The sequence below is a fragment of the Pseudomonas sp. LBUM1666 genome (genome assembly GCF_059695775.1).
Map to the genome: position 1 here is coordinate 5,436,251 of NZ_CP166789.1, position 112,927 is coordinate 5,549,177.

Below are 112,927 nucleotides of genomic sequence, written 5' to 3' on the forward strand. Positions count from 1 at the left end.
TGCGCAGCTTCATCATTTGCGGGTTGATGCTGACGCCACCGTACACCGCGTAAGTGCTCAACGGCAGATTCTCGGCGTACTGACGCACGGCTTCGTGAACCTGTTCGGCCAATTCGCGGGTCGGCACCAGGATCAGTGCGCGCACCGAGTTAGACGCCACTTTCGGCCCTTCCATGGCCAGCAATTGCAGGAGCGGCAGCGCGAAGCCGGCGGTCTTGCCAGTCCCGGTCTGGGCGGCGGCCATCAGGTCGCGACCGGCCAGCACCGCCGGAATGGCTTGCGCCTGAACCGGCGTCGGGGTCTGGTAGCCGAGCGTCTCGAGAGAGCGCAGCAAGGGTTCGATCAGGCCAAGGGTGGCGAAAGTCATGGGATTACCGTAGGAAAATTCAGCGCGGTTGTGCAAAACGAGTGTGCAATGGCGCGCAGTTTACCCTAATTCACGCTCGACTCTGTCTGCACCACGGCAGCAGGTCTTTCCGGAGCCCGGCGCCACTGCGGCAGACCGATCAACACCACGGCGCTGATAATCACCAACATGGCCAGCGCTTCTTCGATCCCGATGGTCTCGCCGACAAACACGATCCCCAGCAACACCGCCACCGCCGGGTTGACGTAGGCATAGCTGGTGGCCGCTGCCGGCCGCACGTTTTTCAACAGATACATATAAGCGTTGAAAGCGATGATCGAACCGAAGAAGGTCAGATAGGCCAGGGCCGCCCAGCCTTCGACCGGCGGCATGGCTTCCAGATGCTCACCACTCAGCGCACTGCCGATCAGCAGCGCTACACCGCCCACCAACATTTCCACGGCACTGGCCATCGCGCCTTGGGGCAGCGGCAAGTGTTTGCTCCACACCGAACCGAATGCCCAGGACGCCGCCGCGAATATCAGCAATGCGGCGCCCAATGGGCTCGATTGCAAGTTGGAACCGAGATTGAGCATGGCAATGCCGATCAGCCCAAGCACAATCCCGGCCCATTCGAGACGGGTATTACGCGCGCCCCAGAAATATCCGCAGAGCAAGGTAAACAGCGGCACCGTCGCCACCGCCAACGCAGCCACACCCGAGGCGACGCCCATGTGTTCAGCCACGCTCACCCCGCCGTTACCGCACGCCAGCAGCAAAATCCCGATGATCCCGGCGGCTTTCCACTGCGCCCAGGTCGGTGCCGGCGCCCCACGCCAACGCAGGAACGCATACATCAACGTCCCGGCGATCACGAAGCGGATACCGGCGAGCAGCAACGGCGGCCAGTACTCCACACCGATGCGAATCACCAGGTAAGTCGAGCCCCAAATCACGTACAACGCGAAAAAGGCAGCGATCAACGGTAAGGGAAAACGACGTAAGCCAGGCATGGGGCAGCTCGTAGGCAAGACAAGTGAACAGCTATTCTAGAAAGGCCAGCGGCGTAAAATAAGTTACAAAACCTGTTTATAGCGCCGGTACACTTTTCAAAAAACGGAGATCATCGCTATAAACCGTGTTTTCGAAAGTCAGTCATTTTTCAGGAGTCCGACGATGGACAAATACGATCGCATGCTCCTCAGCGCCCTGTTGGAAAACGGTCGTGCGTCCTACGCCGACCTGGCGCGCAAAGTGAACCTGTCCGCCCCGGCCGTGGCCGAGCGCGTGGCCAAACTCGAAGCCTGCGGGGTGATCACCGGCTACCAGGCGAAAGTCGACATGGCCAAGCTTGGATTGCCGATCCAGTGCGTGATCGAACTGCGCCTGAACCAGCATGGAAATCAAAAGGCCTACGACGACCTGATCAAAATCCCACAATTGACGGAATGTCATCGGGTGACAGGTGATCCGTGCGTGATCATGCAAGCGGCGGTGGGTTCGATGCCGGAGTTGGAAGAGTTGATCAACCGGATTGCCAAGTTCGGGTTCAGCAAGACGTCGATTGTGTTGTCGAGCGCGATAGAGAAGCGCGTGCCGTTGGGGCAGTTGGAAGGAAAACCAATCTAATATCCCAGGAGATCAAAATGTGGGAGCGAGCCTGCTCGCGAAAGCGGAGTGTCAGTCGACAGCAATGTTGAATGGTAAATCGCTTTCGCGAACAGGCTCGCCCCCACAGGGGATTTACGGTGTGATCAGATTCCGCGAACACTGCTGTATCCCGCGCCCAACAAACACGGCATATCTTTCAGGCGAACCCACGGTTCCGTCCGCCAATGCAACAGGCTTAACGTTCCACCCGCCCACTCCATCAAGCGCAGACTTGGCACTTGGTTCGAAACAGCTCCAGCACCGTCCCGCAGCATCGGCACCACATGGTGGGTCAACCAACGCCGCAAATGCCGGTTCTCCGGGCAATAGTGATAGACCAGCATCGCGTACACACCGGACTCGCTCAGCATCAACGTTTCTTGGGGGGCATCGCCTCCAGACAAACACATCATTCGGCGCTGGTCCGCATCAAGCTTGAGCGCATACCGGCCGTTTATATCCACGCCCATTAACCGGCCGATACCTCGGGCGCAAAACCACGCCTCGGCATGCAGTAACAGTGCTTTTAGTTGGATGTGATGACGGATGAATGTTTGGGGTACGAAGGGAGCTTCTCTTGAAGCTGATTGCGTTATTTCGAACTGATGTGTGTCAGCACTGTTATCAGGGATATTGCGGGTAGCTTTGACCATGGGCGAATCTCCGAACCAAATATGCCTCCAACGATTCGGGCTTGCAGTCCCGGTTACTGCATTGGCAGCAACGGTCAAAAGGTTATCGATGCCGCAGATGAGGGGCAAGACAGACATTCCCTAAACTTCGGTAGGACCGATCATCGAACCGGAGGCGTCGTTAAACACCCGATAAACAGGGTAACTGGAAGGAAAGCCAATCTAACGGCCGCAGCAGATCCAATGTGGGAGCGAGCCTGCTCGCGAAAGCGATGTATCAGTCAACATAGATATCGACTGACACTCCGCCATCGCGAACAGGCTCGCTCCCACAGGGGATTTGTGGGGTGTCAGTCAGAAATAGGTGGAGTCAATCAGAACCCGCGATGGCGCTTTAGGTGTTCGTTGATCTTCGCCGCTGGCACTTTCTGCAAGCTGACGAGCAGATCATGGGATAACTCGCGCAACCCATGCTTCTGCCGCAGTTGCTCAGCCAAATGCGTCGTCAGGTTCGCCGCCATTTCCGCATCGGCCATGGCCCGGTGAGCCTTGCCGGTATTGGGCAAACTGGCGAACGTGGTAAGCGTGCCGAGTTTGTGGTTCGGCGCGGCGGGCATCAAACGGCGGGCGAGTAGCAGCGAGCAGGCAAAGTTCTGCAAGCGCGTGCGCTTGATGCGGCCGAGTTCAAAGTCCCAGAACTTCTGGTCGAACGCGGCGTTGTGGGCCAGCAGCGGTGTGATGCCGACGAATTCGTTGACTTCGTTCATCACCTGCTCCGCCGATGGCGCGGTGCGCAGCATGGCGTTGCTGATGCCGGTGAGTTGTTCGATGAAGGCCGGGACGCGCACGCCGGCATTCATCAGGCTTTGGTAACGCTCGACGATGCGCCCCTGTTCAAGGATCACCACGGCAATTTCCGTGGCCCGGCAGGCGCTGCTCGGGGAGATCCCGGTGGTTTCAAAGTCGATGACTGCTATGCGTTCCAAACTTGTTTCAACTCCGTAAAAATCAATTCTTGAGCAGCAACGCGCCTTCGATCGGCACGTAGCGGCTGGCGGCGCGGATCAGCGAGTTGGCCGTCAGACCCGGCACGCCGTAGGCCACGGCTTGCACTCCGTGCTTGGTGATGATGCGCTCCAGCAGCATGTCGAAATCACCGTCACCGGAAGCCAGCACCACTTCGTCGACATGATCGGCGGCGTCCATGATGTCGAGGGTGATGCCCACGTCCCAGTCGCCCTTGGCCGAGCCATCGCTGCGCTGGATGTAGGGTTTGAGCTTCACGACGAAGCCAAGGTTGCGCAGGATCTGCTGGAATTGCTGTTGTTTGCTGTCGCCGCGATCGATGGCGTAGGCATAGGCTTCGACGATCTCGCCCTGCTTGCTGATATCAGCCCACAGCGCGGCATAGTTGAAATGGCAACCATAGGCCTGACGCACGGTGTAATAGAGGTTCTGGACATCGGCGAACACTGCGATTTTTTTCACCGGTCATCCTCGTTGGCGCGCCGGAGCGCGGGCAGGATCAGGCACCAGGCCCGAAAAGTTGCCCAGTATGCCAGCCTGAAGGATTGTTCCGCGAATAATCGGCCCGAAGCGCCGCAGCGCTCCGGACGAATGGCGTATCAGACGAAGGAATCGTCATCGCCGCCGAAGAACGATGAGCTGTCATCGCTGTAATCGGCGTCGGTAAAGCCTCCCTGATCACTGGAGTTGTCAGCCACGCGCTGATCGTCGCCCGAACCGTTGTCACCACTCTGATCGTTGACCTGAGCCGGTTCTTCCTTGATGACTTCAGCCACTTCCGGCTGCTGATTGTGCTGGAACAGGCTGCTGATGCCTTGCGCCAGCATCACACCACCGGCCACACCGGCGGCGGTTTTCAGCGCCCCCCCGAGGAAACTGCTGCCGGCAGGCTGTTGCGGGGCGTAATTCTGCTGAGGCGGCGCTGCACCGAAGTTTTGCTGTGGTGGCTGCGCGTTGAACGACGGCCGCGCCGGTTCACGCCAGCCGCCACCGCTCGATGCGGGTGGGCTTTGGGTGGACGCTGGCTGCGGATCACGGGAACCGCCACCGAAAATGCTCGACAAGAAGCCGCCGCTGCTCGGTGCCGTAGCAGCCGGCTGAGTCTTGGCCGATTGCAGTTCGGCCTGCAATTGCTGGACTTGCCGGGCGAGTTGTTTGTTCTGTTCGTCGAGGCTTTTGATGGCGGCCTCTTGCACCAGAATCGCCTGGGTCATGAAATAGCCCGCCGCGGGCTGGCGAGTCAGGTGTTCCTTGATCCGCGCCTCGGCCTGGGCGTCGCGCGGGGCTGAGTCCGTTTCGGCCTGTTGCAGCCGGGAAAACAGTCCATCGATCAGGGTTTGTTCTTCGCTGTTCATGGCGACCTCGTAGATTGCCGGGAATATCGTCGCCCTTATCCACTGTGGATAAGGTGCTCATCCGTAATGGAGGCTGAGACAGGATGTTTCAATGGTCTTTACCGAACGTTTACGTTTGCGCCCCAAAGCGCTTCATCGGTTAAAGTGGGCCACTGCTTCCAACCTGCGATACCGACTGATGAATTCGTTCGATGTACTGCGTGACTCACTGTATTTCTTCAAGCGCAATCTGGGCCAGATCGTGCGGCTGTGCCTGCCACTGGTGATCTTCGAGGCGGTGCTGCAACAAGTGGTCGATCACTCCACCGAGCCGGACAGCTTTCCAGGGATCAGCGTGATGGTCGGCTTGCTGGTTTATCCGCTGTACACCGGCGCGCTGATCCTGTTTCTCGATGCCCGCAGCCGTGGTGAATCGCCGCGTAACCGCGATCTGTTGTCGAGGTCCGCCTACCTGTGGCCGCGCTTCGCCCTGCTGACCGCCCTCAATACCCTGCTGATCCTCATCGGCCTGTCGCTGTATTTCCTGCCGGGCATCTGGTTGATGGTGACCCTGGCGTTTGGCGAGTACCTGCTGGTGCTGCGCGGCCTGGCCCCGCTGGCGGCGATGAAGGAAAGCCTGCGCCTGACCCGCGGCCATTTCCTGCGCATTCTGGTGTGCATCCTGTGTGTGATGGGCCCGCTGTGGGTACTCAAGGGCGCGACACTTGCGATCTATCCCGAACCGCAGAACCCGGTGATTTCGCTGCTGATCGACAGCGCTCACAGCTTCCTGCAACTGTTCGTCAGCGTGGTGCTGTTCCGCTTGTTCATGCTGATAGGCGAGGTGCCCGAGAAAGTTGACGGGCCGCTTTGACCGCTCTACCCGTGGGCTTAAGCCCGTCTGTCGGTTATGCTCGGGCTCAACTTTTGTAACGCTATAAGCCGAGCCATGACCCGTCTACTGCGCTACACCCTGCTGGGCCTGTTGATCGTGACCGGCCTGATTGCCTTGCTGATCTACAACCTGACCTGGCGCCCCGAAGCCAAGGAAGCCTTACCGGTCAGTTGTAACGCCCAGGCACCGACTTTGGTGCCGGGTCAGGCGCTGAAGGTAATGACCTGGAACGTCCAGTACCTGGCGGGGAAACGCTACGTATTCTGGAATGACCTCGCGACCGGCAATGACGAAAAACCCACGCCCGAAGACATGGCCTTCAGCCTCGATGAAGTGGCGCGGGTGATCCGCGACGAGCAACCGGATGTCGTGCTGTTGCAGGAGCTCGATGACGGCGCCAAGGCCAGCGATTACCAAAACCAGTTCAAGCTGCTTCAGGAGCGAGTCGCGGACCTGTATCCGTGCAGCGCTCAAGCCTTCGACTGGAAAGCCGACTTCGTGCCTGAGCCGCACATTTTTGGCAGCGTCGGCCGGCAACTGGCCACACTCAGCCGCTACCAGATCAAACATGCCGAACGCCTGCAATTACCGATCGGACCGGCCAACTTCATCACCCGCCAATTCAAACCGAAAAATGCCTTGTTGATCACGTATCTGCCGTTGAGCGACGGCAGTCAGATAGCGGTGCTCAACACCCATCTGGACCGCGTCATCCAGCCTGACGAAACGCTGCAGTCTCAGGTGACGGCCACAGTCAAAGTCCTCGACAAGTTCGAAAGCCGCGGCACGCCGTGGTTGATCGGTGGGGACTTCAACCTGTTGCCGTTGGGGCAATATCGACGCCTGCCCGACGCGCAACGCACGCCCTACTCCGCCGACAGTGCGCTGCATGTGCTGTGGGACAAATACCCGATGATCCCGACCAACAACGAAGCCAGCGGTATCGACCGGGCGCGGTGGCTGACTCATTACCCGAATGATCCGGGCTTGAACGGCCCGGACCGGACTGTCGACTACCTGTTCTACAGTCCGCGGTTCAAACGGGTCGAAGCGACGGTGAGGCAGGACGATACCTTGCGGATCTCCGATCACTTGCCGGTGATCGCCCGTTTCCTTTTACCCGCCAACTAACGACGCACAACCTGTAGGAGTGAGCCTGCTCGCGATTGCGGTGTACCAGTTACATTGATGTCGACTGACACGACGCCATCGCGAGCAGGCTCACTCCTACAGGGATTGGTGTAAGGCCGGCATCAATGTTCCTCCTCCAGCTCATCGTGCAATAGCCCGAAGATCTTGCGCTTCATGTCGATGAACGAGCGCTCCATGACCATGTCCAGGGTCCGTGGGCGTTCGATCGGCACGTCCAGAATCTGTTTGATCCGCCCAGGCCTAGCGCCCATCACGTAGACCCTGTCGCCCAGCAGAATCGCCTCGTCGATATCGTGGGTCACGAACAACACGGTCTTCTTGGTGTTGCCCCAGACCCGCAACAACAGTTGCTGCATCTGCAGGCGCGTCTGGCTGTCGAGCGCACCGAAGGGCTCGTCCATGAGCAAGATTTGCGGATCGTTGGCCAGCGCCCGAGCAATGGCGACGCGCTGCATCATGCCGCCGGACAGCTGCTTGGCGTAGTTGTCGGCGAACCCGGTCAGGCCGACTTCATTGACGTAGTAATCGACGATCTCCTTGCGCTTGGCGGCTGCCATACCGCGACGCTTGAGGCCGAACTCGACGTTCTGCCGCACCGTCAGCCACGGGAACAGCGTGTAGCTCTGGAACACCATGCCGCGATCCGCACCCGGCCCCTGCACTTGCTGACCACCAACGTAAATCTCGCCTTCCGTGGGCTCATTCAATCCGGCGGTGAGGTACAGCAAACTCGACTTGCCGCACCCCGAAGGTCCGACCAGTACAGCGAACTGCTGATCCGGCACTTCGAACGAAACCTGATCCAGCGCGGTGAACACGCCACCATCGGGCTTTTGATAGCGAAGGCTGACCTTGTCCACTTGCAGCCGTGGTGCGGTGTGCACCGGGGCAGCCTGAGGTGTGACGAAACGAGGGTTGACGGCGCTTACTGAGCCCATGCGGCGATCCTCAGACGGAGAAAACGAAACAGTTGATCGGTGACCAGGCCCAACAGACCGATGATCGCGATTGCCAGGAAAATCACATCCACCTGAAAGCCGCGCATGGCTTTAAGGCTCAAGTAACCCAGACCACTGGAAGCGGCGACCAGCTCGGCGACCACCAGGTAAGTCCAGGCCCAGCCCATGGTCACGCGCAGTGTGTCGAGCACACCCGGCAACGACGCCGGGGCGATCACATGCAGCACCGCATCGCGACGGTTCGAACCCAAGGTGTAAGACGCGTTGATCAGGTCCTTGGAGATGCCTTTGGACACGTCCGCGATCATCACCAGTTGCTGGAAAAACACGCCGAAGATGATCACCGAAACCCGCTGCTCCAGACCGATGCCGATCCACAGAATGAACAGCGGCACGAACGAAGTTACCGGCAGGTAGCGGATGAAATTCACCATCGGCTCAAGGAACGCTTGGACGATGCGAAAGCTGCCCATCAGCAACCCCAGTGGCACCGCAACCAGCGACGACACGATGAAGCCGACCATCACCACTTCGAGGCTCGCCCACACATGCAGGCCGAGCGTGCCATCGCGGCTCAGGCGCACAGCGGCCTCAACCACCGCGCCCGGTGTCGGCAGGAACATGCCCGGCACCACACCGCCGTAAGACAACCCGGCCCATAGGCCGACCAACAACACCCAGGCCAGACCGCTCGCGCTCCAGATCACTGAAACCGGCAGGCCGGTTTTGGGCGTGATGCAGCGGCTCAGCCATGAATTGCGCTTGAACATGCAAACCTCCTAGAGCGGGCTGACGAAGCGGTTGTCGATCAGGTCGTCATTGCTGACGTTGTAGGGTTTGCCCTGCAATTCGCTGGCGGTCTCGTTGGCCAGTTTGATCAGCGGTTCGCTGTCACCCGGTTTGCCCGGCGAGCCAAAAAGTTTTTCGCTCATGGCCTGATCGTAGAAGCGCACGCCTTGCGCGGCTGCGGCCAGTTCCTTCGGATCGGCAAGGTAACCGCCAACGCCCTTGGCCATGATTTTGTAAGCTTCTTCCGGATGGTCCTTGGTGTACTGAACCGCCTTGTACAGACCGGCCACCAACGCCTTGACGTCTTCCGGCTGTTTCTCGATGACCGTGCAGTTGAGCGCGACCACGTCGACAATCACTCCCGGCGTGCTGCTGCTGTCGATCAGCACTTTGCCTTGTTGCTTATTGCGGACCATCGACAGATGCGGCTCCCACGTCACCGCGGCAGGCACGCGACCGGCGATGAACGCGGTGGCGGCGTCGTCGGCCGTCATGTTCTGCACGGTGATGTCACTCATGGTCATGCCATGTTTTTTCAGCAGGTACGACAGCCAGAACTGCGAGGTCGAACCTTCGTTCACCGCCACGGCTTTGCCCTTCAGCTCCTGCAGACTCTTGACGTCCTTGCCGACCAAAACACCGTCGCCACCATGGCTGTCATCCAGTGCGGCCACCGCTTTGAAGCAGAATTGCGGACGGTACTTGAGCACCTCATCGATGGTCGACGCCGACCCGGACAATTCGCCCGAGGCTTGCGCGGCCATGTACATCGAAGCCTCTTCGACAACAGGCAACTCGACAGTCAGACCGTTTTCCTTGAAGTAGCCCAGATCCCGGGCCAGGTAGAGCGTGCCATATCCGACCCACGTGGTGTGGCCGATAGAGAGGGTGCCGGCCTGGGCGCTGGAGGCGACCGTCGCGGCGATGGCGGTGACCGCCAGTGGATGTGCGAAGCGGGTGAGCAAGGACTTGATCATGGAGCACTCCCAAAGCTGTTGATTTAGTTTTGTCATGGGCAGTACGGCCAGCGGCCATGGAGAAGAGCTGCCACCTGAGGTCTCTGATGGACCTTTCGGCGAGCAGCGTTTGGCTGACTGGCGAGGTTGATGTTGGCCCAGTGCGGGGAGAAGGAAAATTAGGAAATATGTCGAGGCGAGCGATGAAAAAACTGGGTAGCGTGCGCTGCGAAAGGGCGCTGTGGGCGGGGATGCCCGAGGTGGGTGCAAAAGGTGAGAGGTGTGTTGAATGTGCCATAGCAATCGCGAGCAGGCTCGCTCCCACAGGGGATCTGTGTCGAACACAATTCCACTGTGGGAGCGAGCCGGCTCCGGGCGGCGTTCCGACGATAAGGTCCGCAGGACCTTCCGGCAATGTCAGAGCCGGCCGTATTCCTGCGCCGTACGATCAACGGCTTTCAGGGTTTTGCCAACCAGTTCATCAACCTCTTCACGACTGGCAATCAACGCCGGCGCCATGATCATCCGCCCCAGCGTCGAGCGAATAATCACTCCCTCTTCAAACCCAATCGTGCGGCAACGCCAGGCAATGTCGTTCTCATTGGCAAAGCGCTTGCGACTGGTTTTGTCTTCAGCCAATTGCAGCGCTGCCACCATGCCGACACCCTGAATATCGCCCACCAACGGGTGATTGCCGAACACCTCGCGCAAGCACTGTTGCAGGTACGGCCCGATGTCATCCTTGACCCGCGCCACCACCCCTTCATCGCGCAACGCCGTGAGGTTGGCGATGGCCACCGCCGCCGCCACCGGGTGCCCGGAATAGGTCAGGCCGTGGGCAAACACCCCGCCCTGTTCCACCAGTACCTGAGCCATTTTCTTCGACAGAATCAGACCGCCCATGGGGATGTAACCCGAGGTCAAACCCTTGGCGATCGACAGCGTGTCCGGCTCGAAACCGAAGTACTCGTGGGCGAACCATTCGCCGGTGCGACCGAAGCCGCCGATCACTTCGTCAGCGCACAACAGCACGTCGTACTTGCGGCAGATCCGCTGAATTTCCGGCCAGTAACTCTCTGGTGGAAAGATCATCCCGCCCGCGCCCTGGAACGGTTCGGCGATAAACCCTGCGACCTTGTCCGCGCCGAGTTCGAGAATCTTCGCTTCCAGTTGCTGCGCCGCCCGCAGGCCAAATTCGGCTGGCGTCAGATTGCCCTCGTGGGCGAAAAAGTACGGTTCATCGATGTGTTCGATGTCGGGAATCATGCCGCCCATTTCGTGCATGAACTTCATGCCACCGAGCGCCGTCGCCGCCAGGGTCGAGCCGTGGTAACCGTTCCAGCGACCGATCATGACTTTCTTCTCGGGCTTGCCGAGGATCGTCCAGTAACGCCGTACGGTGCGGATCAGCACCTCGTTGGCCTCGGAGCCGGAGTTGGTGTAGATCGCGTGGCTGTAGTGCCCCGGCAACAGGCTGAACAGCAGCTCCGACAGCTCGATCACCTGCGGGTGGGTGGTGTGGAAAAACATGTTGTAGTACGGCAACTGCTCAAGCTGTTTGGTCGCAGCGGCAGCCAGGTCCCTGCGGCCGTAACCGAGGTTGGTGCACCACAGCCCGGACATGCCGTCGAGGTAACGCCGACCGTCGTTGTCCCACAGGTGCAAGCGCTCGCCACGGACCATTACCCGAGGTCCCTCATCGTTGAGCGCTTTTTGATCGACGAATGCGTGGATGTGGTGCGCAGCGTCGGCGGCCTGGTAGTCGCGGGTTTCACGTGGTGTGGTCATCGCCAGTTCTCCGTTTTGTTATTAACGCAATTGAAACCAGGTGGTCTTCAACTGGGTGTATTTATCGAATGAATGCAGCGACAGGTCACGGCCGAAACCGGACTGCTTACCGCCGCCGAAAGGCACCGTCACATCCAGCGCATCGACGCTGTTGACCGACACCGTGCCGGCTCGCAATTGCCGCGCCACGCGGTGGGCGCGATTGAGGTCGTCGGTCCACAGCGACGCGGCCAAACCGTAGACGCTGTCGTTGGCCAGTTGCAAGGCGTGGGCCTCGTCATCGAACGCCGTGACCGCCAGCACCGGGCCGAACACTTCATCGCGAAACAGCGGCATATCCGGGCTCACGCCGGTGAAAATCGTCGGCTGAATGAAGTTGTCGGAGCCGTTGAAAATCGACTGTCGACCGCCACAGAGTTTCGTCGCGCCTTGGCGTTCGGCCTGCTGGATGAACTTCATGATGCGCGCGGTCTGGCGGCTGTCGACGATCGCCCCGGCGCGGCTCGACGGGTCCAGCGGATCGCCCGGCTGCCAGCATTCGGCGTGCGCCTTGAGGCGCTCGACGAACTCGTCATGAATCGAACGCTCCACCAGCAACCGCGAGTTGGCCGAGCACACTTCACCTTGATTGAAGAAGATCCCGAACGCGGCTTTCTCTGCGGCGAGGTCGAGGTCCTGACAATCAGCAAACACCAGATTGGCGCTCTTGCCGCCGCACTCCAGCCACACCTGTTTGAGGTTCGATTGCGCCGAGTACTGCATGAAATACTTGCCCACTTCGGTGGAGCCGGTGAACACCAGGCAATCGACGTCCGGGTGCAAACCGAGGGCTTTGCCGGTCTGCTCGCCGAGCCCCGGCAACACGTTCAACACGCCTGCTGGCAGGCCGGCTTCCAGCGCCAGCTCGGCCAGACGCAGGGCGGAAAACGGTGACTGCTCGGCCGGTTTGAGGATCACCGAATTACCCGCCGCCAACGCGGGTGCGAGTTTCCATGCAGCCATGTCCAGCGGGAAATTCCATGGCACCACGGCGGCGACTACGCCCAGCGCTTCGCGGGTGATGGTCGCCAACACGTTCTGCGCGCTCGGGGCGATCTGGTCGTAGAGTTTGTCGAGGCTTTCGGCGTACCAGCGAAACACCCCGGCGGCGCCCGGTACGTCGATGTTGTAGGCGTCCATCACTGGTTTGCCCATGTTCAGCGAGTCGAGCAGCGCCAGTTCTTCGCGATGGGTCATGATCAGATCGGCCAGGCGCAACAGCACTTGCTTGCGCTCACTCGGCGAACGCGCCGACCAGGTTCCGGCCTCGAACACTTGCCGCGCATTGCGCACCGCGGCGTCTACGTCTTCTTCGCCACACGCGGCCACGCTGGCCAGGCACTGGCCGGTGGCGGGGTTGATCGCGGCGAAGGTCTGCCCCGACTGCGCCGCACGGGGTTTGCCGTCGATCACGGCCTGATCGGGAAACCGCAGCGCAGCGGCTTTGTTTTGCCAGAATGTAAGCTCGAACACGTTCAGATGCTCCATGGGCTTTCTTGTGGATTGGATGGTGGCCCAGGCCTGTGTCGAGGAAAAATAGTAAAAATGTCTTCGCAGACCATGAAAAAACTGGGCAGCCGATCTCCCCGGTGGCGCGGTATGTGGTTATTGTTCAGGCTTAACAACACCGTCGTCAGAACGGATGCAGTCGGCTCAAAAATTGCCTGGATGTCGAAATCATCCACCCCGAGGTTTGCCGTGGCTGCCTACAACCTGCGTCAATTGAAATACTTCATCACCACCGTCGAATGCGGCAGCGTCGCCGAGGCGTCGCGCAAGCTGTACATCGCCCAGCCGGCCATCTCCACGGCGATCAAAGGCCTGGAAGACAGCTTCGGCGTGCAACTGCTGATCCGTCATCACGCCCAAGGCGTGTCCTTGACCCCCAGCGGCGCACGCTTCTACCGCAAGGCCCAGGAACTGCTGCGCATGGCCAAGGAGTTCGAACAGAACGCCCTGGCCGACAACGACGTGGTGGCCGGGCAAATCGATATCGGCTGCTTCGAAACGGTCGCGCCGCTGTACCTGCCGCAATTGATTGCCGGGTTCTCGGCGCTGTATCCGGGGGTGAAAATCCGCATCCGCGACGGCGAACAGCAAGAGCTGGTGCAAGGCCTGACCTCGGGCACCTTCGACCTGGCGATCCTGTATGAACACGACCTCGATGCCACCATCCAGACCGAACCACTGATGCCGGCGCAACGGCCTTATGCGTTGCTGCCGGCGGATCATCGTTTTGCCCAGCTGAAACAAGTGTCGCTGCGTGACCTGTGCCTGGAGCCGATGATTTTGCTGGACGTGCAACCGAGCCGGACCTACTTCGTCAGCCTGTTCGAAGAGTTGGGGCTGACGCCGAACATTGCCTTCAGCTCACCGTCGATCGAGATGGTCCGGGGCATGGTCGGGCAAGGGTTCGGCTTCTCGATCCTGGTCACCCGGCCGCACTCGGAATGCACCTATGACGGCCAGAAAGTGGTGTGCGTGGACATCGTCGAAGACGTCACCGGTTCAGGGCTGGTAGCGGCGTGGTTGAAGCGCGGGCAGTTGACCAAACCCGCGCAGCTGTTTGCCGATTATTGCCGGGAGCAATTGACGGCCAAAGCCGCCTCTTGAGCATCAACGTCAGCTTTTACGGGGTTTGATCCGCGCGGTTGCCTCGGCTACCAGCGGATCATCCGGCCAATAATGCTTCGGATAGCGCCCTTTTAAATCCTTCTTCACCTCGGCATACGTGCTGCGCCAGAAGTTCGCCAAATCCTGTGTCACCTGCACCGGTCGCCGCGCCGGGGACAGCAAATGCAGTTTGACCACCTGCCGGCCACCGGCAATCCGCGGGGTTTCCGCCAGGCCGAACAACTCCTGCAACCGCACCGCCAGAATCGGCGGCTGCTCGCTGTAGTCCAGACGAATCGAGGAACCCGACGGCACGCTCAAATGATGCGGCGCCAGCTCATCGAGCCGTTGCGGCAGCGGCCACGGCAACAGGTTATGGACGATGCTCGACAGGTCCAGATTGGCGAAGTGACTGAGCCGCGAAACTTTGCCCAGGTACGGCATCAACCAATGTTCGAGGCTTTTGAGCAGGGCGGCGTCGCTGACATCCGGCCATTCACTCTGCTCTTTACTGCTGAGGTCCAGTTGTCGCAGCAACGCCACTCGCGCCTGCCACTGACGCAGCTCTGGCGTCCAGGGCAGCAGCTCCAGACCTTTGCGTCGCACCAGATTCACCAACGCCTGACTGCGGGCGGTCTCATCGAGTCCGGTCAACGGCTCGCGGCTGAGGATCAATTCGCCAACCTTGCGCTGCCGCTCGGCGCGCAACACGCCTTCGCGCTCGTCCCAATCCAGTTGATCGACGCAGCGCACCTGTTCGGCCAGCACTGAATCGAACAGTGCCGGATCGAAATCCGCCGCCAGGTAAATGCGTTCTTCACGCTGGCCCTGACGACTGCCGAGATCAGCGATCACCAGCCAAGGTTGCTTCATCAAACTGTCGGCTTCGGCGAACAGCGCTGCACGGCCGTTGGCCAAGCGATATTCCGCGCCACCGGCCCGGCGCTGTTGGGCAACTCGATCGGGATAGGCCAATGCCAACAGCGCGCCGAGCCAGCGCGGATGATCCGGATCGCTGACCGGTTCCGATGCCTTGCCCCGCAGGTAACCGCGATACTGCCGCGCCAGTTGCCGAGCCCGTTGCACGCCACCCTGAGCACCGCGAGCGGCGCGTTCTTCGCCGGACAACAGTACCAATCGACTGTGCAGGTCCGCCCCGGCGCCGCGCAAAATATCCCGCTCGCCGAGCAGTGCTGCGACATCGCAAGCCATGTCTGCCAGACCAAGCGCCTGACCACGTAACAGCAAATGGCCTATCCGTGGATGCGCCGGCAGTTCGGCCATGGCCTGACCGTGACGGGTCAGCGTTTCGCCGTCCAGTGCGCCGAGGCGCTCGAGCAAGTCCTGAGCCTGTGCATAAGCGGCCGCTGGCGGCACGTCGAGCCACACCAATTGCCCCGGTGTCACGCCCCAACGACCGAGCTGCAACGCTAATCCGGCAAGGTCCGCCGAGAGGATTTCCGCGCTGGCGTAGGCCGCCAGTTGTTCATGCTGGTCTTGCGACCACAACCGATAACACACACCCGGCTCCAACCGCCCGGCCCGGCCCGCGCGCTGAGTGGCGCTGGCTTTGGAAATACGCTGGGTATCGAGGCGGGCCATGCCGCTGCCGGGGTCGAAACGCGGCACCCGCGCCAACCCGGCATCGATCACCACGCGCACGCCGTCGATGGTCAGGCTGGTCTCGGCGATGTTGGTCGCCAGCACCACTTTGCGTTTGCCGACAGGCGCGGGATCAATCGCGGCGCGTTGCGCAGCCAGATCGAGTTCACCGTGCAACGGGCAGAGCAGAACCTGCGTGCTCTCGCCCAGTGCATCGGCGAGTTGCTGATGCACGCGACGGATTTCCGCTTGCCCCGGCAGGAACACCAGCACGCTGCCGGTTTCATCATTCAAGGCTTCAAGGATGGTCTGCACCAGACGTGGCTCGATGAATTCACCGGGTTGAAACGGTCGGCCCCAACGCATCACCACCGGGTACATGCGGCCCTCGCTGCGCAGGATCGGCGCGTCATCGAGCAACCCGGCCAGGCGTTCGCCTTCCAGCGTTGCCGACATCAACAGGATTTTCAGCGGTTGATCGTCACGAAACAGCTCGCGGCCATTCAAGCTCAAGGCCAGCGCCAGATCGGCATCGAGACTGCGCTCGTGGAATTCGTCGAAGATCAGCAAACCCACGCCTTCGAGCGCCGGGTCGTCCTGCAAGCGTCGGGTCAGAATCCCTTCGGTGACCACTTCAATGCGGGTGTTGGGGCCGACTTTGCTGTCGAGACGAATGCGATAACCGACGGTTTCGCCGACTTTCTCGCCCAGCTCACTCGCCAAGCGCTCCGCCGCCGCCCGTGCCGCCAACCGCCGCGGTTCGAGCATGAGAATAGTCTGCCCGGCCAACCAGGGCTCATTGAGCAAGGCCAGTGGCACGCGGGTGGTTTTACCGGCGCCGGGCGGTGCTTCGAGCACGGCTTCGTGGCGTGTCGCCAAGGCTTCACGCAGGGCGGGTAAAACTTCATCAATCGGCAAAGAAATCATGCTGGCTCCCAAACAGAGGGCCGAGTATAACGGCGAACTGCCTGGCGTTCGTCGTGGTCCTAATTCATATCGACGACGCTTCGTTTTCCAGATGACCCAGGAGATTTCATATGCGTGTTCCCTTTCGCTTGATTGGCGGTGTATTGGTCGCGACGTTGCTGACCCAGATGACCGCTTGCGGATCGATTTTCTACCCTGACCGTCGCGGTCAGATCGACGGTAAGATCGACCCGGCCATCGCCGCGCTGGATGCCGTGGGCCTGCTGTTCTACATCATCCCCGGCCTGATCGCGTTTGCCGTGGACTTCGCCACTGGCGCGATTTACTACGCGCCCGGCGAGACCGCACAGGTGGCCCCGGAAAAACTCAAGGAAGCCATGGGCGCCGACGGCAAGGTCGATAACCACAAGTTGCAGACTATTCTCGAAACCGAACTGGGCCGCAGCTTCCCGCTGGATGACCCACGCCTGATCCAGCACAAGGGCAGCGCTCAGCAACTGGCCATGTTCGGCCTGCAACCCGCCGCGTAACCCGTGCATAAGAAGGAACGACAGCACCCATGATCTCCAGCTCCGAACACGCCCGCCTGCTGCGGCTGGCGACCCGTGCCTCGATGGCGGTGGCATGCACGCTGATCGTCGCCAAAGCCATTGCCTGGTGGTTGAGCGGTTCGGTGAGCATGCTCGCCGGGTTGACCGACTCGACCCTCGACGGCGTCACCTCGCTGCTCAACCTGCTCGCTGTGCATTACGCCTTGCGCCCGGCCGACGATGATCACCGTTACGGCCATGGCAAGGCCGAGTCGCTGGCGGGCATGGCTCAGGCGTTGTTCATTGGTGGCAGTGCGGTGCTGATTGCCTTGCAGGCGATTGATCGACTGAAACACCCGGAACCGGTGGGGGCGCCATGGATCAGTATCGGGGTGATTGTGTTTTCCCTGGTGCTGACCCTGGCCCTGCTGATGTTGCAACATCGGGTCGTCAAGGCAACTGGCTCCAACGCGGTGCGCGCCGACTCCCTGCATTACCGCTCGGACCTGCTGCTCAACGGCAGCATCCTGGTGGCGCTGGTGCTCGCCGGGTTTGGCTGGCATCAGGTCGACCCTTGGTTCGGATTGGGGATCGCTGCCTACATTCTATGGAGCGCGATTCAGATCGCCCGGGAAAGTTTTACGGTGCTGATGGATGAAGAACTGCCGTCGGACGTCAGCCAGCACATGCTCGAACTGGCCTGCAGCGTACCGGGAGTATTGGGGGCGCACGACCTGCGTACGCGGGTTTCCGGCAACCAGTGGTTCGTGCAGTTGCACCTGGAATTGCCGGGGGATTTGACCCTGTCAGTCGCTCACGGCATCAGCGATCAAGCCGCCGATGCGATTCACGCGGCTTATCCGCGAGCCGAAGTGCTGGTGCACGCCGACCCGCAGGAAGTGGTACTGGCAGGCAAGGCTCAGAAAGAAACCTGATAACCGCGACTGCTCAGGCAGTTGCCCTGGGCCTGACGGTAGGCTTGTACCACCGACGGGTCTGGCTGGTAGGTGGCCGTCCGTGGATTGAAGCCACTCTGCTGCACCGCGTATTGATAGCACTCGTAACCGTCCTGGTTGACCTGCTCTGGCGACTGACCATTGGCCGGATACGCCACCACGTCATAACCATTGCTGACCGGTTGCGGCTGCGGTTGTACGGGCGGCTCGACCACGACGTAATCCTGAGTGCTTTCCTGATAGGCGTAGTAAGAACCGGCCGCCAGGAACAACAGCGCACCGCCGATCCACACTTCGCGCGCGTAATCGGGCAAGTAGCTGACGCGAATCCCGCGTGGCGGCTGCACCACCACATAACGCGGACCGAGCGGACGATACCAGTAGCCGCCGGAGTAGAAGTAATCCTGACCGCGATATGGCACGCGGTAATCACGGTCGGGGAAGCGATCGATCACATGACCGGGGCGATACTGCGGGCCGGCGCCCCAGCCATTACCGTGTCCATCCGGGCGACCGGCCCAGCGATGGTCATCGGGACGCGGACCGTTGTTCTGCCAATGCTGGTTATTATCGTTGCGCCGCGGCACGTCCTGGTAGTAGCCACGCTGTGGCTGCTGGGTCTGGCGCACGGTGTCGGGCCGGCCCTGAATCGGCAGGTCATTGGCCGGTAGCTGCGGCGGGGGCGGCGGTGGTCGAACCGGATTGTTGTAGTCGTGCGGCGCACGGTTCTGCCGTTGACTGTCGCTCTGATTCTGGCCGTTGTGCTCGAACTGACGGCTATTGTCGCCACGAATGATGTCGTTATTCTGCGCACGCGGCTGGTTCTGCTGCGGATTGTTCTGCGGGAGCGGCTGGTTATTGCCGCCGTGGCCCTGATTGTTTCCCTGGTGGCCATCCGACCCGCGCTGCCCGCCATCGGGGCCACGGTTTTGCGGCTCATCGGCCAGCGATTGCGCAGTGACACTTACACACAGCAAACCAACACCGGCCAAACGCCAGATGCGCGACTTCATGCTTTTCCTCACTGCGGGTTAGGGCCTGTACGTAAGACTGGGAAAGCACAGGCCGGTTCTGCAACAGGTTATCAGTCGCGCAACTTATTTATTGAGGGACGCTTTGCTCAGGGCATGAAAAATCGCGGACAAAAGAAAAGGGAGACCCGTCGGCCTCCCTTTGAGAACTTCGTCCGTGCTCGACGCTTTTGACGTCGGCTCACCTCACGCCGTCTTCTGGACAGTGTGTAGCTCGGGGGCCGGCACATCCCCTGTGGGGGTGGCGACCGCAGCTGGCCTGATTGGGCGAGCCGCTGTGGACTGTTTGTCCGAGCAGTGATTCTGGTGATAAGAATAGGCTCGCGGCGCCGGCAGAGGATTGCGAAGATTGCTCAAATAAACATCACTTGCGCAATTTTTAACCCTGGATAGATAATCCACCGCAATAGTTATGACAAAGGCCTGATTGATGAGCAAACTCGACCGATACGACCTGAGCATTTTGGCGGAATTGCAGCGTGACGCGCGCATCTCCAACCAGGAGCTGGCCGAACGCATCGGCCTGTCCCCCTCGCCATGCTCGCGGCGGGTCAAGCAGCTGGAGGACGACGGTTACATCTCCCGCCAGGTGGCCCTGCTGGACCGCAAGATGCTCGGCCTGAGCCTGACGGCTTACGTGTTGATCGGTATGGACCGGCATACGCCGGAGCGGTTCGAGAACTTCGAAGCGGCGATTCGTACGTTGCCGCAGGTGCTGGAGTGCAGTTTGGTGACCGGGATGGATGCCGACTATCAGCTCAAGGTCGTCGTGCCGGATATGGACCATTATCAGAAATTGCTGCTGGGACACCTCACCCGGATTGAAGGGGTGACGAGTGTGCGGTCGAGTTTTGTGTTGAACCAGGTGCTCAATAGCACCGAACTGCCTTTGACTCATCTGCGCAGCTAAGGACGCCTTCGCGAGCAGGCTCGCTCCCACAGGGATTTCACATGCGCTGAAGATCCCTTGTGGGAGCGAGCCTGCTCGCGAAGGGGCCGGCACAGGCGACGAATAGCTGCGACACACTGCCGCAGGTCAATACTTCGCCAATACCCCATGTCGTATACTCCAGCGCCTTTTAGCCCCGCCCGCGCTGGAGATGTTCGATGGATCCTGCAGTATTCGAAGAGTGGATGATGACCGGACTGGTCAGCATTCTGATCATTTTCATGGGTTTCATCGTCTGGGATCTGGCGAAGAAGTCCAAGGCCGGCCGCTTTGGCTCGTTCATCCTGTTCTTCGTACTCGGCTTGGGCGTGGCCGCGTTCGTGATCAAAAGCGTGGTCATCGGCATGATCGAATCTGGCACGTTATAAACGCGCCGGCACTTCCTTCCACTGGCCCTGATCGAGCCCTTCGATCGACCAGTCGCCGATTCTGACCCGTACCAGACGCAACGTCGGCAAGCCGACCGCCGCGGTCATGCGCCGTACCTGACGGTTGCGCCCTTCGCGAATCACCAATTCCAGCCAGCTCGTCGGCACGCTTTTGCGAAAGCGTACGGGTGGGTTGCGCGGCCACAGTTCAGGTTCTTCAAGCTGTCGCGCTTCAGCCGGTAGCGTCATGCCGTCATTCAGTTCGACGCCATCGCGCAAACGCTGCAATTGCTCGGCACTCGGCTCGCCTTCCACCTGCACCCAATAGGTCTTCGCCAGTTTGTGTTTCGGATCGGCGATCCGCGCCTGAAGCTGGCCATCGTTGGTCAGCAGCAGCAAACCTTCACTGTCGCGGTCCAGTCGTCCTGCCGGGTAAATCCCGGGAATCTCGATGTAATCCTTGAGCGTCGCCCGCCCTTCTCCGTCGCTGAATTGCGTCAGCACATCGAACGGCTTGTTGAACAGAATCAGCTTCGGCTCGGCCGGCGGCGCTTTGGCAACACGGCGCGGGGCTGAGGACGATGGCGCAGGCTTCACGCCAGGGCGGCGGGAAACGGGACGTTGAGGACGGGACATGGGAAAAGAAACATCTAGCGGTCAGGGCTGCTAATGCTAGTGCCCTGACCGCCAAATGACCACGACAAACCGTTAGCGGAACGGAGGCTCGTCGAAGCTGCGCAGTTTGCGCGAGTGCAACGAGTTAAGTTCGGTGCGCAACAGATCCACCGCCTCGATACCGATCTTCAAATGCTGGCTGACCGCGCGCTCATAGAAGGCGTTGGCCGAACCCGGCAGTTTGATTTCGCTGTGCAACGGTTTGTCCGACACACAGAGCAACGTGCCGTACGGGACCCGCAAGCGATAACCTTGCGCTGCGATGGTGCCGCTTTCCATGTCCACCGCCACGGCGCGAGACAGGTTGATCAGCGGACGTTCCTGAGCCCAACGCAATTCCCAGTTACGGTCGTCGTAGGTCAGTACGGTGCCGGTGCGCAGGCGTTTTTTCAGCTCGTCGCCCTTCTCACCGGTGATATTGGCCGCCGCTTGCTGCAACGCCATCTGCACTTCGGCCAAGGCCGGAATCGGAATATTCGGCGGCACGACCCGATCGAGAATCCCGTCGCGGCGCATGTAAGCGTGCGCCAGCACGTAATCGCCGATGGTCTGCGACTGACGCAAGCCGCCACAGTGGCCGATCATCAGCCAGCAATGCGGACGCAGCACCGCCAGGTGGTCGGTGATGTTCTTGGCGTTGGACGGGCCGACGCCGATGTTCACCAGGGTCACGCCGTGGCCGTCGCTGGCGATCAGGTGATAGGCCGGCATCTGATAGCGGTGCCAAACCACACCGGCGGCAATCGCCGAGGCTTCGCCGTGGTCCATGCTCTTTTCGATGATCACGTTGCCCGGCAAGACCATGCGCACGAAACGCGGATCGCTGCGCAACTGTTCCAGGCCATGGACGATGAACTGGTCAACGTAGCGGTGGTAGTTGGTCAGCAGAATCCATGGCTGCACATGACGCCAGTCGCTGCCGGTGTAATGCACCAGACGGCGCAGGGAGAAATCCACCCGCGCAGCGTCGAACAGCGCCAGCGGCAACGGATCGGTGTTTTCCCAATCGTACAAACCATCGGCGATCCCGTCGGTGGCAGCGGACAGGTCGGTACTCGGGAACACCCGCGCCAACGTGGCAGCGGTGACGCCGGAACCGGCCAGCTCATCGCCCTGCTCGACCACGTACGGATAAGGAATGTTTTGCTGACTGATGCCGACTTCCACCGTCACGGTGAAGTCGTGCATCAACGGCACCAGTTGTTCCAGCAAGTATTTACGGAAGGCCGCCGGATGAGTGACGGTGACGCTGTAGGTCCCTGGCAACTGAACCTTGGCATAGGCGCGAGTAGTCTGTGGGACTTCGCCCTGGCAGAGGTAGGTCAGACGCAGTTCGGGATAACGAAACATCGCACGCTGTTCGGCGTCCGGTTCGACACGATCCTTGAGGTAACGCTTGAGCGCCTGGTTCAGCGCGGTGGTTGCACGATTGTGCAAGAGCGCAAGCCTGTCCACGGCTTGCTCGGCGGTTTGAACGACAATAAAAGCTTCGGTCACGATCAGCATCCTGTGTTCTGACTTGCAGGCCTTCATCTTGCCTGCATCGTCGCTTCACGGGAACAGTGGAATGTTGATACGCAAGTGCTTTGGTCACCGCAGATCAAATGTGGGAGCGAGCTTGCTCGCGATGACTGACTAACAGCCGACAGAGATGTCGACTGTCATGCCGCTATCGCGAGCAAGCTCGCTCCCACAGGGGTTTTGTGTCGTTCACAAAAGCGGAGTTGAGCGGGCCACTATCGCTTCCACCTCCAGGCCACGTGGCAACGCGCCATACACCCGACCGGCCGAACCGAGGCGGCTCGCAATGAAAGCGTCACTGACGGCAGAGTTGCCCGCCTCCAGCAACAGCTTGGCCTGAAGGCCCAAGGCAATGTCTTCGGTCAACTGCCGCGCGCGATACTGAATGTCGCTGGTGTCCTTGAAGGCCGCCTGCAATTGGTTGATGTGTGCAGCCAGGCGTTTGTCGCCATGACCATCGCCCAATTCGCTGAACAGTACGTCGAGCACGCCCGACTCCTTCGACAACGCTCGCAATACGTCGAGGCATTGCACGTTGCCGGACCCTTCCCACGTCGAATTGACCGGTGCCTCACGGTACAACCGCGGCAGGATGCTGTCTTCGACATAACCGGCGCCGCCCATGCATTCGGCGGCTTCGTTGATCATTCCGGGCGCGCGTTTGCAGATCCAGTACTTGCCCACCGCCGTGACCAGCCGAGCGAATTTGGCTTCATGCTCGTCATCCAGATGATCCAGCGCCTGGCCCATGCGCAGGCTCAAGGCCAGGGCGGCTTCGCTTTCCAGGGCCAGGTCGGCCAGTACGTTCTGCATCAAGGGTTGTTCGCTGAGCAATTTGCTGCCAACCATACGGTGAGCGCAGTGATGGCTGGCCTGGGTCAAGGCCTGGCGCATCAGCGAACTGGAACCGACCATGCAATCGAAGCGGGTCATGGCGACCATTTCGATGATGGTCGGAACGCCCCGCCCCTCCTCGCCAACCATCCACGCCAGCGCACCACGGAACTCCACTTCGCTGGACGCATTGGAGCAATTGCCGAGTTTGTTCTTCAGGCGTTGTATGTAGAACTGATTGCGCGTGTCGTCCGGACGGTGGCGCGGCAGCAGGAAACAGGTCAAACCCTTGTCAGTCTGGGCCAGGGTCAGGAAGGCATCGCACATCGGTGCCGAACAGAACCACTTGTGACCCACCAGCTCATACGCCTGGCCCGGACCGCCGGCGCCCACCGGATAAGCCTTGGTGGTGTTGGCCCGCACGTCGGTGCCGCCCTGTTTCTCGGTCATCGCCATACCAATGGTGACCCCGGCCTTGCGGGCCATGCCGACGTTGCGCGGGTCGTATTCGGTGGAGAGGATTTTCGGCAGCCATTGCTCTGCCAGATCCGCTTGCAGGCGCATCGCCGGGACGCTGGCGAAGGTCATGGTCAGCGGGCAACCACTACCGGCTTCGGCCTGGCTGTGCAGGTAGGTCATGGAAGCGCGGGCGACGTGGGCGCCGGACTGCGGGTGCGCCCAGGGTAATGAGGTCAGACCGTGCTCGACCGCCGTGCGCATCAGTTCGTGATAGGCCGGGTGAAATTCCACCAGGTCGATGCGATGGCCGTAACGATCATGGCTGCTGAAAACCGGCTTGTTCTGATTGGCCAGGAATCCCGCTTCCATCAGCGGTCCGCCGGCCAGGGCGCCGTAAGCGTCGATCCGCGACTCGGCCCACCCGGCCCCGAAACGCCGCGACCACTCCTGCAACGGCAGGTCGATGCGATACAGGTTGGCGCCGTCCAGCGACGGTGGCTGGTTGGTGACTTCGTGGGTTTCGGCGAACTGATGCAGGTTCATGACGGGGCTCCTTTGGTCAGCCAAGGGACTTCAGTTAAGCACCGCCCCTTGACCGAACAAAGTGTCATATCTGCCTAACTGTCGGCGCTTTCGCCTTGCCTTGGGCACAGCACCCGGCGATAGAGCGCTGCCTGCAGGTCCTCGAATTTCACCGGTTTGCTCAGGTAATCGATCAAGGCACCGGTCGGGCAGCGTTGCCGATCAATGCCCAAGGCAATCACGAATACCGGCAGTTCGGCGCAGCCCGGCAACGCGCGGATCTGGCAACAGAGCGACGCGCCATCCAGCGGTGGAAGCTGGCAATCGAGCAACACAGCATCAAAGGTTTCGCGCTGCAAGTGATCGAGCGCGGTAGCCCCGTTGTCGACGGTGCGCACCCGGAACCCCAGCTTGAGCAACATGCCGCGCATCACCAACTGGTTGATGCTGTTGTCATCAACCAGCAGTACGGTGCAGTCCTGAGGCAGTCGCAGGCGAGGAAACTCCCGGTTCATCAGGGGCACTGACGGCCGCTCCACCACGGGCAGTTCGAACTCGACGTCGAGCTGGAAGCGGCTGCCACGACCAGGCTCGGAGCGGTGAGTCAGTTTTCCACCGAGCAATTCGACCAGTTGCCGACAGATCGCCAGGCCGACGCCCAGACCGCCGTATTCACGGGTCATCGAGCCATCGAGCTGGAAGAAACGCTGATACAGTGTCGCCTCCCCCAGATCGGTGAATCCGATGCCGGTGTCGATCACCGCAAAGGACAGCGCCAGTCGGTCGGGCGCCACGGGTTTACCCGTCACCCGCAGCGCCAGTCCGCCGATCCGAGTGAACTTGATCGCGTTATCCAGCAGGCATTCCAGGCATTGCGCCAACTTGGCGCTGTCACCGTGCAAGCGATCCGGCAGTCCCGGCGTGACCTCGACTTTGAAGTCCAGCGACTTGCTCAACGCGTTGCCCTCGAACTGCAGGCGCAAAGCCTCGACCACGCCGCGCAAACTGAAAACGGCCGGATAGGTCTTGAGCTTGCCGGCCTGCAACTCGGTCAGAGTGAGTATGCCGTTGACCATGCGCATCATGTCTCGCGCCGAACCGGCGGCCGTTTGCTGATATTGCTCCAGCTCCGGGTCCATCTCGACGGTCTGCATCAGCTCCAGCGAGCCGATCACACCGTTCATGGGCGTGCGCATTTCGTGGGTCAGGGTGGCGAGAAATTCGTCCTTGAGCTTGTTACTGTGAGCCAGTTGCTGGTTCAGCACTTCAAGCGTTTGACCGGCATCGAACAGGGTCTGTGCCTGTTGCTCGCGCATGGCGTTAATGCGATCGGCCAGCGCCAGGGACAGCAGCGCCACTTCAATCGCCGAGCCGATCTGGCTGGAATACATGGTCAGGAACACGTTGGGCAGGTAACCCAGCACCATCAGGGTGTTGACGATGCCGCCGAGTAAAAACGCCGACCAGGCGATGATGAAATACCGCGCCACTCGCAGGCCACGCAGCCAGGCGAAAATCCCTGCGGCAAAAATCACTACGGTGAAGGTCAGTGCCAGCGCCGTTGCCAGGCGCAGGGCCAAGGCGTAACTGGTCATCAACGACAACCCGACCACCACCGCGCTAAACGCAATCAACGCCAACAGCAAGCGGTCGAGCCAACGACTGTAAGTCGCCGTCTGCAAAAAGCTGCGCGCGAACTGGCTGCCGAACAGGCCTGCGCATCCGATGAAAAATGGCGTCGCGGCGTTGGCCCACCAGGGATTGTTCGGCCAGAAATACTCCACGGCCGCGCCGTTCACTGACAGCTGATACAAGCCGAACGAGGCGATATAGAAGATGTAATAGAGGTAGCTGGTATCGCGCACGCTGAGATAGATGAACAGGTTGTACACCAGCATCCCCAGCAATACGCCGTAGATCAGCCCCAGCACATACAGTCGGACCGGCTGCTCTTCCAGGTAGGCAGTGCTCGACCATAGGGTGACCGGCGCCTGGACCGACCCTTCACTCTGCAGGCGCAGGTACAGGGTTTGCGCTTGATCAGGAATGAAGTTCAGATCGAACAGGTAGTTGTTCTGGCGGATCTCGCGACTGTCGAACGGCAAGGCATCACCGGTCTGACGTGCCAGTTGATAGCCACCGGCCGCATCGGGCAAGTACAGATCAAGGTGATCGAGGGGCGGATAGGCCAGTTCCAGTAACCAGGTGCGTTGCACTGCTGGGTTGGCCGGGCGGTAATGCAGGTCGATTTTCAGCCAGAACACTGAACGCGAGTAACCGGCGTTGAGGGTGGCTTTGTCGTGGGGTTTGAAGTTTCCGGCCGCGGCTTGCGCACGGACATCGGCGATGGTCGCCTGACCGCCCGCGTCTTCGAACACTTGCAGGGTTCGGCCCAGGGGAAGGCTTTGAGTGAATTCGTCGAATTCGACTGCACTCGCCATGAGGGGCAAGCACAACAGCAACATCAGCAAATAGCGCATTTAAGCCCCAGCGTGGCCTGTCCGGTTATCTCAGGAAGCCCCTCATTCCTTTTGAGTAGACGTAAAACCGGTATTACCTGTTATTGGTTTGGATCCACTCTAGCATAGCCGTTGGTGGCCATTGAACACCATTGAAATTTTTCCTACAAAGGCTCTAGCACGGGCGTTCCAGCTCCATGCGCTGAGATAGAGCTGTTTGCCCGGTCAGGTTGATGCAATGCCGTACTTCTGTGGCGAGGGGGCTTGCCCCCGCTGGGTGCGGAGCGCCCCCTTTGCATTCGATAAGGAACACCGCGTCATCAGGTTTACGACTGCTGCGCAGCCGAACGGGGGCAAGCCCCCTCGCCACAATGTATCGGCAAACCTGGCGGCCACTGCACCCGAAAAAAGATGTTTGGTGGTAAGCTCGCGCACCATGAATATCTACAGCTCTCGCCCCGTTGTCCTCTGTCTCTCCGGCCACGACCCAAGTGGTGGCGCCGGCTTGCAGGCAGATATCGAAGCCCTGCTCGCTCAGGGTTGTCATGCGGCCCCGGCCGTCACCGCCCTGACCGTGCAAGACACGGTCAACGTCACTGACTTCCGCGTTCTCGACCGTGAGTGGGTGTTGGCCCAAGCCAACGCCGTGCTCAACGATTCCGAAGTCGCTGCCGTCAAACTGGGCATGCTCGGTTCCCTGGAAATGGTCGACACCGTGGTCGAGCTGTTGTCGGCGCACCCGCATTTGCCGGTGGTCTGCGACCCGGTGCTGCGCGCCGGCGGCGGCGGACGCCTGGGCAAGGACGAAGTCGGCTACGCCATGCGCGAGCGCCTGCTGCCTCTGTCGATCATCGCCACCCCTAACCTTCCCGAAGCCCGCATCCTCGCCGAACTGCCCGAAGGCACCGCGGACGAGTGCGCTGAAAAACTCCTGCCATTCGTCAAACACCTGCTGATCACCGGCGGCCATGGCGATGAACACGAAATCCACAATCGCCTGTACAGCCGCGACGGTCACCGCGAAACCTTCACCTGCCAGCGCTTGCCCGGCAGTTATCACGGCTCCGGTTGCACGCTGGCCAGTGCCCTGGCCGGTCGTCTGGCCCTCGGCGAAAATCTCGCCAGTGCCGTGCAGACCGCGCTTAACTACACGTGGCGCACCCTGCGTGATGCGGAGCAGTTGGGCAAAGGCCAGTTCGTGCCGCGCCGCCTGCCGCTGGATTTCTGTTCGTAACTGTCCATGCGTAAAGCAAAAAGGATTGCCCGATGAAGCTACGTGGCCTGTACGCCATTACCGATAGCCAGCTGCTGGCAGGTAAATTTCTTTCGTACGTGGAGGCGGCGCTGGAAGGCGGCGTCACCCTGCTGCAATACCGCGACAAGAGCAGCGACGAGGCCCGCCGTCTGCGTGAGGCCGAAGCCTTGCGCGATCTGTGTGAACGCTATAAGACCCAGCTGATCATCAACGATGATGCCGAACTGGCTGCACGCCTGAACGTCGGCGTGCACCTGGGCCAGACCGATGGCCCGCTGATGCCGGTTCGGGCACTGCTCGGTCGCCAGGCGATCATCGGCTCGACCTGCCACGCGCAACTCGAACTCGCCGAGCAAGCAGCGAAGGAAGGCGCCAGTTACGTCGCTTTCGGTCGTTTCTTCAACTCCAACACCAAACCCGGCGCACCGACCTGCAGCCTCGAATTGCTCGACCAGGCCCGCAGCAAACTGCACCTGCCGATCTGCGCGATTGGCGGCATCACCCTGGAAAACGCCGCGCCACTGGTGGCCCACGGGGTCGATCTGCTGGCGGTAGTCCATGGCCTGTTTGGCGCCGAGAGCACGGCTGAAGTGACACGCCGCGCCCGCGCATTCAACGCCCTGCTTTCTATTTAAGTAGCTTAAAAATCTGATTTGAGAGCCCGATCATGTCTCGTTCCGAAACGCTGTTTGCCAATGCCCAGAAACACATTCCCGGTGGCGTGAACTCGCCTGTTCGCGCATTTAAAAGCGTTGGCGGCACGCCGTTGTTCTTCAAACACGCCGAAGGCGCCTACGTCACCGACGAAGACAACAAGCGTTATGTGGATTACGTCGGTTCCTGGGGGCCGATGATTCTCGGTCACAGCCACCCCGACGTGCTGGACGCCGTGCGCAAACAGCTTGAGCACGGTTTGTCCTACGGCGCGCCGACCGAGATGGAAACCCAGATGGCTGATCTGGTCTGCTCGATCGTGCCGTCGATGGAAATGGTGCGCATGGTCAGCTCCGGCACCGAAGCCACCATGAGTGCGATCCGTCTGGCCCGTGGTTTCACCGGCCGCGACAGCATCATCAAGTTCGAAGGCTGCTACCACGGTCACTCCGACAGCCTGCTGGTCAAGGCCGGTTCCGGCGCCCTGACCCAAGGCGTGCCGAGCTCGGCCGGTGTGCCGGCGGCCTTCGCCAAACACACCCTGACCCTGCCGTTCAACGACATCGACGCCGTAGCAACCATGCTCGCCGAAGTCGGCCAGGAGGTGGCGTGCATCATCGTCGAGCCAGTGGCCGGCAACATGAACTGCGTACCGCCGGCGCCAGGTTTCCTCGAAGGCTTGCGCACCCTGTGCGACAAGCATGGCGTGGTACTGATTTTCGATGAAGTGATGACCGGTTTCCGTGTCGCCCTTGGCGGTGCACAAGCCCACTACGGCGTGACGCCAGACTTGACCACCTTCGGCAAAATCATCGGTGGCGGCATGCCGGTTGGCTGCTTCGGCGGCAAGCGCGAAATCATGTCGCACATCGCGCCACTGGGCCCGGTCTATCAGGCGGGCACCTTGTCGGGTAACCCGTTGGCCATGGCTGCCGGCCTGACGACCCTGCGCCTGATCAGCCGCCCGGGCTTCCACGCCGAGTTGACTGACTACACCAGTCGCCTGCTCGATGGCCTGCAACAACGTGCGGATGCCGCGGGCATTCCGTTCGTGACCACACAGGCCGGCGGCATGTTCGGTCTGTACTTCAGCGGCGCCGACGACATCGTGACCTTCGATGACGTGATGGCCAGCGACGCCGCCCTGTTCGGGCGCTTCTTCCACCTGATGCTCGAAGGCGGCGTGTACCTGGCGCCGAGCGCCTTCGAAGCCGGCTTCACCTCGATCGCCCACGGCGAAACCGAGCTGAAACTGACGCTGGATGCCGCCGAGCGCGCATTTGCTGCATTGAAATAACGCTGTGCCGCTGACGTTGGCGGTTGCCAGCGTCAGCTTTCACCTGCATTCCCGCCCTTATTCCTACGCTTCTGCTCAAAATCCCCAGCAAAGTGGGCGATATATTCCCCGCGCAGCAGAAAAACGAGTAAAGACTTTGTAAGGTTGGCCCTGCTTATTTCATAATGCGCGCTTATTGGATCCCTCGATGGGTCCGCGCGCCCTTCAGAGGTAAGTCGATTCCCATGAACCGCACCGGCCGCGCCCTTGCAATGGGCTGCCTGTTGCTCCTTCAGCCCCTGCTCGCGCTCGCACAAGCAGGCGGCAACTCGTTGTTAATCCCAGCGATGGGTCGTTGCACCCTCAATACTCAGCCGCAAGACCTGGCACAGGCTCTCGCCGCCTGCCAGAAAGCGTCGGATGAAGGGGATGCGCAAGCGCAATATGAGTTGGGTGAGTTCTACTACGACGGCAAAAATACGCCGCGCGACCTCAAAAAAGCCCTGAGCTACTTCGAAAAGGCCTCGTTGCAAGGCCACGCCCAGGCGCAATTCAAACTCGGCTCCATGTTCTTCCACGGCGAAGGCGTACCGGCCAATAACGTTCAGGCGTATATCGTGCTGAAAATGGCTGCGGTCAATGGCGCTGAAGAAGCATTGGACACCGCCGACGAAGTCGCCGAGAAAATGCCCCGCGAAGAACTGGAAGTAGCTACCCAGGTACTGGGGCAAATCTTCCGCAAATATCTGATGGAATTGCAGAGCGCCGATGGGCGTACGCCGTTTTCGCCACTGCCTTGACTGTGGCGAGGGGGCTCGCCCCCGTTCGGCTGCGAAGCAGTCGTAAAATCAGCACACGCGGTCTGTCTAAAAGGTAGCGGCGGCTGATTTCAGGGCCGCTTCGCAGCCCAACGGGGGCAAGCCCCCTCGCCACAAAGGCTTACTTCTCAGGCATCGGCATCGGGAACGGCATGACATTGCCGACCGCGCCGCGGGCTTCGCTGATTTTCGGTGTGCCGAGGCGCTCGACCTCGTCGATCCGCACGATCGAATGCATCGGCACAAAGCTGCGCACAACGCCTTCGAACTGAGCCTTGAGTTTCTCTTCGCTCGGATCGACGACCACTTGCGTGCGCTCGCCAAAGACGAACTCTTCCACTTCCAGGAAGCCCCACAGATCACTTTGATAGATCTGCTTGGCATACATTTCGTACACCTGGCCCTGGTTGAGGAAAATCACCTTGTAGATTGGAGCTTCACGTTTGGTCATGGTGGGCGAGCAACACATCGGGGATAAAAATGAGGGCGCGAACTATAGCATAGCCACCGGACGCACAGCGGTAGGAACCTTGGGACATGTTCCCTATAATGCGCGGTTCTTTGAATCACGTGATGACTCTGTCCATGGCCAAGAAGCTTTACATCGAAACCCACGGTTGCCAGATGAACGAGTACGACAGCTCGCGCATGGTCGATCTGCTGGGCGAACATCAGGCCCTGGAAGTCACCGCTCGCGCTGAAGATGCCGACGTGATCCTGCTCAATACCTGCTCGATCCGCGAACGCGCCCAGGACCGGGTGTATTCCCAGCTCGGCCGCTGGCGCGAACTGAAACTGGCAAACCCGGACATGGTCATCGCCGTTGGCGGTTGCGTGGCCAGCCAGGAAGGCGCTGCAATTCGCGACCGCGCCCCTTACGTGGACGTGGTCTTCGGTCCGCAGACCCTGCACCGCCTGCCGGAAATGATCGACGCTGCCCGCGCTACCAAGCTGCCGCAAGTCGACGTCTCGTTTCCGGAAATCGAAAAGTTCGACCACTTGCCCGAGCCGCGCATCGATGGCCCAAGCGCCTACGTGTCGGTCATGGAAGGCTGCAGCAAGTACTGCACGTTCTGCGTGGTGCCTTACACCCGCGGCGAAGAAGTCAGCCGACCTTTCGATGACGTGATCGCCGAGATCATCCACCTGGCTGAAAACGGCGTGCGCGAAGTGACGTTGCTGGGGCAGAACGTCAACGGCTATCGCGGGACCACCCACGACGGACGCCTGGCCGATCTCGCCGAGCTGATCCGCGTGGTGGCCGCCGTCGATGGCATCGACCGGATCCGCTACACCACCTCGCACCCGCTAGAGTTCTCCGACAGCCTGATCCAGGCCCACGCCGACGTGCCGGAACTGGTCAAACACCTGCACTTACCGGTGCAATCGGGCTCGGACCGAATTCTGGCGGCAATGAAGCGCAACCACACCGCGCTGGAATACAAATCCAAACTGCGCAAGCTGCGCGCTGCCGTGCCGGGGATTTGCATCAGCTCGGACTTCATCGTCGGCTTCCCGGGCGAGACCGAAAAAGACTTCGAACAGACCATGAAGCTGATCGAAGACGTCGGTTTCGACTTCTCCTACTCGTTCGTCTATAGCCAGCGTCCGGGTACTCCGGCTGCCGATCTGGCCGACGAAACGCCGCAAGAGCTGAAAAAAGAACGCCTGAACGCCCTGCAACATCGCCTGAACCAGCAAGGCTTCGAGATCAGCCGACAAATGGTCGGTTCGATCCAGCGGATCCTGGTGACCGATTATTCGAAAAAAGACCCCGGCGAACTGCAAGGCCGGACCGAGAATAACCGTATCGTCAACTTCCGCTGCGACAATCCCACGCTGATTGGCCAGTTTGCCGACGTGCACATCGACGCCGCACAACCGCACTCGCTGCGGGGCTCGTTGATCCAGTAACACCTCATTACCCTGTGGGAGCGAGCTTTGTGGCGAGGGGGCTTGCCCCCGCTCGGCTGCGAAGCGGTCCCGAGTATTTTGCGACTGCTTCGCAGCCGAACGGGGGCAAGCTCCCTCGCCACAGGTTAGGCACCAAAATCCGGCATCTTATTTAAGAGCTTTCGCACCCAGCCCACTGGCGTTATCCTTGATTTCATCTTAATTGCCCCAGGGCGGCTAAATACGACCTTGAACGCACCCATAGAACCACATCGTTTTATCCTCGAGCCTTTTGAAGCTCGCCGCTTCGCCAATCTGTGCGGGCAATTCGACGAGCATCTGCGCTTGATCGAACAGCGCCTGACCATCGAGATCCGCAACCGCGGAAACCAGTTCGAACTGATCGGCGAGCCCAAGCACACCACCTCCGCGGAAAACCTCCTGCGCCGCCTGTACCGGGAAACCAAGGGTACCGAGCTGTCGCCGGACATGGTTCACCTGTTCCTGCAGGAATCGGCCGTCGAAGAGCTGGACAACGTCTCCCCCTCCGAACCCTCCGTCGCCCTGCGCACCAAAAAAGGCATGATTCGCCCTCGCGGCTTGAATCAGCTGCGCTACGTGAAGGAAATCCTCGGTAACGACATCAACTTCGGCATCGGCCCGGCCGGTACCGGCAAGACCTATCTGGCCGTTGCCTGCGCGGTAGACGCGCTGGAACGCGAGCAGATTCGCCGCATCCTGCTGGTGCGTCCGGCGGTTGAAGCGGGCGAAAAGCTCGGTTTCCTGCCCGGCGACCTGTCGCAGAAGATCGACCCGTACCTGCGCCCGCTCTACGACGCACTCTACGAAATGCTCGGCTTCGAACACGTCGCCAAGCTGATCGAGCGTCAGGTAATCGAAGTTGCGCCGCTGGCCTACATGCGCGGTCGCACCTTGAACAACAGTTTCATCATCCTCGACGAAAGCCAGAACACCACCGTCGAGCAGATGAAGATGTTCCTGACCCGGATCGGCTTCGGCTCTACCGCAGTCATCACCGGTGACATCACCCAGGTCGACCTGCCGAAAGGCACCAAGTCCGGGCTGCACCATGTGATCGAAGTGCTCAAAGACGTGCCGGGAATCAGCTTCACTCATTTCAAGCCCAAGGACGTTGTGCGCCATCCGCTGGTGCAACGCATCGTCGAAGCCTACGAGCGTTACGAAAACCGTGTGACCGATGAAGCGCCAAAGGATAGCCGCCGCGATGCTTGAGCTTGATCTGCAACTGGCTACCGACGCGCCTGCCCCAAGCGAAGCCGAGTTCCGCCAATGGTGCGAACTGGCCCTGCGCCAGCGCACCGCCGACTCCGAAATGACCATCCGCTTGGTCGATGAAGAGGAAGGTCGCGAGCTGAACCACACCTGGCGGCAAAAGGATTACGCCACTAACGTTCTGTCTTTCCCCGCAGATGTGCCCGACGAATTTCTCGATATCCCGCTACTGGGCGATCTGGTGATCTGCGTGGCGGTGGTCGAGCGCGAAGCCGCCGAACAAGGCAAGGCACTCAAGGCCCATTGGGCGCATCTGGTCATTCACGGCTGCTTGCATCTGTTGGGTTACGACCATATAGATGACGATGAAGCCGAAGAAATGGAAGCACTGGAACGAACGTTGCTTGCAGAGTTGGGCTATCCCGACCCTTATGCGGACGACGAAACAGACGCATCCCCTATCGTTACAACAAAGGATTCAGAGTAATCGCTATGAGCGAAGATCGATCGAGCAACGGGCAAAAGTCATGGCTGGGCAAGCTCACCCAGGCTTTTGCCCACGAGCCGAAGAACCGCCAGGAGCTGCTGGAGCTGCTGCGCGATGCACACCAAAACAAGTTGCTGGACAGCGAAGCGCTGGCCATCGTCGAAGGCGCCATCCAGGTCGCTGACCTGCAAGTACGGGACATCATGGTCCCGCGCTCGCAGATGATCAGCATCAAGGCGACCCAGACACCCCGCGAGTTCCTGCCTGCCGTGGTCGACTCGGCCCACTCCCGCTACCCGGTGATCGGCGAAAGCCACGATGACGTGATGGGCGTGTTGCTGGCCAAGGACTTGCTGCCGTTGATCCTCAAGGAGAACGGCGACAGCTTCAACATCAAGGACTTGCTGCGCCCGGCCACCTTCGTGCCCGAGTCCAAGCGTCTGAATGTGCTGCTGCGCGAGTTCCGCGCCAACCACAACCACATGGCCATCGTCATTGACGAATACGGCGGCGTGGCCGGCCTGGTGACCATCGAAGACGTGCTGGAACAGATCGTCGGCGACATCGAAGACGAGCATGACGTCGAAGAAGACAGTTACATCAAACCGCTGCCCAGCGGTGACTTCCTGATCAAGGCCCTGACGCCGATCGAGAACTTCAACGAGTTCTTCGACAGCCAATTCTCCGATGACGAATTCGACACTGTCGGCGGTCTGGTGATGAGCGCGTTCGGGCACCTGCCAAAACGCAACGAAATCACTGAAATCGGCCCTTATCGCTTCCGCATCCTGAACGCCGACAGCCGTCGGATTCACCTGCTGCGCCTGACACCCATTGCCCGTTAAGGATTGACATGCTCCGCGTAACCCGCCCCGGCTGGCCCGGTAACCTGCTGGCCGTGGCGGCCGGTGCACTCACCACCCTGGCCCTGGCGCCGTTCGATATCTGGCCGTTGGCGTTGCTGGCGGTCGGTTTCTTCTATGCCGGCTTACGCGAGCTGAACCCACGCCAGGCTCTGGGCCGTGGCTGGTGTTTCGGTTTCGGCCTGTTTGGCGCTGGTACCAGTTGGATCTACTACAGCATTCACCACTTCGGCGGCGCTTCGGTGCTGCTGGCCGGTTTCCTGATGCTGATCTTCACGGCGGCGATTGCCTGGTTCTTCGCCCTGCCCGCCTGGATCTGGGCGCGCTGGCTGCGCCGTAACGAAGCGCCGCTGGCCGACGCCCTGGCGTTTGCGGCATTGTGGGTCGGTCAGGAAGCCTTTCGCGGCTGGTTCCTGACTGGTTTCCCCTGGCTTTACTCCGGCTACAGTCAGCTCGACGGCCCGTTGTCCGGGCTCGCACCGCTCGGCGGGATGTGGCTGATTTCCTTCACCCTGGCCCTGACGGCAGCGCTGATCTATAACGCTTTGCGTCTGGTGCGCACCGGCCGCAAAGGTTTCATCGCCGCAGGTGTGTTGCTGCTGGTCGGCCCTTGGGTGGTCGGCATGGCGCTCAAGGAACACGCCTGGACAACCCCGGCGGGTGCTCCACTGAGTGTCGCGGCGATTCAGGGCAACATCGAACAGAGCATGAAGTGGGACCCGGCGCAGCTCAACGCGCAGTTGGCGCTGTACCGCGACATGAGCTTCAGCTCGAAACCGGTCGACTTGCTGATCTGGCCGGAAACGGCCATCCCGGTGCTCAAGGAGTCCGCCGAGGGCTACCTGAACATGATGGGAAACTTCGCAGCAGAGCGTAAGTCCGCACTGATTACCGGCGTACCGATTCGCGAGGAAGTCCATCACCAGAAGCGTTTCTACAACGGCATCACCGTCGCGGGCGAAGGCGATGGCACTTACCTCAAACAGAAGCTGGTGCCGTTTGGCGAATATGTTCCGTTACAGGACGTGCTGCGCGGGCTGATCGCTTTCTTCGATCTGCCGATGTCGGACTTCGCCCGCGGTCCCGCCGATCAGGCGATGCTGCAAGCCAAGGGCTATCAGATTGCGCCGTTCATCTGCTACGAAGTGGTTTACCCGGAATTCGCCGCCAGCCTGGCGGCGCGTAGCGATCTGCTGCTGACCATCAGCAATGACACCTGGTTCGGCACGTCCATCGGCCCGCTGCAACATTTACAGATGGCGCAGATGCGCGCATTGGAGGCTGGCCGCTGGATGATCCGCGCCACCAACAACGGCGTGACCGGCTTGATCAACCCGTTCGGCCAGATCACCGTGCAAATCCCGCAGTTCGAACGCGGCATTCTGTACGGTGAAGTGGTGCCCATGCATAACCTGACGCCTTATCTGGAATGGCGTTCGTGGCCGCTGATCATTGTTTGCGTGTTGCTGTTTGGCTGGGCGTTGGTGGCTAGCCGGATGGCAAAAACCGTCTGAGACTGGCGGGTTTTTGTGGCGAGGGGGCTTGCCCCCGTTCGGCTGCGAAGCAGTCGCAAAACCTGACAATGAGGTGTGGCGGGAGGAATGATGAGGGCCGCTACGCGACCCAACGGGGGCAAGCCCCCCTCGCCACAGGGTTCAGCGATAGAAAAGTGAATATCCGACCTGCCCCACCGCCTCATTCAACAACTGCCCGCTCTGCCAGATCGCCTTGAATTCCGGCATCCAGCCGCCCAGTGGCCGGGCGTTGTCCACGCCTAAAAACCCCACCGGTGCTGGCACCACTTCAAATCCTGCCTTTTTGAAACTCCAGACCGCTCGCGGCATGTGCCAGGCCTGAGTCACGACAACCACGCGTTTGATCCCTTCCGGCAACAACACCTCGGCGCTGAACTGCGCGTTCTCCCAGGTCGTGCGGCTACGCCCTTCCTGCCAACGAACGGCCACGCCGAAATCATCGTGCAACGAGTCCGCCATCAACTTCGCTTCGGTCGGCGGGGTGCCGTAATGCAGGCCTCCACTGGTCAGAATCGGCAAACCGGAAGCCTTGGCCAGCCGCGCCGCATAGCGCTCGCGCTCCAGGCCCACGCCCGTTGGCTGATCAGCGCCCCATGCAAGATCGCCCCGCTCACGCCCCGAACCAAGCACTACAATCGCGTCGGCATGCTGCGCCAATGTCGCCCATTCATCGCGAGCCAGCGGCGCTTCACGCTCCAGCGCCTTGGCGCCCCACTGCACCACCACCGGCAGGCTCATCAGCCAGAAGCCGCCCACGCCCAGCGCAAAGCACAACCCGGCAAGGCGCGGTCTTGAGCGACGCAACCACCAGGCAAGCACCAACAGCAGCAAAAGAATGCCGGGCGGCAACAGGAGTTGTTTAACGAAATATCGAAAAGGCATCGAGCATCTCCAAAAAGATGCCCGAAGCCTAAGTGGGTTGACGCAATGCGACAACAAATACGAAAGGACTATGCTTCACAAATACATCAGACATTGCTTCCAGTGTCCTTACTTGAATTGCAAAGACCGGACCTTTACCGCGTCCCTGCCGGGAACCTTGTCCTTGAGCCAGATGATCTTGGCCGAACGTGGTGCGTCGAGTTGCTTCACTGCTTCTGACAAGCATCCGTGTGTCTCACGTTCACTGCGATCGAGATACGCCTTCACCAGTGCAAACTCTGCGGGGCTCAAGCCACGCAATTCCAGTTCCAGCGGACGCTCATCGCGTAACCGGCTAGCGGTTTTGGCCGCGTCCAGGGCCATTCCCAGACGATCGATCAATCTTTCGTACAGCTCCGGTTTTGTAACTTTTTGCCGTGACTCAACCATCCATCACCTCATTGAAGATAAGACTCACTCCCCATTTAGAGCTTAGCTTCCATGAACAAACCGGCTGAATGCTGCGACCAACGGCCCTCGCAGCGTTTTTTGGGCGATCCGCAGCAGTAATCAGGGTTTCCCTCGGTAGAGTGCGGTCATGTATGCTACGGCGCTTCCTGTAACTCCACTTCCAGCTCGTCTGGGCACCGAAACGCCGATTTGGCGTGATCACCGTCCAGCGTTGCATTGAAGAGGATTAGGCCACCCCTATTCAGTTCAAAAGTAGCCATGCACGAACAATATCAGCCCCGTGAAATCGAAGCCGCCGCCCAGTCGTTCTGGGACGAGCAAAAGTCCTTTGAAGTCAGTGAACAGCCAGGCAAGGAGACTTTCTACTGCCTGTCGATGTTCCCTTACCCCAGCGGCAAGCTACACATGGGGCACGTGCGCAACTACACCATCGGCGACGTGATCTCCCGCTACCAGCGCATGCAAGGCAAGAACGTCCTGCAACCCATGGGTTGGGACGCTTTCGGCATGCCGGCGGAAAACGCCGCGATGAAGAACAACGTAGCGCCCGCCAAGTGGACCTACGAAAACATCGCCTACATGAAAACCCAGCTGCGCAGCCTGGGCCTCGCGGTGGACTGGTCCCGCGAAGTCACCACCTGCAAGCCTGATTACTACCGCTGGGAACAATGGCTGTTCACTCGCCTGTTCGAAAAAGGCGTGATTTACAAGAAAAGCGGCACCGTGAACTGGGACCCGGTCGACCAGACCGTCCTGGCCAACGAACAGGTGATCGACGGTCGCGGCTGGCGTTCCGGCGCGCTGATCGAAAAGCGCGAAATCCCGATGTACTACTTCAAGATCACCGCCTATGCGGATGAGCTGCTGTCGAGCCTCGACGATTTGCCGGGCTGGCCTGAACAGGTCAAGACCATGCAGCGCAACTGGATCGGCAAATCCCGCGGCATGGAAGTGCAGTTCCCATACAACGTCGATTCCATCGGCGAAACCGGCGCGCTGAAAGTCTTCACCACCCGTCCGGACACCTTGATGGGCGCAACCTACGTTGCCGTGGCCGCCGAACACCATCTGGCCACCCTGGCCGCGCAGAACAACCCTGAGCTGCAAGCGTTCATCGCTGAATGCAAGGGCGGCAGCGTCGCTGAAGCCGACGTCGCCACCCAAGAGAAAAAAGGCCTGCCGACCTCGCTGTTCGTCGAGCACCCGCTAACCGGTGAGAAACTCCCGGTGTGGGTCGCCAACTACGTGCTGATGCACTACGGCGATGGCGCGGTCATGGCCGTACCGGCTCACGACGAACGTGATTTCGAGTTCGCCACCAAGTACAACCTGCCTATCAAGTCTGTGGTGCGCACCAGCTGCGGTGACACCAACCCGGCTCCGTGGCAGGACGCTTATGGCGAGCACGGCACGCTGATCAACTCCGGTGAGTTCGACGGCCTGGACTTCGTTGGTGCGTTCGACGCCATCGAAGTCGCGTTGATCAAGAAAAACCTCGGTGCCTCGCGTACCCAGTTCCGCCTGCGCGACTGGGGCATCAGCCGTCAGCGCTATTGGGGCTGCCCGATCCCGATCATCCACTGCAACACCTGCGGTGATGTGCCGGTCCCGGAAGATCAGTTGCCAGTCATATTGCCGGAAGACGTCGTGCCGGATGGCGCCGGTTCGCCACTGGCACGCATGCCCGAGTTCTACGAGTGCAGCTGCCCGAAATGCGGCGCACCGGCCAAGCGTGAAACCGACACCATGGACACCTTCGTCGAGTCCTCGTGGTACTACGCCCGCTATGCCTCGCCTCACTATGAAGGCGGACTGGTGGAAAAAGCGGCGGCCGACCATTGGTTGCCGGTGGACCAGTACATCGGCGGCATCGAACACGCGATTCTTCACCTGCTCTACGCGCGCTTCTTCCACAAGCTGATGCGTGACGAAGGCCTGGTGAGCTCCAACGAGCCGTTCAAGAACCTGCTGACCCAAGGCATGGTGATCGCGGAGACTTACTATCGTCGCGAAGCCAACGGTGCCTATACGTGGTTCAACCCGGCGGACGTCGAACTCGAACGCGACAGCAAAGCCAAGGTCATCAGCGCCAAGCTGATCGCGGACGGCCTGCCGGTGGAAATCGGCGGCACCGAGAAGATGGCCAAGTCGAAGAACAACGGCGTTGACCCACAGTCGATGATTGACCAGTTCGGCGCAGACACCTGCCGCCTGTTCATGATGTTCGCCTCGCCACCCGACATGAGCGCGGAATGGTCCGACTCCGGAGTAGAAGGTTCGCACCGCTTCCTCAAGCGCGTCTGGCGCCTGGCTCAAGCCCACGTCACTCAGGGCCTGCCGGGCAAACTGGACGTCGCCAGCCTGAATGACGAGCAGAAAGCCATTCGCCGTTCGATCCACCAGGCCATCAAGCAGGCCAGCCACGACGTCGGCCAGAACCACAAATTCAACACCGCCATCGCTCAGGTGATGACGCTGATGAACGTGCTGGAAAAAGCCCCGCAAGGCACCGAACAGGATCGCGCGCTGGTTCACGAAGGTCTGGAAGCCGTAACTCTGCTGCTGGCTCCGATCACGCCGCACATCAGCCACGAGCTGTGGAATCAACTGGGTCACGCTGACCCGGTGATCGACGCCGCTTGGCCGGTGCTGGACGAAAGCGCGTTGGTGCAGGACAGCCTGCAACTGGTCATCCAGGTCAACGGCAAGCTGCGCGGCCACATCGAAATGCCCGCCAGCGCCAGCCGCGAAGAAGTCGAAGCCGCCGCACGGGCCAACGAGAACGTGCTGCGCTTTGTCGACGGTCTGACCATTCGTAAAGTGATCGTAGTGCCCGGGAAACTGGTCAATATCGTCGCCAGCTAATTGGATCAGGCGCCAGGTCATGCCTGGCGCCGAGTAAAACCTTTCGGGCCGCAAGATCGGCCCACATGGTTTCAAGGGGAGCAACAAGATGATCAAACGCAATTTGCTGGTGATGGGCCTTGCGGTCCTGTTGAGCGCCTGCGGTTTCCAGCTGCGCGGCACCGGCACCAATGAACTGGCGATCAAGGAACTCGACCTGAGTGCCCGCAACGCCTACGGCGAACTCGTGACGCAACTGCGCCAGGTGCTGGAAAGCAGCGGCGTCAAGGTCTACAGCGGTGCACCTTACAAACTGGTGCTGACCGATGAGCAGGAAAGCCAGCGCATCCTCAGCTACGCAGGTGCCGGTCGTACTGGCGAGTATCAGGTGAGCACAGTGCTGAACTACGACATCCGTGGTGAGAGCAACTTGACGCTGCTGAGCGACAAACTTGAAGTGCAAAAAATCTTTATCCACGACGGCAACAACCTGGTGGGTTCCGACCAGGAAGGCAACGACGCCCGCAAGGAAACCCGTCGTGAACTGGTACAACGCATGATGCTGCGCCTGCAACAGCTCACTCCGGCTCAGTTGGATCAGATGCAACAGACCGCCAACGCCAGAGCCAAGGCTGAAGCCGATGCACTGGAAGCGGCACAGAAGGCTGAAGCGCAAACCCCGCGCCAGTCGCCAATCGAACTGCCACAGCAGTAAGACTTACGGGGCGCTCAGGCGCCCCGTTCGACCTCTCCTATGAAACTCGCCCCCGCCCAACTCGCTAAACACCTGCAAGGCACCCTCGCGCCGGTCTACATCATCAGTGGCGATGACCCGTTGCTGTGCCAGGAAGCCGCCGACGCCATTCGTGCCGCCGCCCGCCAACAGGGATTCGACGAGCGCCAGGTCTTCGCCGCCGACGCCAGTTTCGACTGGGGAACGTTGCTGCAAGCCGGCGCGAGCATGTCGCTGTTCGCCGAAAAGCGCCTGCTGGAACTGCGTCTGCCGTCCGGCAAACCCGGTGACAAAGGCGCTGCCGCGTTTATCGAGTACTGCTCACGGCCCGCCGAAGACACGGTGTTGCTGATCAGCCTGCCGAAACTGGATGGCAGTGCGCAGAAAACCAAGTGGGGCAAGGCGCTGGTCGAAGGTCAGCAGACCCAGTTTGTGCAAATCTGGCCGATAGAGGCCAACCAGTTGCCTAGCTGGATCCGTCAACGGTTGTCCCAGGCCGGGCTTTCCGCCAGCCAGGACGCCGTGGAACTGATCGCCGCACGGGTCGAGGGCAACCTGCTGGCGGCAGCCCAGGAAATCGAAAAGCTCAAACTGATGGCCGAGGGTGGTCAGATCACCGTCGAAACCGTGCAAGCGGCCGTCGCTGACAGTGCGCGCTTCGATGTCTTTGGACTGACCGATGCGATTCTCAACGGCGAAGCGGCTCATGCCTTGCGCATGCTCGAAGGACTGCGCGGTGAAGGCGTCGAACCACCGGTGATTCTCTGGGCGCTGGCCCGGGAGCTGCGTCTGTTGGCCAACCTGTCGCTGCAGTACAGCCAGGGCGTGCCACTGGACAAAGCCTTCAGCTCTGCCCGACCGCCGGTCTGGGACAAACGCAAACCGCTGATGAGCAAAGCCTTGCAACGCTACTCGGCGCAACGCTGGGCGCAGTTATTGCTGGAAGCGCAGCGCATCGACGCACAGATCAAAGGCCAGGCCGCCGGTTCGCCGTGGATGAGTTTGAGTCGATTGTCGTTGTTGATGGCCGGCCAAAGATTGTCGTTGCCCGCTGAGTAAGATCAAAAGATCGCAGCCTTCGGCAGCTCCTACATGAGAATGCAATCCCCTGTAGGAGCTGCCGAAGGCTGCGATCTTTTGATTTTTCTTCCTACAAATCACACCTGCATTTGCCCTATAGACAGAACCCTTGGTTCGGCCGATGATTTGCCCCGCAAAACCCACTCACTTGCGAGAAATCATCATGAGCAAAAAGCCATCGAAGCATGGCCCCAACAAGGCCAAATCCATCATCGCCCAGCCTCTGTTCCGCAGCCGTCAGGAACGAGCCGGCAAGGGCAAAGGCAGCTACCGCCGCGAAGCCTTCCAGTCTAATAACTGGGAGGCTTCTTACTTTCTGGCGGCCTGAAAGGCAAGCGCTCGCTCAACATGTTAAGGTCTGCACCTGATTCGTACTCCCTGGACCCGTGCATGCCCCTTTGTATTTCCCGTCGTTGGCCCCTGCGCCAACTGATCGCCGCCTCCAGCCTCATTTTGCTTGTTGCCTGCGCGGAAAAACCCACCGCAGCCGACGCCAAGCCGCTTCAGACCCTCCCCGTCGCGACAGCCCCTGCGGTCATTCCACCCGTGGTTCCGACCGGTGAAAACCTCGACATCCAGCCCACCCAGACCTTCGCCGAATGGCAGGCGGGTTTCCGCAAGGACGCTCTGGCCGCCGGTATCCGCGCCGACCTGTTCGACCGCGCTTTCGCCAATGTCAGCCTCGACACCAGCGTGATCCGTGCCGACCGCAGCCAGCCGGAATTCTCCCGCCCGGTGTGGGAATACCTCGACGGCGCCCTTTCGCCGCTGCGGGTACACAAAGGCCAGGCGCTGGTCAGCCAGTACGCCGACATCCTGCAAAGCATCGAACAGCGCTACGGCGTCGATCGTCAGGCACTGGTCTCGGTGTGGGGCATGGAAAGTAACTTCGGGCAGTTCCAGGGCAACAAGTCGGTGATTAATTCCCTGGCGACCCTGGCCTATGAAGGCCGACGCCCTGGATTTGCCCACGCGCAACTGATCGCCGCCCTGCAGATCCTGCAACAAGGTGATATCGAACCGGAAAAAATGCTCGGTTCCTGGGCCGGCGCCATGGGCCAGACCCAGTTCATCCCAACCACCTACAACACCCACGCCGTGGATTTCGATGGCGACGGCCGCCGCGACATCTGGGGCAGCCCGGCCGACGCGCTGGCCTCGACGGCGCACTACCTGCAAAGCTCAGGCTGGCAGAAAGGCCAGCCGTGGGGCTTTGAAGTGCAGCTACCGGGCAGTTTCAACTACGTCCTGGCCGATGGCACGATCCGCAAGAGCGTCGCTGAATGGCTGCAACTGGGTGTCACCCTGCCCAATGGCGGCCAGGTTCCGCCAGGCTCCGAACACCTGTCAGCCGCCCTGCTGCTGCCGGCCGGTTACCGTGGCCCGGCGTTCCTGGTCCTCGACAACTTCCGCGCGATCCTCAAGTACAACAACTCGTCGTCTTACGCCTTGGCCGTTAGCCTGTTGTCCGAGCGTTTCAACGGCATCGGCCTGATCAACGGCACTTGGCCAAAAGATGATTTGCCGTTGAGCCGCACCGAGCGGATCGAATTGCAAAGCTTGCTGAGCGCGCAGAATTATGACGCGGGCAATGCTGACGGCATTATCGGCGCCAACACCCGCAAGGCGATCCGCAGTGCCCAGCAGTCGTTTGGCTGGCCGGCGGACGGGTATCCGACGCACAAGCTGCTCGAAGGCCTGCGTAACCGTTAAAAAGCTTCGCGGGCAAGCCTCGCTCCGACGGGATGACACCATCTTGTAGGAGCGAGGCTTGCCCGCGAAGACTTACTGACAGGCGTTATCGAACTACCGCTTGACCACCACATCCTGCTCCAACACCAATTCCTTGTTACCCGCATCCAGCCTCACCAACGCTCCCATCGGCAACGTCAGGTTCGGATCGCAATGCCCGCTGCGCCACCCTGCCAACACCGGTATCCGCAAAGGCGCAAAGGTCTGCTTGAGCAAGCGCTCCAACGCAACCGTATCAACCCCCGCCACATCCCCCACCAGAACCCCGCGCAGCTTGTGCAGCATGCCGGCCAGACGCAGATGGGTCAGTAGCCGGTCGATGCGATACAGCGGCTCGTTAATGTCCTCGATGAACAGGATGACGCCCTCGGCATCCATCTCATACGGCGTACCCATGGTCGCGGCGATCAGCGACAGATTGCCCCCCAGCAAGCGCCCGTGAGCGACACCAGGCTCAATCGTCGTCAACGGGTAGGCGACCGGGTGCGCTAGCACGCTGCCCGCCTTCACCTGTCCTCTGAGCATGTTGAAGAATGAAGACTCGGTAGGTTTTTGCTTGTCACCCAGCAGGTCGGCGTTGAGCATCGGGCCATGAAAGGTTACGAATCCCGCATAACGGCTGATCGCCAAGTGCAGCGCGGTGATGTCGCTGTAGCCGATGAACGGCTTGGCATTGTTGCGCAGCAGCTCAAAGTCGATGCGATCGAGCAACCGCGGCGTACCGTAACCCCCACGCAAGCAAATGATGGCGTCGACCTCACTGTCGGCGAACGCGGCGTGCAGGTCATTGAGGCGTACATCATCACTGCCGGCCAGGTAATCGTCTTTCTCGTACACGCTGGGAAAAACCCGCAGTGAATATCCGCGAGCGCGCATCCAGGCGATGGCTTTATCGGTGTCCAGCGCTGCGGGACCGGCGGGCGCAATAACGCCGATCAGCCCTTGCGACGGTAAGGCCGGAACGGGTGCGTGAGGACAAAGGGTGTGAGTCGGTCGAACGGTCATCCATGAATCTCCCTGCGCAAAAAAAGCTTCAGCACACAGTAGTCAGGAACGGGGGCAAACAGAAGAGGATCAGTCGCCCCGCAGGTTGCAGGAAAAGACTGTAGTGGCCGTAGACACGGCCAACAAAAACCCCCGCAAGGCTGAAAAGCCTTGCGGGCGCTTTGTTACAAGGACGACATCAATTCAGCTTTAACCAGTTTCGCCTGCTCGTCGGCGTGGTACGAGGAACGTACCAGCGGGCCGGAAGCGACGTTCTTGAAGCCCATTTTGTAACCTTCCTCGGCGAACCAGGCGAAGGTATCCGGGTGCACAAAACGCTCCACCGGCAAGTGGCTGCGGGACGGTTGCAGGTACTGGCCCAGGGTCAGCATGTCGATGTCGTGTTCGCGCATGCGCTTCATGACTTCGATCACTTCTTCGTCGGTCTCGCCCAGACCCAGCATCAGGCCGGACTTGGTCGGAATGTGCGGCATCATCTGCTTGAAGCGTTGCAGCAGGGTCAGCGACCACTGGTAATCCGAACCCGGACGCGCGGCCTTGTACAGGCGCGGCACGGTTTCCAGGTTGTGGTTAAACACATCCGGTGGCTCGGCAGCGGTGATTTCCAGTGCAACGTCCATGCGGCCACGGTAGTCCGGAACCAGGGTTTCGAGCTGCACGTTCGGCGACAGTTTGCGAATCTCGCGGATGCAATCGGCAAAGTGCTGGGCACCGCCGTCACGCAGGTCATCGCGGTCAACCGAGGTGATCACTACGTACTTGAGTTTCAGGTCGGCGATGGCGATGGCCAGGCTTTCCGGCTCGTTGACGTCCAGTGGCTTCGGACGACCGTGGCCAACGTCGCAGAACGGGCAGCGACGGGTGCAGATGTCACCCATGATCATGAAGGTCGCGGTGCCGCCGGAGAAACATTCGCCAAGGTTTGGGCAGGACGCTTCTTCGCAGACACTGTGCAGCTTGTGTTTGCGCAGCAGGGCCTTGATGCGGTCGACTTCCGGGGAAACCGGGATACGCACGCGAATCCAGTCTGGTTTCTTCGGCAGTTCGGTGGTCGGAATGATCTTCACCGGGATACGTGCAACCTTCTCGGCGCCGCGCAGCTTGACGCCGGCTTCAACCTTGGCACGCGGGGCCGGACGCTCGGTGACATCCAGCGTCGGGATCATGGTTTGCACTGCATCAGTAGTCATATCAGTCGATTCCGCCCGTTAGGGTCGTCTGCTCAGCATAGTCGAGGTGTTTGACGAGCTGCGCGCGCAGCCGGGCACTTACCTCGGCAAATTCAATCGATCCTGCGTGATCGCTCAGCTGGGTCATCGCCAGCCCGGCGTAGCCGCAGGGATTAATCCGTCGAAACGGTTCCAGGTTCATGTCCACATTCAGGGCCAGGCCATGAAAGGAGCAACCGTGGCGGATCCGCAGACCCAGAGAAGCGATTTTCGCCCCATTGACGTAGACACCCGGAGCATCCGGCTTGGCCACGGCAGTGACGCCGTAGCTGGCCAGCAACTCGATCAGGCATTGTTCCATGCGGCTGACCAGGTCACGCACACCGAAACCCAGCTTGCGTACGTCGAGCAACAGGTAGGCCACCAACTGGCCGGGACCGTGATAAGTCACTTGACCACCGCGATCAACCTTTACTACCGGAATATCTCCCGGGAGCAACACATGCTCGGCCTTGCCGGCCTGCCCCTGGGTGAACACCGGTGGGTGCTCGACCAGCCAGATCTCGTCCGCGGCATCGCTGCCGCGTTCGTTGGTGAAGCGTTGCATGGCATGCCAGACCGGCTCGTAAGCCATCTGGCCGAGCTCGCGAAAGCCCAGCGTGCCAGACATCACAGCACCATGTGCACGAAACCGGTAGCCCGCAACTCGCTGTTGATGTCGTACAGCTGTTCTTGACCGGTGGCGATGATGTGCAGCTGGATGGTCGTGTACTTGCCGTTGGTACTCTGGCGCTCGGCCAGGGTCTTGTGGTCAACGGTCGCGTGTTTCTCAAGGATCGCGATGATCTTGTCCTTGAAACCCACGCCGGTGTCGCCGATCACCTTGATAGGGTAATCCGCGCAGGGGAATTCGATTTTTGGCGCCTTTACTTCGTTGTCTGTCATGGCGTAACGGCCTCGTAAGCCGTGGCAACGGACATGGCCCCGTTCCGGATTGGAACAGGGCCATGCAAGTCCACACTAATTCAGTTGAACAAGCCGTAGAAGAATAGACGGATGCTATCCCACATGCGGCGGAAGATACCACCCTCGTCGACCGCGTCCAGAGCGATCAGGTCAGCGCTATGCACGACTTTGTCGTCCAGCTTCACTTCGACTTTACCGATTACGTCGCCCTTGGCGATTGGCGCAATCAGTTGCGGGTTCATGGTCATGCTGGCGGCGAGCTTTTTCAGCTGGCCTTTTGGCAGGGTCATGGTCAGGTCTTGGGCCAGGCCGGCCTTGACTTGATTGGTGGTGCCTTTCCAGACAGGAGCCTGAGCCAGCTCGGCGCCTTTCTGATAGAACGTCTGGGTTTCGAAGAAGCGGAAACCGTAAGTCAGCAGCTTCTGGGTCTCAGAGGCGCGAGCCACATCGCTGTTAGTGCCGAACACCACGGCGATCAGGCGCATGCCATCACGTACGGCCGAAGACACCATGCAGTAGCCAGCTTCGTCGGTGTGACCGGTTTTCAGACCGTCGACGGTCTTGTCGCGCCACAGCAGCAGGTTGCGGTTAGGCTGCTTGATGCCGTTCCAGAAGAACTCTTTCTGCGAGTAGATCGCGTAGTGAGCCGGGTCTTCGTGGATGATCGCGCGAGCCAGCACCGCCATGTCGTGAGCCGACGAGTAGTGCTCAGGGTTTGGCAGACCGGTCGGATTCATGAAGTGGGTATTGGTCAGGCCCAGTTCAGCGCCGGTTTTGTTCATCAGATCGGCGAAAGCGTCTTCGCTGCCGGCGATGTGCTCGGAGAGCGCAACGCTGGCGTCGTTGCCCGACTGGATGATGATGCCGTGCAGCAGGTCGCTGACAGTGACCTGCGAGCCGACCTTGATGAACATCCGCGAACCGCCGGTACGCCAGGCGTTTTCGCTGACGGTCACCGGATCGTTTTCACCGATCTGGCCACGACGAATTTCCAGGGTCGCGATGTACGCGGTCATCAGCTTGGTCAGGCTGGCCGGAGGCAGACGCTGGTCACCGTTGTTCTCCACCAGCACGTTGCCGCTGCTGGCGTCCATGAGTACATAGGCTTTGGCGGCCAGTTGCGGTGGCGACGGCATCATCTCGACCGCGAAAGCGGCAGGCGAGAGGAGCAGCGGGACTAGCAGGCACAGGCGTTTGGCAAAGGTGGTGATGTTCATCCGTCTCTCGAAATTGCTAATGGAAACTGCCCAAGGGCAAAACTAATCAGACAGCTTTCAGGCTTTGTCCAAAACTGCCTGCGCGACGATCATGCGGCGTTAAAACAGGCTCGGAATGCTCATGTAGGTCCCCTACACTCCGCTTCCTCACCTGTTTTTGCCTTGCCTGATCGCCGCTCGGCGAGTTTTCGAACAAATCCTACGAGCTGTCGCGTGTTCAGTTGTTCACTCAGAACCCTTGCCGGGCTTTTGTTCTTCAACGAGCCAACAACCAGGTCCACCCCCCAAACCGCAAGCGAACCTTCAATCAAGTACTACGCATTACTCGGCAGTGACCAGGCTCGGCGAACCGAGATTGGCCAGGCGCACACTGTTCTGCACTTGCTGGATTTCACCCGGCGAGCCGATCGGCCCCAGGCGCACCCGATGCAGCGTCTGTTGATTGCGCACGATCGAACTGATGAACACCGGAGCGCTCACCATCCCGCTGAGCTTCGATCTCAGGAGTTCTGCAGCGTCCGGGTTGGCGAACGCGCCCACCTGCAGATACTGGCCAGAGGCTGGTACAGAAGCGTTTTTTTTTGCATCGATCGGCGAGGGCACCACGGCCGCGGCGTGCTGCTGCGGCGGTGGCGTCCATTGTTCGACGGTGCCGGCCGAAGCCGTAATCGTCGGGGCGCTATTTTGCGAGATTTGCGGCTCGTTAAGCATCAACGGCGCCGGACGGCCTTTGGCTGCCCACCATTGCTGCGGGTCAATGCCTTCGACCTTGACCCGCGCGGTGCCGGTTTCGGCATAGCCGAGCTTCTTGGCGGCCGCGTAGGACAAGTCGATGATTCGGTCCGAGTAGAACGGCCCGCGGTCGTTGACCCGCAGGACTACGCTCTTGTTGTTGTCCAGGTTGGTCACCCGAACGTAACTCGGCAGTGGCAAGGTCTTGTGAGCAGCACTCATGCCGTACAGGTCGTAAACCTCGCCATTGGCGGTGTTCTGACCGTGGAACTTGGTGCCATACCAGGACGCAGTGCCCGAGGCCACGTAGGTCTTGGATTCCTGCAACGGGAAATAAGTCTTGCCCAGCACGGTGTATGGGTTGGCTTTATAAGGACCTGTATGCAGGGTCGGCGTGGCATCCGGGATGCGCGATACATCGACGTCCCACCACGGCGCGCCATCTTTGTGCGCGCGGTTGATGTCCAGGCCTGGCGCTGCGCGCACGGCGGTGGAAGACTTTTGGGTCGGCGCGCGGCTGGTCGAACAACTGGCGACCAGCACCGCCAACGCGGCGAATGCCATCAGCTTCAGGGGTTTATTCATAGGCAATGCCCGCATTACTTGACGCCCCGTGCTTGGACCAGCTGTTCAGACAGTTGATGTACGGCCATGGCGTACATCACGCTGCGGTTATAACGCGTGATCGCGTAAAAATTCGTCAGGCCCATCCAGTATTCGGGGCCATTGTCACCTTCCAGGCGGAAAGCCGTGACCGGCATATCATCGCGCAGCGCATCATGACTTGACCACCCCAACGCCCGCAACTCCCCGACGGTTTTAGTCGGTTCGATGCCCGTGGTCAAACCTTCGTCCACCTGATCGCCACGCACATCGGCGCGGCTGACCACCGGTTCGCCGGCGACCCAGCCGTGACGCTTGAAATAACTGGCGACGCTGCCAATGGCATCGTCCGGATTGGTCCAGATATTAATGTGGCCGTCACCGTCAAAATCCACTGCATAGGCACGGAAGCTGCTCGGCATGAACTGCGGCAAGCCCATCGCGCCAGCGTAAGAGCCCTTGAGCGTCAGCGGATCGACCTGCTCTTCCCGGGCCAGCAACAGGAACTCACGCAATTCCTTGCGGAAAAATTCGGCACGGGGAGGATAGTCGAAACCCAGGGTCGACAAGGCGTCGATTACCCGAAAATTGCCGGTATTACGGCCAAAAAAGGTCTCAACGCCGATGATCGAAACAATAACCTGCGCCGGCACGCCGTATTCCTGCTCCGCGCGGGCCAGTACCGCCTCGTGCTGACGCCAGAAGTCCACACCACGGGCGATGCGCGCGTCGGTGATGAACATCGGGCGATATTCGTTCCACTGCTTGACCCGCTCGGCCGGTTTCGAGATCGCGTCCAGAATCGACTGCTTGCGCTCGGCTTCGCGGAACACACCCATCAGTTGTTCACCGGCGAAACCGTAGTCGCGGGTCATTTCACCGACGAATTCGGCCACCTGGGGTGAGCCTTCGTAATCGCCGGCCAACGCATCCTGCGCTGTGCCAAGGATGCTTACCAGGCCGACCCATGGCGCGTATCGAGTCGCCCAGCCACGCATTACTTGCATTGAAATCTTCACCTTATTCAAACCTGAGCGATCCACTTACGATGGGTATGGATCGACATCAAAACCCCAAACGCTGACAGCAGCGTCACCAGCGAAGTTCCTCCGTAGCTAATGAACGGCAACGGCACCCCCACAACCGGCAACAGGCCACTGACCATACCGATGTTGACGAAAACGTAAACAAAAAACGTCATGGTCAGGCTGCCCGCGAGCAATTTGCCGAACAATGTCTGGGCCTGAGCGGTAATCACCAGTCCGCGGCCGATCAACAGCAGGTAAATCAGCAGCAGTGCGCAGATACCCACCAGGCCGAATTCTTCGCCCATGACCGCAATAATGAAGTCGGTGTGGCTTTCCGGCAGGAAGTCCAGGTGCGACTGAGTGCCGAGCAACCAGCCCTTGCCGAACACACCGCCGGAACCGATGGCGGCTTTCGATTGAATGATGTTCCAGCCAGTGCCCAGCGGATCGCTTTCGGGATCGAGGAAGGTCAGGACTCGCTGCTTCTGGTATTCGTGCATGACGAAGTACCACATGGCGACTGCCACCGGCACCGCCGCGGCAATCACGCTGAGGATCCAGCGCCAGCGCAGGCCGCCCATGAACAGAACGAATGCGCCACCCGCCAGGATCAGCAACGAAGTACCGAGGTCGGGCTGGCGCACGATCAGGATGAAGGGCAGCCCGATCAGAAACAGACTGACGCCCACATGCTTGAGCTGCGGCGGCAAGGTGCGCTTGGACAAGTACCAGGCGATGGTCGCCGGCATCAGGATCTTCATGAATTCCGAGGGCTGGAAGCGGATCACCCCGGGAATGTTGATCCAGCGCGTGGCCCCCATGGCGTTATGGCCCATGACGTCCACCACCACCAGCAACAGCACGCCAAGCACATAACCGACTGGCACCCAACGGGCCATGAAGCGCGGCTCGAATTGGGCGATGACGATCATCGACACCAGGCCGATGCCGAACGAAGTGGCTTGTTTGGCCAGCAGATCCCAGCTCTTGCCGCTGGCCGAATACAGCACGAACAGGCTTCCAGCGGCGAGGGTCAGCAGCAGGATCAGCAACGGGCCGTCGATGTGCATGCGTTGCAACAGCGTCGCACGGCGACGCATCACATCCTCGCTGGAGAGGATGCGATCGAAATTACTCTTCACGGGCCGTAGCCTCCGCACTGATAGGGCTGGCGTATTCGGCCTTCAACCGACCGTCCTGGTCCAGAAGCCAGGCATCCATGATTTGACGCACCACCGGTGCGGCGACGCCGGAGCCGGATTCACCGTTCTCGACCATCACCGACACCACGATTTGCGGGTTGTCGGCCGGCGCGAAGCCGACGAACAAGGCGTGGTCGCGATGGCGTTCCTGAACCTTGGAGCGGTCGTACTTCTCGCCCTGCTTGATCGCGACCACCTGGGCCGTCCCACTTTTACCCGCGATGCGGTATTGCGAACCGATCGCCGCTTTGCGCGCCGTACCACGGGCACCGTGCATGACCTGCTGCATCCCGTGATTGACCTTGGTCCAGTCGGACGGGTCACGCAGGACGATGTCCGGCATCGGGTTTTCGTCCTTCGGCTTCTCGCCTTCGACGGTCTTGGCCAGGTGCGGACGGTTCCAGACACCTTTGTTGGCGACCAGCGCGGTGGCCTGGGCCAGCTGCAACGGCGTGGACTGCATGTAGCCCTGCCCAATCCCGAGAATCAGTGTTTCTCCCGGGTACCAGGCCTGACGTCGGGTTGCACGCTTCCATTCCCGTGTCGGCATCAGCCCCGGTGACTCTTCGAACATGTCCAGCGAGACCTTCTGGCCGATGCCGAACTTGCCCATGTAAGCCGACAACCGATCGATCCCCAGCTTGTGGGCCAGGTCGTAGAAGTAGGTGTCATTGGAACGCATGATCGCCGTGTCCAGATCGACGTAGCCGTCGCCGGTACGGTTCCAGTTACGGTATTTGTGGTCGTAATTGGGCAACTGGTAATAGCCGGGATCGTAGACCCGACTCGACGCAGTCACGACACCAGCATCCAGCCCGGCAATCGCCACCGCCGGCTTGATGGTCGAGCCCGGCGGGTAGAGGCCGCGCAGCACGCGGTTGAACAGTGGCCGGTCGATGGAATCGCGCAGCTCGGCATAGGCTTTGAAGCCGATGCCGGTGACGAACAGGTTCGGATCGAAACTCGGCGCACTGACCATCGCCAGCACTTCGCCGGTTTTCGGGTCCAGCGCCACCACCGCACCACGACGACCGCCGAGTGCGGCTTCGGCCGCTTCCTGCAATTTGATGTCCAGGCTCAGGACGATGTCCTTGCCGGGAATCGGATCGGTACGCTTGAGCACGCGCAATACACGGCCTCGAGCGTTGGTCTCGACTTCTTCGTAACCCACCTGACCGTGCAGCTCGGGCTCGTAGAAGCGCTCGATACCGGTTTTGCCGATGTGGTGGGTGCCGCTGTAATTGACCGGATCGAGCGACTTCAGCTCTTTCTCGTTGATCCGCCCCATGTAACCCACCGAGTGCGCAAAGTGCGCGCCTTGCGGATAGTGACGCACCAACTGCGCAACCACTTCCACACCCGGCAGACGGAACTGATTCACCGCAATGCGGGCGATCTGTTCTTCGGTCAGTTCAAACAGGATCGGCACCGGCTCGAACGGCCGACGCCCCTGACGCATGCGCTTCTCGAAGATCACCCGGTCCTCGGGCGTCAGCTCCAGCACTTCGACAATGACGTCTAGCACTTGCTGCCAGTCGCCGGAGCGCTCACGGGTCATGCTCAAGCTGAAGCTGGGCCGGTTATCGGCCACCACCACGCCATTGCGGTCGAAAATCAGCCCGCGCGTTGGCGGAATCGGCTGCACATGGACACGGTTGTTTTCCGACAGGGTCGAGTGGTATTCGTACTGAATCACCTGGAGGAAATACAGACGCGCGATCAGCACACAGATCAGCGACACCACCGCAATTGCCCCGAACACGACGCGGCCACGCACCAGACGGGCGTCTTTTTCGTGGTCCTTGATGCGGATCGGCTGGGGCATGAGGGCAGAACTACTTGTGGTAAGGGTGGCCGGACAAGACTGTCCAGGCACGATACAGTTGTTCGCCGATCAGGATGCGCACCAGCGGGTGCGGCAACGTCAACGGCGAGAGCGACCAGCGCTGATCGGCCCGGGCACAGACTTCCGGCGCCAGCCCTTCGGGGCCGCCGACCATGAAATTCACCGTGCGCGAGTCCAGCCGCCAGCGATCGAGCTCGACCGCCAGTTGCTCGGTGCTCCAGGGCTTGCCGTGGACTTCGAGGGTGACAACGCGCTCGTTCGGCCCGACCTTGGCCAGCATGGCTTCGCCTTCCTGACGGATGAAGCGCGCCACGTCGGCGTTCTTGCCACGGGTGTTGAGCGGTATTTCCACCAGTTCCAGCGCCAGCTCGGACGGAAGACGCTTGGCATATTCATGCCAGCCTTCTTCCACCCACTTGGGCATGCGTGAACCGACGGCGATCAGTCGCAGTCGCACAGCGGTCCCTTATTGCTGGTCTTTGTTGAGCTTGACGAAGTGCTCATGGGTGTTTTCCGGGCTGTGGTGAGCCGCGTTCAGAGCACGGCTCTGTTCTGCACCGGACCACAGACGCTCCAGGTCGTAAAACTGACGAGCCGAAGCGGTCATCATGTGCACGATGACATCATCCATATCCAGCAGGACCCAGTCGCTGTCGCCCTTGCCTTCTTCACCCAGCGGCTTGACGCCCAGGGCCTTGACCGCCTCGCGGACCTTATCCAGCATCGCGCCGATCTGGCGGTTGGAGGTACCGGTAGCGATGATCATGAAGTCAGTGATGCTCTGCTTTTCACGAACGTCGATCACCTGAATGTCCTGGCCTTTCACGTCTTCCAGGGCCGCTACGGCAACCTTGACCAGCTCTTCGCCGCGCAGCTCAGGGCCGGTTGGAACTTCTACTGGCAGCGGGGCGCTCTTGAACGTGCCTTTGCGCTTTACTTTAGTTACGTCTTTGTTCGTCATATAAAACTCGTTTTGCTCGTATGTTCGGGCGCTTCGGTACACGCGTTCACGTGTTTTGAAGCGCGCCCTTTTTCAGTTCGACGCACGGTAGAGACCGTGCGCATCGATGTAGGCCAGGACCGCGTCGGGCACCAGGAAACGTACCGACTTACCGCTGGCCAGCAGTTGACGGATCTGGGTGGCGGATACCGCGAGCGGTGTCTGCCAGACGAATGCAATCTGTCCGCTCGGCCCTTTGAGGGCCAGCGGGTCGCTCACCGAGCGTGCCGCCAACAGATTGCGCAAGGCATCCGGCGGTTCGCTGTCGGCATCCGGGCGTTGCAGCACCAGGATGTGGCAATGCTGGAGCAACTCTTCCCAGCGGTGCCAAGTGGGCAGGCCGCAAAATGCGTCCCAGCCCAAAAGTAGAAAAACCTGGTCTTCAGCGGCCAGTTCGGCACGCATCAGTTCCAGGGTGTCAATGGTGTAGGACGGTTTGTCCCGCTGCAATTCGCGGGCGTCCACCACCAACGGTGCCACACCGGCCACCGCACACTCGACCATCGCCAGACGGTCCTTTGCCGACACCTGCGGCGTACCGCGATGAGGCGGTCTGGCACTGGGTGTCAGACGCAACTCATCAAGCGCCAGCGATTCGGCGACTTCCAGCGCACTGCGCAAATGGCCGATGTGCACCGGGTCGAAGGTCCCGCCCAGCATGCCGATGCGTCGAGGCGCAGGCTCGCTGGCGGTTTCCGGGGCTGACAGGTCAAGGTCGCCCAAGTCAGTCCGACGCCTGGCCGCGTAACTGGCCATCACCAACCACGATGTACTTCTCGCAGGTCAGACCTTCGAGGCCCACCGGGCCGCGGGCGTGCAGCTTATCAGTAGAAATGCCAATCTCGGCACCCAATCCGTATTCGAAGCCATCGGCGAAGCAGGTCGGCGTGTTGATCATCACCGACGACGAATCGACTTCCGCCACAAAACGCCGCGTGTCGGCGAGGTTTTCACTGACGATCGAGTCGGTGTGATGCGAGCCGTACTGATTGATGTGCTCAATCGCCTGGTCCAGCCCGTCAATCACGCGGATCGAAAGAATCGGCGCCAGGTACTCGGTGTTCCAGTCTTCTTCGCTAGCGGCAACAGCCTCGATGATCGCCAGGGTGCGTTCGCAGCCGCGCAGCTCGACGCCTTTTTCGCGGAACTGTGCAGCCATCGATGGCAGGAAATCCTTGGCGACCGATTGGTCCACCAGCAGGGTTTCCATGGCGCCGCAGATGCCATAACGGTAAGTCTTGGCATTGAAGGCGATGCGCTGGGCTTTCGGCAGGTCGGCGTGAGCACTGACGTAAACGTGACAGATACCGTCCAGATGCTTGATCACCGGCACGCGGGCGTCACGGCTAACACGCTCGATCAGGCCACGGCCGCCACGGGGCACGATAACGTCGACGTATTCAGGCATGGTGATCAGCGCGCCAACGGCGGCGCGATCAGTGGTTTCGACCACTTGCACCACGGCAGCGGGCAGTTCGGCTTCGGCCAGGCCGCGCTGGATGCAGGCGGCAATGGCACGATTGGAATGAATCGCCTCGGAACCGCCACGCAGGATGGTTGCGTTGCCGGACTTCAGACACAGGCTCGCGGCATCGATGGTCACGTTCGGCCGGGATTCGTAGATGATCCCGATCACGCCCAACGGCACGCGCATCTTGCCGACCTGAATGCCCGACGGACGGAAGCTCATGTCGCGAATCGCGCCGACCGGGTCCGGCAGAGCCGCTACCTGACGCAAACCGACGATCATGCCGTCGATGCGTTCAGGGGTCAGCGCCAGACGCTCAAGCAATGCGGGCTCAAGACCATTGGCGCGTCCAGCGGCCAAATCCAGTTCATTGGCAGCCGTCAGCTCGGCGCGTGCAGCGTCCAACGCATTGGCAGCAGCCTGCAAGGCGCGGTTTTTCTGCGCGGTGCTGGCACGGCCGATGACGCGAGAAGCTTCGCGGGCAGCGCGACCCAGGCGGGTCATGTAGTCAAGAACGGACTCAGTCATGGTCTGGCGTGGACTTGGTAAAGAGGAAAGCGGCAGATTATAGCTGTCGCGTCCCCCGACTAACAGCGGTGACGGGCGGATGGTCGAAATGGAGGGCAATTTGCCGACGTTCAGCCGTGATTAAGCTGCAAATTGTTATCATCGCGACTCAATCAGCCCTGATAAACGCCGTTCATCATGACTAACCTGACTGTTCGTACGTCCGCGACGAGCCTGCCCAAGGGGCTCGCGGATGCATTTTTCGACAGAGACGCCCAAACGCTGGCCCGGGATTTACTCGGCAAAGTCATCCGTCACCGGGTCGGCGACCTGTGGCTCAGCGCCCGGATTATCGAAACCGAAGCCTATTACTTCGAAGAAAAAGGCAGTCACGCCTCCCTCGGCTACACAGAAAAACGTAAGGCTTTATTTCTGGATGGCGGCCACATCTATATGTACTACGCCCGTGGCGGCGATTCCCTGAACTTCAGCGCCCAGGGTCCGGGCAATGCTGTGCTGATCAAATCCGCCTATCCGTGGGTCGATGACTTGAGCGGGCCGGCGAGCCTGGCGCAGATGCTGCTGAACAATCCCGACGCCCAGGGTCGCCCTCGCCCCTCGCAAAAGCTTTGCGCCGGACAAACGTTGCTCTGCAAGGCGCTGGGCCTGAAGGTGCCGGTCTGGGACGCCAAGCGTTTCGACCATGAAGTGCTGCTGGTGGAAGATGTCGGCCCGGCGCCCGTTCACATCATACAAACCACGCGTTTGGGCATTCCCCACGGCCGCGATGAGCATTTGATGTACCGTTTCGTCGATGCGGCTTACGCTCCGTATTGCACGCGCAACCCGCTGCGACAGGGGCAGATCGAAGGTCGCGATTATTTTTTGCTTTGAGTACAACTCCTGCGGGGGTCAATTAATAAGAGGGAGTTGTTTTTATGGGCCCATGGCTCGATAGCGTGACCGGTTGGTTGACGGTCAACCCGCAATGGCTGGCCGCGGCGGTGTTCATAGTGGCCTGTGTGGAATGCCTGGCGATTGCCGGGCTGATCGTTCCCGGCACGGTGCTTTTGTTTGCCGTGGCGGTACTGGCCGGTAGTGGAGCGTTGTCGCTGGGCGAAACGCTGTTGCTGGGGTTCCTCGGCGGCGTGCTGGGCGACATCATTTCGTATTTCCTCGGCCGACATTTCCATCAGAACATTCGGCGCCTGCCAGGGTTGCGCCATCATCCGGAATGGATCGCCGGGGCCGAGGCGTATTTCCAGCGCTACGGCATCGCCAGCCTGTTGGTCGGGCGCTTCATCGGTCCGCTGCGACCGATGTTGCCGATGGTCGCCGGGATGTTCGACATGCCCTTCCCGCGCTTCGCCGCCGTCAGTCTGCTGGCTGCCGCCGGCTGGAGCGTCGCGTACCTGCTGCCCGGCTGGGCCACGGGGGCGGCAATTCGCTTGCCGTTGCCGGAGGGATTCTGGCCTGAGGCCGGAATCGTCGCTGGCAGCATCGCCCTCATGGTGGGCTTGAGCATCACCAGCAGCATGCGTCGTCATCGCAAAGCGACGATGCTGATTACCGGGATGAGCTTTCTGATTCTGGCGGGACTGTTTATCGGCTATCCGCACCTGACCGCCCTCGATCAGGGCGTGATGACCCTGGTGCAGGAGCACCGCAGCCCGCTGCTCGATGAAGTGGCGGTGACATTCACGCTGATCGGCGAGTTTCGCAACATGCTGTTGCTCAGCGCCCTGTTAACGGGTTTGCTGGTGCTCACCCGGCAATGGCGCCAGGCGATTTTCGCCGGTAGCACCCTGCTGTGCACCGCCCTGGGCAACACCGTGACCAAACACTTTTTCGCCCGCGTACGCCCGGAAGTGTTGAGCGATCCTCTGACCAGCTACAGCATGCCCAGCGGCCACGCCTCGGGCTCTTTTGCGCTGTTTCTGACGCTGGCCGTGCTGGCCGGACGCGGACAACCGCCGCGCATGCGCTTGACCTGGCTGCTATTGGCTTGCTTGCCCGCGCTGGCGATTGCCCTGTCGCGGGTGTACCTGGGCGCGCACTGGCCAACGGATGTGCTGGCCGGCGCGATGCTGGCAGCGTGCGTGTGTGCGGCGAGTTTGTGGCTGAATCAGCGCCCGGCACCGCTAAACGCCATGCCACCGAAGATCTGGTGGCTGGTGTTGCCGGCGCTGGTGGCGCTGTTCGGGTTCTTTGCGTTGCGGCACTTACCACATGCGATGTTGCGGTATGCCTACTGATCAGGCAAACAACTCACCCTGCAACTCATCCAGCAGCGCCTGAATCGCATCCAGTCGCTGCTGCGGATCATCGAGTTGCAGCAGGTCGATCTTGTCCACTTCGGCAAACGGCAACAGGTACGCCAACTGATTGGCCAGCGATTGTTGCCCGGTCGCTTCTGTGCCCATGTTCAGCGCCTCGACCATCGGGTGTTCGGCCAAGGCTTTGAGCAGTGCAACCAGGTCGGCGTCCTCGTCCTGCAGCGGTTGCTCAGGTTCGTCCTCCAGCCACTCGACCTCGGCGACGGTCAGCTGATCGCGCTGAATCTCGGTGCACAACACGTGGAAACGCCGCCCACCCTGTACCCGAATGCCCAGCAAGCCATTGTCCTGCTGTTTGAAATCAGTAATCAGCGCCTCGCATCCGACCAGCGCGTAGCCCGCCGGGGCGATGCCGACCTCTTCGCCGTCGAGGATGCACACCACACCGAAGCCGCCGCCCTGTTTCATGCAGCGACTGATCATGTCCAGGTAGCGCGCCTCGAAGATCTGCAAATCGAGGATGCAGCCAGGAAACAACACTGTGTTCAGCGGAAAAAGCGGCAAGCTCATAGACATTTCCTTACACCACCATCGACACCGCCAACGGCAGTAAAACTGCCGTGGCCACGCCCATCAGACTCATCGCCAGCGCCGCGAAGGCGCCGCATTCTTCATTTTCCTGCATTGCCACCGCAGTGCCTACCGCGTGCGCCGTCATGCCGAGTGCCATACCGCGCGCCTCAGGGCTGTGCACACCCAGCCTGGTCAAAAGACTCGGCCCGAAGATCGCCCCGATCACCCCGGTAATCAACACGAACACTGCCGCCAGCGCCGCAACACCACCGATCTGCTCCGCCACCAGCATGGCAATCGGCGACGTCACCGACTTCGGCGCCATGGTCATCAGGATCATGTGTTCGGCACCAAACGACCAGCCCAGCAATACACCCATACCGGTGGCGACGACGCCACCTATCACCAGCGTAGTAAATATCGGCCAGAACAACTGCCGAATGCGTCGCAGATTGAGGTACAGCGGCACAGCCAGCGCAACGGTCGCCGGCCCGAGCAGGATGCTGAGGATCTCGGTGCTCTTGCGGTACTCGGCATAGGTCAGGCCGCAACCCACCAGTACACCGATCACCAGCAGCATCGAGACCAGCACCGGCTGCAGAAAGATCCAGCGGGTTTTCTCGTACGCCGCCAGCACCAGCTGATAAGCCCCCAGAGTAATACCGATGCCGAACAACGGATGATGAATCACCGACGTCCAGGCACCGTGCCAGTCGAAGTTCATTGGCCGTCCTCACGGTGAGCGTGACGCTTGACCATGCGCTGCATCAGCACGCCGGCGAAGGCCATGGACAGCAACAGTGACAACACCAGCGCGCCGACGATGGCCCAGAAATCCGCGGCAATGTCTTTGGCGTAAACCATCACACCCACGGCTGGCGGTACCAGCAACAACGGCAGGTAACGCAGCAGACTGCTGGCCGCGAGGTTCAGCGGTTCGCCGACCTGGCCACGGCTGATCAGGAACACCAACAGCAACAACAGGCCGACAATCGGCCCCGGCAGGATCGGTAAAAACAAGTGGTTGATGGCTGTGCCCAGCAATTGGAACAGCACCAGCCAGGTCAGGCCACGTAACAACATCCGTCATCTCCCGCCAATATCATCCCGCACAAGCGGGCCGAGCATTATAAGCACGCCAACGCTATAGACCGGCATTCGCCAAAATCATGTTCAGTTGACCGGAGCCATTTGCCATGTTGATCTAAAGTGGTAATCCGGGAGGTCAAATCCCCCCACCTCAAAACTATAAAACCGATGAACCCAAGGAGAGTCTCAATGCCCTATGTTCCAGTTGCAGAGCTCAAAGATTATGTCGGCAAGGAACTCGGACGTTCCGAATGGCTCACCATCGATCAGGAGCGCATCAACCTGTTCGCCGAAGCCACAGGGGATTATCAGTTCATCCACGTCGACCCGGTCAAAGCCGCGCAAACGCCATTTGGCAGCACCATTGCACACGGTTTCCTGTCGCTGTCGCTGATCCCCAAACTGATGGAAGACATCCTGATCCTCCCTGAAGGGGCGAAGATGGTGGTCAACTACGGCCTGGATACCGTGCGTTTCATCCAGCCAGTGAAGGTCAATTCCAGGGTCAGACTCAAGGTCGACATGAACGAAGTCATCGAGAAAAAGCCCGGCCAATGGCTACTCAAAGCCACCGCCACGCTTGAAATCGAAGGCTCGGACAAACCGGCCTACATCGCCGAGCCACTGTCTCTCTGCTTCGTGTAACCCATCCCGGATGCGAAGCAGCTCACGCTGTTTCGCGCCCTCTCCCGTTTTCCCGGCTATATAAGGTCATAGAGCTGCGGCATACTCGGTCGCCTAATTGCCCGGATCCCGCTATGCGCCCACTTGCACTCCTCGCTCTGACCCTATTGCTCACCGCTTGCGGCGACGGCGAATCGCTGTTGCCCCCCGACGCCCGGTTGCCGGACGGCGGACGCTATCGCGGCGAACTGGTCAACGGATTGCTGCAAGGCCAGGGCCGTATCGATTACCCGAACGGCAGCTGGTACGCCGGCGATTTCGACAAGGGCCAATGGCATGGCCAGGGCGAATGGCACGGCAGTAACGGCGAAGTCTATCGCGGGGGATTCAATCTAGGGCAGTTCGACGGCAAGGGCACACTGACCACCAGCGGCAGCAGCTTCACCGGCAGTTTCAAAGCCGGTCGACGGGACGGCGAAGGCACCCTCAAAGAAAACGGTATGACCTACCGCGGTGAATTCAAGGCCGATCAATATTCAGGGCTCGGTCGTCTCGAACTCGAAGACGGCAGCTCGTATCAGGGCCAGTTCGCCCACGGCAAACCCAACGGCGAAGGCCAACGGGGCGACGCCAGCGGCAATCAGTTCACCGGGCACTTCGTCGACGGTCAGCTCGAAGGCAACGGGACTTTCAACAGCGCCGATGGCGATATCTATGTCGGCGGCTTCAAGAACAACCAACTGCACGGCAAGGGCCGCTACGAGAACGCCGACGGTGATGTCTGGCTCGGCCTGTTCAAGGAAGGATCGCTGAACGGCAAGGGCGAGTTGATCGGCGCCGACGGTAGCCATTACATCGGCCAGTTCAGCGACTGGCGCTTTACCGGCCAAGGTCGATTGAACCTGTCTGACGGCAGTTTCTACATCGGCCAGTTCGACGGTGACAGTTACTCGGGGCACGGCACCCTGGTGCTGACTGACGGCACGGTGCAAAACGGTACGTGGATTAATGGCCAGCGTGTTCGCGATGCCGATGGCAAGCTGCTGCCCGACAGCCTGGAACTCGGCTTGCTGGCCCAGGGCCGTTTGCTCGACGATGCACTGTCCAGCGTGCCGGCTTCGACCCCGGCAGTCGAGTTGTACACCTTGACCCTGGGCGGTGACGGCAAGCAAAGCGTGTTCCTGCGCGAATCCGATTACGTCAGCAATATGCTCAGCAGCCGCTTTGGTGCGTTTGGCCAGATCCGCCTGGTGAACCATCGCGACCACCTCGTCGACCGGCCGATGGCCACCCGGGAAAACCTGCGCCGCGCCGCCGCCGCCCTGGCCGAACGCAGTGGCCCGGAAGACTTGATCTTCATCTACATGACCAGTCACGGCACCAGCGAACACGAACTGGTGCTCGACCAGCCGCGCATGGAACTGTCCGATCTGCCGGCCGACGAACTCGCCGCAGTTCTCTCTCCGCTGAAAAACCGCGACAAGATCATCGTGATTTCGTCCTGCTACTCCGGTGGCTTCATTCCGGCTCTCAAGGATGAACGCACCCTGATCATGACCGCCTCGCGCGCTGACCGCGTGTCCTTCGGATGCTCGGAAGAAGCCAACTTCACCTACTTCGGCGATGCGCTGTTCGCCCAGGCACTGAACCAGACCGACGATCTGGAGCAAGCCTTCAAACTGGCCAAGGCCACCGTCGCCGAACGTGAACTGGCGGACAGCTTCGAAGCCTCTGAACCGCAGATCTGGGCGCCGAAAACCGTTCTCTCTCACTGGCAGCTGTTACGCAAACAGCAGGCACGAAAAGCACTACAAAGTGTCTCTATCAGCAACAAGGATGCAAAGAGCAACTAAGCTGAATAGTATCAAGGGGGAAACACTATGTACTTGACGCCTCAGCACGTACTGCTTGCCGGAGCTACCGGTTTGACCGGTGAACATCTTCTTGACCGTCTGCTCAATGAGCCCACGATCTCACGAGTATTGGCGCCCTCACGCCGGCCACTGGCCGAGCACCCCCATCTGGAAAACCCGGTCGGCGACCCTGCGGTGTTTCTGCCGGAATTGAATGGTCGCGTCGACATCGCCTACTGCTGCCTGGGCACCACAATCAAGAAAGCCGGCTCGGAGCAGGCGTTTCGTGCGGTGGACCTGGACATGGTGGTAGCGTTCGCCAAACGTGCACGGGAGATGGGCGCACGGCACCTGATCGTGATCAGTGCCCTGGGGGCCGATCGCAGGTCCTCGATTTTCTACAACAAGGTCAAAGGGGAGATGGAATATGCATTGCGCGCGCAGGACTGGCCGCAACTGACCATTTGCCGACCTTCGCTGCTGCTGGGCGAGCGTATGGAACCGCGCATGGCTGAGCAATTCGTTGGGCCCTTGTCCCGTTTGATCCCCGGCAAATACCGCGGCATCGAAGCCTGCCAACTGGCCCGCGCCATGTGGCGACTGGCGCTGGAAGAGCAGGATGGGGTGCGGATTGTGGAGTCGGATGAGTTGCGCAAGTTAGGCAAGTAATTCTGCGGCGTCCAGGAAGACGCCATCGCGAGCAAGCTCGCTCCCACATTGGATTTGCGAACGACACAGATCCAATGTGGGAGCGAGCTTGCTCGCGATTAGAGCGCAAAGCGCTCTTCTACAATCCGCCCGTCGCCTGAAAACTTACCCCGATCACCGTGAGCACTGACAGCGGCAACAGCAGCGTGTCAAGCAACGCACTGGCCGGCAGGTCGACGCCCGGATAGCTAGGGGCTTCGGCGCCGAAGCGATCCATGGCGCAGCAGCCGCCATTCATGGCATACAAATCCAGACGCGTCCCCGAATACACCACTGGCGCCCCTGGCTTGGCGGCATCAAGCGTTCGCACCGTGGCGCAGCCAGCCAATTGCAGCGCCAGCACAATCGCCAGCAGCTTATTCATCGCTGGTCAGATGGTGTTCGCCCCAACGCGGCAGCATGTCCTGGGGAATGTTCAGCAGATTGAGAATTCGCGCCACAACGAAATCGATCAAGTCGTCGATGGTTTGCGGCTGATGATAAAAACCGGGCGACGCCGGCAAAATCGTCACGCCCATGTTCGACAACTTGAGCATGTTCTCCAGATGAATGCTCGAATACGGCGCCTCACGCGGCACCAGAATCAGCTGACGGCGCTCCTTCAAGGTGACGTCGGCAGCACGCTCGATCAAGTTGTTGCAAGCCCCCGTCGCAATAGCCGACAAGGTCCCGGTGGAACACGGCACCACCACCATCGCTGCCGGCGCGCCGGAGCCCGAGGCCACTGGCGACATCCAGTCTTCCTTGCCATACACCCGAATCTGCCCGGCGGCAGCCCCAGTGTATTCGGTGAGGAAGGCCTGCATCATCTGGGTTTTCGGCGGCAACGTAACGTCAGTCTCGGTGGCCATCACCAGTTGCGCAGCCTTGGAGATCATGAAGTGCACTTCGCGGTCTTCACGAATCAGGCAGTCAAGCAGGCGCAAACCGTACTGGGCGCCGGAAGCGCCGGTCATCGCCAGCGTGATGCGTTCCGGGCCGTTGTTCATTGCAGCGCCTCGGCGAGTTTGCCGTGCAGGCCGCCGAAGCCGCCGTTGCTCATGATCACCACGTGAGTGCCGGGCTGGGCCTGGCTCTTCACGCGCGCGATGATGCCTTCCAGCGAATCGCTGACGATCGACGGCACCGTGCACAACGCAGCAGTAGCCCCCAGATCCCAACCGAGGTTGGCCGGCGCGTACCAGATCACTTGATCGGCATCGACCACGCTTTCCGGCAAGCCGTCGCGGTGAGCACCGAGCTTCATGGAGTTGGAGCGCGGCTCGATGATCGCAATCAACGGGGCATCGCCGATGCGCTTGCGCAGGCCGTCGAGGGTCGTCGCAATAGCCGTCGGGTGGTGAGCGAAGTCGTCATAGATGGTAATGCCACGGACCTCCGCGACTTTCTCCATCCGGCGTTTGACGCTTTTGAATGCGCTCAGCGCAGCGATGCCCATGGACGGCACAACACCGACGTGGCGCGCCGCAGCCAACGTGGCCAGAGCGTTGGCGACGTTGTGTTGGCCGGTCATGTCCCACTCGACCACGCCTTGGGCAACACCTTCGAACATCACTTCAAATTTCGAGCCGTCTTCGCTGAGCAGTTTGACCTGCCACTGACCGCCGGCACCGGTGGTTTGCACCGGGGTCCAGCAGCCCATCTCGATCACTCGCTGCAACGCAGGTTCGGTGGTCGGGTGGATCACCAGGCCTTCGCTCGGAATGGTCCGCACCAAATGGTGGAATTGCCGCTCGATGGCTGGCAGATCGGGGAAGATGTCGGCGTGATCGTATTCCAGGTTGTTCAGGATCGCCGTACGCGGGCGGTAGTGAACGAACTTGGAGCGCTTGTCGAAGAACGCGCTGTCGTACTCGTCGGCTTCGATCACGAAGAATGGGGTGTCACCCAGACGAGCGGACACCGAGAAGTTTTGCGGCACGCCGCCGATCAGGAAACCCGGGCTCATGCCCGCGTGTTCCAGCACCCAGGCGAGCATGCTGCTGGTGGTGGTTTTGCCGTGGGTACCGGCGACGGCCAGCACCCAGCGACCTTGCAGCACGTGATCTGACAGCCATTGCGGGCCGGAGACGTACGGCAGGCCTTTATTCAGCACGTATTCGACAGCCGGGTTACCGCGGGACATCGCATTGCCGATCACCACCAGATCCGGTGCCGGATCGAGCTGCGCCGGGTCGTAGCCTTGGGTCAACTCAATGCCCTGAGCCTCAAGTTGAGTGCTCATCGGCGGATAGACGTTGGCATCGGAGCCCGTCACGTGATGGCCCAGCTCTTTGGCCAGAACCGCCATCGAACCCATGAAAGTGCCGCAGATACCAAGAATGTGAATGTGCATTAGTCGACCTCGTAAAACATGGCCGCAGGTTAGCTTAGGGTGGGAAAATTCGCACTCTTTTAGGTGATGGCTGAAGATCCACCCCTCACCCCAGCCCTCTCCCCATAGGGGAGAGGGGGAAAGGGAGCAGATCTCCATGGTTTTCATAACCTGAGCTCGACTCGTTATTTCAGGTCGATGTACCTCCAATAACACCTCGGTCAGTCCCCTCTCCCTCCGGGAGAGGGTTAGGGTGAGGGTGAGGGCTGGATTTAACTGCCTACCGCTCAATCCCGTGTTTACGCAGTTTTCTATAAAGGGTGTTACGACTGACGCCAAGTTGTTCAGCCGTGTGAGTCATATGCCAACGCGTCTGTTCCAGCACATTCAGCAACGCCAACCGCTCAGCGTCATCCAGCGGATGCTCCGACGGCTCTTCAACGGCAACAACCGAAACCGGCCGGGCCTGACGAATCATCCCCGGCAAATCCTCCAGCCCGATCCGCCCACCGTCGCACAACGCCGCCAACGTGCGCAGCACATTGCGCAACTGCCGCACGTTCCCCGGCCAGGCAAAGGCCAGCAACGCCTGGCGTGCCGGACCGTCAATCAATACGGTTTCCCCGCCCGCTTCTTCGGCCAGCAAAAAGTCGAGCAGTTGGGATTTATCACTGCGATCACGCAATGCCGGCAGTGCAACTTCCAGCCCATTGAGCCGGTAATACAAATCCTCGCGGAAGCTGCCGTCCTGCACCCGTTCCAGCAGATTACGGTGAGTGGCGCTGATGATCCGCACATTGACCGACTCCGGTTCACCGCCGATCGGCACTACCTGACGATCTTCCAGCACCCTTAATAGCCGGGTCTGCAAAGCCAGGGGCATATCGCCGATTTCATCGAGGAACAAGGTCCCGCCATCGGCCTGTTGCAACTTGCCGCGCATGCCTTCCTTGCGAGCGCCGGTAAAGCTGCCGCCGCGATAGCCAAACAGCTCGCTCTCGATCAGGCTTTCGGGGATGGCGGCGCAGTTGAGGGCAACAAAGGCTTTTTCCGCTCGCTGGCTGGCCTGATGGACGGCTTTGGCAAACGCTTCTTTGCCGGATCCGGTTTCGCCGTTGATCAGTAGCGGTACGTCCCGCTCGAACACGCGCAAGGATTTACGGAAATCTTCCTGCAACCCCGTGTCGCCCAGACAAATGCCCGACAAACGCGAAGGTTCGGCGATCACCGGGCTTTGCACCACCGGTACCGGAATGCTGCGTGGCTGCCCGCGCAACACCGCAAACAGGCTCCGTCCGTCGCGTGTGCGCAACGGCCAACTGGCGCTGGCATTGACACTGGCGCGGCCGAGCAATTCATCCAGCGAGCAATCGAAAAACGCCTCCACCGGCTTGCCCAGCAACCCACCGCGAATATGCCCCAGCAGGTTCAGCGCACTCTGGTTGACCGCGCTGATCCGCCCTTCCCCGTCAAACGCCAGCAACCCTTCGCTGAACAACCCGACGGATTCGGCCTGCAAGTGAAAACGCAGCAACCATTGATTGTCGAAATAGCGCAGGAAATAGCAGCTCTCGATCATCTTCGCCGAAAGATTGACCAGGGCCATGGTGTGGAACTGACTTTGACGAGAGACCTCATGGCGCGCCGAGGACACGTCGAGCACCGCCAGCAGTTCGCCATGCGGGTCGAACACCGGGCTCGCCGAGCAGGTCAGGCCGGTGTGACGGCCGCGAAAATGCTCGTCCTGATGGATGGTCAGTGACTGACGCTCTACCAGACAGGTGCCGATGCCGTTGGTGCCTTCGCAGGCTTCGCTCCAGTCAGCTCCGAGCCAGAGGCCGGCGCGCTCGAAAATCTTCCGCTCGGCAGGTGCGGTGACGCAATTGAGGATCACGCCGCGGGCGTCGGTCAACAGGACCGCGTGGCCGGCGCCGGAGAGTTGCTGATGAAGGCTGGTCATTTCGCTGCCGGCGATGTGCAGCACCTGCTGCAAGCGCTCGCGGCTTTCCAGGACGCGGCCATGTTCCAGCACCGTCGGCGCCATGGTCAGGGCCGGGTCGAGGTGATAGTCCTCAAGACAGCGCAGCCAGGAACGGGCAATCGACGGATCGCTGCCGGGGCCGTGCAGGTGGGATTTTCCCTGAGTGACAGTCAGGACCTGCTGGGCATGGCGACTCAAATGGTTGTCGTGCATTTCTTATTGTTCTCCCCGCTTTTGTGGCGAGGGGGCTTGCCCCCGTTGGGTCGCGAAGCGGCCCCAAGAATCCTGACACCGCACGCATTCAGGTAAATCACGTTTACCCAATACGACTGCTGCGCAGCCGAACGGGGCGATGCGGCGTTCCGACAAGCCCCCCTCGCCACAGAGCATCCTCCAGCCATCGGCGCATTGCAATGCTGGCGAGACCGACCCGTCACATGTCGTGCCAGAAGCGGTACAAAGTGTCACGGGGACCGTACCGAAAGCGTCACAGACAGCGTCCGCCGGTCCGACAAAAACCGCGTAAGGCCTTGATTTGCCTGACCTGCAAGGCAGTGGCCCGACCTTTGCTCTACGCTTATAGCAAGCGCACATGCGCTCTCCCTTATAAGCACAAAAGCCAAGGAGAAATCACCATGCGTTACGCTCACCCCGGTACTGAAGGCGCTATCGTTTCGTTCAAGAGCAAATACGGTAACTACATCGGCGGCGAGTTCGTCGCGCCTGTTAAAGGTCAGTACTTCACCAATACCTCGCCAGTAAATGGCCAACCGATTGCCGAATTCCCGCGTTCCACGGCCGAAGACATCGAAAAAGCCCTGGACGCTGCCCACGCCGCTGCCGATGCCTGGGGCGCCACGTCCGCCCAGGCGCGCTCGCTGGTGCTGCTGAAAATCGCCGACCGCATCGAACAGAACCTCGAAGTCCTGGCAATCACCGAATCCTGGGACAACGGCAAAGCCGTGCGTGAAACCCTCAACGCCGACATCCCGCTGGCGGCCGACCATTTCCGTTACTTCGCCGGTTGCATCCGCGCCCAGGAAGGCAGCGCCGCCGAGATCGATGGCAACACCGTGGCGTATCACATCCATGAACCATTGGGCGTGGTCGGGCAGATCATCCCGTGGAACTTCCCGATCCTGATGGCCGCCTGGAAACTCGCCCCGGCCCTGGCGGCTGGTAACTGCGTGGTGCTCAAGCCTGCCGAACAAACGCCGCTGGGCATTACCGTGCTCATGGAGCTGATCGGCGACCTGCTGCCACCGGGCGTGCTGAACGTGGTGCAAGGCTTCGGCAAAGAAGCCGGCGAAGCCCTGGCCACCAGTAAACGCATTGCCAAGATCGCCTTCACCGGCTCGACCCCGGTCGGCTCGCACATCATGAAATGCGCCGCCGAAAACATCATTCCGTCCACCGTGGAGCTGGGTGGCAAGTCGCCGAACATCTTCTTCGCCGACATCATGCAAGCCGAAGAAACCTTCATCGAAAAAGCCGCCGAAGGCCTGGTGCTGGCGTTCTTCAACCAGGGCGAAGTCTGCACCTGCCCTTCCCGTGCATTGGTGCAAGAGTCGATCTACGACGACTTCATGAAAGTCGTGATGAAGAAAGTACTGTCGATCAAACGTGGTGACCCGCTGGACACCGACACCATGGTCGGCGCCCAGGCGTCCGAGCAGCAATTCGACAAAATCCTTTCGTACCTGGAAATCGCCAAGGGCGAAGGCGCCGAGCTGCTGACCGGCGGCAAGATCGAAAAACTCGAGGGCAACCTGGCGACCGGGTACTACATCCAGCCGACCCTGCTCAAGGGCACCAACAAAATGCGTGTATTCCAGGAAGAAATCTTTGGCCCAGTGGTGAGCATCACCACGTTCAAGGACGAAGCCGAAGCCCTGGCCATCGCCAACGACACCGAGTTCGGCCTGGGTGCCGGCCTCTGGACCCGCGACATCAACCGCGCCTACCGCATGGGCCGCGCCATCAAGGCCGGTCGTGTGTGGACCAACTGCTACCACCTGTACCCGGCGCATGCCGCGTTCGGCGGTTACAAAAAATCCGGCGTCGGTCGTGAAACCCACAAAATGATGCTCGATCACTATCAGCAGACCAAAAACCTGCTGGTGAGCTACGACATCAATCCGTTGGGCTTCTTCTAAAAGCGTCTGTCGCAGGCAAGCCACTCTCCTTGTGGGAGTGAGCTTGCTTGCACATTGCGCCTTCGCGCCATCCCGGCAACCACGCCGGTCAAAAACAATAAGAACAGGTGAACCCCTATGCCTAGCGATCAAGCCAGCGTGCAGCCGGCTACCTCCTCGGTCGACTTTGAAAAAGTCGGCTCCGACTATTTCCAGCAACGGGAACTGAAAAAAGGTGCAGCAGGCTGGGTCCTGCTAGTGGGCCTGGGCGTGGCCTACGTCATCTCCGGCGATTACGCGGGTTGGAACTTCGGCCTGGCCCAAGGTGGCTGGGGCGGTATGTTTCTCGCCACGTTGCTGATGGCGACCATGTACCTGTGCATGTGTTTTTCCCTGGCGGAACTGTCTTCCATGATTCCCACCGCGGGTGGTGGCTACGGTTTTGCCCGTAGCGCATTCGGGCCGTGGGGCGGGTTTCTGACCGGGACCGCGATTCTGATCGAATACGCAATCGCCCCGGCGGCGATCGCGGTGTTTATCGGCGCCTATTGCGAATCACTGTTCGGCATCGGCGGCTGGATGATTTACCTGGCGTTCTACATCATCTTTATCGCCATTCACATTTTCGGAGTCGGCGAAGCGCTGAAACTGATGTTCGGTATCACCGCCGTCGCTGCGCTGGCACTGGGCGTGTTCCTGGTGTCGATGGTGCCGCACTTCAACGTCGCTAATCTGCTCGACATCCCGGTGACTGACGCCAAGGGCGCCAGCAGCTTCCTGCCCTTCGGCTATGTCGGCGTGTGGGCGGCAATTCCTTACGCGATCTGGTTCTTCCTCGCTGTCGAAGGCGTGCCGTTGGCAGCAGAAGAAACCAAAAACCCAAAACGCGACCTGCCCCGCGGATTGATCGGCGCCATGCTGGTGCTGGTGAGCTTTGCCCTGCTGATTCTGGTAATCGGCCCGGGTGGTGCCGGCGCCAATGCACTGCTGACCTCGGGTAATCCATTGGTCGAAGCGTTGAGCAAGGCCTATGGCGGCTCGACCTGGATGGGCCACTTCGTCAATCTGGTGGGCCTGGCCGGGCTGATCGCCAGTTTCTTCTCGATCATCTATGCCTACTCGCGGCAGATCTTTGCCCTGTCCCGCGCCGGCTACTTGCCACGCAAACTGTCCGAGACCAACAAAAGCAAGGCCCCCGTACTGGCGCTGATTATTCCCGGCATCATCGGTTTCGGCTTGTCGCTGACCGGTCAGGGTGACTTGCTGATTCTGGTGGCGGTGTTCGGTGCGACCATTTCCTATGTCCTGATGATGGCGGCGCACATCACACTGCGCATTCGACGCCCCAAAATGGATCGCCCATACCGCACACCCGGCGGTATCTTCACCTCGGGTGTAGCGCTGGTGCTGGCTTGCATCGCCGTGGTGGCGGGTTTTCTGGTAGACCCACGCGTGGTGATTGGCGCTGCGATCATCTATGGAGTGTTAATTGCTTACTTTGCTTTCTACAGTCGGCATCACTTGGTAGCAGGCACGCCCGAAGAAGAATTCGCGGCCATTCAGAAAGCTGAAAAAGCCCTGCACTAACGGCCAGAAATTACGGCGCAGGCCCTGTCTGCGCCGTCACGGAGAATCTGTATGGCAAGTTTTGCTCACACGGTCGGCGCCCAGACCTACCGTTTCGACAGCCTCAAGGACGTCATGGCCAAGGCCAGTCCGGCGCGTTCCGGGGACTTTCTGGCGGGTGTCGCGGCGCTCAACGATGGCGAACGGGTCGCCGCGCAGATGGCCCTGGCGAACATCCCGCTCCCTCACTTCCTGCAGGAAGTACTGGTTCCCTACGAGACCGATGAAGTCACCCGACTGATCATCGACACTCACGACAAACAAGCATTCGCCGCCGTCAGCCACCTCACCGTCGGCGGCTTTCGCGACTGGCTGCTCAGCGACGCGGCCGACGAACAGAGCCTGCGCGCCCTCGCGCCAGGCCTGACCCCGGAGATGGTCGCCGCTGTCTCGAAGATCATGCGCGTGCAGGATCTGGTGCTGGTAGCGCAAAAAATCCGTGTTGTTACAAAATTCCGCGGCACGATGGGTTTGCGCGGCCGGTTATCCACCCGCCTGCAACCCAACCACCCCACCGACGAACCGGCCGGTATCGCCGCGAGCATTCTCGACGGCCTGCTGTACGGCAACGGTGACGCGATGATCGGCATCAACCCGGCCACCGACAGCATCGCCTCCATCTGCGCCATGCTGGAAATGCTCGACGCGATCATTCAGCGCTACGAAATTCCTACACAAGCTTGCGTGCTGACCCACGTCACCACGTCCATTGAGGCAATAAATCGCGGCGTTCCGCTGGACCTGGTGTTCCAGTCGATCGCCGGCACCGAAGCGGCGAACGCCAGTTTTGGTATCAACCTGAACGTGCTGCAGGAAGGCTATGACGCCGGTTTGAGCCTGAATCGCGGCACGCTGGGGCAGAATCTGATGTATTTCGAGACGGGTCAGGGCAGCGCCCTGTCAGCCAACGCCCACCATGGCATCGATCAACAGACCTGCGAAACCCGCGCCTACGCCGTTGCGCGACATTTCAAACCGTTCCTGGTGAACACCGTCGTAGGATTCATCGGTCCGGAATACCTCTACAACGGTAAACAGATCATCCGCGCCGGCCTCGAAGACCACTTCTGCGGCAAGCTCCTGGGCGTGCCCATGGGTTGCGACATCTGTTACACCAACCACGCCGAAGCCGACCAGGACGATATGGACACCTTGCTGACCCTGTTGGGCGTGGCGGGGATCAACTTCATCATGGGCATCCCCGGCTCCGATGACATCATGCTCAACTATCAGACCACCTCGTTCCACGACGCCCTTTACGCCCGTCAGACGCTGGGCCTGAAACCTGCGCCGGAATTCGAACAATGGCTGGCGAGAATGGGCATTTTCACCCAGGCAGACGGCAAGATTCACTTCGGCGACAGCCTGCCGCCGGCTTTCCGCCAAGCGATGACACAACTGGGATGAGTGTTGAAATGGATAAACCACCCGTTGATCCACAGAACCCGTTGCTGGAACTGCGTCGCCTGACGCCGGCGCGGATCGCCTTGGGAAGAACCGGCACCAGCATGCCGACCAGCGCACAGCTGGATTTCCAGTACGCCCACGCTCAGGCCCGGGATGCGGTGCACTTGCCGTTCGACCATATGGGGCTCAGCTCACAACTGGCTGAACGCGGGCGTGCCAGTTTGCTGCTACACAGCGCCGCTACGGACCGGAACAGTTATTTGCAACGCCCCGATTTGGGGCGAAAGCTGAGTGATGAGTCGGCGCAGACACTGCGCGATTACGCATTGGCCAATCCCGGCGGTGTCGATCTGGCCATTGTCGTTGCCGACGGGTTGTCGGCGCTGGCCGTTCATCGCCATACCCTGCCGTTTCTGGCGCGGATGGAAGACCAGATTGTGAATGACGGCTGGTCCGTCTCACCGGTCATTCTAGTGGAACAGGGTCGGGTCGCCGTAGCCGACGAGATCGGCGAACTGCTGGATGCAAAAATGGTGGTGATCCTGATCGGCGAACGCCCTGGCCTCAGCTCCCCGGACAGCCTGGGACTGTATTTCACCTACAATCCAAAGATCGGGCTGACGGATGCCTATCGCAATTGCATCTCCAACGTCCGACTCGAAGGCCTGAGTTACGGCATGGCGGCACACCGTTTGCTGTATTTGATGCGCGAAGCCTGCCGGCGGCAGTTGTCAGGGGTCAATCTGAAGGACGAAGCCCAGGTTCTGACACTGGAGTCGGACGCAGGAGCGGACAGGAAAGGTAATTTCCTACTGAGTCTGCCGGATGCCTGAACCGTTTCCGCATTGCATTTCTAATTCAGTTTCAGGCAGGATCGAAACACGGCTGCCCGAGTGAGAACCGTTCGCCGTCACAGTACGTGAAGACAGCCACTTGAAGACGAGACCTACCATGCGGATTATTCAAGCGACCCTCGAACACCTGGACCTGTTGACCCCATTGTTCGTCAAATATCGCGAGTTTTATGGCTCCCTGGCTTATCCGGACTCGTCCCGGGCGTTCCTTGAAAAGCGCCTGCGTCGCAAGGAGTCGGTGATCTACCTGGCCCTGGCCGATGACGACAGCAACAAACTGATGGGTTTCTGTCAGTTGTATCCGAGCTTTTCGTCCCTTTCGCTGAAGCGCGTATGGATCCTCAACGACATCTACGTCGCCGAAGAAGCCCGCCGCCAGTTGGTGGCCGACAATCTCATCCGCACCGCGAAGAAAATGGCCAAGGAAACCAATGCCGTGCGCATGCGCGTTTCCACCAGCAGCAACAACGAAGTCGCGCAGAAAACCTACGAATCCATCGGGTTCAAGGAAGACACCGAGTTCAAGAACTACGTGCTGCCGATCAGCGACGAGCTCTGATCTGCATCGAACATTGTGGGAGCGAGCTTGCTCGCGATAGCTTCTCCTCGGTATGACTGATACACCGAGGTGCCTGAATCGCGAGCAAGCTCGCTCCCACAGGAATCGATTGCACCACTCCAACCGGTGTGGATCCCTAGACATCCCCCGCTACAAACTCAACGCGCTTTTCACCACTCAGCTCGTATAATGCCGACCTTTCCGGCTTGTAAGAAAAACTACACCCGTCTGTAGCCTTTCGCGAAGTCATCCGCACAGGCCTGCCGAGTCGGGCCGTCACCTCAGGTGCTCCCCATGGATTTCAACCCGCTCGACCTTATCCTGCATCTCGATGTTTACCTCGATTTGCTGGTAAACAACTATGGGCCATGGATTTACGCCATTCTGTTCCTGGTGATCTTCTGCGAAACCGGCCTGGTGGTGATGCCGTTCCTGCCGGGCGATTCCCTTCTGTTTATCGCGGGCGCCGTAGCGGCCGGCGGCGGTATGGATCCAGTGCTGCTGGGCGGCCTGCTGATGCTGGCGGCGATCCTTGGCGACAGCACCAACTACGTGATCGGACGAACGGCGGGTGAGCGTTTGTTCAGCAACCCGAACTCGAAAATCTTCCGTCGCGACTACCTGCAGCAAACCCACGACTTCTACGACAAACACGGCGGCAAAACCGTGACCCTGGCGCGCTTCCTGCCAATCATCCGCACCTTTGCACCGTTCGTCGCCGGCGTGGCGAAAATGCCGTATCCGCGTTTCTTGGGCTTCAGTGTTCTCGGCACCATCCTGTGGGTCGGTGGCCTGGTGACCCTCGGTTACTTCTTCGGCAACGTACCGTTCATCAAGCAAAACCTGTCGCTGCTGGTCGTGGGCATCATCCTGCTGTCGTTGGTACCGATGATCATCGGCATCATCCGCAGCCGCTTCGGCAACGCCGCGTCCAAAACCCAATCGCGCTGATTCACCATGTGGTCCCTTAACGCCTGGCGTCGCCGGCGCATCCTGGCCAAGCATCCGATTGCCGACGACATGTGGCAGCGGGTGCGTCATCACTTGAGTTTTCTCGATGGCCTCAGCGCCGCCGAAGACCAGTGGCTGCGTGAAGCCAGCGTGCTGTTCCTCCAGGACAAACACCTGACCGCCCTACCCGGCGTCGGACTCCACCAGGAGCAGCGCCTGCTGCTTGCCGCCCAGGCGCAATTGCCGTTGCTACATCTGGGCGATCTGAACTGGTATCAGGGTTTCCACGAAATCGTCCTCTACCCCGACGACTTCCTCAGCCCCCAGCGCCATCGCGACGCCAGCGGCGTCGAACACGAATGGGACGGCGAACACAGCGGCGAAGCCTGGCAGCAAGGCCCGATCATCCTCGCGTGGCCCGGTGTGATAGCCAGCGGTGGCTGGGACGGCTACAACCTGGTCATCCACGAGCTCGCGCATAAACTCGACATGCTCAACGGCGACGCCAACGGCCTGCCGCCACTGCACGCCGACATGCGGGTCAGCGACTGGGCCAAGGTCATGCAAGAGGCCTACGACGACCTTGATCGGCAACTGGACCGCAATCCCGACGCTGACACCGCCATCGACCCGTACGCTGCGGAAAACCCCGCCGAATTCTTCGCGGTCACCAGCGAATACTTCTTCAGTGCCCCGGATTTGCTGCACGAGGCGTATCCTCAGGTCTATGAACAGCTGAAGCTGTTTTATCGTCAGGACCCTCTGGCCCGGTTGCGGCAACTTCTGGCCGAAGACCCGGTCTATCAGGCACGCGACTAAGGTCTCTACGACCCTTGGATCGTGGCATCGGCGGCGGAATATGCCTATAATCGCCGCCACTTTTTGGTCAATCCGGCCAAGTGTTTTTGGTCAACTAACGGGGGCACCGCCCAATGAGCTACAGCAAGATTCCGGCTGGCAAAGACCTGCCGAACGACATCTACGTCGCGATCGAGATTCCGGCCAACCACGCCCCGATCAAATACGAAATCGACAAAGACAGCGATTGCCTGTTCGTTGACCGTTTCATGGCCACCCCGATGTTCTACCCGGCCAACTACGGTTTCATCCCGAACACCCTGGCTGACGACGGTGACCCCCTCGACGTGCTGGTCGTGACCCCTTACCCGGTTGCTCCAGGTTCGGTCATCCGCGCCCGTCCGGTCGGCATCCTGCACATGACCGACGACGGCGGCGGCGATGCCAAAGTCATCGCAGTCCCACACGACAAGCTGTCCCAGCTGTACGTCGACGTGAAGGAATACACCGATCTGCCACCGCTGCTGCTGGAACAGATCAAGCACTTCTTCGAGAACTACAAAGACCTCGAAAAAGGCAAATGGGTGAAGATCGAAGGTTGGGGCGACGCAGAAGCCGCTCGCACCGAGATCATGAAGTCGGTTGCTGCCTATAAAGGCTGATAGCTGCCTCTCACGAGCGGCTATAACGAAGAACCCCGGTTGATCCGGGGTTTTTTGTGGGCGTTTGAATATCATGTTCAACAGCACATTTAACTGGCGGGCAAACCGGTTTTTTCTTGTTTAATTTTTACAAAAGACGTCTTACATCAGGACTTAAATTTCACGCCAGATTTGAACGTTTTGTTGAATCAAAGCCTTATGCCGCACGGCTAGACTCGTGTTTATGAAAAAGAACAAATCCTGCGGCCCACGATTCAGAATGCTCCTGAAAGAGCTACAAATCACGACAACGAGATTTGCCGAATTCCTGGGTATTTCCGACCCTCAAACTGTCCATAACTGGTATACCCGCGGAGTTCCTGATTACCGCATGGAAGATGTCGCCAGAAGACTGTCCGTGAACACTGAATGGCTGAAATCCGGCGAAGGGCCGAAAGACGCCAGGGAATTGCATCTGGTCGACGCATCCGGCAACACCTTCGACGCCCAGTCAATCCGGGGCACCTATCGGGTCATCGACCCAGTCGATATCGAACTACCCTTTTACAAAGAGGCGGCCACTGCCCCCGGCTCCGACAAAACCCACGTCATCAAAGACCCCAGCGAATCGATCCGCCTGCCGCGCAGCGATCTTGACTCCCTGGAAATCAACCACGCCAATGCCATCTGCGCCCGCATGGTTGGCAACAGCATGGCCGAAAAAATTGAAGATGGCTCCATCGTCGCCATCGACCGCGGGCTCACGCAAATTGTCGATGGAGAGATTTACGCAATCGAGCACGACGGCATGTTGCGCATCAAATACCTGAGCCGGGTACCAGGCAACGCGATACGTATGCGCAGCCACAACAGCTCCGAATACCCGGATGAAGTCTTCAGACCTCCGCAAATCGAAGAACAAAACATAAGGGTTCTGGGATGGGTGTTCTGGTGGTCTACCCTGAATAAACGCAAGCCACCCATACCTTTTCTGTAAACACATAACTTTGTAGCAGCTGGCGAAGCCTGCTGTTACAAGTCACGAGATAGCTCTACCCCGCACGCCACACTGGGAATTCTGCAAAAAAATCAGTATGCTGCGCCCCACATTTGCGCATCGACCCGCCTCGCGGCTCTGATCGCACCGACAAGGCAGATGACTTTCTCGCCAAGTCCCACAGCCGGACGCAAGATCCGGGTGTACGTTTTGAAGGCTGGCGCGGTTTACCAAAAATGAACCAAGCCAGTCCCCGAGAAGCCGGCCACAAGCCGGCTTTTTAATGCCTGTCGAAAAGTTTCTTGTCTAGTATTAGCAGTGCTGGCACTTTTTCTTTCACTAGGCGATAGAGGCCTAAAAGTAAGCAGCTTCGCTTTCTTTTGAAGGAAATCTCCTCGAAAGTCCAACCTGCTTGCGCCTGATAAATGCGCTGGCTAATCTTCGACCGTCACTGCCAAATCAGTAATGGACTTAGCAGCCCACCGTTTGATTCGGTGCAGAGTGCTCCCATACGCTCGGCGCATTTCATGGCCTCGCTTTTCTATGACCTCTACACCGAGCTGGCGGCAAACGCGGCGAAGGCCGCGCCGAAAAAGCCACAAGGGAACAAAGCATGAGCGACACCCCCGCTAGCCTGAGCATGCCGCCCGAAGGCTATGGAGATTGGCTGGTCGATCTCAAAGGCCGCATCCATAATGCCCAGCAGCGCGCCACTCTGGCGGTGAACCGCGAACTGGTGCTGCTCTACTGGCAGATCGGTCAGGATATTTTGTCCCGGCAAGCACAACAGGGTTGGGGAGCCAAAGTGATCGACCGCTTGGCTCAGGATTTGCTCGCCGCCTTTCCTGATATGAAAGGGTTTTCCCCACGCAACCTCAAGTACATGCGCGCCTTTGCCGAAGCGTGGCCGGACGCAAAATTTGTGCAAGAGGTGCTTGCACAATTGCCTTGGTATCACCAGTTAGCGCTGTTGGACAAACTGCCTAGCCAGGAAACTCGCTACTGGTATGCCGCACAGGCCATCGAGCACAACTGGTCGCGCAATATTTTGGTGATGCAAATCGAGACCCGTTTGCTGGAGCGCAGCGGCAACGCAGTCAGTAACTTCGATAGCCACTTGCCCAAACCGCAGTCCGACCTTGCCCGAGAATCACTGAAAGACCCTTACCGTTTCGACTTCCTCGGCCTGACTCTTGATGCCCAAGAGCGCGAGATCGAAAACGCTCTGGTTAAGCATGTCACCGACTTCTTGCTGGAACTGGGTGCAGGCTTTGCCTTCGTCGGCCAGCAAGTTCTGCTGGATGTAGGCGGTGACGAGTTCTTCATCGACTTGCTGTTTTATCACCTCAAGCTACGTTGCTATGTGGTAATCGAGTTGAAGTCTGGCAAGTTCAAGCCCGAACATCTGGGTCAACTGAGTTTTTACCTCACCGCAGTGGATGCTCAACTCAAGCACCCGCAGGACGGCCCGACCATCGGCCTTCTGCTATGCAAGAGCAAGAATAAGGTAGTGGCCGAATATGCCCTGCGTGATAACGCCCGTCCCATCGGCGTGGCCGAGTACCAATTAGTGGAGTCCTTGCCGGCAGAGTTGCAAACCAGCCTGCCCAGCATTGAACAAATTGAGCGCGAACTGGCAAGTGATGACGCCGCCATGGAAGACGAACCGAAATGACCGAACAGACGTATAACCACTACTATGCAAGTGGCTCAGCCGTGGACTTTATGCGATGCCCCAAGCATCGATGTTGCTGCAAGTATCCAAGTCCAAGGCAGGTGACGTGCGCACCTTCCTGCTGACTGGCCTCACGGATAACTAAACCCCTTAACCAACGTCAACTCCCCCACCGCCCGCATCGGCACCAGAAACGTCTCCATCTTCTCATTCGGCGTCCCTTCCTCCGTAATCACCGTCACCTGCGCCGTCGTCAGCGACTGAACCGCATCCTCCTGCCCTTCCTCATCACTGCGATACCCGCCCCCGAAGTAGTTCACATAGACGAGGTATTGCCCCTTGATCGGCGCCGGCATGGCGAAGATTTCCGGGCCGTACCCCGTCGTCACGTCAACATCGAGCGCAGCACCATTGGGAACAACGCGGTCGCCGTACCAGATGTGGGCGCCGTCGGGGGTGATGAGGTGCAAATCCAGGTCCGTACCGTCACTGTCCCAAGCCAGTAGCACCCGCAACTTCGCCGGAGTAGCCCCGCCGCTGGCGTTCAGAAACTGCGTGCGATGCCGTTGCTGGCCATCTGGGCTGCGGACTTCGACGCTGTTGCTGCCGTTGGGAAATGAGAACGGGCGATCAAAGCGGCCGGCAGGATCGATCTTTAGCGGCATGCTGACGCCGTTGACGATCAACCGGCCCGGCTCACCAGACTTGGGCGTCGCGTTGATCTGACCGGTGATGCGCGCAGTGTTCGCCTGCCCCACCGGGGTGTTCACCGAGGAGGCCGGGTAGTTGACGATCTGGCGAAAGTTTTCACCTTCGCCTTCAGGCGCGCCAGTGCGCCAGCCGCCAACGGGTGTGTCGAGTTTGGCCGCACTTTCGGCGGCGAACGTCGTCGGCCATACGCAAAAGGAGCAGAGGAACAGGAAGACCTGTGGATAACGGAGTTTCATGGCCTATTCCAGCAAGAGGTGGCGGGCGAGCCCTTCGATGTAGGTTTCATCCTGGCCGTTGGGGTGTGCTTCGAAGGCCAGGTGCAGGTATTCGTGGGTCAGGTCGAGGCGGTCTTGCAGTGACAACACGCCGCGCACGTAGATGCGCTGGCGTTCGCGGTCGACATAGGGGCGGCCGAAGGCCAGGCGGCAGACGGCGAAGGTGCTGACTTCGTTGTAGCCAACCTCGCTTTCCAACCGCGCACGCCAGCCGCGGCGTTGGTTCAGCAGCCAGTCTTGCGCGGCGGGCAGTGCTTCGCAGGAGGCGACGGGGTTGTCCCAGCGGCTGAGGCTGGCGCGCGGGTAGGCGTGCAGCAGGATGGCGTCGTAGCGTTGGCCGGCGTTGGCTTGTTCGACGGCGTGCTGCCAGGAGAGTTTGTCCGGGCCGGGTTGGTCGGAGTGGTAAGTGACGGTGCTGCCGGCGAGGACCAGGTCGCTGGTCCAGGCGGCGATGTGGCGTGATTCGGCGGTGGCCGGACGTGGGGCGACGCGTTGCCGGCTGCTGCTGTCGTCGATGCTCAGGCAGTCGCCGTGGCGGGTGGCGTTTTGCAGCAGGTAGGTTCTTATCGCGATGGCCAGTGCTTTAGCGGCTTCAGCAGGTTCGGGTTTGGCTTCACGTTGCAGGACCCGGGCGACGTACTCTTCACGGTCCAGCCGGGCGACGAGCTTGTCCTTCAACAGAAACAGTTCGCCATCGCTGTGGATATCGAGTTGATTGCCGTTGGCGAATTCGACGCGGTAATCGCCTTGCAAAGGCCCGGAAGCCACAACGTGATCCCCGGCCAGAACACGCCCGATCGGATAACGGGAAAACAGACCGACCTCGACACATCGTCCTGCGTCCGCGGGCCAATCCACCGGCAACACCGTAGCCAACGCCGCACCGTAATGACGAAGCACCATCTGACTGGTCCCGCGCCCTCCCGCCCAGATCGGTGATCCATCCGTCGTCCAGCCGGCAAATCCACCCTGACGCGACGACGGATCCTGATCGCCCAACCAGCTCCAGGTTTTCACCCGCAGTCGGCCACCGAGTTCGCCGACGACATTGCCGTCAGCCGCATTGAGCACCACATCGAGCAACACCCGCCGCGCCTGATCCTGAGCCGGCATCACGGCCAGCACCTTCAGCAATTCCGCCACCGACACGCGCGTAGAAGGCTGCAACGAAGGCAAGTCCAGCAACCATTCCGGAGCCTGCCGAGCCTGCCAATATCCCCGCCAGCCAGCATTGGAAATACCCAATCGCGCAGGCTCAAAGTACAAACCGCACGATTTCACCAACGCCTGATCGCGTTCGATCTTGCCACCCGCCGTGCAGCAATAAACTTCCTCTTTCGACTGCCCGCGACACTCATACGCCGGCTCACGGGCGCCGGTATCCACCAGCCAGCCGTACACGAACAACTTCCACAAACTGCCCAACGGCGCCTGCATATCAGCAGACAACGGCTCGCGGGAAATCACCTGAGTCCGGTTCAGCGAAATCAATTCACCCTTGAAGCCCAGTCGCAACGGCTCGTCCTGCGCTGTCGCCAGCGCAGGAATCAAACACAACAACCACCAGACCAGCGCTCGGGTCATGTCAGTTGACCGTGACCTGGCCGAGAGCGGGTTTCTGTTCCTGGGCTTGGTGCTGTGGCGCGTAGACCTGAGTGAAACGCACCGGCGGCAGGTTGAACTGGCCTTTCTGCGAGAAGCGCACCAGATGACGCAGGCGCAGTTCGCCGCTCAAGGCATCGACCGGAATGGCATATGCCATTTGCCCCGGTTCGAAACGCGCTTTCTCCAATGCAGTCGGTTCGGTGCCGGCATTGCCCATGAGCTTGATGCCCCAAGTCGTGCGCTCGACATCGGCACCCGGCGGCAGCGGCACTTCAATCATGCCGTAGCGCAACGGCTTGGCGGTTTTGCTGGTGATGATCACTTCGTCCAGGTACAGGCCGTCACTGGACAACGGTTTGTTGCCCACCGCTTCGAGCTTGAATTGGAACGCTTCGTCACCGGGCACCAATCGAGACAGGCGACGGATGATGGTCACCGCCATCGGATCAACAGCCGGTTGCTTGGTTTGGTAGCTCAACGCGGCGCGCAACGGACGTTCCTGTGTCCCGGCCAGCGACAACACGGCTGGCACAGGCGAGGCACCCTGCCACGTCCAATACATCTCGCCGGTAGCGCTGTGTTCTTTCTTCCAGCCTTCACCCGGTGCCAGTGCAATCGTCGGCGACGCTTGTTCGATGCTGCGTTGCAACCAGGTCAGTGCCAACGCGCGTTCCAGGGTCGATTGCTGTGGCAGCAAACGTTGCAACAAGGCATGCGCACGAGCCTGATCGAAGGTTTGCAGCGACAGGTTCAAGGCTTCGGCAAAGGGCTGAGAACTGACGGCCAGACGCTGCTGTGCGTCGGGTAGTTGGCGGTTGAAAGCATCCGGGAGATTCACCTTCGATTGCTTCGCCAAAGAGGCAGTCAACGTGCGCGCCGCCGCCAAGCCAAGCGCCGAATCAGGATCGTTCATGACAATGCTGTCTTCGCCATCGTCCATCAGGTTCGCCGCATTGCCCTCACCCGCTGTCGCCAGATCATCCATCAAACCGCTGAGCAAGGTGTTCACCGGCAATTGCATCTGCTTGGCAAACGACAGAATCAGCGCCCGCTGCAACAACGGCGTGTTTTTCGCCTGCTTCGAATACACCTCCAGCACCCGCTGCCAATGCTCCGGCGGCAGGCTCAGTTCCAGCGCTTTGCTGGCGTGCCAGTCGGCGTAATAGGCGTATGCCGTGAGGAACGCATCCGGTTCACCGTCCATGCCCCACCAAGTGAAGCTCGCCGAAGGCCCGGCCATTTGCACCAGCCGCAGACGGCTGTTTTGCATGATCAGGCGCAAGCGATCGCGGATCTGCGGATTCGACGACAAAGTCGGATACGCGATGCTCAACGGCAGCAAACGACTGGCCGTTTGTTCGACGCCTCCGTACGGATAGCTCAACAGATCGTCGAGTGCCGAGCGGAACAGCGCTTGCGGACTGTCATCCAGACGCAGGCGAATATCCGTCGCGTCCGCTGGCAAGGTCAGCGGCGTATCACCGCTGGCCACGTCCAGGCTTTGACTTTGGGTCACTTGCCAGCCTTCGCCGGTCGCGTTCAGGCGCACGGCCAGGGCGTCGGCGGTTTTGCCGTCCTGCACCAGCTCGGCGGTCCACTCGCCGGAGGCCAGCGCGAACGCCGGCAGCGCGATGTAGTTGATGCCGTTATTCAGGGTTACCGGCACGCGCTGTTCGGCGCCGCCGTAATGGATGACCAGCTCAGCCTTGACCGGTTTTTCGGCCTGGCTGAAGGCGAACACACCGAGATCCGGTTTGTCGCCATTGCGGAACTTGGTTGGGCCGCTCCACTTCAGGTACAGCGGTTTTTCCGAGCGCACGAATTGCTTCTTCTGCCCGACCTGACCGTCATCGGCGATGGCCCGGGCGGTGATGCGCCAGCGGGTCAGCGAGTCCGGCATCTTGAAGGTGAAGCGGGTTTTGCCGTTGGCGTCGGTGATCAATTCCGGTTGCCATGCGGCGGTGTCGATATCTTCACGACGCGGCCGTTCCAGCACTTTCACGCCCCGCTCGCTACCGTTAGCTTTGCCTGGCGCGCCAGGGCTGCCCGGCAATGCCACGTCGTAACTGATGAACGACAGACTGGCGCTGGTGCGCACGTTGTTGCGGCGCGGGTGGTAGAAAAACTGGTCGATGGTCGGCGCGACTTCCGGTTGCAGCGCGTAGACCATTTCGTCGACCACGCTGACCGTCAGGTGTGCCGGGATCGGTTTGCCGGCGAACTGCGTGGTCAAGTCCACCGACACGGTATCGCCCGGCTGATACGCCTCTTTGTCCGTGGCAATCGCCACGTCGATCTGCGGCGCAACCACCTTGATGCCGGCGTTCTGGAAGCTGTACTGACCGCCCTTGGTGTAGAGCACGGAGAACGTCAGGTTCGGCGCAAAATTGTCCTTAACCGGGATCCGCGCGCGGTATTGAGTCTCGCTGAGTTTTTCCATCTTCAGCCAGTCGCCGCCCTTGGACAGCAGCGCCGTGGCCTCGACCTTGTCGCGCTCGAGCGACAGCAGTGCATCGCTGATCGGCTCAGGGAACGTGATCAATGCCAGGGCTTCGTCGCCGGCCTTGTACTCGGGTTTATCGAGGACGATTTCCACGGTGCCCGGCACGGCTTTGACGCCGTCGCCAGTGACCGAATGACCGGTGGCACCCACCACGCGGCCATGGTCATCCTTCAACGTCAGGTTGTAAGTACCCGGACGGTCGAAGGCCAGGGTGAAGCCTTTGTCTTTCGCGGCGAGTTTGCCTTCGCCGATGCTCTGGTCCTCCAGACGCACCCAGCTATAACTGCTCGGAGTGACCGCTTTGCTTTGCTCGCTGCCGCCTTCATTCAAATAACTGAACGCAACCTTGTCGCCCACCGCGCTAAAACGCTGAGGCGCGCGCAGGCTGAAACTCGCCGCGCCGCGGTCGATGAGGATTTCCTTGGTGGTCTTGACCCGATACGCCGCGCCGTCGCTGGCGAACACGGTGAGCATGTAGCGGCTCGGTTTCTCGGCGGCCGGCAGGTCGAGGGTCGCGTTGCCTTTGCTGTCGGTGGTCAGTTCGGTGCTGGTCAGTTCCACCGGGAATTGCCCGAGGTATTGCAGCTCGTTGTCGACCATCGACAATTGCTGGGCGCGCAGGCTCAGGCTCAATTTTGCGTTCGCCACCGGTTTGCCGTCCGGATACAGCAGCACCAGGCTGCCCTTCACGGGTTCGCCGATGCGGTAATCCTGCTTGGCCAGGTTCAGGGAAATCTCGAAGTGTGGCTTGATGTATTCGGCGACACGGAAGGCGCTGCTGTAGGCCTGATCCTTGTAGCTGAAACGCAGCTCATAACCGCCCGCCACGGCGTTGTCCGGCAACTGGAACCGGCCTTGAGTGCCAGCCTTGGAGTCGAGTTTCAGCGCCAACGATTGCAGCGCCGTGCCAGTGGCATCGAGCACCGTCACGTTGACGTCGGCTGCGGTCGGCAGCACCGAGTCGCGGGCGTTCTTGAACTCGCGACCGACGATTTTCAGCGACACCCAATCCCCCGGCCGGTACAGCGGCCGATCGGTGAAGGCATAGAGTTTGGTGTCGTAGATTTCGCTGTCGTAATAGAAGTTTTCGGAGACAAACACCCCGCCCTCTTCGTCCTCGCCAATCACGAACGAACGCTCGGGACTGACGTGTTTCAGACGCAGCAAACCATCGGCATCGGTGGCGCCGCTGCTCATCACGCCGAGGCCATCGGTCCACAGCACATTCACCTTCGGCACCGAACTGCCTTGGTGTTTGCGCGCGGCCCAGACCAGTAGTTCATCACCGGCAATCTTGCTCACGGCGACGGTGTTGGAGACAAAGACCATGGTGGTCGCGCGGTACTTGCCGATCAGCGCTTCCACCAGGTACAGACCCGGTTTCAGGTTGCCCAACGGGATGTACACGTTGCCTGGTGCGACGCTGACGAATTCGCTGGAAGATCCAGCGAGGTTCACACCGGTAGGCGGCTGGATCGGTTTGGCTTGCCACAGCGGATAACGGAACTGACTGACCACCGGCAGACCCGGAATCAGGGCGAATTGCGGTTGTGCGTCGTAAGGCGTTGGTGCAGCAATCGCGCTGCCCATCTTCAGCTCCGGCACTTCCTCGGTGACTTGTTTACGGGACTCGTAGGAAAACGCCCGCTGCATCACCCGACGGGATTTGCGATACCAGTTGTCCCACAGGTACGCGAGGGTGTTCGACAGGCCTTCGCCCTTGAACTGGCCGTCACTGACCACACGGTGCAGATTCTTCTGACGCTTGAGGAAATCCAGCGGCTTGTCGATGCGATACACGCGAATGTCGGCGCCGCCGTAAGGCTCCATGCGGAACCGGCGATAGTCGCGGCCCGGCGCTTCGAGGCGCACCATCGCCTGCTCGTCGCTGGCGAAACTGCTGTCGGCCAGCAGGAAGAAGCTTTCACCGGCCACCGGCGTGTAGCCGCTCGGCTCGACGGTGTCTTCGGCATTGACCGCCGAAAAAGGTAGCAGCAGGACCAACAGCAGAGGCAGGAAACGCAACATGCGGGCACCGATCATTGGGAGAGAAAGTTCAGTCGATAGACGCCGATGAAGTTGGGGTTGGCTGCGTCGGGTATCCATCGGGTGTCCTTCCATGTCATGAGTTGCTGCAGGCTTGCGGAACGCATGCCGTTGTCAGTCGGGGTGGTGGTGCCGGTGTGATAGGCGATGTAGCGGCCCATCCAGATCATCAGGTGCTGGTCGTCGCCCTGATCGAAAAACATCAGGTCGCCGGGCCGGGCTTGCGCCAGGTCGCGGCCGACCAGGTGGCTGTTGAACTGAATCAACTTGATCGCGTTGACGTAGGGCCCGACCTTGCCGCCGCCCTGCTGCCACTGCTGGGCAAGGCCGCGCTGGGCCTCGCTCAGTTGCAGCTCTGGCGGCAGGTAACGGTTGGACAGGCCATTGCTGCGCAGCCATTTGTCGTCGTGGACTTTCAGCGCTTCGTTGGCGGCAAAACGGACCAGGCCCGCGCAGTCCTGCTGATACCAGCGCGGGCTCGGGCCTTGGGTCAGTTGTTCCTGGGCGATGCGAACGAACCAGGCGCGGAACACCTGGGATTGCTGCACATCCAGCGGCGGTGCCTCAGTGGCAAATGCCCGGGTGCCCAGCAACATCGCCAGCAGGCCGAGGCCTCGGATGAGTGCTGTCACAGGGCTTTCCATTCCAGCGGCAGCCATTGCCAGTGGCCGTCGGGTTCGCTGCCTTCCGGCAAGGTCAGGGCGTATTTGCCGTAGCCGCCGAGCTTGCGCAGTTTCGGGATCAGGTAGGTCTGCGCGGCGTTGTAGAACACCGGCTCCATGTCCTGCGGCAGGCTGTCGAGGGTTTCCTGTTGCATCAGCTGCGCCATGGAATCCGGGCCGAAGTAGACCGGCATCAGCAGGTCTTTCGGCACCACGTCGGCCATCGGCGGGAAGCGTTTGTCGAGGGTGCCGAGGGCTTTTTCAACCAGCTTGTCGTCGAGGGAAAACAGCAGCGTCGAACCGTGGCGCGCCAGGCTGACTTTCATGAATGCCTTGCCGGTGATCGCGTCCGGGTTCTCGGCATCCTTGGCTTTGTAAGGACCAAAGTTGGAGCTGACCTGACGCTGCCATTGGTGGGTTGGGCCTTCCTGCTTCTCGACCACCGGAAACGCGTGCTCTTCGACGTTGCCTTCGTAGGCACCGACCATCGAGCCGAACAGGCTGCCCAGGTCGCCGTCGAGTTTGGCGCTGTCATCATCGTTCAGGCTGGCCACCAGCAACGGCGTGTACAACCGTGAATCGGCGTACCAGCAGAGGCCGGCGGCACCGGCCATGTGTTCGGTCAGGGCCTGAGCCACCGACTCTTCGGCACCGAGTTTCACCAGCAGCGGTTTTTGTTGTTCGGCGGCGAGCGGCAAGGCGACACAGGCACTGGCGCCCATCGGCATGGCTTGCCAGATCGGCTTGAAATCGAAGTCCGGCTGGTCGTCCAGCTCGTCCATAGCGAGGAAGCTGTGCCAGCCCTTGTCGTCCATGTCGAAACGCAGGCCGGCGAAGTTCGGGATGAAACGCTGATAACCCATCGCCAGAACGCTGGAATTGACCGACAGACGTTGTTTCACTTCAGGCGCGCGCGGTGGTAGGCCGAAGGCTTCGGGGAACAGTTTGTCACCGTTAAGCAACGCGGCGATGGACTTGGTCGAGACGCTGCCCGGTTCTTCCGAAGGGCCACTTTCCGCGTCATAGAGTTTGGTCGGGTTGGACAGCACCACCAGTTTGTCGCCATGGGAGGCGAACAACAGCGCTTTGCTGTTGTTATAGGTCAGTTGATAGAGAGTCACGTCATCGGCGCCGACTTTCACTGTGGCGACAGTGCTCAGTTGCGAATCATCCAGCGCCACTTTCGCCAGTGGCTCCAGCACCTTGGCCAGACCACCGCGATCCATCACCAACAAAAAGTCTTTCAGCCGACCGTCCGCCCCGCGCCACAACGCCACATCCGCTGGTTGATCGAAGAGCTGCTCGATCAAACTGTCCTGCAACTTCAGGTCATGTTCGTAAATGATCCGCCGTAGACTGCCGATCAAGCCGAGGCGATCCGCGTGCGCTTCGTAATAGAAGACGAAATCTTCGGTCAGGGTTTCCCTGAGGAACGGCACCGTCAGCAAGTCCTTGGGCAATTGGCTCAGGGAATGGGTTTCGAGCAGACCGTCCGGGCGGCTCATGCCCAGTTTGTCGCTGGCAAGCGCAGCCGGTTGCACCTTGGGTTTGTGCATGAACCAGCCCAACCCGGCCGCGACGCTGGCCACCAGGACCAGCCCGATCAGCAGCGCCGGCCAGCGGCGAGGAGTTTTGGCTGCAGGCGTTTCGGCGGCCGGAGAAACAGTGTTATCGCTCATGTTCACAAAACCCGATGTCATCCGTGGAGCGGGATGCTTAATAGTTGAAAGTCTTGACCAGCAGCAGGTCACCGATGGCCCGCAGGGGCACGATGAAGGTCTCGCGTTTTTCGTCGACGGTGTTTTCGTTGAGCACCAGGTTGATCTGCGAGGTGATCACCTCGTTCTGGTTGCTGGTCTCATCGAAGTTATAGCCGCCGCTGCCGAAGTTGCCCCAATAGTTCACGTAAACCAGATAGGTGCCATGCATCGGCGCGGTCATGGTGAACATTTCCGGGCCGGGGCCATCGACGCCGTCCGGGTCCAGCCCGCCGCCGTTGCTCATCGCCGGGCGAGCCCAGAACGCGTGTTGGCCGTCGGGGGTAATGATATGCAGATCGAGTTCGGCTTTCGGATCGTCCCAACCCAGCACCACGCGAATCCGTGCCGGCGTGCGCAGGTTGTTGGCTTCATAGAATTGAACGCGCTTGAGGGATTTGCCTTCAGCACTGCGTACTTCGACGCTGTTGGAACCGGCGCCAAACGCATACGGCCGGGCGAAACGCCCTTGGTCGTCGGTGTACAGGTTCAGGGGATTGCCGTTGACGGCCAGCGTATGAGGCCCGCGTTGCGTGCCGATGGCCTTGAGCTGGCCTTGGATCATCGTGCGATTGCGCTGCACGCCCCGGTCGATGGGCGGCGTCGGATAGGCGACTTGAGGGTATTCGCTGCGGTCCAGCAGGCCGTTGTAGCGCCAGCCGCCGACCGGCTCCGACAACTCGGCCGTCGGCTCGGCCCTGGCAGCGGTCGCGCAGACCAACGCCATCAGCACCAGAAGAAATGAACGCATGTGACGCCTCCTGCCATGCATAACGAAACCTTGCGCCCGATCCTCGGCGCGTTACAGATCCAAAAACTGCGTTTCGTCAGAAAGACCCATGACTATCGGGTCCTAGAAGGCGCGAAGATTAGCCATTCGGCGGTTTTTTAACAATCGGATACATCTATTTTTGCGGTGGGATTCACGCTGGCAGGTGGACGGTGAGCCGAATAGGCGTCATATTCGGCTCACTATATGAGCCGAATAACATTTCTATTCGGCTCACCCACTCCAAGAGCACCGAGTTCATGGCACCTCACTGGATCTGGCAGCAGCCCGATTGGCCCAATTTCAACTGGCAAGCAGAGCGGTTGGGGCCGTTTTTGCGCGAGTGTGTCCAAGCACAAGGGCGATTGATGGGCATGGCGAGCTCAGTGGGCAGTTCGCTGAGCGCTCAAAGCGAACTGGATGCGCTGTTGCAGAACATCGTGACCTCATCCGCCATTGAGGGTGAGCAGCTGAATGTAGGTTCGGTTCGCTCGTCATTGGCGCGACGGCTGGGCCTGGATCTGGTCGATGGCAATGATGTCAGCCAGCGCAGTGAAGGGCTGGCGCAATTGATGCTCGACGCCACTCAGCATTTCGCTGAACCGCTGACGCTGGAGCGATTACTCGATTGGCACGAATGGCTGTTTCCCGAGCAAGAGACCGATCTCGCTGCCCGACCGATTCGTGTCGGCGCGTTACGCGGCGATGATCCGATGCAAGTGGTGTCCGGCCGCCTCGACAGACCAACCGTTCACTTCGAAGCCCCGCCTCGTCAGGGCCTTGAGCGACAGCTCGACACCTTCCTCACCTGGTTTACCGCCAGCCGAAATCAGGCGGGGCTCGATCCATTGCTGCGGGCCGGCATCGCGCACTTCTGGTTTGTCACTCTGCACCCTTTCGACGATGGCAACGGTCGCCTGACGCGAACGATCGCCGATCTGGCATTGGCTCAGGGTGAAGACCAAGCCATCCGCTTCTATGCCATGTCGGCGAGCATTCTCGAAGATCGGTCCGGCTATTATCGAGTGCTCGAAACCTGCCAGAAAGCCACACTGGATATCACCGAGTGGCTGGAATGGTTTCTGCAAACCCTGCTGCGCAGCTTGCAGCAAGCCATGGGCCGGATCGAGAGCGTGCTGGGCAAGACGCGTTTCTGGCAGGCGCACAGGATGTCATCGCTGTCGGCTGACCAGATAAAGGTCCTCAATCGCTTGCTCGATGGTGGGGAACGAGGTTTCGAGGCGGGCATCAGCGCGGCCCAGTACCAGGCAGTCGCCAAGGTTTCGAAAGCCACCGCGACCCGTCATCTGGCCGAACTGCTGGAGAAGGGCTGCCTGGAACGCCTGCCAGGTGGAGGGCGCAGTACTCGGTACCGGATCAATTATCCCAATGACTCAACCCTTTAAATAAACCAAAAGATGATCTGTAGCAGCTGACACCAGTGGCCGAAATGCCCCGCTCATTTGCCCATAACCCCCATGTCTGCTAGTGTCGCGCCGGTTTAACGTCAACCGGAAATAGCCGCCATGGCCCGCAAAAAAGCTGCACTGGATTTCGAACAATCTCTCGCTGACCTGCAAACGCTGGTGGAGCGTCTGGAGAACGGCGAATTGTCGCTGGAAGATTCGCTGACGGCTTTCGAGCAAGGCATCGGTCTGACCCGCGATTGCCAGGCGGCGCTGGCCCAGGCCGAGCAAAAGGTTCAAGTGCTGCTCGAGCGTGATGGCGAGCTGGCCGAGGAACCCTTCGACGCGGATCAGCCAGAATGATTGCAGCGTATTCGGCGACCAGCCAGGCCCGCGTCAATGCTGCACTGGAAACCCTGTTCAACGCGCCGAGCCCTGAGCTCGCGCGCCTGTACGAAGCCATGCGCTACAGCGTGATGAATGGCGGCAAACGGGTCCGCCCGCTGCTGGCCTACGCCGCGTGCGAAGCGCTGGGCGGCAAGGCTGAACAAGCCAACGGCGCGGCGTGCGCGGTGGAGCTGATTCACGCTTATTCCCTGGTGCATGACGATTTGCCGGCCATGGACGACGACGATCTGCGTCGCGGCCAGCCGACCACCCACAAAAAATTTGATGAAGCTTGCGCGATTCTGGCCGGTGACGGTTTGCAGAGTCTGGCCTTCAGCGCCCTGCTCGACCCGCGCCTGAGCACCTCGGACGCTGAAATCCGCCTGCAAATGGTCAGTGCTCTCGCATTGGCCGCGGGCCCGGCAGGCATGGTCGGCGGTCAAGCCATTGACCTCGGTTCGGTCGGTCTGAAACTCGATCAAAAAGCCCTCGAATACATGCACCGGCACAAGACCGGCGCGCTGATCGAGGTCAGCGTCAAACTCGGCGCCCTGGCCAGCGGCCGTGCCGAGAGGGACGAACTGAAGTCCTTGCAGACTTATGCACAGGCCATCGGCCTGGCGTTCCAGGTGCAGGACGACATTCTCGACGTCGAAAGCGATACCGAAACCCTCGGCAAACGCCAGGGCGCCGACATCGCACGCGACAAGCCAACCTACCCGGCCCTGCTCGGCCTCGACGCGGCCAAGACTTACGCCCTGGAGCTACGCGATCAGGCCCTGCATGCGCTGCGACCGTTTGACGCGGCAGCCGAGCCGTTGCGCGATCTTGCCCGTTATATCGTCGATCGGCGCAGCTGACGGCGTATCCGCCAAAAAATACCAACGCGTGGGCAGGGGGCGATGCATCAGGTAAACTGCCGCATCTTTTATACCTATAACGATTCGCCTGATGCCCACGACGTTTCATGAGATTCCCCGCAAGCGCCCGACCACGCCCCTGCTCGACCGTGCCAACACGCCGGACGGCCTGCGCCGGTTAGGCGAAGCCGAGCTGGAAACCCTGGCCGATGAGTTGCGCCTGGAATTGCTCTACACGGTCGGACAGACCGGCGGGCATTTCGGTGCCGGCCTGGGCGTCATCGAGCTGACCATCGCGTTGCATTACGTGTTCGACACCCCGGACGACCGGCTGGTGTGGGACGTGGGTCATCAGGCCTATCCGCACAAAATCCTCACCGGTCGTCGCGAGCGCATGGGCACCCTGCGCCAAAAGGACGGCGTCGCGGCTTTCCCGCGTCGTTCCGAGAGCGAGTACGACACCTTTGGCGTCGGCCACTCCAGCACCTCGATCAGCGCAGCGCTGGGCATGGCCATTGCCGCCCGCCTGCAAAACAGTGATCGCAAGGCGATTGCCGTGATCGGCGATGGCGCACTGACCGCCGGCATGGCGTTCGAGGCGCTGAACCATGCGCCGGAAGTGAACGCCAACATGCTGGTGATCCTCAACGACAACGACATGTCGATCTCGCGCAATGTCGGCGGGCTGTCGAACTATCTTGCGAAAATCCTTTCCAGCCGCACTTACGCGAGCATGCGCGAAGGCAGCAAAAAGGTTCTGTCGCGCCTGCCCGGCGCTTGGGAAATCGCCCGTCGCACCGAAGAATACGCAAAAGGCATGCTGGTCCCCGGCACGCTGTTTGAAGAGCTGGGCTGGAACTACATCGGCCCGATCGATGGCCACGACCTGCCGACCCTGATCGCCACCCTGCGCAACATGCGCGATCTGAAAGGCCCGCAGTTCCTGCACGTCGTCACCAAGAAAGGCAAAGGTTTCGCCCCGGCAGAAGTCGACCCGATCGGCTACCACGCGATCACCAAACTCGAACCGCTGAACGCTCCGGCCGCCGCGCCGAAGAAAGCTGGCGGGCCGAAGTATTCCGGCGTGTTCGGCGAATGGCTGTGCGACATGGCCGCGTCCGATCCGCGTCTTGTCGGGATCACCCCGGCGATGAAAGAAGGCTCCGATCTGGTGGCCTTCAGCGAGCGTTTCCCGCTGCGCTATTTCGATGTGGCGATTGCCGAGCAACACGCTGTGACCCTCGCTGCCGGCATGGCCTGCGAAGGTGCAAAACCGGTGGTGGCGATTTATTCGACGTTCCTGCAACGTGGCTACGACCAATTGATTCATGACGTCGCGGTGCAAAACCTCGACGTCCTGTTCGCCATCGACCGCGCCGGTCTGGTCGGCGAAGACGGCCCGACTCACGCGGGCAGCTTCGACCTGTCGTTCCTGCGCTGCATCCCCGGCATGCTGGTGATGACCCCGAGCGACGAAAACGAACTGCGCAAAATGCTCACCACCGGCCACCTGTTCAACGGCCCGGCGGCGGTGCGTTATCCGCGCGGCTCTGGCCCGAACGCGACGATCGAGAAAAACCTCGAGCCGATCGAAATCGGCAAGGGTGTGGTTCGTCGTCAGGGCAGCAAAGTCGCTCTGCTGGTGTTCGGCGTGCAACTGGCCGAGGCGCTGAAAGTCGCCGAGAGGCTGGATGCCACCGTGGTCGACATGCGTTTCGTCAAACCGCTTGATGAAGCACTGGTTCGCGAGATCGCCGGCAGCCATGAGCTGCTGGTGACCATCGAAGAGAACGCGATCATGGGCGGTGCCGGTGGCGCAGTCAGCGAGTTTCTCGCCCGCGAAAACATCCTCAAGTCGATGCTGCACCTGGGCTTGCCGGACAGTTACGTCGAGCACGCCAAGCCTGCGCAAATGCTGGCCGAGTGCGGGCTGGATGAGGCCGGGATCGAAGCTTCGGTTCGTGAGCGTCTGCAACTGCTGAACATCTGAATAAATGCAAAACCCTTTGTGGGAGCGAGCCTGCTCGCGATAGCGGTCTGACAGTCACCTCTTCTTTGACTGACACACCCTCATCGCGAGCAGGCTCGCTCCCACATTGGTTTTCTGTGCCTTTCAAAATTTGTGTTCGCTTAAAAGCGCCAACGGACTGCCGATGAAACTCTCCCCCCTCGCCCTGACGCTGACCCTTCTGCCGTCGGGCCAACTGCTGGCCGACACCTTCGAACGCGACCAGGCCCTGAAGCTTCCCGACGTGCTGATCAGCGCCAACCGTCAGGTCGAAGCGCGCAATGACAGCAGCGCCGCCAACACCGTGTTCACCCGCGAAGACATCGAGCGCCTGCAACCGAGTAGCGTCACTGATTTGCTACGTCGTGTGCCGGGTGTGCAAGTCGGGCAAACCGGCGGGCGCGGCAGTCTGCCGGGGATTTACATTCGCGGCACCAAGTCGGCCCAAAGCCTGGTGCTGGTCGACGGCCAGCGCATCGGCAACGCCACCTCCGGCGACAGCAACCTGCAACACATCAACATCGAACAGGTTGAGCGCGTGGAAGTGCTGCGTGGTTCCCGCTCGGTGATTTATGGCAGCGATGCGATTGGCGGGGTGATTCAGATCTTCACTCGTCGCGGCGGCGAGCAAGGCCTGCAACCGCGAATGCACGTGGGCTTTGGCAGCAACCAGACCTGGGAACGCAGCCTTGGGCTGTCCGGCGGCGACGAGCAGACCCGATTCAACCTCGGCGCCAGCCTCGATGAAACCGCCGGAATCAATCGCACCCGCGAGTCGTATCCCAGAGATGGCGATCATGACGAGTACCGCAACAAATCGATGAGTTTGAGCCTGAGCCACGCCCTCACCGATGACATCGAAATCGGCGCCAACCTGCTCGATAACCGTGGCAAAAGTGAGTTCGACAATCCGTTCGGGCGCTTCGACATGGACACGTTCGAGTCAGTCCAGCAGCAGCCCTACAGCGACTTCGCGGTGAGCAGCGTCAGCAGTTACGTCGATGCGCGTATCAACGACCTGTGGAAAACCCGCGTCGAGTTCGGCCACAGCGAAAACCGCGAGAAGACACTCGACACGCTCAGCACTGAGCGCAGCGTGTTCAACACGTATCGCGACTCGGTGAACTGGCAGAACGACCTGACCCTCGACGAGCGCAACAGCCTGATCCTCGGCGGCGACTGGTACGAGGACCGGATCAACAGCAGCACGCCATTCGACGAGGACAGCCGCTGGAACCGTGCGGCGTTCATTCAGCATCATTACCAGGCGGACAGCTTTTCCACCGAACTGGGCCTGCGCCGCGATCAGAACCAGCAGTTCGGCGGCCAGAACAGCTGGAGCGGCACCTTCACCCTGCCGCTGAATCCGGACAACGATGTGCTGCTGACCTACAGCGAAGGCTTCCGCGCCCCGACGTTCAATGATCTGTATTACCCCGATTTCAGTAATCCGGATCTGAAGCCCGAGACGTCGAAAAGCTATGAGCTGCAATGGCGCAGTCAGTTGACCGACACCAGTCGCCTGGAAGCGTCGCTGTACCGCACCGATCTGGAAGACGCGATTATCGTCGGCAGCAACAACCGCCCGCAGAACGTCGCCTCGGCACGCATCAATGGTTTCGAAGCGGCTTTGAAACAGGAACTGTTCGGCTGGCAGAGCAACCTCGGCGTGGCGATCATCGACCCGCGGGACCGCGACAGCGGCCACACCCTGGCTCGGCGCGCACGGAGGACCTTGAGCCTGGATCTGGATCGGCAGTTCGACCGGCTAGGGCTCGGCGCCAGCTGGCAAGCGGTGAGCAGCAGCTATGACGATGAGAACAATCAGCAGCCGTTGGGCGGGTACGCGCTGCTGGGGTTGCGCAGTAGCTGGGAATTGAATCGTGAGATCAAGCTTGAGCTGAAGGTCGATAACCTGTTGGACAAGGGTTATAGCCGGGCGCTGTACAGCCATGACGGCAGTCAGTATGGGTATCGCGAGGAAGGTCGGGCGTGGATGTTTGGGGTGACCTGGACGCCGGAGCTCTGAGCGGTCAGCGGTCAGCGGTCAGGCGCGATCAACTGGCACAACTGGGCCGTCGCTTCGATCATCTGTCCACTCGGCCGCTCCAGCCCCTTATCCGTCACCAGCAGCAAGTGCCCCTGCGCCACTGCCGCCACTTGCGGCCAGGCTTTCCACGCATCGAGCTGTGCCTGATCACTGGCCAAAATCACGCCTGGATTACGCTGCAATACCGCCTCAATACTGACCTGCGGCGCCGGCAAGGTCAGGTCGGCAAACACATTGCGCGCCCCGCACACCTCAAGCGCATCGCTGATGACCTGCCCGCCACCAACGGTGTACAGCGGCCGATCCCAGACCTGATAAAACACCCGCAATGGCACATCCCGACGATAACGCTGGCGCAGCGAATCCAGTTGCTGACGCAACTTCTCAGCTAAAGAAACGCCACGCTCCGGACGGCCGAGCTGTGAGGCAATCGCCTCGATCTGCGAAGTGAGTTGTTCGAGGTTGTGGGGGTCAGCAACGTAGGTCGGGATGTTCAACCGCTTGAGCTGTTCACGCTGGGCCGGGCCAACGCTGCCGGGCCAGAGCAACAGCAGATCGGGCTTGAGACTGAGCAGCTGTTCCATGTCCAGCTGACCATAGCGGCCAACCGAAGGAAGGTTTTTGAGCTCGGCAGGACGCTCACCGGCATCCAGCACACCCACCAGCAGGTCGGCTGAACCCAGCTCAACAACGATTTCAGAGAGCGATGGTGCGAGGCTGACAACGCGTTCGACCGCAGCCGCCGGGCCACTGGCGGCCAGCAGCAAAACCGCCAGCCAGACGGGCCGCATCAGCCGAGTTGACGCGGAATACGGTAGAGATAAAACAGCACCAGGGTCGACAGCGACAACAGCATCAACGGCACGGCTTCGAGGCCGACGAATACCGCCAGCGCGCCGATCCAGGCCGGCAGGCCGGCAGCCAGGAATGCCGTGCGACGCTTGGCAGCCAGGGCGATCCAGGCAGCAGGTTCTTCAGGGGTGTCGAGGGCTTTTTGAGTGGCGATCAACGCGTGTTTGTAGCCGCCAAAGAATTTCAGGCTGACAAACATCGACGCCACACCGGCGATGAACAACGGCATCGCCAGCACCGGCAGGATCGCCTCGCTCTGGCCAAACACGCCATTGATCACGAACAGCGGCACCAAGGCCAGCGCCAGGTATTGCCACCAATTGACGGACAGTCGCCGCCGAACCTGACCGCGGGTCACGCCCGGTCAGCCTCACCCTGGTGCTCGTTGCCCATCATGTGGTCGAGCTTGCTGGCCTTGGTGGCCAGGTAGAGTTTGTTGTGCGGATTGTGGCCGGTGTGCAGCGGCACGCGCTCGGCGACCACGATGCCCATGTCGGTCAAGGCTTTGACCTTGCGTGGGTTGTTGGTCATCAAACGCAGGGATTTCACGCCCAGGTGCTCCAGCATCGGCAGGCACATGGCGTAGTCACGTTGGTCGGCGGCAAAACCCAGACGCTCGTTGGCTTCAACAGTATCGGCGCCGCCATCCTGCAATTCATAGGCGCGGATCTTGTTCAGCAGGCCAATGCCACGGCCCTCTTGACGCAAGTACAGCAACACGCCACGGCCTTCACGGGCGATGGCCTGCAAGGCGGCCTCGAGCTGCGAGCCGCAGTCGCAACGCTGGCTGAACAAGGCATCGCCGGTCAGGCATTCGGAGTGCAACCGGCCGAGTACCGGGGCACCGTCAACGAACTCACCCAGGCTCAGCACCACGTGCTCGCGCCCGTTTTCTTCATCGAGAAAGCCGTGCATGGTGAATTGCGCAAAAGGCGTTGGCAGCTTGGAAGCGGCGACAAAAACGACAGGCACCGGTGTGCTCCTGATCAATAAGTACTGGAGATTCGCAGACGCGGCATTGTAACAGCACGTTCCGACAGACGCTTAGGCTGAATTATGGGGCATAACAATCAAAAAGTTAGATATCCGGCCCGCCCCAGCCCCCTGTGGGAGCGAGCTTGCTCGCGATGGCGGACTGTCTGCTACCAAAATGCTGACTGACACACCGTCATCGCGAGCAAGCTCGCTCCCACAGTGGATCGTCTCCAGCCACAAGGTTTGTGTTCAGTTTGAGTCGAATGGATAGGGTTGTTTCCAGCGCTCGAAGATCGGTTTCAGCTGGCCGTTTTTCACCAGTTGCTCCATGCGCTGATCGAACAGCGCCATCAGCGCTCGGGCCTTGGGGGTCTTGGCAAAGCACAGATACAGCGGCAATTCCGCGATGTGGGTGCGACGGAACTGCGACGGATCCTTGGCCCACCTGAGGACATAGTCGACCTCGGTCAGTGCGTCGATGTAAAAGTCGGCGCGGTTGCGGGTCAACATCGACAAAATCCCGGTACGCCGCATGACTTCGTTATAGCGGCGTACGTTGGGCAGGTAATCCTGATAGTCGTAGCCACGGACCCAGGCCAGTCGATAGTTGCCCAGGGTTTCCGGGGTCGGTGCGGGGTTGCTGGCCAGGCCCAAGGCATAGATGTGATCGGTATCGAAGTTCCAGCGCGGATAGAGCAGATCGCTGGACTCATCAAGATAGGAGCCGACACAGGCATCCACTTCGCCGCGCTGGGCCAGGCCCATGGAGCGCACGTAGGGTTCGCTGCGGATGTCCAGTTTGACCCCCGCCGGCTCGAAGACTTCCCGCAACACGTCCCAGCCCAGACCGTGGCCATCGGCGGCGGTGTAGTCTTCCCAGTCTTCGCTGGCCAGATGAATCACCGACGGCATTGTGCCCTCGTCACTCGCCTGGGCGAGCGAGCAAAACATCGCGAAAATCATCACAGCCAACCAGCGTCGAGCCATCCCTAGTCCCCTGTTTTGCCCGTCAGGCAAAAATCCATACCAGCCCCTGCATCGCCAACCACGCAAACACCCCGGCCAATACATCATCGAGCATGATCCCGACGCCGCCATGCACATGCCGGTCGATCCAGCGAATCGGCCACGGCTTGAGGATGTCGAAGAAACGGAACATCAGAAACCCCGCCAGCAACCAGTACCAACCTTCCGGCACCAGCCACAGGGTGATCCACATCCCGACCATTTCGTCCCAGACGATGCCTTCGTGGTCGTGCACCCGCAAATCGTCGGCGACCTTGCCGCACAGCCAGAAGCCAAACAGCATGGTGATGCCGAGCATCAGCCAATAACCCCAATCGGGCAGCATCTGCCACAACGGGATAAAGGGTAGCGCAACTAACGAACCCCAGGTGCCCGGTGCTTTTGGCAAGGTGCCCGAGCCAAAGCCGAACGCCAGGAAATGCCACGGATTGCGCCAGACCGAGGGCGGTACGAATTCCGCAGGGACCTGTTTGGGATGATCTGTCACGGTGTCTCCCGAAAATGTTGATAACCCCGGGCTTGCGGGGTGATGTCTTGTCCGTCGGCGTCCAGCAGCACTACGCCCTGCCCCGTCACAACACGCCCGACCACATGGATCGGCCAGCCATCGGCCACCAATTTCGGCAACTCGACGGACGGCAAGGTAAAGGCCAGCACGTAATCATCACCGCCGCTCAGGGCCGCTTTTTCGGCACCCGACTGGCCGAGGAACGCGACTAAAGCGTTCGACAGTGGCAGCGTGTCCCGTTCAACCTGAATGCCGACCTTCGATGCGAGGGCAATATGTCCGCAGTCCGCGAGCAGGCCGTCGGAGATGTCCAGCGCCGAGGTGGCTTTGCCGCGCAGCGCCTGGCCCAACGCGAGTTGCGGCTGCGGCGACCAGTAATGTGCCAGCAGCGGATCGGCGATGGCGGTTTCAGCCTCCCGCTGGCCGAGCACCAGCGGTAATGCTCCCGCCGCGTTACCAAGCTCACCGCCAACGCACAGCAAGTCGCCAGGCTGCGCACCGCTGCGGGTCAACGCCAGACCTGTCGGCACACGACCGAGCACGGTCATGGTCAGGCTCAATGGCCCACGGGTGGTATCACCGCCCACCAGCGCCACACCACAGCGCTGTGCCATGATGTTCAAACCACGGGCGTAGGCGTCCAGCCAATCGGCGGTCACCGTCGGCAAGGTCAGGGCAAGGGTAAAGGCAACGGGAGTGGCGCCCATGGCAGCCAGATCGCTGACGGCCACGGCCAGCGAACGCTGACCGAGCAGAAACGGGTCGCAGGGATCTGCGAAATGCACACCGGCAACGAGTGTGTCGGTGGAAATGGCCAACTGCTCCCCGGGGGGAACAGCCAGCAAGGCGCAGTCATCACCGATCCCGAGGGCAACGCCTTCGCCGCCCTGCGCACAGGGCGCGGCGGCGAAGAAATTGCGGATCAGCTCAAACTCGCCCATCGCAAATTCAAGCGCCGATTAGCGCTTGAACGCCTTCACTTCAGCTTCACGCAGACGCGGGGCCAGTTTGTCGAGTACACCGTTGACGAACTTGTGGCCGTCGGTGGAACCGAAGACTTTCGCCAGCTCGATACCTTCGTTGATCACAACGCGGTACGGCACGTCGACGCGCTTGAGCAGTTCCCAGGTCGACAGGCGCAGAACGGCCAGTTCAACCGGGTCCAGCTCTTCGATCGTGATGTCCAGGCACGGCGTCAGTGCAGCGTCGATCTCAGGCTTGTGAGCCGGAACGCCGTGCAGGATGTCGTGAAAGTAAGCGGCATCGACATCGCTGAAATCGTTATCGACCCGAAACTGCGCTTCGATCTCGTTCAAAGATTGCTTGGCCATGTGCCACTGGTACAGCGCCTGAGTCGCGAGCTGACGGGCTTCGCGACGCTTGACGCTTTTCGATGGCTTGCCGGCATCCGCAGGCTTTGGATCGCGCGGGTTGAAACGATCGCTTTCGTCGCTAATCACTTGGCCTCCAACTGCGCCAGCAGGCTGACCATTTCCAGAGCGGACAGGGCAGCTTCAGCACCTTTGTTACCGGCCTTGGTGCCGGAACGTTCAATGGCTTGCTCGATGGAATCAACGGTCAGTACGCCGAACGCGACCGGAACGCCGAACTCCATGGACACCTGGGACAGGCCCTTGGTGCATTCGCCAGCCACGTATTCGAAGTGCGGAGTACCGCCACGAATGACCGCGCCCAGGGCGATGATTGCCGCGTATTCGCCCTTCTGAGCGACTTTCTGCGCAACCAGCGGGATTTCGAAGGCGCCAGGTGCGCGGATGATGGTGATGTCGCTTTCGCTCACGCCGTGGCGAACCAGGGCATCAACTGCACCGCTGACCAGACTTTCAACGACGAAGCTGTTGAAACGGCCTACTACCAAAGCGTAGCGGCCTTTAGGGGCGATGAAGGTACCTTCGATGGTCTTCAGGGTCATTCGTTAGATCTCTTAAAGAGCCGGGACGCGTTTTCTACGCGTCCCTCAGTGATGTGTTAACCGCGAATCAAGGACTGGAAACAACCGGTCATTATTCGGAGGGCACGTATTCTACAACTTCCAGATCGAAACCGGATATCGCATTAAATTTCATTGGCGCACTCATCAGGCGCATTTTGCGCACGCCCAGGTCCCGGAGGATCTGCGAACCGGCACCAACGATGCTGTAGGTGGTCGGTTTTTTCGCCGGAACGTGCTCCGCGGTTTCGCGGATATGTGCCAGCAACACGTCGCCATCGAGCGGGTGACCGAGCAACAGCACGACACCGCTGCCAGCCTCGGCAACCGCAGCCATCGCGGCGCGCAGGCTCCAGCGGCCAGGCTGCTTGACCATCAACAGGTCGCGCAGGGGGTCCATGTTGTGCACCCGAACCAGGGTCGGCTCTTCGGCGCACACGGTGCCCAGGGTCAGGGCCATGTGCACGTCGCCTTCCACGGAATCACGATAGGTCACCAGGTTGAATTGGCCCAGTTCGCTGTCCAGCGGCTGCTCGGCAATCCGCTGAACGGTACGTTCGTGGATCATCCGGTAGTGAATCAGGTCGGCGATGGTGCCGATCTTGATGTTGTGTTCGGCAGCGAAAGCTTCCAGTTCCGCGCGGCGGGACATGGTGCCGTCGTCGTTCATCACTTCGCAGATCACGCCGCTCGGTTCGAAACCGGCCATGCGCGCCAGGTCGCAGGCCGCTTCGGTGTGGCCGGCACGGGCCAGGGTGCCGCCAGCCTGAGCCATCAGCGGGAAGATGTGGCCGGGGCTGACGATGTCTTCAGCCTTGGCGTCTTTTGCGGCAGCGGCCTGCACGGTACGCGCACGGTCGGCGGCGGAGATGCCGGTGGTCACGCCGGTGGCTGCTTCGATGGACACGGTGAACTTGGTGCCGAAGCCGGAACCGTTGCGCGGTGCCATCAAGGGCAGCTTCAGCAGTTCGCAGCGCTCGCGGCTCATCGGCATGCAGATCAGGCCACGGGCGTGCTTGGCCATGAAGTTGATGTGTTCAGGCTGGCAGCACTCGGCGGCCATGATCAGGTCGCCTTCGTTCTCGCGGTCTTCGTCATCCATGAGGATGACCATCTTGCCTTGGCGGATGTCTTCAACCAGTTCTTCGATGCTATTGAGCGCCACAAGGCACCCCCTTGGGTCAGGATTTGAGGTAGCCGTTGGCGGCCAGAAAGCTTTCGGTGATGTTACTGGACGTAGGCTCTGCGGCCTTATCGCCCAACAACAGGCGTTCCAGATAACGTGCCAGCAAGTCAACTTCGAGGTTCACCCGGCGACCTGGCTGGTACGACGCCATGATGGTTTCGCTCAGGGTGTGCGGAATGATCGTCAGCAAGAACTCGGCGCCATCGACCGCGTTCACGGTCAGGCTGGTGCCGTCGACGGTGATCGAGCCTTTATGGGCGATGTACTTGGCCAGCTCTTTCGGCGCGCGGATACGGAACTCTACAGCGCGAGCATTCTCGGTACGGGCAACCACTTCACCCACGCCATCGACATGGCCGCTGACCAGATGCCCGCCGAGGCGAGTGGTCGGGGTCAGGGCTTTTTCCAGGTTGACCGGGCTGCCACTTTTCAGATCATTCATGGCGGTGCAGTCGAGGGTTTCGCGACTGACGTCCGCCGCAAAGCCGTTGCCTGGTAACTCAACCGCAGTCAGGCACACGCCGTTGACCGCGATGCTGTCACCCAGTTTGACGTCGCTCAGGTCGAGCTTGCCGGTTTCTACGTGTACCCGCACATCTCCGCCTTTTGGGGTCAATGCACGAATACTGCCGATGGATTCGATGATGCCGGTAAACATGGAGTCCTCCTCGAGAACAGGGCCGTCGCGTGGCGCAGGCCCGGAATTATACGCTCGCCGCTGGCGAAGGAATGGCGATGACTCGCCAGTCATCGCCAACCGCGCGAATTTCGGTGATTTTGAGTTCAGGCGCATCCTTCATTTGCGCGAGCGGCCAATCCAGCAACGGACGCGCAGACGAACCTAAAAACTTGCCAGCGATGAAAATCTGGAATTCGTCCACCAGCCCTTGCTGAGCGAAAGCCCCGGCGAGACGCGGCCCCGCTTCGACCAGCACTTCGTTGACCCCACGGGCGGCGAGTTCGACCAGCAGTTTGCGCAAGTCGACCAAGCCATCCTCACCCGCCACGATCAGGCATTCCGGACCGTTGGCGTATTGCTCCTCGATCGCCATGCACGTGGCGACCAATGCAGGCCCGGCCTTGAAGAACGGCGCGTCCAGCGGCACGCGCAGGCGGCCGTCAATCAGCACGCGAAGCGGCGGACGGCTCATGGCCAGGGCCGTTTGCTCAGGATCCAGGCCCAACTCATCAGCACGCACGGTGAGACGGGCGTTGTCTGCCAGCACCGTGTCGGCGCCGGTCAGCACTACGCTGGCCTGAGCGCGCAGGCGTTGTACCGCCGAACGCGCCGCCGAGCCGGTGATCCATTGGCTTTCACCGCTTTCCATCGCCGTGCGACCGTCGAGGCTCATGGCCAACTTGACCCGCACGAATGGCAAGCCGTGCTCCATGCGCTTGAGGAAACCTTCATTGAGCTTGCGCGCTTCGCCTTCCAGCACACCGCTTTCGGTAGCAATACCGGCCTGAGCCAGGCGCTGCATGCCACGACCGGCAACCGACGGGTTCGGGTCTTGCATCGCCGCGACGACCCGTGCGAGGCCGGCATTCACCAACGCATCGGCGCAGGGTGGCGTGTGGCCGTGGTGGCTGCACGGTTCGAGGGTCACGTAAGCGGTGGCGCCTCGAGCCTTGTCGCCTGCGGCACGCAGGGCGTGGACTTCGGCATGCGGCTCGCCGGTACGCACGTGCCAGCCTTCGCCGACAATTTGCCCGTCACGCACGATCACGCAGCCAACCCGAGGGTTGGGGTGTGTCGTGTAATGACCTTTGCGCGCCAGTTCCAGGGCACGGGCCATGTAATGGGCGTCGAGGATGGCTTGTTCTGCGGAGGTGGTCATTCTTTCACCGGCTCACGGGCCAGGCGATCGATCTCTTCGCGGAACTCGTTGAGGTCCTGGAAGCGCCGATACACGGAGGCGAAACGAATGTAGGCGACTTCGTCGAGCTTTTGCAGCTCGGCCATCACCAGTTCACCGACGACAAGGGATTTAACCTCTCGCTCACCGGTGGCGCGCAGTTTGTGTTTGATGTGCACCAACGACGATTCCAGGCGCTCGACACTCACCGGGCGCTTCTCCAGCGCACGCTGCATGCCGGCGCGGAGTTTTTCTTCGTCGAACGGCTGGCGGCTGCCGTCGGTTTTGATCAGGCGCGGCAACACCAGTTCGGCCGTCTCGAACGTCGTGAAACGCTCGCCGCAGGCCAGGCATTCACGCCGGCGGCGTACCTGTTCGCCCTCGGCGACCAGACGCGAGTCGATGACCTTGGTGTCGTTGGCACCGCAGAAGGGACAGTGCATGGTGGCAGGCAACAAAAAAAGGGAGGGCCATGGTAGCGCATCCCCGTGGCAAGACAAGCCATAGGGTTTGCGGTATACAGACGGGCTATAAAGCTAGATCCATGGATTTCACCTTGCTGGAGCCGAAAATGTCCCTAAGACCGCTCGTTTTGCTCAGTCTTTTCAGCCTGCTGGTGGCCTGCAGCAGCGATGCGCCCAAGCCCCAGCCGCCGACGCCCGGCCCCGCACCACAACAGGCACAGAAGAAAGCCAAGGAATCGGCCAACCTCGGCCCGCTGCCGGCGTATCAGCGTGAATTGAGCGGCACCCTGCAAGGTGTGCCGGTCGGTGCCGAAGTCGAGCTGGCGCTGCTGGTGATCGACGACAAGGACCGTCCGCAACAATTGCTGGCCAGTTCCAGCCTGATCGGCACCAATCAGGTTCTGCCGTTTCACCTGCGTTTCAACCCGGAATCCTTTCCGGTCGGTGCACGTGTTGAACTGCGTGGCCGCGCCAGCCAGTCCGGCCAGCTGATTTTGCATCTGCCGTCGCAAGTCATCAGCCAGCCAACGACGCAAGTGCTGGGTCAGCTGCAATTCGTCAAAGCGCCATGATTGCACCGCTCGACCTGCAACAGGCGCTAGGCGAACTGCTCGGTGACGCACAGCTGGTTGCCTGTGAATTACCCGATACCGACCTGAAGCTTTGGCTGATCGACGGCGACAACATGGACCGCGCGTTCAGCCCGGAAGAAACCCGGCGGATTCTGCATGAGCCGCCCTACTGGAGTTTCTGCTGGGCCAGTGGTCTGGCGGTCGCCCGCTATCTCGCCGAATACCCTGAGTGGGTCAAAGGCAAACGGGTGCTGGATTTCGGCGCCGGTTCCGGGGTGGCGGGGATCGCGGCAGTCAAGGCCGGAGCGCTGGAAGTGGTGGCCTGTGACCTCGACCCGCTGGCGATTGCGGCGTGTCGGGCGAATGCCGAACTCAATGGTGTACACCTCAACTACTCGACGGACTTTTTCGCCGAGGCGGATCGGTTTGATCTGATTCTGGTGGCCGACGTGCTGTACGACCGGGCGAATCTGCCGTTGCTCGATGAATTCTTGAGTCGCGGCCAGGAAGCCCTGGTGGCCGATTCACGCGTGAGGGATTTTCGCCACCCGTTGTATCAACGCATCGAGATGCTGGAGGCGATGACCTTGCCCGATCTGGCCGAGCCCGAAGAGTTTCGGCATGTGAGCCTCTACCACGCGCGGCGCGGCTAGCCTTATAGTTGCCCCATTCACGCTTTTACGAGATCCCCCATGAGTCAGGAAACGCCGTACATCTTCGACGCCACGACTGCCGATTTCGAGCAGTCGGTGATCGAGAACTCTTTCCACAAACCGGTGCTGGTGGATTTCTGGGCCGAATGGTGTGCGCCGTGCAAGGCGTTGATGCCGATGCTGCAAACCATCGCCGAGAGCTATCAGGGCGAGTTGCTGCTGGCCAAGGTCAACTGCGACGTCGAACCGGACATCGTTTCGCGCTTCGGCATTCGCAGCCTGCCGACGGTGGTGCTGTTCAAGGACGGTCAGCCGGTGGATGGTTTCGCCGGTGCACAGCCGGAATCCGCCGTGCGCGCGATGCTTGAGCCTCACGTGCAAATGCCGCCGCCGGCGGCTGCCGACCCGTTCGAACAGGCTCAGGCGCTGTTTGATGACAACCGTTTCGCCGATGCCGAAGCCACCCTCAAAGTGCTGCTGGGCGAAGACAACACCAATGCCAAGGCGCTGATTCTCTACGCCCGCTGCCTCACCGAACGTGGCGAGTTGAGCGAAGCACAAACCGTGCTCGACGCGGTCAAGAGCGACGAGCACAAGGCCGCCCTCGCCGGCGCCAAGGCGCAGATCCAGTTCCTCGGTCAGGCCAAGGACCTGCCGGATGCGGCAGACCTGAAAGCGCGTCTGGCGAAAAATCCGCAGGACGATGAAGCGGTTTATCAGCTGGCGATCCAGCAACTGGCCCGTCAGCAGTACGATGCGGCGCTGGATGCGTTGCTCAAGCTGTTCGTGCGTAATCGCAGCTACAGCGAAGGCCTGCCGCACAAGACCTTGCTGCAGGTGTTCGAACTGCTGGGTAACGATCACCCGCTGGTGACCACGTACCGCCGCAAGTTGTTTGCTGCACTTTATTAACCTGCGTTGATCCAGCTGTAGAGCGGCGTATCCCCGCCGCTCGTCACTTTCACATCAGAGCAGTGGCGCAAACGCACCAGCAAGCGTTTGCCCGACGCCGCGCTGCCGGTCAGTCCTTCCAACTGATCCAGCAAATCCGGACCGCTCAATTGCCCGGCCTTGCGCAGCAAATCCTTGGCGATCTGCCACAGCGCATCATCCTGATTGATCGGTTTTGCCGGCACTGCACTGGCCTCCGGCTTCATCACCTGCAACTGCGCACCGAGCCGTGCCCAGTCGCCGTCATCCATCTCCAGAGTCAAATCCACCGGCCAGTCGCCGATGCTTCCGCGTATACGCAACATAAGTCTGCTCCTGCACATTTCTGACTTGCATGCTCCCATGGGACTTGTGCAACGCCAAGCAGGCGGTCAAACTCTCGCCACTTACGTTATAAGATTACATAACAAACTCTTCATTTTACTTTTCGGAGACCCGCCATGCGCCGTCTGCTTCTCGCTCTGCCGTTTGCCCTGTTACCGCTGGCCGTCGCCTACGCCGCTGATGAACATGATCATGAGCACGGCAGCCTCAGCGCCCACGAACATGGTGTCGGCCGCCTGAACGCAGCACTGGATGGTCAAACCCTGGAGCTGGAACTGGAAAGCCCGGCGATGAACCTGGTGGGTTTCGAACACGCCGCCGCCACCGACGCCGACAAGGCCAAAGTCACCGCCGTTCGTGCGCAGCTAGAGAAACCGCTGGTGCTGTTCAACCTGCCGAAAGCCGCTGGTTGCGTGGTCGCGACACAGGAACTGGAAAGCCCGTTGTTCGGCGACAAGCCGGATGCCGATGATGATCATGACGAAGAGGCCAAGGGCGAACATCACCACGACCACAGCGAAATCCACGCTCATTATCAATTCAGTTGCTCGGCACCGGGCGCGCTGAAAAACCTGGACCTGGCGAACATCTTCAACACCTTCCCGGCGACCCAGAAGATTCAGGTACAACTGATCAGCCCGAGCGGGCAGCAAGGGGTTGAAGTGACGGCCAAGGCTGCGGCCCTGAAATTCTAAATTCACCGAAGATCCCTGTGGGAGCGAGCTTGCTCGCGATGGCGGTTTAACAGTCAACATAGATGCTGAATGTTATGGCCTCATCGCGAGCAAGCTCGCTCCCACAAGGGGTTGTGTTGAATGTGAGATTGAGACAAACCCATGAAATCGGCGCTATGACCCAAGCACTCATCGAACTGTCCGACCTGGGCTTCAGCTGGCCCGGTCATCCGCCGCTGCTGGATATCCCGGCGTTTCGCCTGGAGCCTGGAGAAACCCTGTTCCTCAAAGGCCCCAGCGGCAGCGGCAAGACCACCCTGCTCGGCCTGCTCGGCGGTGTGCAGAAGCCTGATCGCGGCAGCATCCGCTTGCTGGGCCAGGAGCTGACCGAACTCTCGGCCGGTGCTCGCGACCGTTTCCGGGTCGATCACACCGGCTACATCTTCCAGCAGTTCAATTTGCTGCCGTTTCTCTCGGTGCGCGAGAACGTTGAGTTGCCCTGCCACTTTTCCAAACTGCGCGCGGAACGGGCGATCCAGCGTCACGGCAGCGTCGATCAGGCGGCGGCCACCCTCCTTGCCCACTTGGGTCTGAAGGACCAAAACCTGCTCGGCCGCCGCGCCGATTCGCTGTCCATCGGCCAGCAGCAACGCGTTGCCGCTGCGCGCGCGTTGATCGGTCAGCCTGAATTGGTGATCGCCGACGAACCGACTTCGGCCCTGGATTACGACGCCCGCGAGAACTTCATTCGCTTGCTGTTCGCCGAATGCCGCGAAGCCGGATCGAGCCTGCTGTTCGTCAGCCATGACCAGAGCCTGGCACCGCTGTTCGATCGCCACTTGTCGCTGGCCGATCTCAATCGCGCCGCCACCCCGTCCGAGGTCTGAGATGTATTTGTTTCGTCTAGCCATGGCCAGCCTGGCTAATCGCCGCTTCACCGCGATCCTCACCGCGTTCGCCATTGCCCTGTCGGTCTGCCTGCTGCTCGCGGTGGAACGGGTGCGCACCGAAGCCAAGGCCAGTTTCGCCAGCACCATCAGCGGTACCGACCTGATCGTCGGCGCCCGCTCCGGTTCGGTGAACCTGTTGCTGTACTCGGTGTTCCGCATCGGCAACGCCACCAACAACATCCGTTGGGACAGCTTCGAACACTTCGCCAACAACCCGAAAGTGAAGTGGGCAATCCCGATGTCCCTCGGCGACTCCCATCGCGGTTTCCGAGTGATGGGCACCACCGAGGCGTACTTCGAGCATTACCAATACGGACATCAGCAACACCTGGAACTGGCCGACGGCCGTGCCTTCGCCACTGATCCGTTTGAAGTGGTACTCGGTGCCGAAGTGGCCGAAGCGCTGCACTACAAACTCGGTGACAAACTGGTGCTGGCCCACGGCGTGGCGGTGATCAGCCTGGTCAAGCACGACGACAAGCCGTTCACCGTGGTCGGCATTCTCAAACGCACCGGCACCCCGGTGGACCGCACGCTGCACATCAGTCTCGGCGGTATGGAAGCCATACACATCGACTGGCACAACGGCGTGCCGGCGCGCGGCAACGGTCGGATCAGTGCCGATCAGGCACGCAACATGGACCTGACGCCGCAAGCGATCACGGCGTTCATGCTCGGTCTCAACAGCAAGATTTCGACCTTCGCGCTACAGCGCGAGATCAATGAATTTCTGGGTGAACCGATGCTGGCGATCCTGCCGGGCGTGGCGCTGCAAGAGCTGTGGAGTTTGATGAGCACGGCGGAAAAAGCCTTGTTCGTGGTCTCGCTGTTCGTGGTGCTGACCGGGTTGATCGGCATGCTCACGGCAATCCTCACCAGCCTCAACGAACGCCGTCGGGAGATGGCGATTCTGCGTTCGGTGGGTGCCCGGCCGTGGCACATCGCGACGTTGCTGGTGCTGGAGGCGTTTGCCCTGGCGTTGTCGGGCGTGATTGCCGGGGTGGGTCTTTTGTATGTAGGCATCGCCTTGGCCCAAGGTTATGTGCAAGCGAATTATGGCTTGTACCTGCCGCTGGCCTGGCCGAGCGAATATGAATGGACGCTGCTCGGTGGCATCCTGATCGCCGCGTTGCTGATGGGCAGCGTGCCGGCCTGGCGCGCGTATCGCCAATCTTTGGCCGATGGCCTGTCGATCCGTTTATGAGGACGTTGAATATGCCCCGCGCTGTGCTTGCGCTGTTGATGCTGGTCGCCTTGCCCCTGTGGGCGGCCGAGCCGAAAGACCTGACCTGGTCGGAAATGATCCCGCCAGACGCCGCACCGGAAGTACCGAACATGACGCCGCTGCACGACCTGTCGCAGATGGGCAACGCGTTGGCCGCCGAATCGGCGCCAGCGGCCAAGCAAGACATGCCCAATGCACCGGTGGTGAAAAGCCTCGACGGTCAGAACATTCGACTGCCGGGCTACATCGTGCCGCTGGAAGTGAGTGAAGAAGGTCGCACCACGGAGTTTCTGCTGGTGCCTTATTTCGGCGCCTGCATCCACGTGCCGCCACCGCCGTCGAACCAGATCGTGCACGTCAAAAGCGAGGTGGGTGTGAAGCTTGACGAGTTGTATCAGCCGTACTGGATCGAAGGGGCATTGCAGGTTAAAGCGTCGACCAGCGAGTTGGCGGATGCCGGGTATCAGATGCAGGCGGACAAGATTTATGCGTATGAATTGCCGGAGTGAAACCGGCAGTTATGTGTTGATTGTTAGATAGCCATCGCGAGCAAGCTCGCTCCCACAGGATTCAGGTGATCCCTGTGGGAGCGAGCTTGCTCGCGATAAGGCCCTCAAAGATTCCACAAAAAACGGGGCCATCACTGTTTCATTGAGCTGAGTCAAAAGACCGTATCAGACAGCTCCGTACCATTGGACATCAAAAATTTTTAACGTCCTTTGGAGCCCTCCATGCACAAGTCCTTGCTCAGCGCTTCGCTGTTTGCCCTCGCGCTCGCAGCACCGTTAGCCTACGCCCACGAAGCCGGCGATATCATCGTTCGTGCCGGTGCAATCACCGTCAACCCGAAAGCCGACAGCTCCAGCGTCAAGGTTGATCAAGGTCCGCTGAAGGGTGCCGATCTGGGTGGCAAGGCCACCATGAGCAGCGACACGCAACTGGGTTTGAACTTCGCTTACATGCTCAACAGCCACTGGGGGATCGAGCTGCTGGCAGCCTCGCCGTTCGAGCATGACGTGAAGCTCAAAGGCACCGCCCTCGGCGCGGCCAACGGCAAACTTGGTACGCTGAAACACCTGCCGCCCACCTTGAGCATTGTCTATTACCCACTGGACGGGAAGTCCGCCTT

The 112,927-nt window shown here is 60.4% G+C and carries 109 protein-coding genes (2 of these 109 cut by a window edge); 50 read left to right on the forward strand and 59 right to left on the reverse strand.

The annotated features are described in order from the left end of the window. Both rhlE1 and yedA read right to left on the reverse strand, forming a co-directional pair. Positions 1-367 carry the start of an RNA helicase RhlE1 gene (gene rhlE1, locus ACA056_RS25080; RefSeq protein ID WP_497268531.1) on the reverse strand. The gene continues 968 nt to the left of window position 1, outside the view, so the window shows 367 of its 1,335 coding nt (coding positions 1-367); its start codon is at positions 365-367; its stop codon lies off the left edge, out of view. 65 nt (positions 368-432) lie between these two features. Further along, on the reverse strand, positions 433-1,359 hold the full coding sequence (yedA, locus tag ACA056_RS25085; RefSeq protein WP_497268533.1) for a drug/metabolite exporter YedA: 927 nt from the start codon (positions 1,357-1,359) through the stop codon (positions 433-435). Between the two features lie 163 nt (positions 1,360-1,522). Between yedA and ACA056_RS25090 the strand changes: the two genes are divergently transcribed. Further along, positions 1,523-1,975 (forward strand): Lrp/AsnC family transcriptional regulator, encoded by a 453-nt coding sequence (locus tag ACA056_RS25090; protein WP_046048737.1) that lies wholly within the window; start codon positions 1,523-1,525, stop codon positions 1,973-1,975. A gap of 125 nt (positions 1,976-2,100) precedes the next feature. On the opposite strand, the gene ACA056_RS25095 is transcribed toward ACA056_RS25090, so the two are convergent. The 4 genes from ACA056_RS25095 to ACA056_RS25110 form a co-directional block, all read right to left on the reverse strand. Then, positions 2,101-2,649, reverse strand: coding sequence for a BRO-N domain-containing protein (locus ACA056_RS25095; RefSeq protein WP_497268535.1), 549 nt, complete (start codon positions 2,647-2,649; stop codon positions 2,101-2,103). Positions 2,650-3,002: 353 nt separating this feature from the next. Next, positions 3,003-3,614 (reverse strand): 3'-5' exonuclease, encoded by a 612-nt coding sequence (locus ACA056_RS25100; RefSeq protein WP_497268537.1) that lies wholly within the window; start codon positions 3,612-3,614, stop codon positions 3,003-3,005. Between the two features lie 22 nt (positions 3,615-3,636). Next, positions 3,637-4,116, reverse strand: a complete 480-nt coding sequence (locus ACA056_RS25105; protein WP_008149222.1) for a LabA-like NYN domain-containing protein — start codon at positions 4,114-4,116, stop codon at positions 3,637-3,639. Between the two features lie 137 nt (positions 4,117-4,253). Beyond that, a complete protein-coding gene (locus tag ACA056_RS25110) occupies positions 4,254-5,009 on the reverse strand; it encodes a DUF2076 domain-containing protein (protein ID WP_497268539.1) in 756 nt (251 codons plus the stop codon). Between the two features lie 178 nt (positions 5,010-5,187). Here ACA056_RS25110 and ACA056_RS25115 point away from each other — a divergent pair, with 178 nt between their 5' ends. Together ACA056_RS25115 and ACA056_RS25120 are read left to right on the forward strand one after the other, a co-directional pair. Next, positions 5,188-5,862, forward strand: coding sequence for a YciC family protein (locus ACA056_RS25115; RefSeq protein ID WP_497268541.1), 675 nt, complete (start codon positions 5,188-5,190; stop codon positions 5,860-5,862). 75 nt (positions 5,863-5,937) lie between these two features. Beyond that, a complete protein-coding gene (locus ACA056_RS25120) occupies positions 5,938-7,014 on the forward strand; it encodes an endonuclease/exonuclease/phosphatase family protein (RefSeq protein WP_497268543.1) in 1,077 nt (358 codons plus the stop codon). Positions 7,015-7,136: 122 nt separating this feature from the next. Here ACA056_RS25120 and ACA056_RS25125 read toward each other — a convergent pair whose 3' ends face one another. The 5 genes from ACA056_RS25125 to ACA056_RS25145 all read right to left on the reverse strand — a co-directional run bounded on the left by ACA056_RS25125 (position 7,137) and on the right by ACA056_RS25145 (position 13,039). Next, positions 7,137-7,973 carry an ABC transporter ATP-binding protein gene (locus ACA056_RS25125; RefSeq protein WP_497268545.1) on the reverse strand — a complete coding sequence of 279 codons (837 nt, stop codon included), beginning with the start codon at positions 7,971-7,973 and terminating at the stop codon, positions 7,137-7,139. Continuing rightward, positions 7,961-8,764 carry an ABC transporter permease gene (locus ACA056_RS25130; RefSeq protein WP_008149230.1) on the reverse strand — a complete coding sequence of 268 codons (804 nt, stop codon included), beginning with the start codon at positions 8,762-8,764 and terminating at the stop codon, positions 7,961-7,963. Before ACA056_RS25130 ends, ACA056_RS25125 begins: the two co-directional genes overlap by 13 nt. A gap of 9 nt (positions 8,765-8,773) precedes the next feature. Next, positions 8,774-9,760 (reverse strand): ABC transporter substrate-binding protein, encoded by a 987-nt coding sequence (locus ACA056_RS25135; protein ID WP_497268547.1) that lies wholly within the window; start codon positions 9,758-9,760, stop codon positions 8,774-8,776. A 396-nt stretch (positions 9,761-10,156) separates the two neighbouring features. Then, on the reverse strand, positions 10,157-11,527 hold the full coding sequence (locus tag ACA056_RS25140; RefSeq protein ID WP_497268549.1) for an aspartate aminotransferase family protein: 1,371 nt from the start codon (positions 11,525-11,527) through the stop codon (positions 10,157-10,159). Between the two features lie 21 nt (positions 11,528-11,548). Then, positions 11,549-13,039 (reverse strand): aldehyde dehydrogenase, encoded by a 1,491-nt coding sequence (locus ACA056_RS25145; RefSeq protein ID WP_497268551.1) that lies wholly within the window; start codon positions 13,037-13,039, stop codon positions 11,549-11,551. A 225-nt stretch (positions 13,040-13,264) separates the two neighbouring features. Between ACA056_RS25145 and ACA056_RS25150 the strand changes: the two genes are divergently transcribed. Then, positions 13,265-14,179 carry a LysR substrate-binding domain-containing protein gene (locus ACA056_RS25150; RefSeq protein WP_095130716.1) on the forward strand — a complete coding sequence of 305 codons (915 nt, stop codon included), beginning with the start codon at positions 13,265-13,267 and terminating at the stop codon, positions 14,177-14,179. 9 nt (positions 14,180-14,188) lie between these two features. Here the strand turns inward: ACA056_RS25150 and hrpB are convergent, their stop codons facing one another. Continuing rightward, positions 14,189-16,708 (reverse strand): ATP-dependent helicase HrpB, encoded by a 2,520-nt coding sequence (gene hrpB, locus ACA056_RS25155; protein ID WP_497268553.1) that lies wholly within the window; start codon positions 16,706-16,708, stop codon positions 14,189-14,191. A 110-nt stretch (positions 16,709-16,818) separates the two neighbouring features. Here hrpB and pmcY point away from each other — a divergent pair, with 110 nt between their 5' ends. Beyond that, the gene (pmcY, locus tag ACA056_RS25160) at positions 16,819-17,238 is read left to right on the forward strand and encodes a periplasmic Zn2+ metallochaperone PmcY (RefSeq protein ID WP_497268555.1); all 420 of its coding nucleotides are present in this window, start codon (positions 16,819-16,821) and stop codon (positions 17,236-17,238) included. A gap of 29 nt (positions 17,239-17,267) precedes the next feature. Continuing rightward, positions 17,268-18,173 carry a cation diffusion facilitator family transporter gene (locus ACA056_RS25165; RefSeq protein ID WP_497268557.1) on the forward strand — a complete coding sequence of 302 codons (906 nt, stop codon included), beginning with the start codon at positions 17,268-17,270 and terminating at the stop codon, positions 18,171-18,173. Here the strand turns inward: ACA056_RS25165 and ACA056_RS25170 are convergent. Next, positions 18,158-19,207 carry a DUF6515 family protein gene (locus ACA056_RS25170; RefSeq protein WP_497268559.1) on the reverse strand — a complete coding sequence of 350 codons (1,050 nt, stop codon included), beginning with the start codon at positions 19,205-19,207 and terminating at the stop codon, positions 18,158-18,160. The two genes, ACA056_RS25165 and ACA056_RS25170, sit on opposite strands and share 16 nt — an antisense overlap. A 448-nt stretch (positions 19,208-19,655) precedes the next feature. Between ACA056_RS25170 and ACA056_RS25175 the strand changes: the two genes are divergently transcribed. Both ACA056_RS25175 and ACA056_RS25180 read left to right on the forward strand, forming a co-directional pair. Beyond that, positions 19,656-20,135: an Lrp/AsnC family transcriptional regulator gene (locus tag ACA056_RS25175; protein ID WP_007937367.1), complete on the forward strand. Its 480-nt coding sequence runs from the start codon at positions 19,656-19,658 to the stop codon at positions 20,133-20,135. A gap of 197 nt (positions 20,136-20,332) precedes the next feature. Continuing rightward, positions 20,333-20,542: a DUF2788 domain-containing protein gene (locus ACA056_RS25180; RefSeq protein ID WP_056855782.1), complete on the forward strand. Its 210-nt coding sequence runs from the start codon at positions 20,333-20,335 to the stop codon at positions 20,540-20,542. Here ACA056_RS25180 and ACA056_RS25185 read toward each other — a convergent pair. The 4 genes from ACA056_RS25185 to ACA056_RS25200 all read right to left on the reverse strand — a co-directional run bounded on the left by ACA056_RS25185 (position 20,537) and on the right by ACA056_RS25200 (position 27,033). Beyond that, positions 20,537-21,178 carry a pseudouridine synthase gene (locus ACA056_RS25185; protein ID WP_033054187.1) on the reverse strand — a complete coding sequence of 214 codons (642 nt, stop codon included), beginning with the start codon at positions 21,176-21,178 and terminating at the stop codon, positions 20,537-20,539. The two genes, ACA056_RS25180 and ACA056_RS25185, sit on opposite strands and share 6 nt — an antisense overlap. A 72-nt stretch (positions 21,179-21,250) precedes the next feature. Continuing rightward, a complete protein-coding gene (gene amn, locus ACA056_RS25190) occupies positions 21,251-22,750 on the reverse strand; it encodes an AMP nucleosidase (RefSeq protein ID WP_347805717.1) in 1,500 nt (499 codons plus the stop codon). A 177-nt stretch (positions 22,751-22,927) separates the two neighbouring features. Beyond that, positions 22,928-24,574 (reverse strand): acyl-CoA dehydrogenase family protein, encoded by a 1,647-nt coding sequence (locus ACA056_RS25195; RefSeq protein ID WP_497268562.1) that lies wholly within the window; start codon positions 24,572-24,574, stop codon positions 22,928-22,930. Between the two features lie 74 nt (positions 24,575-24,648). After that, positions 24,649-27,033 carry a 7TM diverse intracellular signaling domain-containing protein gene (locus ACA056_RS25200; RefSeq protein ID WP_497268564.1) on the reverse strand — a complete coding sequence of 795 codons (2,385 nt, stop codon included), beginning with the start codon at positions 27,031-27,033 and terminating at the stop codon, positions 24,649-24,651. A 415-nt stretch (positions 27,034-27,448) separates the two neighbouring features. Here ACA056_RS25200 and ACA056_RS25205 point away from each other — a divergent pair, with 415 nt between their 5' ends. The 4 genes from ACA056_RS25205 to ACA056_RS25220 all read left to right on the forward strand — a co-directional run bounded on the left by ACA056_RS25205 (position 27,449) and on the right by ACA056_RS25220 (position 30,997). Further along, on the forward strand, positions 27,449-28,246 hold the full coding sequence (locus ACA056_RS25205; RefSeq protein ID WP_033054181.1) for a hydroxymethylpyrimidine/phosphomethylpyrimidine kinase: 798 nt from the start codon (positions 27,449-27,451) through the stop codon (positions 28,244-28,246). A 32-nt stretch (positions 28,247-28,278) separates the two neighbouring features. After that, complete coding sequence (gene thiE / locus ACA056_RS25210) at positions 28,279-28,902, forward strand: thiamine phosphate synthase (RefSeq protein ID WP_056744592.1); 624 nt, start codon at positions 28,279-28,281, stop codon at positions 28,900-28,902. A gap of 32 nt (positions 28,903-28,934) precedes the next feature. Beyond that, the gene (gene hemL, locus ACA056_RS25215) at positions 28,935-30,218 is read left to right on the forward strand and encodes a glutamate-1-semialdehyde 2,1-aminomutase (RefSeq protein ID WP_111451156.1); all 1,284 of its coding nucleotides are present in this window, start codon (positions 28,935-28,937) and stop codon (positions 30,216-30,218) included. 224 nt (positions 30,219-30,442) lie between these two features. Beyond that, positions 30,443-30,997 (forward strand): tetratricopeptide repeat protein, encoded by a 555-nt coding sequence (locus ACA056_RS25220; protein WP_497268567.1) that lies wholly within the window; start codon positions 30,443-30,445, stop codon positions 30,995-30,997. Positions 30,998-31,136: 139 nt separating this feature from the next. On the opposite strand, the gene ACA056_RS25225 is transcribed toward ACA056_RS25220, so the two are convergent. Then, positions 31,137-31,466: a DUF1820 family protein gene (locus ACA056_RS25225; protein WP_007894425.1), complete on the reverse strand. Its 330-nt coding sequence runs from the start codon at positions 31,464-31,466 to the stop codon at positions 31,137-31,139. Positions 31,467-31,600: 134 nt separating this feature from the next. On the opposite strand from ACA056_RS25225, the gene miaB reads away from it, so the two are divergent. The 5 genes from miaB to lnt all read left to right on the forward strand — a co-directional run bounded on the left by miaB (position 31,601) and on the right by lnt (position 37,026). Continuing rightward, positions 31,601-32,929 (forward strand): tRNA (N6-isopentenyl adenosine(37)-C2)-methylthiotransferase MiaB, encoded by a 1,329-nt coding sequence (gene miaB, locus ACA056_RS25230; RefSeq protein ID WP_497268570.1) that lies wholly within the window; start codon positions 31,601-31,603, stop codon positions 32,927-32,929. Positions 32,930-33,157: 228 nt separating this feature from the next. Beyond that, entirely contained in the window at positions 33,158-34,162 is a 1,005-nt protein-coding gene (locus ACA056_RS25235; protein ID WP_497268572.1) for a PhoH family protein, read from the forward strand. Continuing rightward, a complete protein-coding gene (ybeY, locus tag ACA056_RS25240) occupies positions 34,155-34,649 on the forward strand; it encodes an rRNA maturation RNase YbeY (protein ID WP_497268574.1) in 495 nt (164 codons plus the stop codon). Before ACA056_RS25235 ends, ybeY begins: the two co-directional genes overlap by 8 nt. Positions 34,650-34,654: 5 nt before the next feature. Further along, on the forward strand, positions 34,655-35,494 hold the full coding sequence (locus tag ACA056_RS25245) for a CorC family transporter (protein ID WP_008152854.1): 840 nt from the start codon (positions 34,655-34,657) through the stop codon (positions 35,492-35,494). Between the two features lie 8 nt (positions 35,495-35,502). Next, a complete protein-coding gene (lnt, locus tag ACA056_RS25250) occupies positions 35,503-37,026 on the forward strand; it encodes an apolipoprotein N-acyltransferase (RefSeq protein WP_497268576.1) in 1,524 nt (507 codons plus the stop codon). Between the two features lie 141 nt (positions 37,027-37,167). Here lnt and ACA056_RS25255 read toward each other — a convergent pair whose 3' ends face one another. Together ACA056_RS25255 and ACA056_RS25260 are read right to left on the reverse strand one after the other, a co-directional pair. Next, positions 37,168-37,929 carry a YdcF family protein gene (locus ACA056_RS25255; protein WP_497268578.1) on the reverse strand — a complete coding sequence of 254 codons (762 nt, stop codon included), beginning with the start codon at positions 37,927-37,929 and terminating at the stop codon, positions 37,168-37,170. Positions 37,930-38,037: 108 nt separating this feature from the next. Next, a complete protein-coding gene (locus tag ACA056_RS25260; protein ID WP_497268580.1) occupies positions 38,038-38,358 on the reverse strand; it encodes a hypothetical protein in 321 nt (106 codons plus the stop codon). A 279-nt stretch (positions 38,359-38,637) separates the two neighbouring features. Between ACA056_RS25260 and leuS the strand changes: the two genes are divergently transcribed. The 5 genes from leuS (at position 38,638) to ACA056_RS25285 (ending at position 44,749) form a co-directional block, all read left to right on the forward strand. Then, the gene (gene leuS, locus ACA056_RS25265) at positions 38,638-41,244 is read left to right on the forward strand and encodes a leucine--tRNA ligase (RefSeq protein WP_497268582.1); all 2,607 of its coding nucleotides are present in this window, start codon (positions 38,638-38,640) and stop codon (positions 41,242-41,244) included. Positions 41,245-41,332: 88 nt separating this feature from the next. Further along, the gene (locus ACA056_RS25270; protein WP_497268584.1) at positions 41,333-41,938 is read left to right on the forward strand and encodes an LPS-assembly lipoprotein LptE; all 606 of its coding nucleotides are present in this window, start codon (positions 41,333-41,335) and stop codon (positions 41,936-41,938) included. A gap of 39 nt (positions 41,939-41,977) precedes the next feature. Next, positions 41,978-43,015 (forward strand): DNA polymerase III subunit delta, encoded by a 1,038-nt coding sequence (holA, locus tag ACA056_RS25275; protein ID WP_497268586.1) that lies wholly within the window; start codon positions 41,978-41,980, stop codon positions 43,013-43,015. A 184-nt stretch (positions 43,016-43,199) separates the two neighbouring features. Continuing rightward, complete coding sequence (arfA, locus tag ACA056_RS25280; protein ID WP_477800438.1) at positions 43,200-43,364, forward strand: alternative ribosome rescue factor ArfA; 165 nt, start codon at positions 43,200-43,202, stop codon at positions 43,362-43,364. A 62-nt stretch (positions 43,365-43,426) separates the two neighbouring features. Further along, entirely contained in the window at positions 43,427-44,749 is a 1,323-nt protein-coding gene (locus ACA056_RS25285) for a lytic murein transglycosylase (RefSeq protein WP_497268588.1), read from the forward strand. Positions 44,750-44,842: 93 nt separating this feature from the next. Here ACA056_RS25285 and ACA056_RS25290 read toward each other — a convergent pair whose 3' ends face one another. From ACA056_RS25290 to ACA056_RS25350, 13 genes are all read right to left on the reverse strand, one after another. Next, complete coding sequence (locus tag ACA056_RS25290) at positions 44,843-45,793, reverse strand: S66 peptidase family protein (RefSeq protein WP_497268590.1); 951 nt, start codon at positions 45,791-45,793, stop codon at positions 44,843-44,845. 164 nt (positions 45,794-45,957) lie between these two features. Beyond that, a complete protein-coding gene (gene lipA / locus ACA056_RS25295; protein ID WP_010467371.1) occupies positions 45,958-46,983 on the reverse strand; it encodes a lipoyl synthase in 1,026 nt (341 codons plus the stop codon). Position 46,984: 1 nt separating this feature from the next. Continuing rightward, positions 46,985-47,632 carry a lipoyl(octanoyl) transferase LipB gene (gene lipB / locus ACA056_RS25300; protein ID WP_095130754.1) on the reverse strand — a complete coding sequence of 216 codons (648 nt, stop codon included), beginning with the start codon at positions 47,630-47,632 and terminating at the stop codon, positions 46,985-46,987. Then, positions 47,632-47,907 carry a DUF493 domain-containing protein gene (locus ACA056_RS25305; protein ID WP_129440902.1) on the reverse strand — a complete coding sequence of 92 codons (276 nt, stop codon included), beginning with the start codon at positions 47,905-47,907 and terminating at the stop codon, positions 47,632-47,634. Before ACA056_RS25305 ends, lipB begins: the two co-directional genes overlap by 1 nt. A gap of 80 nt (positions 47,908-47,987) precedes the next feature. Beyond that, positions 47,988-49,145 carry a D-alanyl-D-alanine carboxypeptidase family protein gene (locus ACA056_RS25310; RefSeq protein WP_497268593.1) on the reverse strand — a complete coding sequence of 386 codons (1,158 nt, stop codon included), beginning with the start codon at positions 49,143-49,145 and terminating at the stop codon, positions 47,988-47,990. A 321-nt stretch (positions 49,146-49,466) separates the two neighbouring features. Beyond that, entirely contained in the window at positions 49,467-50,477 is a 1,011-nt protein-coding gene (locus ACA056_RS25315; RefSeq protein WP_497268595.1) for a septal ring lytic transglycosylase RlpA family protein, read from the reverse strand. Then, positions 50,477-51,487, reverse strand: a complete 1,011-nt coding sequence (gene mltB, locus ACA056_RS25320; RefSeq protein ID WP_033054151.1) for a lytic murein transglycosylase B — start codon at positions 51,485-51,487, stop codon at positions 50,477-50,479. The genes ACA056_RS25315 and mltB overlap by 1 nt, the downstream gene beginning before the upstream one ends. 17 nt (positions 51,488-51,504) lie before the next feature. After that, on the reverse strand, positions 51,505-52,608 hold the full coding sequence (gene rodA, locus ACA056_RS25325) for a rod shape-determining protein RodA (RefSeq protein WP_497273598.1): 1,104 nt from the start codon (positions 52,606-52,608) through the stop codon (positions 51,505-51,507). Between the two features lie 31 nt (positions 52,609-52,639). Next, the gene (gene mrdA / locus ACA056_RS25330; RefSeq protein ID WP_497268597.1) at positions 52,640-54,535 is read right to left on the reverse strand and encodes a penicillin-binding protein 2; all 1,896 of its coding nucleotides are present in this window, start codon (positions 54,533-54,535) and stop codon (positions 52,640-52,642) included. 10 nt (positions 54,536-54,545) lie between these two features. After that, positions 54,546-55,013, reverse strand: coding sequence for a 23S rRNA (pseudouridine(1915)-N(3))-methyltransferase RlmH (gene rlmH, locus ACA056_RS25335; protein WP_007937439.1), 468 nt, complete (start codon positions 55,011-55,013; stop codon positions 54,546-54,548). A 9-nt stretch (positions 55,014-55,022) separates the two neighbouring features. After that, positions 55,023-55,517 (reverse strand): ribosome silencing factor, encoded by a 495-nt coding sequence (rsfS, locus tag ACA056_RS25340; RefSeq protein ID WP_033054148.1) that lies wholly within the window; start codon positions 55,515-55,517, stop codon positions 55,023-55,025. A gap of 72 nt (positions 55,518-55,589) precedes the next feature. Next, entirely contained in the window at positions 55,590-56,279 is a 690-nt protein-coding gene (gene nadD / locus ACA056_RS25345) for a nicotinate-nucleotide adenylyltransferase (protein ID WP_497273599.1), read from the reverse strand. 1 nt (position 56,280) lies between these two features. Continuing rightward, positions 56,281-57,552, reverse strand: a complete 1,272-nt coding sequence (locus ACA056_RS25350) for a glutamate-5-semialdehyde dehydrogenase (RefSeq protein WP_497268600.1) — start codon at positions 57,550-57,552, stop codon at positions 56,281-56,283. Between the two features lie 177 nt (positions 57,553-57,729). On the opposite strand from ACA056_RS25350, the gene ACA056_RS25355 reads away from it, so the two are divergent. After that, positions 57,730-58,425 carry a DNA-3-methyladenine glycosylase gene (locus tag ACA056_RS25355; protein ID WP_497268602.1) on the forward strand — a complete coding sequence of 232 codons (696 nt, stop codon included), beginning with the start codon at positions 57,730-57,732 and terminating at the stop codon, positions 58,423-58,425. 44 nt (positions 58,426-58,469) lie between these two features. Then, positions 58,470-59,786 (forward strand): bifunctional DedA family/phosphatase PAP2 family protein, encoded by a 1,317-nt coding sequence (locus ACA056_RS25360; protein ID WP_497268604.1) that lies wholly within the window; start codon positions 58,470-58,472, stop codon positions 59,784-59,786. On the opposite strand, the gene ACA056_RS25365 is transcribed toward ACA056_RS25360, so the two are convergent. The 3 genes from ACA056_RS25365 to ACA056_RS25375 are packed head-to-tail and all read right to left on the reverse strand — an operon-like array spanning position 59,787 to position 61,463. Further along, a complete protein-coding gene (locus ACA056_RS25365; RefSeq protein ID WP_497268606.1) occupies positions 59,787-60,377 on the reverse strand; it encodes an LON peptidase substrate-binding domain-containing protein in 591 nt (196 codons plus the stop codon). A 10-nt stretch (positions 60,378-60,387) separates the two neighbouring features. Then, positions 60,388-61,104, reverse strand: coding sequence for an LrgB family protein (locus tag ACA056_RS25370; protein WP_497268608.1), 717 nt, complete (start codon positions 61,102-61,104; stop codon positions 60,388-60,390). After that, positions 61,101-61,463 (reverse strand): CidA/LrgA family protein, encoded by a 363-nt coding sequence (locus tag ACA056_RS25375; RefSeq protein ID WP_008152799.1) that lies wholly within the window; start codon positions 61,461-61,463, stop codon positions 61,101-61,103. The genes ACA056_RS25370 and ACA056_RS25375 overlap by 4 nt, the downstream gene beginning before the upstream one ends. 195 nt (positions 61,464-61,658) lie before the next feature. On the opposite strand from ACA056_RS25375, the gene ACA056_RS25380 reads away from it, so the two are divergent. From ACA056_RS25380 to ACA056_RS25390, 3 genes are all read left to right on the forward strand, one after another. Further along, a complete protein-coding gene (locus ACA056_RS25380; protein WP_123367685.1) occupies positions 61,659-62,114 on the forward strand; it encodes a MaoC family dehydratase in 456 nt (151 codons plus the stop codon). Positions 62,115-62,227: 113 nt separating this feature from the next. Next, positions 62,228-63,946, forward strand: a complete 1,719-nt coding sequence (locus ACA056_RS25385; protein WP_497268611.1) for a C13 family peptidase — start codon at positions 62,228-62,230, stop codon at positions 63,944-63,946. A gap of 27 nt (positions 63,947-63,973) precedes the next feature. After that, complete coding sequence (locus ACA056_RS25390) at positions 63,974-64,615, forward strand: oxidoreductase (RefSeq protein ID WP_497268613.1); 642 nt, start codon at positions 63,974-63,976, stop codon at positions 64,613-64,615. 118 nt (positions 64,616-64,733) lie between these two features. Here the strand turns inward: ACA056_RS25390 and ACA056_RS25395 are convergent, their stop codons facing one another. From ACA056_RS25395 to ACA056_RS25410, 4 genes are all read right to left on the reverse strand, one after another. Continuing rightward, positions 64,734-65,018, reverse strand: a complete 285-nt coding sequence (locus ACA056_RS25395) for a YceK/YidQ family lipoprotein (RefSeq protein ID WP_458510281.1) — start codon at positions 65,016-65,018, stop codon at positions 64,734-64,736. Next, positions 65,011-65,643 carry a flavin prenyltransferase UbiX gene (ubiX, locus tag ACA056_RS25400; protein WP_046048695.1) on the reverse strand — a complete coding sequence of 211 codons (633 nt, stop codon included), beginning with the start codon at positions 65,641-65,643 and terminating at the stop codon, positions 65,011-65,013. The genes ACA056_RS25395 and ubiX overlap by 8 nt, the downstream gene beginning before the upstream one ends. After that, complete coding sequence (mpl, locus tag ACA056_RS25405; RefSeq protein ID WP_497268616.1) at positions 65,640-66,989, reverse strand: UDP-N-acetylmuramate:L-alanyl-gamma-D-glutamyl-meso-diaminopimelate ligase; 1,350 nt, start codon at positions 66,987-66,989, stop codon at positions 65,640-65,642. The genes ubiX and mpl overlap by 4 nt, the downstream gene beginning before the upstream one ends. A gap of 259 nt (positions 66,990-67,248) precedes the next feature. Beyond that, on the reverse strand, positions 67,249-69,162 hold the full coding sequence (locus tag ACA056_RS25410; protein WP_497268618.1) for a sigma-54-dependent Fis family transcriptional regulator: 1,914 nt from the start codon (positions 69,160-69,162) through the stop codon (positions 67,249-67,251). Positions 69,163-69,584: 422 nt separating this feature from the next. On the opposite strand from ACA056_RS25410, the gene exaC reads away from it, so the two are divergent. From exaC to ACA056_RS25460, 10 genes are all read left to right on the forward strand, one after another. Continuing rightward, positions 69,585-71,105: an acetaldehyde dehydrogenase ExaC gene (gene exaC, locus ACA056_RS25415; RefSeq protein WP_461999951.1), complete on the forward strand. Its 1,521-nt coding sequence runs from the start codon at positions 69,585-69,587 to the stop codon at positions 71,103-71,105. A gap of 117 nt (positions 71,106-71,222) precedes the next feature. Then, the gene (gene eat / locus ACA056_RS25420) at positions 71,223-72,671 is read left to right on the forward strand and encodes an ethanolamine permease (protein ID WP_497268620.1); all 1,449 of its coding nucleotides are present in this window, start codon (positions 71,223-71,225) and stop codon (positions 72,669-72,671) included. 51 nt (positions 72,672-72,722) lie between these two features. After that, a complete protein-coding gene (locus ACA056_RS25425; protein WP_497268622.1) occupies positions 72,723-74,117 on the forward strand; it encodes an ethanolamine ammonia-lyase subunit EutB in 1,395 nt (464 codons plus the stop codon). Positions 74,118-74,125: 8 nt separating this feature from the next. After that, positions 74,126-74,950, forward strand: a complete 825-nt coding sequence (eutC, locus tag ACA056_RS25430) for an ethanolamine ammonia-lyase subunit EutC (protein ID WP_497268624.1) — start codon at positions 74,126-74,128, stop codon at positions 74,948-74,950. 118 nt (positions 74,951-75,068) lie between these two features. Continuing rightward, entirely contained in the window at positions 75,069-75,530 is a 462-nt protein-coding gene (locus tag ACA056_RS25435) for a GNAT family N-acetyltransferase (protein ID WP_095130795.1), read from the forward strand. 294 nt (positions 75,531-75,824) lie between these two features. Then, on the forward strand, positions 75,825-76,481 hold the full coding sequence (locus ACA056_RS25440) for a DedA family protein (RefSeq protein WP_497268627.1): 657 nt from the start codon (positions 75,825-75,827) through the stop codon (positions 76,479-76,481). Between the two features lie 6 nt (positions 76,482-76,487). Further along, positions 76,488-77,300, forward strand: coding sequence for a M90 family metallopeptidase (locus ACA056_RS25445; RefSeq protein WP_497268629.1), 813 nt, complete (start codon positions 76,488-76,490; stop codon positions 77,298-77,300). Between the two features lie 113 nt (positions 77,301-77,413). Beyond that, positions 77,414-77,941 carry an inorganic diphosphatase gene (ppa, locus tag ACA056_RS25450; protein ID WP_028620880.1) on the forward strand — a complete coding sequence of 176 codons (528 nt, stop codon included), beginning with the start codon at positions 77,414-77,416 and terminating at the stop codon, positions 77,939-77,941. A 223-nt stretch (positions 77,942-78,164) separates the two neighbouring features. Beyond that, complete coding sequence (locus ACA056_RS25455; protein WP_497268631.1) at positions 78,165-78,917, forward strand: S24 family peptidase; 753 nt, start codon at positions 78,165-78,167, stop codon at positions 78,915-78,917. A gap of 613 nt (positions 78,918-79,530) precedes the next feature. Beyond that, positions 79,531-80,592: a PDDEXK nuclease domain-containing protein gene (locus ACA056_RS25460; protein ID WP_497268633.1), complete on the forward strand. Its 1,062-nt coding sequence runs from the start codon at positions 79,531-79,533 to the stop codon at positions 80,590-80,592. 131 nt (positions 80,593-80,723) lie between these two features. On the opposite strand, the gene ACA056_RS25465 is transcribed toward ACA056_RS25460, so the two are convergent. Genes ACA056_RS25465 through ACA056_RS25490 form a run of 6 tightly spaced genes read right to left on the reverse strand, consistent with a single transcriptional unit; the run spans position 80,724 to position 90,902 of the window. Continuing rightward, positions 80,724-81,539 carry a YfaP family protein gene (locus tag ACA056_RS25465; protein ID WP_497268635.1) on the reverse strand — a complete coding sequence of 272 codons (816 nt, stop codon included), beginning with the start codon at positions 81,537-81,539 and terminating at the stop codon, positions 80,724-80,726. Between the two features lie 3 nt (positions 81,540-81,542). Continuing rightward, the gene (locus tag ACA056_RS25470; RefSeq protein ID WP_497268637.1) at positions 81,543-83,162 is read right to left on the reverse strand and encodes a DUF2300 domain-containing protein; all 1,620 of its coding nucleotides are present in this window, start codon (positions 83,160-83,162) and stop codon (positions 81,543-81,545) included. A 1-nt stretch (position 83,163) separates the two neighbouring features. Further along, on the reverse strand, positions 83,164-87,729 hold the full coding sequence (locus ACA056_RS25475; RefSeq protein ID WP_497268639.1) for an alpha-2-macroglobulin family protein: 4,566 nt from the start codon (positions 87,727-87,729) through the stop codon (positions 83,164-83,166). After that, on the reverse strand, positions 87,726-88,328 hold the full coding sequence (locus ACA056_RS25480) for a DUF1175 domain-containing protein (protein ID WP_224789262.1): 603 nt from the start codon (positions 88,326-88,328) through the stop codon (positions 87,726-87,728). Before ACA056_RS25480 ends, ACA056_RS25475 begins: the two co-directional genes overlap by 4 nt. A 32-nt stretch (positions 88,329-88,360) precedes the next feature. Continuing rightward, positions 88,361-90,073, reverse strand: a complete 1,713-nt coding sequence (locus ACA056_RS25485; protein WP_497268641.1) for a DUF2138 domain-containing protein — start codon at positions 90,071-90,073, stop codon at positions 88,361-88,363. Positions 90,074-90,110: 37 nt separating this feature from the next. Then, on the reverse strand, positions 90,111-90,902 hold the full coding sequence (locus ACA056_RS25490) for a YfaP family protein (protein WP_497268643.1): 792 nt from the start codon (positions 90,900-90,902) through the stop codon (positions 90,111-90,113). 278 nt (positions 90,903-91,180) lie between these two features. Here ACA056_RS25490 and ACA056_RS25495 point away from each other — a divergent pair, with 278 nt between their 5' ends. From ACA056_RS25495 to ACA056_RS25515, 5 genes are all read left to right on the forward strand, one after another. Beyond that, positions 91,181-92,326, forward strand: a complete 1,146-nt coding sequence (locus ACA056_RS25495) for a Fic family protein (RefSeq protein ID WP_497268645.1) — start codon at positions 91,181-91,183, stop codon at positions 92,324-92,326. Positions 92,327-92,446: 120 nt separating this feature from the next. Next, the gene (locus tag ACA056_RS25500; RefSeq protein ID WP_007894317.1) at positions 92,447-92,689 is read left to right on the forward strand and encodes an exodeoxyribonuclease VII small subunit; all 243 of its coding nucleotides are present in this window, start codon (positions 92,447-92,449) and stop codon (positions 92,687-92,689) included. Next, positions 92,686-93,573, forward strand: coding sequence for a (2E,6E)-farnesyl diphosphate synthase (ispA, locus tag ACA056_RS25505; RefSeq protein ID WP_497268647.1), 888 nt, complete (start codon positions 92,686-92,688; stop codon positions 93,571-93,573). Before ACA056_RS25500 ends, ispA begins: the two co-directional genes overlap by 4 nt. Before the next feature lie 91 nt (positions 93,574-93,664). Further along, positions 93,665-95,563 (forward strand): 1-deoxy-D-xylulose-5-phosphate synthase, encoded by a 1,899-nt coding sequence (gene dxs, locus ACA056_RS25510; protein ID WP_497268649.1) that lies wholly within the window; start codon positions 93,665-93,667, stop codon positions 95,561-95,563. A gap of 163 nt (positions 95,564-95,726) precedes the next feature. Next, the gene (locus ACA056_RS25515) at positions 95,727-97,610 is read left to right on the forward strand and encodes a TonB-dependent receptor domain-containing protein (RefSeq protein WP_497268651.1); all 1,884 of its coding nucleotides are present in this window, start codon (positions 95,727-95,729) and stop codon (positions 97,608-97,610) included. An 11-nt stretch (positions 97,611-97,621) separates the two neighbouring features. Here ACA056_RS25515 and ACA056_RS25520 read toward each other — a convergent pair whose 3' ends face one another. The 12 genes from ACA056_RS25520 to nrdR form a co-directional block, all read right to left on the reverse strand. Then, the gene (locus tag ACA056_RS25520; protein ID WP_497268653.1) at positions 97,622-98,422 is read right to left on the reverse strand and encodes a cobalamin-binding protein; all 801 of its coding nucleotides are present in this window, start codon (positions 98,420-98,422) and stop codon (positions 97,622-97,624) included. Further along, entirely contained in the window at positions 98,422-98,841 is a 420-nt protein-coding gene (locus tag ACA056_RS25525; RefSeq protein ID WP_095131408.1) for an MFS transporter, read from the reverse strand. The genes ACA056_RS25520 and ACA056_RS25525 overlap by 1 nt, the downstream gene beginning before the upstream one ends. Then, a complete protein-coding gene (gene ribA / locus ACA056_RS25530; protein WP_033059420.1) occupies positions 98,838-99,455 on the reverse strand; it encodes a GTP cyclohydrolase II in 618 nt (205 codons plus the stop codon). The genes ACA056_RS25525 and ribA overlap by 4 nt, the downstream gene beginning before the upstream one ends. A gap of 252 nt (positions 99,456-99,707) precedes the next feature. Continuing rightward, positions 99,708-100,445 (reverse strand): substrate-binding periplasmic protein, encoded by a 738-nt coding sequence (locus ACA056_RS25535; RefSeq protein ID WP_497268656.1) that lies wholly within the window; start codon positions 100,443-100,445, stop codon positions 99,708-99,710. 22 nt (positions 100,446-100,467) lie between these two features. Beyond that, positions 100,468-100,971, reverse strand: a complete 504-nt coding sequence (locus ACA056_RS25540) for a phosphatidylglycerophosphatase A family protein (protein ID WP_003228639.1) — start codon at positions 100,969-100,971, stop codon at positions 100,468-100,470. After that, on the reverse strand, positions 100,968-101,933 hold the full coding sequence (gene thiL / locus ACA056_RS25545) for a thiamine-phosphate kinase (RefSeq protein ID WP_497268658.1): 966 nt from the start codon (positions 101,931-101,933) through the stop codon (positions 100,968-100,970). The genes ACA056_RS25540 and thiL overlap by 4 nt, the downstream gene beginning before the upstream one ends. Positions 101,934-101,951: 18 nt before the next feature. Beyond that, complete coding sequence (nusB, locus tag ACA056_RS25550; protein WP_008153530.1) at positions 101,952-102,452, reverse strand: transcription antitermination factor NusB; 501 nt, start codon at positions 102,450-102,452, stop codon at positions 101,952-101,954. Next, positions 102,449-102,925 (reverse strand): 6,7-dimethyl-8-ribityllumazine synthase, encoded by a 477-nt coding sequence (gene ribH / locus ACA056_RS25555; RefSeq protein ID WP_074871273.1) that lies wholly within the window; start codon positions 102,923-102,925, stop codon positions 102,449-102,451. The genes nusB and ribH overlap by 4 nt, the downstream gene beginning before the upstream one ends. A gap of 91 nt (positions 102,926-103,016) precedes the next feature. Then, on the reverse strand, positions 103,017-104,108 hold the full coding sequence (ribBA, locus tag ACA056_RS25560) for a bifunctional 3,4-dihydroxy-2-butanone-4-phosphate synthase/GTP cyclohydrolase II (protein WP_033059428.1): 1,092 nt from the start codon (positions 104,106-104,108) through the stop codon (positions 103,017-103,019). Between the two features lie 16 nt (positions 104,109-104,124). Beyond that, positions 104,125-104,787, reverse strand: coding sequence for a riboflavin synthase (locus ACA056_RS25565; RefSeq protein WP_008033746.1), 663 nt, complete (start codon positions 104,785-104,787; stop codon positions 104,125-104,127). 46 nt (positions 104,788-104,833) lie between these two features. Beyond that, the gene (gene ribD / locus ACA056_RS25570; RefSeq protein ID WP_497268661.1) at positions 104,834-105,967 is read right to left on the reverse strand and encodes a bifunctional diaminohydroxyphosphoribosylaminopyrimidine deaminase/5-amino-6-(5-phosphoribosylamino)uracil reductase RibD; all 1,134 of its coding nucleotides are present in this window, start codon (positions 105,965-105,967) and stop codon (positions 104,834-104,836) included. After that, positions 105,964-106,428, reverse strand: coding sequence for a transcriptional regulator NrdR (nrdR, locus tag ACA056_RS25575; protein ID WP_003228656.1), 465 nt, complete (start codon positions 106,426-106,428; stop codon positions 105,964-105,966). The genes ribD and nrdR overlap by 4 nt, the downstream gene beginning before the upstream one ends. A gap of 128 nt (positions 106,429-106,556) precedes the next feature. On the opposite strand from nrdR, the gene ACA056_RS25580 reads away from it, so the two are divergent. Genes ACA056_RS25580 through trxA form a run of 3 tightly spaced genes read left to right on the forward strand, consistent with a single transcriptional unit; the run spans position 106,557 to position 108,586 of the window. After that, positions 106,557-107,021, forward strand: a complete 465-nt coding sequence (locus ACA056_RS25580) for a hypothetical protein (protein WP_497268663.1) — start codon at positions 106,557-106,559, stop codon at positions 107,019-107,021. Further along, the gene (locus ACA056_RS25585; protein ID WP_497268665.1) at positions 107,018-107,674 is read left to right on the forward strand and encodes a class I SAM-dependent methyltransferase; all 657 of its coding nucleotides are present in this window, start codon (positions 107,018-107,020) and stop codon (positions 107,672-107,674) included. The genes ACA056_RS25580 and ACA056_RS25585 overlap by 4 nt, the downstream gene beginning before the upstream one ends. 39 nt (positions 107,675-107,713) lie before the next feature. After that, positions 107,714-108,586: a thioredoxin gene (gene trxA, locus ACA056_RS25590; RefSeq protein ID WP_415765701.1), complete on the forward strand. Its 873-nt coding sequence runs from the start codon at positions 107,714-107,716 to the stop codon at positions 108,584-108,586. Here the strand turns inward: trxA and ACA056_RS25595 are convergent. Further along, positions 108,583-108,930 carry a hypothetical protein gene (locus ACA056_RS25595; protein WP_497268667.1) on the reverse strand — a complete coding sequence of 116 codons (348 nt, stop codon included), beginning with the start codon at positions 108,928-108,930 and terminating at the stop codon, positions 108,583-108,585. The two genes, trxA and ACA056_RS25595, sit on opposite strands and share 4 nt — an antisense overlap. Positions 108,931-109,065: 135 nt before the next feature. Here ACA056_RS25595 and ACA056_RS25600 point away from each other — a divergent pair, with 135 nt between their 5' ends. The 5 genes from ACA056_RS25600 to ACA056_RS25620 form a co-directional block, all read left to right on the forward strand. Beyond that, positions 109,066-109,644, forward strand: coding sequence for a DUF2796 domain-containing protein (locus ACA056_RS25600; RefSeq protein WP_497268669.1), 579 nt, complete (start codon positions 109,066-109,068; stop codon positions 109,642-109,644). Between the two features lie 155 nt (positions 109,645-109,799). Then, positions 109,800-110,510, forward strand: a complete 711-nt coding sequence (locus ACA056_RS25605) for an ABC transporter ATP-binding protein (protein WP_497268671.1) — start codon at positions 109,800-109,802, stop codon at positions 110,508-110,510. Position 110,511: 1 nt separating this feature from the next. Further along, a complete protein-coding gene (locus ACA056_RS25610) occupies positions 110,512-111,777 on the forward strand; it encodes an ABC transporter permease (RefSeq protein WP_497268673.1) in 1,266 nt (421 codons plus the stop codon). Positions 111,778-111,788: 11 nt separating this feature from the next. Further along, positions 111,789-112,307 carry a DUF3299 domain-containing protein gene (locus ACA056_RS25615; RefSeq protein WP_497268675.1) on the forward strand — a complete coding sequence of 173 codons (519 nt, stop codon included), beginning with the start codon at positions 111,789-111,791 and terminating at the stop codon, positions 112,305-112,307. A 222-nt stretch (positions 112,308-112,529) separates the two neighbouring features. After that, positions 112,530-112,927 carry the 5' portion of an OmpW/AlkL family protein gene (locus ACA056_RS25620; protein ID WP_497268677.1) on the forward strand. 301 nt of this gene lie beyond the right edge of the window, so only the first 398 of its 699 coding nucleotides appear in the window; it begins with the start codon at positions 112,530-112,532; its stop codon lies beyond the right edge, outside the window.

Bases quoted from the DNA above. Each gene is read 5' to 3' on its own strand.
- ACA056_RS25485 (WP_497268641.1), bottom strand. From the start codon at position 90,073: ATGAGCGATAACACTGTTTCTCCGGCCGCCGAAACGCCTGCAGCCAAA.
- ACA056_RS25355 (WP_497268602.1), top strand. From the start codon at position 57,730: ATGACTAACCTGACTGTTCGTACGTCCGCGACGAGCCTGCCCAAGGGG.
- ACA056_RS25495 (WP_497268645.1), top strand. From the start codon at position 91,181: ATGGCACCTCACTGGATCTGGCAGCAGCCCGATTGGCCCAATTTCAAC.
- ppa (WP_028620880.1), top strand. From the start codon at position 77,414: ATGAGCTACAGCAAGATTCCGGCTGGCAAAGACCTGCCGAACGACATC.
- ACA056_RS25370 (WP_497268608.1), bottom strand. From the start codon at position 61,104: ATGAACTTCGACTGGCACGGTGCCTGGACGTCGGTGATTCATCATCCG.
- ACA056_RS25135 (WP_497268547.1), bottom strand. From the start codon at position 9,760: ATGATCAAGTCCTTGCTCACCCGCTTCGCACATCCACTGGCGGTCACC.
- miaB (WP_497268570.1), top strand. From the start codon at position 31,601: ATGGCCAAGAAGCTTTACATCGAAACCCACGGTTGCCAGATGAACGAG.
- mltB (WP_033054151.1), bottom strand. From the start codon at position 51,487: ATGCAAGTAATGCGTGGCTGGGCGACTCGATACGCGCCATGGGTCGGC.
- ACA056_RS25585 (WP_497268665.1), top strand. From the start codon at position 107,018: ATGATTGCACCGCTCGACCTGCAACAGGCGCTAGGCGAACTGCTCGGT.
- ACA056_RS25600 (WP_497268669.1), top strand. From the start codon at position 109,066: ATGCGCCGTCTGCTTCTCGCTCTGCCGTTTGCCCTGTTACCGCTGGCC.
- ACA056_RS25260 (WP_497268580.1), bottom strand. From the start codon at position 38,358: ATGGTTGAGTCACGGCAAAAAGTTACAAAACCGGAGCTGTACGAAAGA.
- ybeY (WP_497268574.1), top strand. From the start codon at position 34,155: ATGCTTGAGCTTGATCTGCAACTGGCTACCGACGCGCCTGCCCCAAGC.
- ACA056_RS25110 (WP_497268539.1), bottom strand. From the start codon at position 5,009: ATGAACAGCGAAGAACAAACCCTGATCGATGGACTGTTTTCCCGGCTG.
- ACA056_RS25480 (WP_224789262.1), bottom strand. From the start codon at position 88,328: ATGTTGCTGGGCACCCGGGCATTTGCCACTGAGGCACCGCCGCTGGAT.
- mpl (WP_497268616.1), bottom strand. From the start codon at position 66,989: ATGCACATTCACATTCTTGGTATCTGCGGCACTTTCATGGGTTCGATG.
- ACA056_RS25460 (WP_497268633.1), top strand. From the start codon at position 79,531: ATGAGCGACACCCCCGCTAGCCTGAGCATGCCGCCCGAAGGCTATGGA.
- ACA056_RS25615 (WP_497268675.1), top strand. From the start codon at position 111,789: ATGCCCCGCGCTGTGCTTGCGCTGTTGATGCTGGTCGCCTTGCCCCTG.
- holA (WP_497268586.1), top strand. From the start codon at position 41,978: ATGAAACTCGCCCCCGCCCAACTCGCTAAACACCTGCAAGGCACCCTC.
- ACA056_RS25435 (WP_095130795.1), top strand. From the start codon at position 75,069: ATGCGGATTATTCAAGCGACCCTCGAACACCTGGACCTGTTGACCCCA.
- ACA056_RS25410 (WP_497268618.1), bottom strand. From the start codon at position 69,162: ATGCACGACAACCATTTGAGTCGCCATGCCCAGCAGGTCCTGACTGTC.
- ACA056_RS25225 (WP_007894425.1), bottom strand. From the start codon at position 31,466: ATGACCAAACGTGAAGCTCCAATCTACAAGGTGATTTTCCTCAACCAG.
- ACA056_RS25315 (WP_497268595.1), bottom strand. From the start codon at position 50,477: ATGCGGGCATTGCCTATGAATAAACCCCTGAAGCTGATGGCATTCGCC.
- ACA056_RS25255 (WP_497268578.1), bottom strand. From the start codon at position 37,929: ATGCCTTTTCGATATTTCGTTAAACAACTCCTGTTGCCGCCCGGCATT.
- ACA056_RS25220 (WP_497268567.1), top strand. From the start codon at position 30,443: ATGAACCGCACCGGCCGCGCCCTTGCAATGGGCTGCCTGTTGCTCCTT.
- ACA056_RS25305 (WP_129440902.1), bottom strand. From the start codon at position 47,907: ATGACAGACAACGAAGTAAAGGCGCCAAAAATCGAATTCCCCTGCGCG.
- ACA056_RS25310 (WP_497268593.1), bottom strand. From the start codon at position 49,145: ATGAACATCACCACCTTTGCCAAACGCCTGTGCCTGCTAGTCCCGCTG.
- ACA056_RS25185 (WP_033054187.1), bottom strand. From the start codon at position 21,178: ATGTCCCGTCCTCAACGTCCCGTTTCCCGCCGCCCTGGCGTGAAGCCT.
- yedA (WP_497268533.1), bottom strand. From the start codon at position 1,359: ATGCCTGGCTTACGTCGTTTTCCCTTACCGTTGATCGCTGCCTTTTTC.
- lnt (WP_497268576.1), top strand. From the start codon at position 35,503: ATGCTCCGCGTAACCCGCCCCGGCTGGCCCGGTAACCTGCTGGCCGTG.
- ACA056_RS25090 (WP_046048737.1), top strand. From the start codon at position 1,523: ATGGACAAATACGATCGCATGCTCCTCAGCGCCCTGTTGGAAAACGGT.
- ACA056_RS25200 (WP_497268564.1), bottom strand. From the start codon at position 27,033: ATGCGCTATTTGCTGATGTTGCTGTTGTGCTTGCCCCTCATGGCGAGT.
- ACA056_RS25120 (WP_497268543.1), top strand. From the start codon at position 5,938: ATGACCCGTCTACTGCGCTACACCCTGCTGGGCCTGTTGATCGTGACC.
- ACA056_RS25350 (WP_497268600.1), bottom strand. From the start codon at position 57,552: ATGACTGAGTCCGTTCTTGACTACATGACCCGCCTGGGTCGCGCTGCC.
- ubiX (WP_046048695.1), bottom strand. From the start codon at position 65,643: ATGAACAACGGCCCGGAACGCATCACGCTGGCGATGACCGGCGCTTCC.
- ACA056_RS25175 (WP_007937367.1), top strand. From the start codon at position 19,656: ATGAGCAAACTCGACCGATACGACCTGAGCATTTTGGCGGAATTGCAG.
- ACA056_RS25565 (WP_008033746.1), bottom strand. From the start codon at position 104,787: ATGTTTACCGGCATCATCGAATCCATCGGCAGTATTCGTGCATTGACC.
- ACA056_RS25390 (WP_497268613.1), top strand. From the start codon at position 63,974: ATGTACTTGACGCCTCAGCACGTACTGCTTGCCGGAGCTACCGGTTTG.
- ACA056_RS25475 (WP_497268639.1), bottom strand. From the start codon at position 87,729: ATGATCGGTGCCCGCATGTTGCGTTTCCTGCCTCTGCTGTTGGTCCTG.
- mrdA (WP_497268597.1), bottom strand. From the start codon at position 54,535: ATGCCCCAGCCGATCCGCATCAAGGACCACGAAAAAGACGCCCGTCTG.
- ACA056_RS25385 (WP_497268611.1), top strand. From the start codon at position 62,228: ATGCGCCCACTTGCACTCCTCGCTCTGACCCTATTGCTCACCGCTTGC.
- dxs (WP_497268649.1), top strand. From the start codon at position 93,665: ATGCCCACGACGTTTCATGAGATTCCCCGCAAGCGCCCGACCACGCCC.
- ribH (WP_074871273.1), bottom strand. From the start codon at position 102,925: ATGACCCTGAAGACCATCGAAGGTACCTTCATCGCCCCTAAAGGCCGC.
- amn (WP_347805717.1), bottom strand. From the start codon at position 22,750: ATGAAGGCCTGCAAGTCAGAACACAGGATGCTGATCGTGACCGAAGCT.
- ACA056_RS25455 (WP_497268631.1), top strand. From the start codon at position 78,165: ATGAAAAAGAACAAATCCTGCGGCCCACGATTCAGAATGCTCCTGAAA.
- eat (WP_497268620.1), top strand. From the start codon at position 71,223: ATGCCTAGCGATCAAGCCAGCGTGCAGCCGGCTACCTCCTCGGTCGAC.
- ACA056_RS25170 (WP_497268559.1), bottom strand. From the start codon at position 19,207: ATGAAGTCGCGCATCTGGCGTTTGGCCGGTGTTGGTTTGCTGTGTGTA.
- ACA056_RS25205 (WP_033054181.1), top strand. From the start codon at position 27,449: ATGAATATCTACAGCTCTCGCCCCGTTGTCCTCTGTCTCTCCGGCCAC.
- ACA056_RS25425 (WP_497268622.1), top strand. From the start codon at position 72,723: ATGGCAAGTTTTGCTCACACGGTCGGCGCCCAGACCTACCGTTTCGAC.
- ACA056_RS25165 (WP_497268557.1), top strand. From the start codon at position 17,268: ATGATCTCCAGCTCCGAACACGCCCGCCTGCTGCGGCTGGCGACCCGT.
- arfA (WP_477800438.1), top strand. From the start codon at position 43,200: ATGAGCAAAAAGCCATCGAAGCATGGCCCCAACAAGGCCAAATCCATC.
- ACA056_RS25115 (WP_497268541.1), top strand. From the start codon at position 5,188: ATGAATTCGTTCGATGTACTGCGTGACTCACTGTATTTCTTCAAGCGC.
- ACA056_RS25285 (WP_497268588.1), top strand. From the start codon at position 43,427: ATGCCCCTTTGTATTTCCCGTCGTTGGCCCCTGCGCCAACTGATCGCC.
- ACA056_RS25195 (WP_497268562.1), bottom strand. From the start codon at position 24,574: ATGAACCTGCATCAGTTCGCCGAAACCCACGAAGTCACCAACCAGCCA.
- ACA056_RS25270 (WP_497268584.1), top strand. From the start codon at position 41,333: ATGATCAAACGCAATTTGCTGGTGATGGGCCTTGCGGTCCTGTTGAGC.
- lipA (WP_010467371.1), bottom strand. From the start codon at position 46,983: ATGACTACTGATGCAGTGCAAACCATGATCCCGACGCTGGATGTCACC.
- rodA (WP_497273598.1), bottom strand. From the start codon at position 52,608: ATGCGTCGCCGTGCGACGCTGTTGCAACGCATGCACATCGACGGCCCG.
- ACA056_RS25180 (WP_056855782.1), top strand. From the start codon at position 20,333: ATGGATCCTGCAGTATTCGAAGAGTGGATGATGACCGGACTGGTCAGC.
- ACA056_RS25440 (WP_497268627.1), top strand. From the start codon at position 75,825: ATGGATTTCAACCCGCTCGACCTTATCCTGCATCTCGATGTTTACCTC.
- ACA056_RS25490 (WP_497268643.1), bottom strand. From the start codon at position 90,902: ATGCGTTCATTTCTTCTGGTGCTGATGGCGTTGGTCTGCGCGACCGCT.
- ACA056_RS25140 (WP_497268549.1), bottom strand. From the start codon at position 11,527: ATGACCACACCACGTGAAACCCGCGACTACCAGGCCGCCGACGCTGCG.
- ACA056_RS25580 (WP_497268663.1), top strand. From the start codon at position 106,557: ATGTCCCTAAGACCGCTCGTTTTGCTCAGTCTTTTCAGCCTGCTGGTG.
- rsfS (WP_033054148.1), bottom strand. From the start codon at position 55,517: ATGACGAACAAAGACGTAACTAAAGTAAAGCGCAAAGGCACGTTCAAG.
- ACA056_RS25605 (WP_497268671.1), top strand. From the start codon at position 109,800: ATGACCCAAGCACTCATCGAACTGTCCGACCTGGGCTTCAGCTGGCCC.
- exaC (WP_461999951.1), top strand. From the start codon at position 69,585: ATGCGTTACGCTCACCCCGGTACTGAAGGCGCTATCGTTTCGTTCAAG.
- ACA056_RS25365 (WP_497268606.1), bottom strand. From the start codon at position 60,377: ATGAGCTTGCCGCTTTTTCCGCTGAACACAGTGTTGTTTCCTGGCTGC.
- ACA056_RS25535 (WP_497268656.1), bottom strand. From the start codon at position 100,445: ATGGCTCGACGCTGGTTGGCTGTGATGATTTTCGCGATGTTTTGCTCG.
- thiL (WP_497268658.1), bottom strand. From the start codon at position 101,933: ATGGGCGAGTTTGAGCTGATCCGCAATTTCTTCGCCGCCGCGCCCTGT.
- ACA056_RS25290 (WP_497268590.1), bottom strand. From the start codon at position 45,793: ATGACCGTTCGACCGACTCACACCCTTTGTCCTCACGCACCCGTTCCG.
- leuS (WP_497268582.1), top strand. From the start codon at position 38,638: ATGCACGAACAATATCAGCCCCGTGAAATCGAAGCCGCCGCCCAGTCG.
- trxA (WP_415765701.1), top strand. From the start codon at position 107,714: ATGAGTCAGGAAACGCCGTACATCTTCGACGCCACGACTGCCGATTTC.
- pmcY (WP_497268555.1), top strand. From the start codon at position 16,819: ATGCGTGTTCCCTTTCGCTTGATTGGCGGTGTATTGGTCGCGACGTTG.
- ACA056_RS25375 (WP_008152799.1), bottom strand. From the start codon at position 61,463: ATGTTGTTACGTGGCCTGACCTGGCTGGTGCTGTTCCAATTGCTGGGC.
- ACA056_RS25130 (WP_008149230.1), bottom strand. From the start codon at position 8,764: ATGTTCAAGCGCAATTCATGGCTGAGCCGCTGCATCACGCCCAAAACC.
- ribD (WP_497268661.1), bottom strand. From the start codon at position 105,967: ATGACCACCTCCGCAGAACAAGCCATCCTCGACGCCCATTACATGGCC.
- thiE (WP_056744592.1), top strand. From the start codon at position 28,279: ATGAAGCTACGTGGCCTGTACGCCATTACCGATAGCCAGCTGCTGGCA.
- ACA056_RS25610 (WP_497268673.1), top strand. From the start codon at position 110,512: ATGTATTTGTTTCGTCTAGCCATGGCCAGCCTGGCTAATCGCCGCTTC.
- ispA (WP_497268647.1), top strand. From the start codon at position 92,686: ATGATTGCAGCGTATTCGGCGACCAGCCAGGCCCGCGTCAATGCTGCA.
- lipB (WP_095130754.1), bottom strand. From the start codon at position 47,632: ATGTCTGGCACGCTGGGCTTTCGCGAGCTCGGCCAGATGGCTTACGAG.
- hrpB (WP_497268553.1), bottom strand. From the start codon at position 16,708: ATGATTTCTTTGCCGATTGATGAAGTTTTACCCGCCCTGCGTGAAGCC.
- eutC (WP_497268624.1), top strand. From the start codon at position 74,126: ATGGATAAACCACCCGTTGATCCACAGAACCCGTTGCTGGAACTGCGT.
- ACA056_RS25500 (WP_007894317.1), top strand. From the start codon at position 92,447: ATGGCCCGCAAAAAAGCTGCACTGGATTTCGAACAATCTCTCGCTGAC.
- nrdR (WP_003228656.1), bottom strand. From the start codon at position 106,428: ATGCACTGTCCCTTCTGCGGTGCCAACGACACCAAGGTCATCGACTCG.
- hemL (WP_111451156.1), top strand. From the start codon at position 28,935: ATGTCTCGTTCCGAAACGCTGTTTGCCAATGCCCAGAAACACATTCCC.
- ACA056_RS25125 (WP_497268545.1), bottom strand. From the start codon at position 7,973: ATGGGCTCAGTAAGCGCCGTCAACCCTCGTTTCGTCACACCTCAGGCT.
- ACA056_RS25445 (WP_497268629.1), top strand. From the start codon at position 76,488: ATGTGGTCCCTTAACGCCTGGCGTCGCCGGCGCATCCTGGCCAAGCAT.
- ACA056_RS25520 (WP_497268653.1), bottom strand. From the start codon at position 98,422: ATGCGGCCCGTCTGGCTGGCGGTTTTGCTGCTGGCCGCCAGTGGCCCG.
- ACA056_RS25380 (WP_123367685.1), top strand. From the start codon at position 61,659: ATGCCCTATGTTCCAGTTGCAGAGCTCAAAGATTATGTCGGCAAGGAA.
- ACA056_RS25245 (WP_008152854.1), top strand. From the start codon at position 34,655: ATGAGCGAAGATCGATCGAGCAACGGGCAAAAGTCATGGCTGGGCAAG.
- ACA056_RS25395 (WP_458510281.1), bottom strand. From the start codon at position 65,018: ATGAATAAGCTGCTGGCGATTGTGCTGGCGCTGCAATTGGCTGGCTGC.
- ACA056_RS25470 (WP_497268637.1), bottom strand. From the start codon at position 83,162: ATGACCCGAGCGCTGGTCTGGTGGTTGTTGTGTTTGATTCCTGCGCTG.
- ACA056_RS25595 (WP_497268667.1), bottom strand. From the start codon at position 108,930: ATGTTGCGTATACGCGGAAGCATCGGCGACTGGCCGGTGGATTTGACT.
- ACA056_RS25515 (WP_497268651.1), top strand. From the start codon at position 95,727: ATGAAACTCTCCCCCCTCGCCCTGACGCTGACCCTTCTGCCGTCGGGC.
- ACA056_RS25360 (WP_497268604.1), top strand. From the start codon at position 58,470: ATGGGCCCATGGCTCGATAGCGTGACCGGTTGGTTGACGGTCAACCCG.
- ACA056_RS25095 (WP_497268535.1), bottom strand. From the start codon at position 2,649: ATGGTCAAAGCTACCCGCAATATCCCTGATAACAGTGCTGACACACAT.
- ACA056_RS25465 (WP_497268635.1), bottom strand. From the start codon at position 81,539: ATGAAACTCCGTTATCCACAGGTCTTCCTGTTCCTCTGCTCCTTTTGC.